This window comes from Pontibacter ummariensis, assembly GCF_900188175.1.
GTDB lineage: Bacteria > Bacteroidota > Bacteroidia > Cytophagales > Hymenobacteraceae > Pontibacter > Pontibacter ummariensis.
In genome coordinates this window covers 1-96,842 of record NZ_FZOQ01000021.1, presented here as the reverse complement: position 1 = coordinate 96,842, position 96,842 = coordinate 1, and the positions used below count along the sequence as shown (strand labels likewise).

General features: G+C 47.0%; 92 protein-coding genes and 1 pseudogene. 34 read left to right on the top strand and 59 right to left on the bottom strand.

The features are described 5' to 3' along the window. Positions 1 to 105: 105 nt before the first annotated feature. The 5 genes from CHB92_RS19410 to CHB92_RS25555 all read right to left on the bottom strand — a co-directional run bounded on the left by CHB92_RS19410 (position 106) and on the right by CHB92_RS25555 (position 2,666). On the bottom strand, positions 106 to 543 hold the full coding sequence (locus CHB92_RS19410; RefSeq protein ID WP_089320896.1) for a plasmid mobilization protein: 438 nt from the start codon (positions 541 to 543) through the stop codon (positions 106 to 108). An 837-nt stretch (positions 544 to 1,380) separates the two neighbouring features. Continuing rightward, complete coding sequence (locus tag CHB92_RS19405; RefSeq protein WP_089320895.1) at positions 1,381 to 1,662, bottom strand: hypothetical protein; 282 nt, start codon at positions 1,660 to 1,662, stop codon at positions 1,381 to 1,383. Between the two features lie 330 nt (positions 1,663 to 1,992). Beyond that, positions 1,993 to 2,232, bottom strand: coding sequence for a hypothetical protein (locus CHB92_RS26205; protein WP_245842730.1), 240 nt, complete (start codon positions 2,230 to 2,232; stop codon positions 1,993 to 1,995). 16 nt (positions 2,233 to 2,248) lie between these two features. Next, entirely contained in the window at positions 2,249 to 2,485 is a 237-nt protein-coding gene (locus tag CHB92_RS26200) for a hypothetical protein (protein WP_245842728.1), read from the bottom strand. A gap of 16 nt (positions 2,486 to 2,501) precedes the next feature. After that, positions 2,502 to 2,666 carry an FAD-dependent oxidoreductase gene (locus CHB92_RS25555; RefSeq protein WP_144266348.1) on the bottom strand — a complete coding sequence of 55 codons (165 nt, stop codon included), beginning with the start codon at positions 2,664 to 2,666 and terminating at the stop codon, positions 2,502 to 2,504. Between the two features lie 82 nt (positions 2,667 to 2,748). Here CHB92_RS25555 and CHB92_RS19395 point away from each other — a divergent pair, with 82 nt between their 5' ends. Genes CHB92_RS19395 through CHB92_RS19385 form a run of 3 tightly spaced genes read left to right on the top strand, consistent with a single transcriptional unit; the run spans position 2,749 to position 3,953 of the window. Then, a complete protein-coding gene (locus CHB92_RS19395; protein ID WP_089320894.1) occupies positions 2,749 to 3,120 on the top strand; it encodes an ArsR/SmtB family transcription factor in 372 nt (123 codons plus the stop codon). A gap of 9 nt (positions 3,121 to 3,129) precedes the next feature. After that, positions 3,130 to 3,741: a mercuric transport protein MerTP gene (gene merTP / locus CHB92_RS19390; protein ID WP_089320893.1), complete on the top strand. Its 612-nt coding sequence runs from the start codon at positions 3,130 to 3,132 to the stop codon at positions 3,739 to 3,741. After that, the gene (locus CHB92_RS19385; RefSeq protein WP_245842726.1) at positions 3,738 to 3,953 is read left to right on the top strand and encodes a GDCCVxC domain-containing (seleno)protein; all 216 of its coding nucleotides are present in this window, start codon (positions 3,738 to 3,740) and stop codon (positions 3,951 to 3,953) included. Before merTP ends, CHB92_RS19385 begins: the two co-directional genes overlap by 4 nt. A 256-nt stretch (positions 3,954 to 4,209) precedes the next feature. On the opposite strand, the gene CHB92_RS19380 is transcribed toward CHB92_RS19385, so the two are convergent. From CHB92_RS19380 to CHB92_RS19350, 6 genes are all read right to left on the bottom strand, one after another. Beyond that, entirely contained in the window at positions 4,210 to 5,151 is a 942-nt protein-coding gene (locus tag CHB92_RS19380; protein ID WP_089320892.1) for an ArdC family protein, read from the bottom strand. 245 nt (positions 5,152 to 5,396) lie between these two features. Further along, positions 5,397 to 5,861, bottom strand: a complete 465-nt coding sequence (locus tag CHB92_RS19375; protein WP_025603952.1) for a JAB domain-containing protein — start codon at positions 5,859 to 5,861, stop codon at positions 5,397 to 5,399. A 1,148-nt stretch (positions 5,862 to 7,009) separates the two neighbouring features. Next, positions 7,010 to 8,131 carry a hypothetical protein gene (locus CHB92_RS19365; RefSeq protein ID WP_018480082.1) on the bottom strand — a complete coding sequence of 374 codons (1,122 nt, stop codon included), beginning with the start codon at positions 8,129 to 8,131 and terminating at the stop codon, positions 7,010 to 7,012. Positions 8,132 to 8,276: 145 nt separating this feature from the next. Then, a complete protein-coding gene (locus tag CHB92_RS19360; protein WP_089320890.1) occupies positions 8,277 to 8,513 on the bottom strand; it encodes a hypothetical protein in 237 nt (78 codons plus the stop codon). Next, on the bottom strand, positions 8,510 to 9,133 hold the full coding sequence (locus CHB92_RS19355; RefSeq protein WP_089320889.1) for a Fic/DOC family protein: 624 nt from the start codon (positions 9,131 to 9,133) through the stop codon (positions 8,510 to 8,512). The genes CHB92_RS19360 and CHB92_RS19355 overlap by 4 nt, the downstream gene beginning before the upstream one ends. Then, positions 9,133 to 9,543 (bottom strand): hypothetical protein, encoded by a 411-nt coding sequence (locus tag CHB92_RS19350; protein WP_089320888.1) that lies wholly within the window; start codon positions 9,541 to 9,543, stop codon positions 9,133 to 9,135. Before CHB92_RS19350 ends, CHB92_RS19355 begins: the two co-directional genes overlap by 1 nt. 556 nt (positions 9,544 to 10,099) lie before the next feature. On the opposite strand from CHB92_RS19350, the gene CHB92_RS19345 reads away from it, so the two are divergent. The 3 genes from CHB92_RS19345 (at position 10,100) to CHB92_RS19335 (ending at position 14,596) form a co-directional block, all read left to right on the top strand. Continuing rightward, positions 10,100 to 10,453 (top strand): hypothetical protein, encoded by a 354-nt coding sequence (locus tag CHB92_RS19345; protein WP_106219177.1) that lies wholly within the window; start codon positions 10,100 to 10,102, stop codon positions 10,451 to 10,453. Positions 10,454 to 10,464: 11 nt separating this feature from the next. Beyond that, positions 10,465 to 10,998 (top strand): DUF6252 family protein, encoded by a 534-nt coding sequence (locus CHB92_RS19340; RefSeq protein WP_106219176.1) that lies wholly within the window; start codon positions 10,465 to 10,467, stop codon positions 10,996 to 10,998. 100 nt (positions 10,999 to 11,098) lie between these two features. Next, positions 11,099 to 14,596 carry a DNRLRE domain-containing protein gene (locus tag CHB92_RS19335; protein ID WP_179223113.1) on the top strand — a complete coding sequence of 1,166 codons (3,498 nt, stop codon included), beginning with the start codon at positions 11,099 to 11,101 and terminating at the stop codon, positions 14,594 to 14,596. A 346-nt stretch (positions 14,597 to 14,942) separates the two neighbouring features. On the opposite strand, the gene CHB92_RS19330 is transcribed toward CHB92_RS19335, so the two are convergent. Both CHB92_RS19330 and CHB92_RS19325 read right to left on the bottom strand, forming a co-directional pair. Beyond that, positions 14,943 to 16,124, bottom strand: coding sequence for a DUF3800 domain-containing protein (locus tag CHB92_RS19330; RefSeq protein ID WP_089320884.1), 1,182 nt, complete (start codon positions 16,122 to 16,124; stop codon positions 14,943 to 14,945). Between the two features lie 83 nt (positions 16,125 to 16,207). Continuing rightward, complete coding sequence (locus tag CHB92_RS19325; protein ID WP_089320883.1) at positions 16,208 to 16,897, bottom strand: recombinase family protein; 690 nt, start codon at positions 16,895 to 16,897, stop codon at positions 16,208 to 16,210. A gap of 569 nt (positions 16,898 to 17,466) precedes the next feature. Here CHB92_RS19325 and CHB92_RS19320 point away from each other — a divergent pair. The 8 genes from CHB92_RS19320 (at position 17,467) to CHB92_RS19285 (ending at position 28,667) form a co-directional block, all read left to right on the top strand. After that, positions 17,467 to 19,770: a Piwi domain-containing protein gene (locus CHB92_RS19320; protein WP_089320882.1), complete on the top strand. Its 2,304-nt coding sequence runs from the start codon at positions 17,467 to 17,469 to the stop codon at positions 19,768 to 19,770. Then, positions 19,758 to 20,630, top strand: coding sequence for a hypothetical protein (locus CHB92_RS19315; RefSeq protein ID WP_106219175.1), 873 nt, complete (start codon positions 19,758 to 19,760; stop codon positions 20,628 to 20,630). The genes CHB92_RS19320 and CHB92_RS19315 overlap by 13 nt, the downstream gene beginning before the upstream one ends. 348 nt (positions 20,631 to 20,978) lie before the next feature. After that, positions 20,979 to 22,271 carry a hypothetical protein gene (locus tag CHB92_RS19310; RefSeq protein ID WP_089320880.1) on the top strand — a complete coding sequence of 431 codons (1,293 nt, stop codon included), beginning with the start codon at positions 20,979 to 20,981 and terminating at the stop codon, positions 22,269 to 22,271. A gap of 204 nt (positions 22,272 to 22,475) precedes the next feature. Further along, the gene (locus CHB92_RS19305; RefSeq protein WP_089320879.1) at positions 22,476 to 25,733 is read left to right on the top strand and encodes a type ISP restriction/modification enzyme; all 3,258 of its coding nucleotides are present in this window, start codon (positions 22,476 to 22,478) and stop codon (positions 25,731 to 25,733) included. A 101-nt stretch (positions 25,734 to 25,834) separates the two neighbouring features. Next, positions 25,835 to 26,185 (top strand): toxin, encoded by a 351-nt coding sequence (locus CHB92_RS19300; protein ID WP_089320878.1) that lies wholly within the window; start codon positions 25,835 to 25,837, stop codon positions 26,183 to 26,185. A gap of 9 nt (positions 26,186 to 26,194) precedes the next feature. Beyond that, positions 26,195 to 27,202 carry a type II toxin-antitoxin system antitoxin SocA domain-containing protein gene (locus CHB92_RS19295; protein WP_089320877.1) on the top strand — a complete coding sequence of 336 codons (1,008 nt, stop codon included), beginning with the start codon at positions 26,195 to 26,197 and terminating at the stop codon, positions 27,200 to 27,202. A gap of 56 nt (positions 27,203 to 27,258) precedes the next feature. Then, on the top strand, positions 27,259 to 27,768 hold the full coding sequence (locus CHB92_RS19290) for a hypothetical protein (RefSeq protein ID WP_089320876.1): 510 nt from the start codon (positions 27,259 to 27,261) through the stop codon (positions 27,766 to 27,768). Next, positions 27,768 to 28,667: a ComEC/Rec2 family competence protein gene (locus CHB92_RS19285; protein ID WP_089320875.1), complete on the top strand. Its 900-nt coding sequence runs from the start codon at positions 27,768 to 27,770 to the stop codon at positions 28,665 to 28,667. The genes CHB92_RS19290 and CHB92_RS19285 overlap by 1 nt, the downstream gene beginning before the upstream one ends. 653 nt (positions 28,668 to 29,320) lie before the next feature. On the opposite strand, the gene CHB92_RS26320 is transcribed toward CHB92_RS19285, so the two are convergent. The 5 genes from CHB92_RS26320 to CHB92_RS19265 form a co-directional block, all read right to left on the bottom strand. Continuing rightward, positions 29,321 to 29,455, bottom strand: a complete 135-nt coding sequence (locus CHB92_RS26320) for a hypothetical protein (protein ID WP_258179109.1) — start codon at positions 29,453 to 29,455, stop codon at positions 29,321 to 29,323. Then, a complete protein-coding gene (locus CHB92_RS19280; RefSeq protein WP_144266347.1) occupies positions 29,452 to 30,177 on the bottom strand; it encodes a DUF6088 family protein in 726 nt (241 codons plus the stop codon). Before CHB92_RS19280 ends, CHB92_RS26320 begins: the two co-directional genes overlap by 4 nt. Before the next feature lie 229 nt (positions 30,178 to 30,406). Next, the gene (locus CHB92_RS19275; protein WP_179223112.1) at positions 30,407 to 30,859 is read right to left on the bottom strand and encodes a DUF6527 family protein; all 453 of its coding nucleotides are present in this window, start codon (positions 30,857 to 30,859) and stop codon (positions 30,407 to 30,409) included. After that, positions 30,840 to 32,015, bottom strand: a complete 1,176-nt coding sequence (locus tag CHB92_RS19270; protein ID WP_089320873.1) for a ThiF family adenylyltransferase — start codon at positions 32,013 to 32,015, stop codon at positions 30,840 to 30,842. The genes CHB92_RS19275 and CHB92_RS19270 overlap by 20 nt, the downstream gene beginning before the upstream one ends. After that, a complete protein-coding gene (locus CHB92_RS19265) occupies positions 31,990 to 32,271 on the bottom strand; it encodes a multiubiquitin domain-containing protein (RefSeq protein ID WP_089320872.1) in 282 nt (93 codons plus the stop codon). The genes CHB92_RS19270 and CHB92_RS19265 overlap by 26 nt, the downstream gene beginning before the upstream one ends. Positions 32,272 to 32,373: 102 nt before the next feature. Here CHB92_RS19265 and CHB92_RS19260 point away from each other — a divergent pair, with 102 nt between their 5' ends. Then, entirely contained in the window at positions 32,374 to 33,411 is a 1,038-nt protein-coding gene (locus CHB92_RS19260) for a helix-turn-helix transcriptional regulator (protein ID WP_089320871.1), read from the top strand. Positions 33,412 to 33,820: 409 nt separating this feature from the next. On the opposite strand, the gene CHB92_RS19255 is transcribed toward CHB92_RS19260, so the two are convergent. The 12 genes from CHB92_RS19255 to CHB92_RS19200 form a co-directional block, all read right to left on the bottom strand. Further along, positions 33,821 to 34,474, bottom strand: coding sequence for an HAD family hydrolase (locus CHB92_RS19255; protein WP_089320870.1), 654 nt, complete (start codon positions 34,472 to 34,474; stop codon positions 33,821 to 33,823). Positions 34,475 to 34,485: 11 nt separating this feature from the next. Then, a complete protein-coding gene (locus tag CHB92_RS19250; protein ID WP_106219174.1) occupies positions 34,486 to 35,037 on the bottom strand; it encodes a hypothetical protein in 552 nt (183 codons plus the stop codon). Between the two features lie 31 nt (positions 35,038 to 35,068). Then, positions 35,069 to 35,878 carry a metallophosphoesterase family protein gene (locus CHB92_RS19245; protein ID WP_089320868.1) on the bottom strand — a complete coding sequence of 270 codons (810 nt, stop codon included), beginning with the start codon at positions 35,876 to 35,878 and terminating at the stop codon, positions 35,069 to 35,071. A gap of 173 nt (positions 35,879 to 36,051) precedes the next feature. Next, positions 36,052 to 37,002, bottom strand: coding sequence for a phosphatase PAP2 family protein (locus CHB92_RS19240; RefSeq protein ID WP_089320867.1), 951 nt, complete (start codon positions 37,000 to 37,002; stop codon positions 36,052 to 36,054). A gap of 1 nt (position 37,003) precedes the next feature. Beyond that, positions 37,004 to 37,624, bottom strand: a complete 621-nt coding sequence (locus CHB92_RS19235) for a sterol desaturase family protein (protein ID WP_089320866.1) — start codon at positions 37,622 to 37,624, stop codon at positions 37,004 to 37,006. A gap of 6 nt (positions 37,625 to 37,630) precedes the next feature. Then, a complete protein-coding gene (locus CHB92_RS19230; RefSeq protein ID WP_089320865.1) occupies positions 37,631 to 38,197 on the bottom strand; it encodes a DUF4833 domain-containing protein in 567 nt (188 codons plus the stop codon). Positions 38,198 to 38,211: 14 nt separating this feature from the next. Next, positions 38,212 to 38,931: a CDP-alcohol phosphatidyltransferase family protein gene (locus CHB92_RS19225; protein WP_089320864.1), complete on the bottom strand. Its 720-nt coding sequence runs from the start codon at positions 38,929 to 38,931 to the stop codon at positions 38,212 to 38,214. An 18-nt stretch (positions 38,932 to 38,949) separates the two neighbouring features. Continuing rightward, positions 38,950 to 41,517 carry a DUF5686 and carboxypeptidase-like regulatory domain-containing protein gene (locus CHB92_RS19220; RefSeq protein ID WP_245842723.1) on the bottom strand — a complete coding sequence of 856 codons (2,568 nt, stop codon included), beginning with the start codon at positions 41,515 to 41,517 and terminating at the stop codon, positions 38,950 to 38,952. 28 nt (positions 41,518 to 41,545) lie between these two features. Next, the gene (locus tag CHB92_RS19215) at positions 41,546 to 41,917 is read right to left on the bottom strand and encodes a GtrA family protein (RefSeq protein ID WP_089320862.1); all 372 of its coding nucleotides are present in this window, start codon (positions 41,915 to 41,917) and stop codon (positions 41,546 to 41,548) included. Beyond that, the gene (locus CHB92_RS19210) at positions 41,918 to 42,379 is read right to left on the bottom strand and encodes a phosphatidylglycerophosphatase A family protein (RefSeq protein ID WP_089320861.1); all 462 of its coding nucleotides are present in this window, start codon (positions 42,377 to 42,379) and stop codon (positions 41,918 to 41,920) included. 11 nt (positions 42,380 to 42,390) lie between these two features. Then, on the bottom strand, positions 42,391 to 43,719 hold the full coding sequence (locus CHB92_RS19205; protein WP_089320860.1) for an inositol-3-phosphate synthase: 1,329 nt from the start codon (positions 43,717 to 43,719) through the stop codon (positions 42,391 to 42,393). 35 nt (positions 43,720 to 43,754) lie between these two features. Further along, positions 43,755 to 44,747: an NAD-dependent epimerase/dehydratase family protein gene (locus CHB92_RS19200; protein WP_089320859.1), complete on the bottom strand. Its 993-nt coding sequence runs from the start codon at positions 44,745 to 44,747 to the stop codon at positions 43,755 to 43,757. A gap of 221 nt (positions 44,748 to 44,968) precedes the next feature. On the opposite strand from CHB92_RS19200, the gene CHB92_RS26490 reads away from it, so the two are divergent. Further along, positions 44,969 to 45,829, top strand: coding sequence for a hypothetical protein (locus CHB92_RS26490; protein WP_373422663.1), 861 nt, complete (start codon positions 44,969 to 44,971; stop codon positions 45,827 to 45,829). A 13-nt stretch (positions 45,830 to 45,842) separates the two neighbouring features. Here CHB92_RS26490 and spt read toward each other — a convergent pair whose 3' ends face one another. The 6 genes from spt to CHB92_RS19165 form a co-directional block, all read right to left on the bottom strand. Continuing rightward, complete coding sequence (gene spt, locus CHB92_RS19190; RefSeq protein ID WP_089320857.1) at positions 45,843 to 47,084, bottom strand: serine palmitoyltransferase; 1,242 nt, start codon at positions 47,082 to 47,084, stop codon at positions 45,843 to 45,845. A gap of 248 nt (positions 47,085 to 47,332) precedes the next feature. Next, entirely contained in the window at positions 47,333 to 47,926 is a 594-nt protein-coding gene (locus CHB92_RS19185; protein WP_089320856.1) for a TetR/AcrR family transcriptional regulator, read from the bottom strand. Between the two features lie 560 nt (positions 47,927 to 48,486). Beyond that, a complete protein-coding gene (locus CHB92_RS19180) occupies positions 48,487 to 49,779 on the bottom strand; it encodes a TolC family protein (protein WP_089320855.1) in 1,293 nt (430 codons plus the stop codon). 17 nt (positions 49,780 to 49,796) lie between these two features. Then, positions 49,797 to 52,907 (bottom strand): efflux RND transporter permease subunit, encoded by a 3,111-nt coding sequence (locus CHB92_RS19175; protein WP_089320854.1) that lies wholly within the window; start codon positions 52,905 to 52,907, stop codon positions 49,797 to 49,799. A gap of 7 nt (positions 52,908 to 52,914) precedes the next feature. After that, positions 52,915 to 53,943, bottom strand: a complete 1,029-nt coding sequence (locus tag CHB92_RS19170) for an efflux RND transporter periplasmic adaptor subunit (protein WP_165820690.1) — start codon at positions 53,941 to 53,943, stop codon at positions 52,915 to 52,917. A gap of 100 nt (positions 53,944 to 54,043) precedes the next feature. After that, positions 54,044 to 54,637 (bottom strand): TetR/AcrR family transcriptional regulator, encoded by a 594-nt coding sequence (locus CHB92_RS19165; protein WP_089320852.1) that lies wholly within the window; start codon positions 54,635 to 54,637, stop codon positions 54,044 to 54,046. 601 nt (positions 54,638 to 55,238) lie between these two features. Here CHB92_RS19165 and CHB92_RS26405 point away from each other — a divergent pair. Further along, positions 55,239 to 55,670 carry a hypothetical protein gene (locus tag CHB92_RS26405; RefSeq protein WP_243409697.1) on the top strand — a complete coding sequence of 144 codons (432 nt, stop codon included), beginning with the start codon at positions 55,239 to 55,241 and terminating at the stop codon, positions 55,668 to 55,670. After that, entirely contained in the window at positions 55,621 to 56,526 is a 906-nt protein-coding gene (locus tag CHB92_RS19155) for an MBL fold metallo-hydrolase (protein ID WP_308701867.1), read from the top strand. The genes CHB92_RS26405 and CHB92_RS19155 overlap by 50 nt, the downstream gene beginning before the upstream one ends. A gap of 3 nt (positions 56,527 to 56,529) precedes the next feature. On the opposite strand, the gene CHB92_RS19150 is transcribed toward CHB92_RS19155, so the two are convergent. Continuing rightward, positions 56,530 to 57,351, bottom strand: coding sequence for an SDR family NAD(P)-dependent oxidoreductase (locus tag CHB92_RS19150; RefSeq protein ID WP_245842721.1), 822 nt, complete (start codon positions 57,349 to 57,351; stop codon positions 56,530 to 56,532). A gap of 415 nt (positions 57,352 to 57,766) precedes the next feature. Between CHB92_RS19150 and CHB92_RS19145 the strand changes: the two genes are divergently transcribed. Next, positions 57,767 to 57,952 carry a hypothetical protein gene (locus CHB92_RS19145; RefSeq protein WP_089320850.1) on the top strand — a complete coding sequence of 62 codons (186 nt, stop codon included), beginning with the start codon at positions 57,767 to 57,769 and terminating at the stop codon, positions 57,950 to 57,952. Positions 57,953 to 58,174: 222 nt separating this feature from the next. Here CHB92_RS19145 and CHB92_RS19140 read toward each other — a convergent pair whose 3' ends face one another. Continuing rightward, positions 58,175 to 58,366 (bottom strand): IS110 family transposase, encoded by a 192-nt coding sequence (locus tag CHB92_RS19140; RefSeq protein ID WP_089320849.1) that lies wholly within the window; start codon positions 58,364 to 58,366, stop codon positions 58,175 to 58,177. Positions 58,367 to 59,004: 638 nt separating this feature from the next. Here CHB92_RS19140 and CHB92_RS19135 point away from each other — a divergent pair. Continuing rightward, entirely contained in the window at positions 59,005 to 59,499 is a 495-nt protein-coding gene (locus tag CHB92_RS19135; RefSeq protein WP_106219173.1) for a MarR family winged helix-turn-helix transcriptional regulator, read from the top strand. Between the two features lie 274 nt (positions 59,500 to 59,773). Here the strand turns inward: CHB92_RS19135 and CHB92_RS19130 are convergent, their stop codons facing one another. The 3 genes from CHB92_RS19130 to CHB92_RS19120 form a co-directional block, all read right to left on the bottom strand. Then, the gene (locus CHB92_RS19130) at positions 59,774 to 60,214 is read right to left on the bottom strand and encodes a beta-barrel fold lipoprotein (RefSeq protein WP_089320847.1); all 441 of its coding nucleotides are present in this window, start codon (positions 60,212 to 60,214) and stop codon (positions 59,774 to 59,776) included. Between the two features lie 135 nt (positions 60,215 to 60,349). Beyond that, the gene (locus tag CHB92_RS19125; protein WP_089320846.1) at positions 60,350 to 61,444 is read right to left on the bottom strand and encodes a DUF3991 domain-containing protein; all 1,095 of its coding nucleotides are present in this window, start codon (positions 61,442 to 61,444) and stop codon (positions 60,350 to 60,352) included. Positions 61,445 to 61,451: 7 nt separating this feature from the next. After that, complete coding sequence (locus CHB92_RS19120) at positions 61,452 to 62,084, bottom strand: DUF4099 domain-containing protein (protein WP_089320845.1); 633 nt, start codon at positions 62,082 to 62,084, stop codon at positions 61,452 to 61,454. 495 nt (positions 62,085 to 62,579) lie between these two features. Here CHB92_RS19120 and CHB92_RS26485 point away from each other — a divergent pair, with 495 nt between their 5' ends. The 14 genes from CHB92_RS26485 (at position 62,580) to CHB92_RS19055 (ending at position 81,232) form a co-directional block, all read left to right on the top strand. Then, positions 62,580 to 62,897 carry a DUF6660 family protein gene (locus CHB92_RS26485; RefSeq protein ID WP_373422661.1) on the top strand — a complete coding sequence of 106 codons (318 nt, stop codon included), beginning with the start codon at positions 62,580 to 62,582 and terminating at the stop codon, positions 62,895 to 62,897. A 366-nt stretch (positions 62,898 to 63,263) separates the two neighbouring features. Further along, complete coding sequence (locus CHB92_RS19110) at positions 63,264 to 67,664, top strand: CusA/CzcA family heavy metal efflux RND transporter (protein WP_089320843.1); 4,401 nt, start codon at positions 63,264 to 63,266, stop codon at positions 67,662 to 67,664. A 29-nt stretch (positions 67,665 to 67,693) separates the two neighbouring features. After that, positions 67,694 to 68,899, top strand: coding sequence for an efflux RND transporter periplasmic adaptor subunit (locus tag CHB92_RS19105; protein ID WP_089320842.1), 1,206 nt, complete (start codon positions 67,694 to 67,696; stop codon positions 68,897 to 68,899). Further along, positions 68,896 to 69,138 carry a hypothetical protein gene (locus CHB92_RS26195; protein WP_245842720.1) on the top strand — a complete coding sequence of 81 codons (243 nt, stop codon included), beginning with the start codon at positions 68,896 to 68,898 and terminating at the stop codon, positions 69,136 to 69,138. The genes CHB92_RS19105 and CHB92_RS26195 overlap by 4 nt, the downstream gene beginning before the upstream one ends. 266 nt (positions 69,139 to 69,404) lie before the next feature. Then, a complete protein-coding gene (locus CHB92_RS19095) occupies positions 69,405 to 70,019 on the top strand; it encodes a hypothetical protein (RefSeq protein WP_089320841.1) in 615 nt (204 codons plus the stop codon). 10 nt (positions 70,020 to 70,029) lie between these two features. Then, complete coding sequence (locus CHB92_RS19090; RefSeq protein ID WP_089320840.1) at positions 70,030 to 72,042, top strand: heavy metal translocating P-type ATPase; 2,013 nt, start codon at positions 70,030 to 70,032, stop codon at positions 72,040 to 72,042. Between the two features lie 46 nt (positions 72,043 to 72,088). Next, positions 72,089 to 72,715, top strand: a complete 627-nt coding sequence (locus tag CHB92_RS19085; protein WP_089320899.1) for a lipoprotein signal peptidase — start codon at positions 72,089 to 72,091, stop codon at positions 72,713 to 72,715. An 80-nt stretch (positions 72,716 to 72,795) separates the two neighbouring features. After that, positions 72,796 to 73,122, top strand: a complete 327-nt coding sequence (locus tag CHB92_RS25550; protein WP_144266346.1) for a ZIP family metal transporter — start codon at positions 72,796 to 72,798, stop codon at positions 73,120 to 73,122. An 88-nt stretch (positions 73,123 to 73,210) separates the two neighbouring features. Beyond that, complete coding sequence (locus CHB92_RS19080) at positions 73,211 to 73,828, top strand: cation transporter (protein ID WP_089320839.1); 618 nt, start codon at positions 73,211 to 73,213, stop codon at positions 73,826 to 73,828. An 11-nt stretch (positions 73,829 to 73,839) separates the two neighbouring features. Then, positions 73,840 to 75,240: a dihydrolipoyl dehydrogenase gene (lpdA, locus tag CHB92_RS19075; RefSeq protein ID WP_179223111.1), complete on the top strand. Its 1,401-nt coding sequence runs from the start codon at positions 73,840 to 73,842 to the stop codon at positions 75,238 to 75,240. Positions 75,241 to 75,350: 110 nt separating this feature from the next. Beyond that, positions 75,351 to 76,607, top strand: a complete 1,257-nt coding sequence (locus CHB92_RS19070) for a cytochrome P450 (protein ID WP_089320838.1) — start codon at positions 75,351 to 75,353, stop codon at positions 76,605 to 76,607. Between the two features lie 25 nt (positions 76,608 to 76,632). Continuing rightward, positions 76,633 to 77,268, top strand: a complete 636-nt coding sequence (locus tag CHB92_RS19065; RefSeq protein ID WP_089320837.1) for a cation transporter — start codon at positions 76,633 to 76,635, stop codon at positions 77,266 to 77,268. Between the two features lie 260 nt (positions 77,269 to 77,528). Further along, entirely contained in the window at positions 77,529 to 78,929 is a 1,401-nt protein-coding gene (gene lpdA / locus CHB92_RS19060) for a dihydrolipoyl dehydrogenase (protein WP_089320836.1), read from the top strand. Positions 78,930 to 79,387: 458 nt separating this feature from the next. Continuing rightward, positions 79,388 to 81,232, top strand: coding sequence for an FTR1 family protein (locus CHB92_RS19055; protein ID WP_245842718.1), 1,845 nt, complete (start codon positions 79,388 to 79,390; stop codon positions 81,230 to 81,232). On the opposite strand, the pseudogene CHB92_RS26190 reads toward CHB92_RS19055, so the two are convergent. The 18 genes and pseudogenes from CHB92_RS26190 to CHB92_RS18960 all read right to left on the bottom strand — a co-directional run. Continuing rightward, positions 81,222 to 81,758 (bottom strand): annotated as a pseudogene (locus CHB92_RS26190) (integrase core domain-containing protein); the annotation flags it as partial. The gene CHB92_RS19055 and the pseudogene CHB92_RS26190 sit on opposite strands and share 11 nt — an antisense overlap. A gap of 255 nt (positions 81,759 to 82,013) precedes the next feature. Further along, entirely contained in the window at positions 82,014 to 82,364 is a 351-nt protein-coding gene (locus tag CHB92_RS19040; RefSeq protein ID WP_089320832.1) for a helix-turn-helix domain-containing protein, read from the bottom strand. Next, entirely contained in the window at positions 82,361 to 84,328 is a 1,968-nt protein-coding gene (locus CHB92_RS19035; protein WP_089320831.1) for a type IV secretory system conjugative DNA transfer family protein, read from the bottom strand. The genes CHB92_RS19040 and CHB92_RS19035 overlap by 4 nt, the downstream gene beginning before the upstream one ends. A 104-nt stretch (positions 84,329 to 84,432) precedes the next feature. After that, positions 84,433 to 84,891, bottom strand: a complete 459-nt coding sequence (locus tag CHB92_RS19030) for a hypothetical protein (RefSeq protein WP_089320830.1) — start codon at positions 84,889 to 84,891, stop codon at positions 84,433 to 84,435. Further along, entirely contained in the window at positions 84,888 to 85,676 is a 789-nt protein-coding gene (gene traN, locus CHB92_RS19025) for a conjugative transposon protein TraN (protein ID WP_089320829.1), read from the bottom strand. The genes CHB92_RS19030 and traN overlap by 4 nt, the downstream gene beginning before the upstream one ends. Before the next feature lies 1 nt (position 85,677). After that, the gene (gene traM, locus CHB92_RS19020; protein ID WP_089320828.1) at positions 85,678 to 86,859 is read right to left on the bottom strand and encodes a conjugative transposon protein TraM; all 1,182 of its coding nucleotides are present in this window, start codon (positions 86,857 to 86,859) and stop codon (positions 85,678 to 85,680) included. Further along, on the bottom strand, positions 86,846 to 87,232 hold the full coding sequence (locus tag CHB92_RS19015; protein ID WP_245842717.1) for a hypothetical protein: 387 nt from the start codon (positions 87,230 to 87,232) through the stop codon (positions 86,846 to 86,848). Before CHB92_RS19015 ends, traM begins: the two co-directional genes overlap by 14 nt. Continuing rightward, positions 87,210 to 87,818, bottom strand: a complete 609-nt coding sequence (traK, locus tag CHB92_RS19010) for a conjugative transposon protein TraK (RefSeq protein WP_089320827.1) — start codon at positions 87,816 to 87,818, stop codon at positions 87,210 to 87,212. The genes CHB92_RS19015 and traK overlap by 23 nt, the downstream gene beginning before the upstream one ends. A gap of 17 nt (positions 87,819 to 87,835) precedes the next feature. Then, entirely contained in the window at positions 87,836 to 88,831 is a 996-nt protein-coding gene (locus CHB92_RS19005) for a plasmid transfer protein (protein ID WP_089320826.1), read from the bottom strand. A 4-nt stretch (positions 88,832 to 88,835) separates the two neighbouring features. Continuing rightward, positions 88,836 to 89,459 carry a hypothetical protein gene (locus CHB92_RS19000; RefSeq protein WP_089320825.1) on the bottom strand — a complete coding sequence of 208 codons (624 nt, stop codon included), beginning with the start codon at positions 89,457 to 89,459 and terminating at the stop codon, positions 88,836 to 88,838. Between the two features lie 15 nt (positions 89,460 to 89,474). Next, positions 89,475 to 90,146 (bottom strand): plasmid transfer protein, encoded by a 672-nt coding sequence (locus CHB92_RS18995; protein ID WP_089320824.1) that lies wholly within the window; start codon positions 90,144 to 90,146, stop codon positions 89,475 to 89,477. Further along, entirely contained in the window at positions 90,121 to 92,565 is a 2,445-nt protein-coding gene (locus tag CHB92_RS18990; protein WP_089320823.1) for a TraG family conjugative transposon ATPase, read from the bottom strand. The genes CHB92_RS18995 and CHB92_RS18990 overlap by 26 nt, the downstream gene beginning before the upstream one ends. A gap of 48 nt (positions 92,566 to 92,613) precedes the next feature. Further along, positions 92,614 to 92,916 carry a DUF4133 domain-containing protein gene (locus CHB92_RS18985; protein WP_089320822.1) on the bottom strand — a complete coding sequence of 101 codons (303 nt, stop codon included), beginning with the start codon at positions 92,914 to 92,916 and terminating at the stop codon, positions 92,614 to 92,616. 3 nt (positions 92,917 to 92,919) lie between these two features. After that, on the bottom strand, positions 92,920 to 93,213 hold the full coding sequence (locus tag CHB92_RS18980) for a DUF4134 domain-containing protein (protein WP_025603778.1): 294 nt from the start codon (positions 93,211 to 93,213) through the stop codon (positions 92,920 to 92,922). Positions 93,214 to 93,237: 24 nt separating this feature from the next. Further along, the gene (locus CHB92_RS18975) at positions 93,238 to 93,648 is read right to left on the bottom strand and encodes a hypothetical protein (RefSeq protein ID WP_089320821.1); all 411 of its coding nucleotides are present in this window, start codon (positions 93,646 to 93,648) and stop codon (positions 93,238 to 93,240) included. Between the two features lie 154 nt (positions 93,649 to 93,802). Continuing rightward, on the bottom strand, positions 93,803 to 94,297 hold the full coding sequence (locus CHB92_RS18970; protein WP_018480017.1) for a hypothetical protein: 495 nt from the start codon (positions 94,295 to 94,297) through the stop codon (positions 93,803 to 93,805). A 72-nt stretch (positions 94,298 to 94,369) separates the two neighbouring features. After that, entirely contained in the window at positions 94,370 to 94,999 is a 630-nt protein-coding gene (locus CHB92_RS18965) for a ParA family protein (RefSeq protein ID WP_089320820.1), read from the bottom strand. Positions 95,000 to 95,019: 20 nt separating this feature from the next. Further along, positions 95,020 to 96,597 (bottom strand): relaxase/mobilization nuclease domain-containing protein, encoded by a 1,578-nt coding sequence (locus CHB92_RS18960; RefSeq protein WP_089320819.1) that lies wholly within the window; start codon positions 96,595 to 96,597, stop codon positions 95,020 to 95,022. Between the last annotated feature and the right edge of the window lie 245 nt (positions 96,598 to 96,842).

Here is a 96,842-nt window from a genome sequence, read left to right as displayed (position 1 = left end):
TTACTTATTAATTCTTACTTATTAATTCTTACTTATTAATTCTTACTTATTAATTCTTACTTATTAATTCTTACTTATTAATTCTTACTTATTAAATAATAAATATTATTTAAACTTCTTGAACCTTGCAGCAGCAATCCGAAGAAAAGAGCGAAGCGCCTTGACCAATTCTTTTTCTATGATACTAAACTCTATCATGTGTCTGTTAAAATCGGCAAGAAACTGCATGTTTATCATATTGTTTGCCTTCAGGTAATTGACATACCTGGCTACCTGATTGATATTGTTGCCGACCCTGCTGATCTCTGGGCCGAGCCTATCCAACACAGCGATTAACTCTTTGGGATTAGCAATAAATTCGTCAGGCTGCGCCAGTGCCTTCCTCCGCAGGTAAACAGACAACGATTCATGCCCTGCAGCCGTCATCTCCGTCTCCAGTTGCTTGTATTCGCTATCGGAAAAGGTCAGCTTTAACTGTCTGGCCCTCTTTAATTCCGGCGATAGTTTTGGACGCCCTCCTTTTGGTTTCTTAACACCTTCCATACATTCTTTGCTCAATAAAAGACACGAGTTGCGAGTGGGTTTATCCCCCTTGCTGATAGCTACGCTGAAAGCAAGGCAAGAGGTTTTGAGGGACTCAAAACACATCTTGCAATACAAAGCCCACCATACACCAAAAGAAAGAATTCTAGGTAAATAATACAAGGAGAGGGGAGATTAGGAAGAGTAAGGTTCCAAAAGCGGAGCATTGGGTAAGCTGGAGGGAACAGGGGAGTATGGATAACAAGTACCTACTATAAGAAAAAGCTTCAAATACTAAATCCAGCGGTACAAATATTTAATAATTATTATTTATCATGTATTACCTAACAGATAATAAGCATTATCTAATAAGTAAAATGTGTTATGTGTTATGTGTTATGTGTTATGTGTTATGTGTTAAATAATAATTATTTTTTTTTTAAAGCTAGAAATATGTGTCAATTAAAGGCAAGCAGCTTAATAGTCAAAGTAGATAGTTTGAGACGAAAAGCAGAAAGAGTCAGAAAAGGGTAGACAGGTCAATAGGGGAGAGGTAAGGTTCCAGAAGCCTTCGGCTCTTAAAAGCCCGTACATGGCAAATCCTACTACCGTTATCGCATGAATTTATCCAAACCTCTGCAAAAAAATCACCCATGTAGTAGAGGCATACCCTATACTCTCCATCTAGGCGGCTTGAAAGAAACTGCCCCTCATCCCATACCGCCTGTGCCCTTTCATTAAGTGAAAGAATACTATTGAACTCATATAGATTCATAGGAGAACAAGCTAGAAGTTGATTAATAGAATAGTAGGCAATGTAAAGCTTTGCATCTTGTGCCTTGTGAAGCTATCATTTAGTTATCCTTCAGCAGGTGCCGATTTCTTGATTGTTTCGTGAAGTAAGGCAAAGAGCTTGATCGCATCGACATCCAGTAGTACCGCAAGGTCCAGCAATTCGCTTACACGAAAGGAGCGGGGATCGCCAATCTTGTTTCGAAGTCGCTGGTTATTTATGCCTAGTGCTTTGGCCACGGGAGTATACGGTACGATATCAAACAGCTCAGTAAGTGAAGTCAGCTGTTGCTTTTCAAGCATACGCTTGCCTAGTTCAAACTTAGGGCTCTTGTCTTCTATCTGCATTATTCTATAATTAACGAATCCTGATGGCTTATCTTAAGCCAAATATCTAAGAAATGACACTTACAAATATATACGTAACATATACAAATTAATACTAAAAGTATTTGACAAGTTTACTTTTATTCTTTCTCGACCTGTTACTTAAGAGCAATCAAGAAGGCAGAAGTAGGAGGGAGGAGGATTGAGCTTCACCAAGCCACAGGTACTTTGAGAAAACAGCTGCCGTGTCCATCAAGCCTTTGAAAAGATAGAAGCATTGGTCCATAGAAAAACAAGCATATTTAGATAAGCTTGAGGTACAGATGCTCATAAGCTGCTTTTTGCTCAGTGCTATGACATATAGCTTACATCTGAGGCCATGGTAGGGTAACTGAAAAGAAAGCTTTTCAGGTCTCTTGCCTTCATCCCTGCTTTCATAGCCAAAGCAAAAATATTGATTGTCTCCTCCGCGAGCGGGCCCACCAGGTGCGCACCAAGTATGCTTCCGTCGGTTTTGCTCACCAGCACTTTGTAGGCATGGGCGCGGTGCCTTGTGCCGTTAAACCACTGCCTTGCGTCATGTGTGTTCACCTTGTAGTCCAGCCCCCTACTGCTTCGCCTGCTTTTCAGTAAGCCCCACAGAGGCTAGTGACGGAATGGTGAAGACCACCGTGGGAATATCCGGGTAATTCACTTTTTTGCTGTTGCCCTTGATGACGTTTGTCGTCAGGAAGTGGTCCTCGTAGACAGCCACCGGTGTTAAGGGCAAGCCTGCTGTATCGGCCACATCTCCTGCCAGTTCACCTTCACGTCTCCAGCGAGCCCTTTCCCCATGTGCAGCCACACTTGCTCGCGCAGGCTTACACCGTCAATGAGTACTTTCTTGGGGTCGCACCCCGCAGGGCACAGGTTCCGCCGTAGAGCCGGAAGTCGGAGATAGCGGTCTTCAGCCCTGCTTTTGCGCACTTCTTGGCCACGGCGGCACCGGCCATCCCGGCACCAATCACAAACACATCGTATTTCATAGCAAATTCGTGTTGTTTAGACTTATTTAAGTATTTGCTTAAATACTTTTATGTTTGTAATTTTGTTGTATAAATATTTGAAATGAGGGAAGACAAAACATGTATCCGAGTATATGCCGATGAGCACCGGCTGAATCTGTGCGCTGAAAAGCTGCGTTCTGCAGAGACCATGATTCAGGCGCTGAGCCAGGTGCTGAGCCTGGCCGGCAGTGATACGAGGCTGAAAATCCTCTACCTGCTGGAGGAGGAGGGGGAGCTGTGCGTGTGCGACCTGAGCGACGTGTTGCAGATGACCATGCCCGCCGTCTCCCAGCAGCTGCGCAAGCTTAAGGACGGCGGCATCATCCAGAGCAAAAAAGTGGGGCAAACGATCTTTTACTCCCTAAAGCAGGAACACCTGGAAATCATAAAACCCCTTCTCAAGCATATCAGCAATAAGTTAGAACAAGCATAATCCCCTGCCATGAGAACATCCCCGACAAAACTATTAGGAACCGGCCTGCTGGCGGCCCTCCTTGCATCGCTCTGCTGCATCGCTCCCTTGCTGGCCCTGGTAGGCGGCGTCACCGGTGCCATTTCCGCCTTCGGGTGGGTGGAGCCTTTTAGGCCTTACCTGGCTGGCATCACCGTGGCCGTGCTGGCCCTGGCCTGGTACCAGCGGCTAAAGGCAGAAAAATCAGCTGCTGCCTGTGCCTGTGAAGGGAAGGCGAAACCTACGTTTTGGAAATCAAACAAGTTCCTGCTGGCCGTAAGCTGCGTGGCACTGCTCCTGTTGGCCTTCCCTGAGTACGCGGGAGCTTTTTACAAGCAACAGCACGTTGCCAAGGCTGCCAACGTGCAGACGGACTTCACTCAGTCGGTAAAGCTGCAGGTGAAGGGCATGACGTGCGCGGGCTGTGAGGCGCATGTGAACCAGGAAATAGGTAAGCTGCCTGGTGTCTTCAGCGTGAGCACCTCCTACGAGAAAGGCAGTGCCGTTATCAAATACGACAGCACAAAAGTAAAGCCCATGCAGATCCTGCAGGCGGCCAGGAAAACAGGCTACCTGGTGGCCATAGAGGATAAGAAGCCATGATGGATAATAAGACGAAGACGGCCTCCGTGCTTACTTGTCCGGAGTGCGGGCACAGGAAAGAGGAGCAGATGCCAACGGATGCCTGCCAGTATTTCTACGAGTGCGAGCAATGTCACACCGTGTTGAAACCCAAGCCAGGAGACTGCTGCGTGTACTGCTCTTATGGCACAGTGGCATGCCCGCCCATCCAGCAGAACAAGAGCTGCTGCTAACCTTTGCAGGGGGTTGATACTCTGGCGTTATGTTAAACACAGATAATTTCTAAGAAACACTTGATAAAGGGCGTTAAAAGTAAATAATTAGCCTCGCTATCATTAAACTTCACATAAAGCTTATACATTAAAAAGAATCCCGCCGAAGGCGGGTCGCCATGGCGGGATTTCATCTTTCAAACTTTCGCAGTTAACTCCATCAGTATTAAAAATGAAAGATCTTGCCTGATGTTACCAGACAAGATCTTTCAAAAGGCTATGCTGCCATAGTTGTTGCTTCTGCCACTAGGGTATTTCCTGCCTGTAAGTTCAGGATATAACTGGCCGCTTTAAAAGCCTTTGTGCTTGCGTAGATGATCATTGTCTTATCATCTTTAAACTTCTTCGCCCATCCCTGCAGGTAAGCCACTGAGTTTTCAAAAACCTCCGCTTTGATACCTGTAAAGGCGTTGAGGAAGCTTGCTCCCATCTCGGCTATCAGTTCCTCCTTTGAGTAATTTATGTCTCCAAACCGGGCCGCCTTCTCTATGTCAGCAAAACGGTTAAGCCTGGTTTGATGGCCTGTGGAGTGGATCAGTTCGTGAAACAAAGTTGCGTGATAAGCCTGGGAGGAAACAAAGCTGCTCAGCTCCGGCATCTGTACCGTATCATTAAAAGGCGCATAGTAGGCCTGGGAGCCTCCGTGCAGAACTTTCGGGCGTGGCATAGGGTATTGATCCACCACCTCCTGACAAGCCTCTATTACCTGCAGATCGGTACGCTCATGAACAGAAGGGAGGGCAAACTCGATTCCTTCCACTTGATCAATATTGAATACCGTCCAAATAAAGGGGATAAATCTTCTCTGATACACCTCCTCTGTCTCTCCTGAAGTGCCTTTATCCTCACTAGTATCACTTTTGGCGTAAACTTTCCAGTAGATGATCTGGGTTCCTTTCTCTCCCTTCTTTACATGCCCGCCCAGCTCTTTAGCCTGTTTATAGGTAAGAAAATAGGGCGTCCTAAAGCTTTTCTTATCAGTCAGGTAGTTCAGAAAGAAAGCATTGAAGCCTTCATAATAGCGGCCAGATACATAGTTTTTAGGCAATCCGTAAGATGTCCATGGCTTTCTCCAGAATACCTGGCCTTGTTCTAATTGCTCGATGACCTCATTTGTTACCTGATCTGCCAGTTGAATGAATTTTTGATAAGCGTTCATAACTTTTAGCTTTAGAAGGTTAAACAAAACTTATATTAATATATACGTAATGTATATATTTAGTTACACTTGGTATGTAAAAATTTATCCACAAAATAGAGTTTTTATTTCCCCTTATGTTAGCGCTAAATTGCTTGTATGGTATTGTAGAACAGGCATTACTACAGAAAGAAAAAAAGAAAGCCCGCCTGACGGCGGGCCGCTACGGTTGGTTTACAGCCGAGATTTGAAGGAGTAAGGGACTTTTATAAAAGTCCCTCGTCTGCAAAAGAATAATAACCCTCATTGGTAAGGATGATGTGATCTAGAACAGCAATATCAAGTAAGTTACCGCCCTCCTTCACCTTTTTAGTAAGGCTAATATCTGCACTGCTAGGCTTTAAGTTGCCCGATGGGTGATTATGAGCTAAAACGATCCCACTGGCATTGGCTTTGAGCGCAGCGACAAAGATAAGTTTGGGATCTGCCACCGTACCGGCCACGCCACCGGTAGAAACTTCAAATATTCCCAGCACTTTGTTTGCCCTGCTTAGTAACATAACCTTAAATTGCTCGCGGAACTGTATGCTGCCCTCATCCCATAGCTGTAGGAAGAAAGTGTAACTGTCTTTAGAACTCGTAATCTGCGGGCGCTCGGAGGGCTTCACCTGGGGATGGTAGCTGAGCTTTACCTCTGCAATCTGGCTGACGGTTGTTGAAGTCTGTTCCATACACACAAAATTTAAAGGGGTTGATATAAAAGATATATTAATATATACGATATGTATATAAAAAGTTACATTATGTATGTATAATTTTTATGCTTTTATCTTATTTTCCCCGGCCCTGTGTAGGAATCTTTAGACTTCATAGCTAGTTATTAAAGCACTGGTCATATTTTAGCTGTTTTTGTGAAGAAGTTGTGTAATTTTCGCAGCGCAAGTCTCTTTCTCTTCCCTTTTGTTAAATCTTTATTGTTCACGAACCCCTCCGACATTTCAAATTACTATTTATAAGGAAGTATATAGAAGTATATATATTTAGTGGCAATACTTGAACGGCTGTACGGAATAGAGCCAATGGGGTGCATTGTGGGTGTGGCAATACTTGAATGACCTATTGCTACTGAGGCAATACTTGAACAGCTTTGGAGAAGCGTGGCAATACTTGAATGGCTTGAGGCAATACTTGAGTAGGCAAAACAGCTATTGTTGAGGGGAATAGCCAATTTGTGGCGATACTTGAACGCCTTGAGACAATACTTGAATGGATTGTGGCAGTACTTGAACGGCTCCGGCTACTGAGGCAATACATGAACGGCTCTGACAGAGTGAGGCAATACTTGAATAGTAAATATCCTCTTGGCTCAAGAAGGCATCCATAAGGGAAAAGATCGATGCGATACATTAAACCTGCCGCTTCATATGGCTTGCAGTAACGCAACCTGTCAAGAGACCCTCAGAAAGAACGCTTGTGGCATGCTGGAGACATCCGCTAGGAGTTTCTATCATTATTCAAGTGCCTTCGTTAAGTCTCTGTACAGTAGAGACAAATCGTTCCTGCGCATAATGTCGATTCTCTCCACATTGCACGTTATAGAAGAATTGGCTGCTCAGCTTGTCATACACTATTTCAGTGACTCTACCTTTTTGGTCACCTAATCCTGTGAACGTACCGCTTACTTCTACATCTTCTCCAAGTTTGTATTTTGCAAAAGTCATATCTCATCCATATATTAGATTGGCTCTTTATGTCTTGTATGCGTGGCAATACTTGAATAATAGGCTAGAACACTTGCTTAAAGTCCTTCCAAGGGCAATGTAGGGAGTTTCCATATAGACTTTAGTTATGCCCTGTGTGACAATACTTGAATAGCGTTTTAATTATCGTCGGAGAATAGACCTCCCCGAATAAGCTTTTTCGCCATTGCCAGTGTGATATCCTTGTTGTGCACCTTAAAATATGCTTTGCAAAGCTCATTTGCTTTGTGCGTTAGGTCCGCGTCCGAGTTAGTAAGCCAACGCTGAAAAGTATCTTTCTCTCCAGTGATTTGGACATGGTTCCCATATGTATGGTGGAAAAGATCCCGCATGCGCTCCAGCAAGGCAATGTAAAAGTTGTGATCCTCCTTCGCCTCCATAACCTCGTGATATACGGAGAAGTCCAAACTAACCCAATAGAGCTCCTGGTACTTTTTTGTTGGGTCCCCTTGGACAAAAGTATAGTCAAAAGGCAGTTTTCCTTTTTCCCGAATGTAGTCCAGTACCCTCTTCACACTTTTTTTCTTGAACCGAGGTTCCTCTGACTCAATATGGGCAACCGAGGCCAACAGATCTATAGGCAACTTTGTGATGCGTTTACCTGAGCTAAGCAGCTGGTGACGCGTCTTGTAAAGGAAAATGTACAGGCTCTTGCGCCCGTCGCCGCCACGCCCTTTTCCTACATGCTTATAGCCGTTGGTGTCAATGGTATAGTACCTGCGGAAAAACCCTTCCATAAGCTCATCCGATATTCGGACATCGTAAATCTTGATGGTGTTGGTATGTCTGTCGATGCTAACCTTAATATCCTTGAGAATGGCAAAGTTCTTCAGCTCTATCACCTTATCCTGATGCTTATACTCGTAGGAACGAGAGAAGATGATGTTATTGCTCAGCATGTGGAACAGGGCATAGTCAAAGGTTGTCTCAAACCTGTGACCGAAATATTCCGGCACTTCCGCTTTGGGGTTATTTTTGAACTTTGGGTGCACCTCACACAAAGTCTGCTTGTTACGTCCAGTCTCTTTGCAGAACTCTGAAAGCGTGAACCTCGTGAAACCGAAAAGGTCCTTTTTCATTTTCCTCGAAATGAAGACGATGAAATCTTTCACAATACCAGCATCTTCATCAAAGGACTTCTCAATGTCTCTGATGTTATCGGCTACGCTCCTGTCAATCCTACTCAGGAAGTAGGTCGGATCGCTTAAAAGGGCCTCAGAGGGTTTGTTCTCGTGTTGCATAAGTTACTAAAATACAGGTACGGATTGGCAACTCAGCCACTAGTACAGTCCTTCCTCGTCCTTATAAGGAACAGGTTGGTAAAATCTTTGGGTAAGTTAAATATTTTCAAAGTTAACAATGTACAAAATATAAATCTTTACAGAACTAACCTTTCTCGATCCGGATGCTGTACCCGACCTTCTGCAGCGTTTCCTGGGCTTTGACAAGCCTGGCCAAAAAGGTTTGCCTATAGCTCCCTTTCCCACGGCCAACGCCTTCATCGAGCTCTGCCAACTTCTCCCACGTTAGGTTTGCCTGCTTAAACATGGCCTTCACCTCTGCGCTGATGTGGGTCTTAGGATCACACGCTGCGCATGTCTCCCCTTGGTTGTTCTCATTCATAGTTTGAACCTGATAGACTGCTTATTTGATAACTCGACAGGCTGAAGGACCGCCTTAAACAGCGGGTAAAAAGGGGAGGGGCCTTTGTTTCCTGCAGCAAAAGAAGCCTGCTCTGCCTGTTGGTACTGCTGTGCCGAAACCTTGCGCCAGTCTATTTCATACCCCGCCTGTCGGGACAAAAGGGAAAAGAAAACCTTTAGTGTTCTGGTGTTTCCTTCCCGGAAAGGGTGAATGGCATTCAGCTCCTCAAAAAAATAAGATCCCTTCAACAGGAACTGCTCCCTATCCAGTCCCATTAAATACCCCGCTGCCTTCAGCTCCTGGAGTAAGTGGTTGGCATAGGGCTCAATCATACGTGGCGCGGCATGTACGGCATTGCCTTTGGAGATCATCACACTCCGGAGCTCCCCTGCCCAGGGGTAGACGGAGCCAAATGTTTCCTTGTGGATCTGCTGCCAAAGCGTTAAATCAAACTTTAGCTGGCTGGGCAGTTTATCAGGCAAAGCCAACACGTTATGTCTCCAGTGGGTAAGCTCTAATTTGCTTAGCTTAGCTGCGTCCCTGATGTCAAAATGATTGATCAGCACACTGGTGCCGGGATAGCAGTACCTGTCGTTCATCACAGATACTTTAAGTTGAATACCTCAGTCATCTCCTCAGGGGTGATTTGCCCGTTGATATACAGTTCGTCCAGCACCTTGTTGAGCTCCTCCTCCTCGTAACCCTCGCAGGCAGCTATGTGGTTTGTCTGCCCGAGTTGCTCCCTCCGTTCCTGGCGAACCTTTTCCGCTACCACAGGCCTGTCTCTGTACTGAGATAAAAGCTGCTGTACTTTCTGCTCCCTGACCTCCTGCTGCACTGTCTCCAGGCTTCTGATCAGTCCGTTGAAGTACTCTGCTATAGTCCTGTGATTGCGTTGGTTCGTGGCTTCTATGGCTTTGATAAAATACATATCGTCCACGTTGCTCTGGTCATAGTTTTCCAGTATGATCGTGGTCCCGTTCTGTAAAATGCCTTTTACTCTGTTCATGCTAACTCAAGGTAATGCCTGTATTGGTATACGAAATAGGCTTTGCTAAAGTAACAATATATTGTTACTTTAGCAATATTTAGCTTAGCAACTAGCGTAATAAGTTAGTAGCAGTTTGGCTAACTGCTACTATCATAAGTATAGGCTATTAAATAGTTTAAAGTAGGAACAACAAAAACTACCTCTGTTAGTGTTACTTAATAATAACTTAATCAGTATATCTAATATGGTTTATATAGCTTAAAAGCTGCATAAAGAATTATTAGTTTGTATACTTATATTATATATAAACATATTTATAGTTAATATTTACAATATATATTCCATAAAATATTTGAAGATATTATATATATTCCTCACGAATAAGAACAGTCTTACCCTCTCAGTAATGAATACCCAGTCTGATTTAGAATTGACACCTCTGATAAGACGAAATTACTTCAATAATTTATTTACGGTTTTATCATATTTCATTTTCAGCCTAAACAAACTTTATCTTATGAAGAAATTTTTTATTACTCTTGGCTTCTTCTGTAGCCTATCCTGTATAGAAGCTATGGCCCAAGACACACTATCAGTTGCCCCTCCCAGGCATATTGCACAAACCATCTTAGAAAAGCTAGATCATGAGGTTGACCTGAATAATGCACAGGAAAAGGAAGTGTATGCCCTTCTGCTAGAGCGTTCAGAAAAGTTCAGCCAAATCAGGCAAAGCAGCAAATCAAAAAAAATCTCCAAAGCAGACTTCCGGCAGGCGAACGAGCAGGCTCTTAACAAACTAAAACAGGTGCTGACGCCTATTCAACTTGAGACGCTAAAGCGCCTACGGCAGGAGACACAGCAGCAAAAGAAAGCCCTTAAAGAGGAGGAAATATACAATTCTGCTCAGGACATTGAGTTAGACTTTTAAAGCACATTAATATGAAAACATTAGTTATGAAACTCCCGCTGCTCTTGTTGTGTCTGTCGCTCCTTGCCTGTAAGAAGGACAAGAATGAAGAAGTAATGCCGAACTACAGCATGAACGGCTCCAATACCTTCGCAGCTTATGTAAATGGTGAACTTTGGCTTCCTAAAGGGAGGCCTAGTACATTCCAGAAGAACTTTGACATTACTTATGATCCAGCATACAAAGGAGGCACTTTAAATATTGCAGCTTACAGGAAAATCAGCGACAACCCTTCAGAATATGAGCATGTTATTATTGCTATGGCTCAAGCTGACCATGAAGGAGTTTACACCTTTGATAACCCTGAAATAAGCGGCGTTAGGTTCTATAATCAGGAATGTGAATATGACAAATCACCAGAAGTCTACCGTGAGGGCCAACTTGAAATAACAAAGCTTGACCTCCAGAATGGCATCATCGCAGGAAAATTTGAATTCACACTAACTAAGCCAGGTTGTGACACCATCCGTGTCACAGAAGGTAGATTCGACAAAAAGATTTTTTAAAATCAGGTACTAATCTAAAAAATTCATGAAAACACAACTACCCTTTTTCAGAGGGCTGGCAACGCTTTGCCTTTTTCTAACCCTTATGTCCCACAGGGTTATGGCCCAAACCACAGTTACAATTAACGCCGGCGCTAACTGGACGGACGTGATGCTCTACAAAAACAACCAAAACTCGAGCATTGCCAACACCAACTATTACAATCAAGCTCGCAACCTAGCCAGTGCCTGGACCAGTAGCGGCTATACAACCTTCTGGCGCACGCTGTTCAAGTTTAACCTGAACAGCATCCCATCGGGAGCTGTCGTACAAAGTGCCACACTTTACCTTTACAGTGACCCTACTGCAACAGGTAACTCTGGAACGACTAACAATCAATTGAGTGGATCTAACGCTATATACTTTGAAAAAGTGACTGGCAATTGGGGCGAAACCTCCGTTACCTGGAACACCCAACCCGCCACGACAACAAGCGGGCGCATCTGGCAGCAACCTTCCACTTCCACTACCGAGAACATACAGGTCAACATCACCTCCTTTGTACAGGAATGGGTAAACAGCCCGTCTGCAAATTACGGGATGAGGATGGCCCTGGAGAATGAGCAGTACTACCGTGGCCGGTCCTATGCCAGCGAGGAACACACCAACACGGCCATACGCCCCAAACTAATTATTACCTATACCATTCCCTCAGGGGACCCTGTGGCAGACAAGATGAACCACATCTTCGCGCCGCTGGATAAGGCTCAGGTACCTACAGGCTTTCTAGCTGACTACGCGACAGAGTTTTTGCCTCTTGACATATTTAACGGCGTACTTACTGACAGTAACAGAGTCAATATGGACGCCTGGAGAATGGCCTATGCCTCCCTATACACCTCCAGAATCTACGGGACAAACCCTTTACCCACCCTTGCCTCCGTCAACAGCACCATAGAGAGTGTACAGAGTACGACATCTGCGATACCAGTAGCTATTGCGTTTTCAAAATACGGATATATCAAATCTGATGCCATTTCAAACAACCTGTTGAAGCTAGAGAATGAGCAGCTAAAGGACGTATCTGGAAGAACTCAGAGCCCCTATGCCGAGCGATTCTTTTTCACGGCAAGCCCCGTATCGAACAATTCTAACAGCGGAAGTGTGTCTTTGGTATTTAAGCCAGAACTTTTCTACAACACCGCTGGCAAGGCTGTACAAAACCTTTACGTTGACTTTGCAGATGGCAGAGGATACGTCTCCGCTTCCTGGAATATTCCTGTATCTGCAACATATACTTCGGACGGCACAAAGCTTATTAAGGTAAAGGTTAGCTTCACTGATAACAGTTCTTACGAATGTTACTCCCAATTAGAAGTTGCAAATGCCACTTCAGTGGCACTCCGGTATGCCCGCACACCAGATCTCATTCAGCCTTTTGCTGCTACTGGCCTCCACTCCGGCGGTGAGGCTTTGATTTCATATGGAGCAGGCCATTCAACGATTACTAAACCTCTTATAGTAGTTGAAGGATATGATGCCTCTGATGTTGCACCAGGATTAGCAGGGCCATATGATTACAGATCTTTCATCAATGCCATTGACCGACCTGAATTCTTCCGTTTCAATGATCAACTTGATATAGCAGGCTATGATTTGATCTTCCTTAACTTTAATGACGGTGTAGACGACATCACGCGCAACGCCGCTCTGTTTGAAGAGGTAGTCAATTGGGTTAATACCCAGAAAGGCAGCGGGGGCGAGCAAAACGTAGTGATGGGCCTGAGCATGGGGGGACTTGTAGCCCGCTACGGCCTTGCTAAAATGACTAAAGAGGGAAAAAACACTCATACTCGATTGCTGATCACGCACGACAGCCCGCATCAAGGTGCCAATGTTCCACTCGGGTTTCAGCATATACTCACAAGCCTCCCTAAGTTAGTAGTGCGAGGCATAAAGCTCTTTGATAGTTCTGGATCAATGCGGGCAGCAGAGAGGCTGATGAATGCACCTGCCACAAAACAAATGCTTATCATTCGCTCAGAAGACGGAAACGCGGTGCAGAACACCTTCCTGAGCAATGTTTATAAACCAATGGTAACATTCAGCTCCAGTGGCCCACAACCTTCCTATCGCTTCATCGCCACAAGCCAAGGCTCGGAGTGCGGGCAGCAGCTCTTTGCGCCATACGCTGAGCTGGGTCGGGCAAACAGCCAATTCTTCCTTTCTACCATACCATGGATCTTAAGGCCAGGCTTGAAGGCTGATGCTATCGTAAATGCTCTGCCAACACAGGGAAGCACTCAGCGTATCACATATTTGAACCTACGGTATGAACTTCGCTTATTTTGGTTTGTGAAGACACATATAAATATCCTCAACATAAGTAAAAATGCTCCAAGCTATGCTTTACCTTGGGATGGGGCACCAGGCGGTACCTACAGCCTGTCTACAGGCACCGGCTTAGCGGGACCAAACGTACAGTGGGGGCAATTCTTCAAATTATCAGCAAGTGGTAGCATGACTGGGGAGTTTTCATTTGTGCCAACTGTAAGCGCATTGGACATCTCACCTACCACTTCAACTTCTCTTGCAGCAAGGTTTGTGGGAGGCCTTAGCACCACTTCTCCTTCCACGGCCAGCGACTTTATTGCTCAGGAGAGGGTAGCAAATACCTCTAGGTTTAATATTGAGCACATTTCATTCACAGACAGGACTTCTGAGTGGCTTTTCCAGGAGATGCAGAATAATACATCCAACACTCTTAACTGCTCTAATGAATGCGGTTTGACTGTAGCAATAAGCTCAAGCAGTAACTCTGTTTGTGGGAATACAGCATACTTTTCCGTGCCAAGCTATGGTAGTGGAGTGACCTACAGCTGGTCGATTGGCCCCGGTTTGACAATTGTGTCCGGCCAAGGAACTAATCAGATAGGGGTTACTTCAACCTCTGGCAACTACAGTTCCAGCACGGTGTCAGTAAATGTCGCCACTCCCTGCGGAAACGTGTCCTCTTCTACAACAGTCAACATCGGGTCAGGCCCAGCCTTTATCAGTAACCCGTACGACTTAAGCTGCTACTGCCAGATCTATGGACCTGAAACAGGCAAAACGTACCAGTTCTTTGTGGACACAAACGTCTCCGGAGTAGACCCTAGCAACTACCTGTGGACCATCACACCGCCACTTGACTCTCCTGAGCCATATCCAATGGAGTACTCTGGCAGCTCCATTTATTTCGATGCCTATTATCCTGGAGAGTACACTTTCGAGTTGCAGCAGTACACGCCAGGCTGCGGATGGAGCGTTAAAGACACAAGAAGCTTTTACTTCAATCAGGGATATGACATGTATGCTTATGCCTATCCTAACCCGACTTCAGATGAGTTAAACGTATCACTCAGCAATGCCTTCCCTGAAGATGGTAACAAAACTGATAGCAGTTACGAAGTACGCCTTCTGAATGCGCAGCAAAAGGAGGTATTCTCTAAAAAGACCAAAGAAAAGCAGTTGATCATTCCTGTTCAGAAGCTCAAGGGCGGCACTTATTACCTACAGCTTAAGTCAGGTAACAGAAATGTAGTAAACCGAATTCTCATTGGTAAAGAAGTAAAGTAACTACATAAGCTTTTAATGAGTTGATCAAAACCTAGTTTAGAAATTGTAAGCTTTAAGATTGGCCACTCCAATCGGGTGCTGGAAAGCGGCGCAGGTACATCCCTGCGCCGCTTTTTGTTTTATGGCAGCTTTGTTACGAGATTAAGAACAGCACTTCAATTATTATATTTTAAATAAAATTTATTAACTAAAAATTTTTAAATAATATTTATTACATAATACATAAGAAGGCCTAATTCAGTAAATATAGAATCAAGTATATAAGGATAAATCCAGCACCAGATGACTACAGTCGATAAAGATCAAGCGTCAATCCCTTTAATTATAACATATTAGTAAAACCAATTTATTCGATTAAAGAAGCATGCTTCTCCTTATCCAGTGTTTTGATCAACTCATGCAAAAGCGAATAATCAGTGTTAGTTTGAAGCAGGTCCACCTCCTGCACACTGTTCACCATCAACTTACGGTTACAGATATTGATGCGATTGAGCATCGGGACGATGCTGTTGAGGTAGCGGTTATAGAAGCCCGCAATATCCTCCACGCTGTCAGGAAGCTTATAGCCTGACTTACCTTGGATACTTGCGATAAGCACCCCGTTGTCGCGCAGATGTTGGACACAAACCCGCAGCTGCTGCTCCGAAAAAGTCGGAAATCTTCTTTTTAGCTTATCAATGATCTCCCGTTTCTCGATGAGGCGGTCAGGCGCGGTGCGGAACATCAGGTACAGATACTGCAACACGGCAAGCGCCTCCTCCGAAAGGCTGTTTCTGCCAGAGAGTGCCTCTTGTGCGGACTCCGAGGCTATTCTTCGTATAAGATGGTTCTTCTGCCGGTCTTCGGGAGTAGGGGAGAGGAGATAGTCTGTTCTTTCAAAAGGGAAAAAATCAATGAATGTACGGTCGTGCAGCAGATCGAACAGTGCGGATGCCTTTTCGTGGCTGTGACTGGTGCAGTAAATCTTGCCCAGGCAGCCAGAAAGAAAATCTGCCAGCTGCACCAAGGGCTCCTCTGACTTATCCTCTACCAGGCGGTATGAGCGCTCCGGCGTGAACAGATCCCGCTGGATAACTTTGGTTTCAATGTAATGGTGCAGGCTGCGCCGAAACGCTGGCCAGCCAAGCTGATCGGCATGGATCGAGAAAGCAGTGAAGTTTTTGGGAAACTGCTTGAGAAAGATCCGGTTGAAGTATTTATAGAAGACATCATTTTGATCAAAACCCGCTCCTTCCAGCTTGCTCTTGTTGATGACCATTCCCAGCACCACGAAGTCCAACTGGCGCAGTTCCCTTAATACCTCCAGTCTTTTCCGGAAGCCCTTCTCATCATTGGGAATACGGCTGGACTTGATGGGTTGGCCTTGAAAGAAGCGGCGACTAATTGTCTCCCTTAGCTGCCGGGCCTGCTCCAGCTTCGTCTCATCCAAGAGAACAGCTGTCAGCACAAAGTGAGAAAAAGTACCAGCTTTATCCAGGTTCAGGCTGGCGTTTCCGAATTCGTCCAGGAAAATATGTACATGCTGCATAAAAGGAGTTTAGGGTGATAACTCTTATACCACATAAGATACAAAAGATGAAGCACTTTCAATATAAATATAGCAAACCTAAACTACTCTGGTGAGGTGAGGGCATCCGTTTGAAGCTGCCCTTGTCGGATGTGCAGCCGCTGAACGGTGATGGCAAAGAACTTCTTCCCCCTTCGGGTGGTGAAACCATGGCTGTTGAGCCGGTCAGCAATTTGCTGATAGGTCATACCCTTTTCCCGATACATCTGGATCAGTTCCGTGGCCTGCCGGTTGGCTTTGTGCGAAGCCGCGTTCTCCTGCCGCACCTGAAGCCCTTTCGTTCGGGCACCATGAGTCAGGTTCTCGGGCGTACCTAGGGCAAAACCCTGTAGCTTCTTTTGCTGGAGCGCGGCCCGCGTCCGGGTGCTGATCAGCTCCCGCTCGTGCTGTGCCAGCACGGCAAAGATCCCAATGGTTAAAGTATTGGCATCCGGCATGTCCACAGCCAGAAAGTTCACGTGGCTGTCGCGCAGGGTGAAGATGAATCCGGCGTTGCGGCTGAGCCGGTCTAATTTGGCAATCAGTAGCTGGGCCTGCTGTTGCTTTGCGAAGGTGATGGCCTTCTCCAGCTCCGGCCTGTCATTTCGCTTTCCGCTCTCCACCTCCACATACTCCTGCAGCAGCACGTCACCGTGTTTCAAGAAACGGTTCACTAGCTCACGTTGTGACTCCAGGCCAAGGCCGCTTTGCCCCTGCTTCTTGGTTGACACCCGATAGTAGGCCACGTAGTTCATCTTCCTATCTACTCCTTATATATAGGTAAAACAGAAGGCAAATATACTTATAACCTTTTAAAAACGTCCGTTTGTAAAACGTTATATAACGCAAAAACATGAAACGGCACCTGGCATGTCCTCCGATCTTAATAACTATTCTACCTTTTCGCGCAAGATGATGAGCAGGAGGGAGGCCTTTATGTGAAATATACTAGCAGGCTCGTTCTAGCTTTTTCATAAGTATGTTTTGCCCGTGGAGCACCTATTATATTTGCAGAAGTTACCTTAAGATTCATCTTTACCTAGCTATAGGTAAAGATGAAAGCTTCAACACCCATAAGAGAGCTGTCATCTACAAGTAGTGCTTAGGCTGCACCATCACCATGTACAGTTGAATGGTCTTATGAAGGTATGGCAAAGTAGATATTGGCAACACACATGCAAACGTGCAACAGTTAGCTTTGATGCCGTTTGCCATTTCCAAGACTCATCCAACATAACAAAGTTATTCAGCAATGTGATGAACAAGTTATATATTGTGGTTATTATATGGTTAAGCAAAAACTGTTAGGTCCTAAAGAATAGCTATGCAGATAAACTTCTTTCCAATACAAATACCCTTTGATCAGTTTCACATTAATACAGAGCCATTTTCAAAGGAAAGATTAGATGAATTAAGGGATAAATTCAATAGTACACACTCTTTTTTTAGGAACGGAGATAATATTTATATCTCAAATAAAGAAGGTGAAGATGGTATTGAAATTGGTTCACCTGTAACCAGAGATGTATTTGGGGATGAAAAAATAACTTCAGCTTTAATCAAGCACATTTTCTTTAGGACTTTTAAAGACAGATTTCCCGGCTATATACCAGTTGACTTTTACCCTTTTAGATTTTTTTCTAGAAAGGATAAAGATGATGTTATTTACAGTTTACTGCCTGATTATTTAAAGAATAAAGTTGCCTATAAAAAATTAATAGAAGTTCAATTAAGGAAATGTGTACTAGGTAACCAGGTCAGATTTGGCTTTACAATAAATATCAAACGAAATTGGATATTCAATAAAACATGTAAAGAGCTTGCTTCTGAGGGTTTTGACATCACAGGACTAGAGGTTCTTAGGAGTGACTATTTACCAGGCTTGAAAGGAGTTTTAGCACCTGATGAAGAGCTAATTGGCACTGTTAAGAAAGTAGAGGGTGAACATGCTTTGGTAGATACAAATGAAGGTGAGCAGCTACACGATTTATCACATCTTAGCATCCGGAAGACGAAGTATAATATCGGCGCATATTTATCATACACTTTATCAGAACAAAAGAGCAATCAGATATTGGCTTTTATTGAAAGTAAAAGACATGAGCTTTACAATGCGGAACATCTGCGAAATGAAATATTAAGCATCGCAGGGGTTTTATTCACAGATAAAAACAGTGATGGTGAAACTGTTCCTCTGCTATTTAAAAACAAAGATGGTTTCTGTTTTACTGTTGACAACAGAATGTATTCTGCTTCTAACAGTATAGAATTGAAGACTCCTGCGTTCATATTTGATTATGCAGCCACCAAAACAGATAGCCGAAGTGCGGATTCGGGGCTAACAAATTTTGGTCCCTATGACTCAATAACTTTTGAACCTAAAACTCCATTAGTGCTGTGTATAGGTAGAAAAGAAAACAGAGGTAAATTTACCTCCTTCTTGGCTAACCTGATTGATGGTTTACCAAATTCTAAATATTTCAAAAAGGGGCTTCACAAGAAATATGAATTTCAGCATATAAATAAAATTATCGAAGATATAAATTCAGATGATGTTGATGAGTATTTAAGAGTAATCAAAGACATTGATAAAAAGCCTGATCTGGCAATTATAGAGATACCAAGTAAGTTTAAGAGGTATCCTGATAGCACTAACCCTTATTATAGAATCAAAGCAAAATTACTTCTATTGGAAGTACCTGCTCAGTTCGTCACTTCTGAAGTTATTGCTAATCACAATGAATACATATTAAACTCTATTGCGCTACAAATTTATGCTAAACTAGGTGGTACGCCTTGGGTTTTGCCCTCAAGTCGTTCAGTAGATAGAGAAATTATTGTAGGAGTTGGCCATAGTTGGGTTAGAGAGAATGCTTTCAAAGGTGCTGCCCAAGATCGTATAGTAGGCATTACTACATTTATGTCTAGTGATGGTCAATACTTATTAAGTGATAAGGCTAAAGAAGTACAATATGCCGATTACTTTAAAGAACTTCTGAGAAGTTTAAAGAACTCTTTTGAAAGGTTGGAGAAAGAATTTGGTTGGACTGAAGGAGATACAATAAGGCTCATATTCCACATTTTTAAACCAATTAAAAATGTAGAGTATGAGGTTGTAAGTGAATTAATAAGGCAGTTTTCTCAATATAAGATTCAATTTGCTTTTGTTACAATAGGTAAAACACATCCTTTTAAAATATTCGACATCAATCAGAGAGGTGTACCGAAATATTATGGTTCAACAGAATTGAAAGGCCATCTTATACCTGAAAGGGGAACAAACATTTTCTTAGATTCTACTACAGCCTTGGTTCAGATGCTTGGTGCACATGAGTTAAAAACTGATAAACATGGCATAAGCAGTCCTATCCAAATTAGGATTAGAACTCCTGAAGGAAATTTTAATACAGATATTGAACAGTTCCTATTTACAGATCTCGGATATGTAGTACAGCAGCTGTTTTCTTTCACCTATATTTCATGGCGGAGTTTTTTACCTGGAGAACATCCAGCAACCATGTTGTATTCAACATTGATTGCTAAACTGTTGAGTAAGATGAGAAATGTACAGGGATGGGATGCTGATAGCTTGAACTTTAAATTAAAGAGGAAGAAGTGGTTTCTTTAGAAGAGAGAATGGAGTATGTGTCTCGGATACAGAATAATCCTAAACTCAAGGCATTTTATGATTTGTTATTTTTGAGAAAAAGTTCATTTCTGTGTCCTGATGAGCCAAATGAAATAGATCAAACATATTTCGGAGTTGTACAAGCCATTCTTGATAATAATGAGGCTAGCTTTGACTACTATTTTAAAAGATTAAGTAAACGTATTCCCAACAAAGATGCACCAGCTCCATTTATCCATAACGACCTATTAATCTTCTCTCTCATTCTTGGAGTAGTTAAATTCAAAGCAGATAGAAGGTGGATGCATGATGTTGTCGCAGTTCGAAATCGAACAGGCGTGACTATTACTTTTCAAAATATTCTTAATGATGATTATTATAGTAATAGTAACTCATTAGGCTTAGTTGTGGCGTTTTTATCCATCATAAATACTCAATTGCTTACAGATGATTTTCTGAATAGAGCGTATTCATCAATCGTTGAACAGGACAATATTTTTGGAGATAGAAATGACCTTACAATAATTACTTCGCTTAAAGCTTTTGATACTGTAATAGCACTAAAGAGTAAAGGAAACAGCCACAGGTTACAAGTGCTTGATAAGTTCGCTGGCACCTTTTTGAAGAGGATAAGCCTCATCAGTACTGTCCTATATAATTTAATAATACTTTTACTAGTATGGTTCCTATATAAGTTACTTAAATCCTATCCGGAGATACAGGATCAAGTGAATACATTAGCTCTCATTTTTGGAGTAGTGGGAATAAGTATTCTTAACTTAATTTCATCTTTTAAAAATATATTTAAAAGACTCCTGCTATATGCATTTGGCTATCCCAAAGAGTTAGATAGTACATAAGGTGCAGTCTTTTTAAAAATCATTGAGTGAAATGGAGTGAGTGTCTCTTTTCCATAAAAGGCTGCTTACTTAGTAAGTAGGTATAGTTGTTATAGAGGCCTCCCAAAATTAGGACAGCTTTAGCTAAATCTTAGCAATTAATTTTCTTTTAGTACATTAAACTGCCCGTTCCTCTATTTTAAAATGATCCGGTTTTTCGGAGGGAGGTCAAGGTATCTGCTCCTGATCAGGAAGAGGAAAGGTACAGTTCAGCAAAATCAATTCTTTAATATATCTTATATTTTAATTTCGCTTATTCGGCTATGAATGGAATAAGCTCAATATTTTAGATAATTAGGTACAATAAAAATGAGAGACTTTTCAATAGACCTTTATTCTGAGAAAATACATTCCTCTAAAACGAAAGAATATTTTGAGGAGGTTATCAGGTCATATTATAACGACAGCTACAGATCTGCAGTGGTAATGTTATATTCTATAGCTATTGCTGATTTAGTTTATAAAATTGAGGAGTTGAAAGACTTGTATAATGACTCAAGTGCTATAGAAATTTTAGATGAAATTACAGATCTACAAAAGAAGAATCCTAGGTCACCTGATTGGGAGAGTAAACTAATTGAACTGGTAAAGCAAAAAACTAACTTACTTGAACCCTCAGACTATCTGAATTTAATAACTCTTCAACAGCACAGACACCTTTGTGCACATCCAGTTTTAACACAAAACTTTGAACTTTATCGGCCAAATAAGGAGACAACACGTTCTCATATACGAAACACCTTAGAAGGTATCTTAACTAAACCAGCCTTTCTATCAAGAAAAATTTTTGATGATTTATTGCAAGAGTTAGTTGCCGTAAAGACTTTGATTCATAATCAGCCACAATTAGAAAAGCACCTAAATACTAAATACTTCGACAAATTATCGCCCTCCGCTATACAAAAAATATTTAAGTCATTGTGGAGAATTACTTTTAAAACAGATGATAAGCATTGTAATGAAAACAGAGAAATCAATCTTGAAGCTTTAAGTATTCTTCTAAAGAAGAACTATGAATTGTTAAACAAGTCAATTTCATCTGAAAAAGACTATTACAGTGATATTAATACTAATTATTTGTATCAGCTGATTTCTCTTCTTAACAGATATCCCGAAATTTATAATCAATTAAATGATAGCATCAAGATACTAGCAAATAATATTATTGAGAAAGATGCTGACCTTGTTTCATTTTCTATATTCTTAACTGGGGACATAGATAAACATGTAGATAAAATTTTAGATATGAATTTAGGTTGGGGTAGTTCCTATAATAAAACCCATATCTATACGGAAAGTATATTGGCAGTATTCGAGCGTGCACTAAGTGAAGGTAAAAGAGATCTAGCCTATAGCTTTTTGATTGATATGTTCGGGAAAAGCGATCAATATGCTATTGCAGATGATCGTTTTGATAATATCATATACCCAAATTTGAAAAATTTCAATAAAAAGGAGGTGAAGAAAATTGTCGATGAGGTAAATAATAATTCCCAAATATACGGTAGAAGAAAGGCAACAGATAATAATTACCTCATTCGACAAAGGGTTAATGAATTATACACAAAATTCGACTTTGTCAAATACCCAAACTTTAAATAGTGTGCTTAACCCTATATGTAGTCTTGTGTAAAGTAACGCTGGTACGTGCCGATTCAGCTGCCTCTCTATATTTATAAGCAGGAGTCCTTTTACTACAGGGCTTCTGCTTTTATATTTTGAATAGGTATATTTGATCTTAAGTATTTCCTTTAAACCTATTCTTGTTTTTCACCCTTTGCAGCCTCACCAGCTGCCTTCAGACCCATGCAAACAAACGCCACCGCCGCCTACTTCGCTGCTTTGCAGCAACGCTATAAACTCGGCAACGCCACCGAACACACCTACCGCGGCGACCTGCAACAGCTCATCGAAAGTATAAACCCCGAGGTGCAGGCCACCAACGAGCCCAAACGCCAGGCCTGCGGCGCCCCTGATTACATCATCACCCGAAACGATATTCCGCTGGGCTTTATCGAGGCCAAAGACCTGCACATAGACCTAAGCAAGACCGAGAAATCAGATCAGATGAAGCGCTACCTCGGCTCTTTGCAAAACCTGATCTTAACCGATTATCTGGAGTTCCGGCTGTTTCGGGACGGGCAGAAAGTGGATACCGTGCGCATTGCCAAACTGGAAAACGGGCAACTGGTGGCGCAGACACAGGAGTGGGAGCGGTTCGAGAATTTGCTGCGCGATTTCTGCACGCACGTGAGCCAGACCATCCGCTCGGCACAAAAACTGGCAAGTATGATGGCAGGCAAAGCGCGCCTGATGCAAAACGTGCTGCAGCAGGCGCTTGAGGCCGACGTGAAAGCCACCGAAGCCGAAAACCAAAGTATAGGCTATACTTCTGAAACAGGTCTGTACCAGCAGTACCTTGCGTTTAAGGAGGTGCTGCTGCACGACATCACGCCTGCCGACTTTGCCGACATCTACGCCCAGAGCATTGCCTACGGCATGTTTGCCGCCCGCCTCCACGACCCCACGCTACCCACGTTTAGCCGCCAGGAGGCTGCCAGCCTGATTCCGCAGACTAACCCCTTTCTGCGCAAGCTGTTCCAGTACATTGCCGGCTATGACCTGGACCAGCGCTTGGCCTGGATCGTAGATGCCCTGGCCGATGTGTTCCGGGCGACCGATGTGGCGGCCATACTCAAGAACTTCGGTAAAAGCACCCAGACTCACGACCCGATTATCCACTTCTATGAAACCTTTCTGAGCGAGTATAATCCGGCCCTGCGCAAGAGCCGTGGCGTGTGGTATACGCCCGAGCCGGTGGTAAATTTTATTGTGCGTGCTGTGGATGATATCCTGAAAACGGAGTTTAATCTGAAAGACGGCCTGGCCAGCACTGAAACCACTGAGATAGAAGTAGCCACCCAGCTAACCGACAAGCGCACCAAAGACAATGTAAAAAAGGCAAAGCAAACCGTGCACCGCGTGCAGGTGCTGGACCCTGCCACGGGCACCGGCACTTTTCTGGCCGAGGTAGTGAAGCACGTATACCAGCAGTTTGAGGGGCAGGAGGGCATTTGGAGCCAGTACGTGGAGAAGAACCTGCTGCCGCGCCTCAACGGCTTTGAGATACTGATGGCCAGCTACGCCATGTGCCACCTGAAACTAGACCTGCTGCTGGCCGAAACCGGCTATAAGCCCCTGAATCCGCGCCGCTTCAAGGTGTACCTCACCAACTCTTTAGAAGAGGCCACCACCAACCAGCTCAACCTGTTCACGCAGTGGCTCAGCAACGAAGCCGCCGAAGCCAACGCCATCAAACGCGAAACACCCGTGATGGTCGTGCTCGGCAACCCGCCGTATAGTGTTAGCAGCAGCAACAAAGGGGAGTGGATTCAGAATTTGATTGCGGATTATAAAGTTGGGCTGAAAGAACGGAAAATTAATCTGGATGATGATTACATTAAGTTCATCCGGTACGCCGAACACTACATTGAGAAAACGGGGCAGGGAATTGTAGCGATGATCACGAACAATTCCTTCATAGACGGCATCACACACCGCCAGATGCGCAAGCATTTGCTCGAAACCTTCGATAAAATTTATGTGCTGGACTTACACGGAAGCGCTAAGAAAAATGAAGTCGCTCCGGACGGAAGCAAAGATGAGAACGTGTTCGATATTCAGCAGGGAGTTTCGATTTCGCTTTTTGTGAAGACTGAAGGAAAACCTAATAAATATGCTGATTTATATTTTGCAGAATTGTTCGGAAACAGGAACCTGAAGTATCGTGGGTTAGCAGAAAATTCAGTCGGAAGTATAAAGTGGAATCATCTGACTCTGGAAGAACCAAGTTTGTTCTTTGTGCCTAAAAATTTTGAGCTGTTAGACGAGTATAGACAAGGCTTTGGTGTAACTGAGATTCTAACGAAGTACAATTCTGGTGTGCAGACAAAAAGAGATGCACTAACTATAAATTTCGATTTACCTTCTATAGAGAAGAAAATTGCTGACTTTAAGACTTTTGATGTAGATGCTCTACGCAAGAAGTATAATTTGCCAGATGATGGTAGAGATTGGAGAATCGAATGGGCAAAGAATGATGTGATAAATAATCAGCCTAGAACTATAAAGATTTTTTACCGCCCTTTTGACAATAGATACACCATGCATTCTGGCAAGTCTAAAGGATTTATCGCATATCCCAGAGAGCCATACACCGGGTATTTAAACTATAATGAGAATATCAGTTTGGTGCTTTGTCGACAATTAAGCACGTTTGATTTCCAACATTGTTTCGTATCAAATATAATCTCAGATCTTAACTCTGTTTCTTTACAAACCAAAGAACAGTCGTATCAATTCCCGCTCTACCTATATCCTGAAAACAAAGAGCAGACGAAGTTAGAAGGTATGGAGGCGGAGCGGCAGCCGAACCTGGATGCGAAGCTGGTGGCAAAGTTTGCCAAATGTATAAACCTGCGTTTCGTGCCTGAGAAAGAAGGAGAGGGCCGCGTGTGTTTTGCTGATAGCCCTGAACTGCGCGACGATTTCAAAGATACCTTCGCCCCGCTAGACCTGCTCGATTACATTTACGCCGTGCTGCACGCGCCCAGCTACCGCAGCAAGTATAAGGAGTTCCTGAAAATAGATTTCCCGCGGATCCCGTACCCAACCTCAGCGGAACAATTTTGGCAACTGGTGGCGCTGGGAGGAGAACTTCGCCAACTGCACCTGTTGGAGCATCCAGCCCTCAAAAAGCTCATCACCAGATATCCAGAGAGCGGCAGCAACGCGGTGGAAAAACCGAGGTTCGAACCGGCTCCGGATGGTGATAAGGGGCGCGTCTATATAAGCAACTCACAGTACTTCGATGGTGTGCCCAAGGTGGCGTGGGAATTCTACATAGGGGGGTATCAGCCTGCCCAGAAATGGCTGAAGGACCGAAAGGGCCGTGAGCTCCAGATAGAGGACGTGATGCACTACCAGCGGATGATAGTTGCCTTAAGCAAGACAGCAGAGCTGATGCAGACTATAGATAGAGTACTTCTAAAAGAAAGCTTATAGTCTTATTTTAAACTTTATAGTTATTATTAACCTGCTAATTAAATATTATTAAACTATAAAGTTGAAATTTGAAACAATGTTACATATTTTTGCGTTATCAAATGGCAAGCAGGGATGAAGTAAAGAGTTTTCTTGATGACTTCAAGGTCAAAATGAGCGTCTTCAGCATACTCTTCCGCGATGAGCGGCCCAAGAACTCACAGGATTTGCTGAACCTGGAGATTACCCCTGCATCCAGGACCGAGACAATAAAAAACCTGGAGGTGGAAGACTACTGTGAGGGCCCACTGGATGACAGGCTCTTCGGAATAGCCAGCATGTGGGTGTTCGGCAAGAACATCAAGAAGCAGGAAGTATACATCAAGATTTCCATGGGGAGGCCAAACTCCAAAGTGATCTGCATCTCATTTCACAAGGCAGCCCACCCCATGCATTACCCTTTTAAAAAATAAACAAGAGCGATGGAAAGCCCAATAACAGGCAAGGAAATGAAGCTGGCCATGGAGCCAACGGTGCTGTCGTTCCGCAAGGAGAAGTTCGAGGTAATGTACCACTATTATCTGTGTGAGGATAGCGGGGAGCAGTTCACAGACGAACTGCTGGACACCATGAATCTGAACCAGGTGTACAACCAGTACAGGGAAAAGTATGGCATCCCCTTTCCGGATGAAATAAAGGCTATTCGGGAGCAGTATGGGGCACCAGCCAGTAAAATGTCCCTAATATTAGGCTTTGGAGCCAACCAGTACAGGCTATACGAGGCGGGCGAGGTTCCGTCCGTGGCTAACGGGAGGTTGATACTGGCGATCAAAGAACCTGATGACTTTATCAAGCAGGTACGGGCAAGCGAGCACATGCTAGACCCAAAAGAGGCGGCAAAGCTTATCCAGAGAGCCGAGAAGATCATCGAAGCACGTCAAAAGAATCTGTGGAATATGCTTTTGGCAGAGCGAATCTTCAGAAATGAGAATCCCAACGCGTTCTCTGGCTATAGGAGGCCAGACTTTGAGCGTATAGCGCAACTCATCAGCTTTTTCTCGGACGGCAAGAATGACATTAACAAGACTAAGCTCAACAAGCTGCTGTTCTACGCAGACTTTGGTTATTTTAAAAAAGCAGGGGTATCCATGACTGGCATCACCTACAGGGCAATCCCGCTGGGGCCGGTGCCCGCTGAGTACGATAAGCTTTATATGAAGCTTGTGGATGATGGTCTGATTCAAATAACGTCTAAGTTGATCAAAGACTACTATGCTGATGTGTTTCAGGGATTGCAAGATTTTGATGCCTCCCTGTTCACTCCGCTGGAGCTAGAAGTGCTTGAGGCAGTTAAGAAGAACCTTTGCCCTTTATCCACTAAGAAAATCGTGGACCTTAGCCATGAAGAGAGCGCATGGCTTCAGAACCATGAAAAAAGAGAAACAATTAGCTATCAAAAGTTTGCCTTTGAGCTAAAGCACTTTAGCTGATCACCCGTCAACTGTATGTTCTGAAAAACAAAGGCAGTTGTAACAATTATGGTTTTATGAACGAGCTCATAAGCAAGATATCATCCTATAACATATTCAATTTTCTGTTCCCTGGGGCTTTATTTGCAGTACTGGCAGATAAGCTGACTAGGCTGTCCCTTCTACAAGAAGACATGTTGATAGGTGCTTTTGTGTATTACTTTATAGGGTTAGTCATAAGTAGATTTGGTTCGCTAGTAATAGAGCCTGTTCTAAAGAATATTAAATTTTTGGAGTTCTCCGACTATCGAGATTATATCTCTGCCTCAGAAAGAGATCAAAAGATTGAGCTGTGCTTAGAAGTTAGTAACACCTACAGAACCATAACTTCAATGTTCATCATTCTCGGGTTAGTCATGGCTTATTTGGAGTTTGAGTCAAAGCTTCATTGGCTTGAGCAAAACAGGATTCATTTACTGATCATGGCACTGCTGGTGATGTTCGCATTTTCCTATCGTAAGCAGTCTGTTTATTTAAGTAAGCGAGTTGAGGCAAACAAGCACGACAAGTCAAAAATCAATAAATAATGGTTATTATAAAATCCTTCTCAGCCGGTAACGGAGACATGTTTTACATAAAGCATGGATCGAGCAACTTTACAATTATTGACTGCTGCTTATCTGATGAAAACAAAAAAGAAATTGTCGAAGAAATTATAACAGAGAAGAAATATAAAGATATCACCAGGTTTATATCAACTCACCCTGATGAGGATCATATCCAAATGCTTGATTACCTAGATGATGAAATAGGTATCCAAAACTTTTACTGTGGTAAAAACGAGACAACAAAATCAAAAGAAACACCTGGTTTCAAAAGGTATTGTGAATTACGAGATTCTTCGAAAGCCTTCTATATTCAAAAGGGATCTTCGAGGAAATGGATGAATCAAGATGGAAAAGATAGCAAAGGCAAAAACATTGGAAGCTCTGGGAATAATATTCTGTGGCCAGACGTCAGTGACAAGGATTATAAAGAGGCATTAGAAAAGGCTAAAAACGGGGAAAGTCCTAACAATATCTCATGCATTATAAAGTACAGCATGAAAGGTGGAGTCACTGCGATATGGATGGGTGACTTGGAAAAGGACTTTATGGAGAAAATAAAAGACAAAGTTTCTTTACCAAAGGTGAATATCCTATTTGCTCCCCACCATGGAAGAAAAAGCGGGAAGATTCCTCAGGAATGGCTTGAGGCTATGGATCCAGATGTGATAATAAAGGGAGAGGCTAATTCTAAAGATTCTGATTATGCTTCATACCCTGACCACAATAAGATTCATCAAAACAGAGCCAAGGATATCATCATGGAATGTGAGGAAGGCAAAATACACTTCTATGTCTCCAATGAGAACTATTGTGTGGACTTTCTGAAGAATGAAAACAAGAGCAGCTTTAACTACTATATAGGAAGCTTAGATGTTTGATAGGCTAAGGGTCTAATTCTTCTACTTTACAGCAGCCCAGTTTTTTGGAGGGAGGTCACAGTACAGGATCTGTAGAGGGAAAGGATAGGCGAAGTCAGGAAGCAAAGCAACATTAAGCAACAAGGCCCTTGCTTGATGTTGCTTCTGAGTAAGATGGTCCTGCAGCACCGCTTGACCAAACCGAAATCAGTACCTCTGGGACATTCTCCACTTGGCTGCAGTTTTCTACACTCCGTTGCGCCTTATATTAGTTCATTGCATACTCTGCACCCTGTGGCAATCTGTTGCACCACGTTGCGACATGTTGAATTTACTGCAACTTATGGCAACTTTCTGTAGTGGTTTGCAACCAGAGCCCCAACACAAACTGCAAGTGTACAGTACTTACAGTTTGTGTTGGAGCCAGAATGGTGGTCAGTCGCACGGATTGATTACACAAAGATCTGGTAAGTCAGATTTATACAGTTTTGAGGGTATATAGATCAATCCCCTTTCTTATGCTTATGTGGTTTTAGTGATGGTGTGTTTTTGGGAGTTTCCTTATTATCTCGTTGACGCCTGTCTGGTTTTCCCGTTGAATCAGCAATTCTTTTTGGTCCTGGTTTGATCCCCATGATATACTTCTTTTTAAGGTTAAATTTTATTGCTACAATTTAATATTTTTCTAAATATTCTACTAAAAGCGTCACCCAGTTGTCCTTCTCCACATACACATCCCTGATCTGCAGGGCCTCTGCCGTGGCCGTGATGGCGTCCCGGAACACCTCCGGGTTTTGGTGCAGGTTCATATGATATTCCAGTCTCTTCTGTTGGACAAAATGCTCTCGCTAATGCCCAGTTTGTATTTTGTCAGCGGGTTGAGCGACTGCCTTAGCCTGTCCGCCTCCTGTGCATAGCCCAGCAGCTCCAGCAGGGCTCCCAGCAGGGCACGGGTAGCGGGGTTGTAGTCCAGCGCCAGCTCCATGAGCCGATCCATGTCCCCTTCGGCTAATTTTCTGATATACTCCAGCAGCTTGAGGATCGTCTTTTCGCTGTTGCGGTCCGGGATCTTCTTGTAACCGCGCAGTGCATCCAGGACTTGAAGCTTGTCAATGTCTGACTCCTTGAAGTGGGTGGGGCTCTGAACATAACGGATCTTGGTTTTCCCGACATTCGCCACCCGGCGTTGATTGCGGGTCATCAGCGTCACCTCCTGGGGAACCTGCGTGGTCAGGCCCAGCTGGTTGTAAAGCCCCAAACCGCTCTCGTACCCTTTGACTTTGCCCTTGGAGGTGCTCAGGCTCTTGATAATCTCTTTTTCAGATGGTTTTACTTTTCCGAAAACAGTTTCCTTTGGCTTATAGTAGCGGCCTTTTGTCAACCGGTTGATGACACCCTGCTTGGCCAGACGGCTGAGCGCCGCCGCCAGGGCCTCCAGCTGGCTGTCGTTTACCTGGAAATCAGCGTAAGTCAACAGCTGCCCGGGCTGGGCCTGCTCAATTCTTTCCCGGACTTGCTGCATAATGCTCATATTCTGCTTCTTCTGTAGCGTATAAACACATTCAAAGATAAGCATTAGCCTTTTGATTTGTCAAGTTTTTTCGTTATTAAACTTGACAAGTTACGCTTATAATAATTATCATCTCCAGATCTGGCTGTTCTAAAATATTGAAAGAGGTGGGCAATAATATGATCTTATTTCAAACCACTTCAGCCGTTTTTGCTATTCCAGATAGGAGAATCAAGTTTAGTACCAGTGCTTATAAATTAGCAAGCCACTTTTTCAGTTTTCCCCAAATGCCGTTAGCGGAAACATGGCTTTCTTCTTTTGTTTCTTCTACAAGTTTTCTATCTTCTTTACTGGCCGTAGATCTCTTCTTTTCATAATATACAGCCTTTTCAAACCTGTCTTGTTGCTGCCCCTCTTTTATCTCCTTGTTGTTCCATTGGCCAGCCCACCTTATCTTGTTATTTGTTATCCAGTAGTGCGATTTACAGGGAAAGTTCCAGTTGCCTATGGAGGGATAAAGGGAAATCGACTCCCCATCATAAGTCAGCTTCCAGTCTGTAGGTGACAGCGGAGTAGACACCTCCATTCCACAGCCGCAACAGCAGCTGTGTGCTACGGTTCCATAACTAACGGAGATATAAACAACCCCTTCTTCCAGCTTCTCCGGTATGTACTCTACAAACTCATGTCTCACGGTCTTCACTCAGCAGCATGTTTACGTTAATGGAATATGTTGAATGGTGCTCCTGCTCAAAGTCCTGGTAAAACCCGAACAGCTTTTTCCATTTTATCACGGCAAGAGTTGCATTTAAGGCGTTTAAGTCGGCAATTTGAATATTGGTGTTGTATTCATTTTCTGCCTCATCAACCATAGGAATCCGCTTTTTTATATGGTCTCTCTTCTTAGGCGTGCCTGTTGTTACCCTTATATCACCCAACAATGCGTCTTCCACTCTTTGAATGCCTATGCCGACGTCAATGAAAGGAATGTTCCTCTCATACAGATAGTCAATAATCATGGCTTTCACCTCTCCTCTGTCCAGACAAAGGAAAACAAAGTCCATGATTGAAAAAGTCGCAATGTTAGAGGCGTCAACGTAGTGGCTATGGGCAATGATATTTCGGTGCATGTTTGAGTAGATCTCCCTGAAATAGTCTACCTTTTTCACGCGCTCCATCAGCTTCTCAACAGACGGTGCTCCGGGAGCCCGGAAAGCATTGTGCTGCAGCAAAGTGTCCCCATCAAAAAGGTGAACTGCTTCAACCGGTGTTTTAGCAACGAGATCCAGTATATAGGAACCCGTACCCCCTAGTCCCACTATACCTACTTTCAGGCCTTTGAGCTTGGCGGATACCGTGTCTATCCTGGCTCTTGCAGAATTACTGTCGGAATACTTGAAGACTGCCTCTGGGCCTTCAACTGTAACCACTTTGTAAGTCCTTGCAGTCACAGTATCATCCACTGAGACTGCAGGGGCAGACAAAATGTTTACATAGGTGCTCATCTTATCATAATAGTCAGCATATCCTTGAGCAGGCTTGCTGGACAAGTAGTGATTTGCTACAACTTCGCCGATAAGCGGATAACTACCGGAAGAATTGATGATGTGGTCCATTCTCCGCCTGTCCTTGTGGCAAGGGGCCTCGCCTACAAAGTAAGCCACGTGCGTATCCGGCTTGAATGTCATTTCCCCAGCAAGGGTTAAGGTAGATACAAGTATGCCGTATTTTACCTCTCCTGAGGAATTCAGGTAGGGTACATGGTGCACCAACAAATACCCACCTTGAACCTCCATTTCAAAGCCTTCATCCCAAAGGCGTTTGAGATCGGAGCTACGATTTATTAGTTGCTGAGACATTGAATATCATCCCTTCTTTTACTTTCACAACATCTCCTGCATCCATAGACCCCTCGGGCTTGTTTCCTTCACCTCTTTTGTAAGTGACTGTGTAGGCTGTGTTGGGGTTTTGAGGGGTTGCTCCATAGGCAAGCACAATTACTTCGTTGAAGGAGATCTCTTTCCCCTTGAATGTCCTTGGCCTTCCCGCTACGATAATGTTGTACTCCTTATTTTGGCCTGGAGCGTCATTCTTGCTTTGTTCTGTGTTGTTCATAATGTTATCTTTTTCTTTGATGTTGACCCAAAGGTAAAACAGGTGAACGCAGCCTATTTGCGTTCACCTGTTTTTTTGTATCTTTCTCAAAAATAAATTTTTATGCCGCAAAGTAAGAACTCGCTCGTACGCATGCAGGTGATTGATGAGTGTCTGAGAAGTAGGACTAAAAAGTACTGGTCCAAACGTGAGTTAATTGAACGGATTGGAGAAGCAAAGGACATCAGGGTAAGCAGGAGAACCTTAGATTACGACATTTACCAAATGCGCTATTGTTCGCAGCTTAATTATAATGCGCCTATTGAGTACCTAAAGAAAGAAGACGGGTACTTTTACACGGACCCCAGTTTCTCGATAGAGAAGCTTCCCTTGAATGAGGTAGAGATCAATGCACTCGCTATGGCCGCCGCTACACTGGGGCAGTACAAACATGTGGGGGTACTGAGTGAATTCTCCTCTACTATTGACAAGGTGATAACCTTAGTGAAGAACCTAAAGCAGGAGGGGAACAGTGATGGCTTTAGCTTTATTGACTTTGAAAAGGCTCCTTATTCAAAAGGAAATGAACACCTTGATTTACTTATTGATGCTATTCGAAACAAGAAAGTTGTGAGGCTCTCTTATTTAAAGTTTGACGACAGCATCCCAAAGCCTCGTACACTCAGCCCTTATCTACTCAAAGAATACCGCAACAGGTGGTATTTGCTTGGCCTGCAGCATGAGAACGGGCAGTTAAGAAAGTTTGGGCTTGACCGTATTTGCAGCCTAGAGCTTTCGCAAAATGGTAATTATCAGAAAGCAATAGACCTCAATCCAGAACTTTATTTCAAAAACGCTATTGGAATATCGTTTGAGGGAGACAAAGTGGAAGAGGTCATACTTTCTTTCTTGCCACACGACGGCAACTATGTTAAAACGCAGCACCTTCACAGCTCGCAGGAGACGCTGATTGATGACGAAAATGAGCTGATGGTAAAGCTTAGTGTCGTGATTAACTATGAGCTGATCTCCACTATATTAAGCTTTGGGAAAGGTGTAAGGGTGATAAGCCCTATGCTTCTGAGGCAGCAAATAGCCGATATACTGACAGAGTGCTGCCAGTTTTATAAGGCTGTCAGTAAAGAGGAAAAAGCCAATTAATCTTAGCATGTCGGATAAAAGCCTCTTATGTCGGTTAAATGTCGGATAAACCACTTTGCTCCATAGAACAGTACCTAAAAGGCAAGTGCTTTAGTGTCTGTCTACTTAACATAAGGTAAATTATAAGACAATTTATATATAGGGATGTTATTCATAAATAATTTACCGTATGTTAGATAAGAGGGATGAGGTTGGAAATAGCAGACTTGTGAAGTTTCCCCCTAGCAATTGCTTTTCCTGATTATCGTTCCTTTTCCACATGAGAGACAGACTTAGCACTGTTTCCAGTAAGGATAGATGACTTGAATTATCAAAATTTAATTTAAAACCTCTAAGCTTTATGACTGCCAGATGCTTGGCTACTCTCTGTATTCGTGTTGTTTAATTAGCGCTTACATTAGTACAGTCCTTAATCTAGCAAGGTCTTCTCTGCTATTTTGTCAACCCTGACCCATTTCATGCCTGCGGCTTCGGCGGCTTTTACACCAGGGTCTCCGTCTTCGAAAACAAGACAAGCTTCTGGACTGACGCCCAGCTTTTCGGCAGCCAACAGAAACGGATCGGGATAAGGCTTTCCATTAAGTGTTTCACCGGCACAAACCAGCACTTCCACCAAGCTGTCCACCCGCAGCACCTGCAGCGTTTTCTCTATCATCTTCCTGGATCCTCCGGACACCACACCTATCTTTATTTTCCCGGCGTGTGCAATTAGGTGGTCCACCACAAACTGCACAGGCTTTGTCTGCTCAATAAACTCCTCGTAGAACAGCTCCGACTTTAGCCGCTCAAATTCTATAGGATCAAAGTTACTGCCGTACCTGGCATTTATCTGCTCCACCACCGCAGGGATGGGCAGCCCGGCAAACTCATCTACAATGGCAGGGTCGAGCACCACGCCACTGCCGGCGGCTATTTTGACATAGGTGTCTTTATGCGCCTGCATGTTATCTGCCAGCGTGCCATCGCAGTCGTACAGAAAGGCTTTATACTTTCCGGTGCTGCGCTGCAGCAGCGCTTGCATGGCCCGCTCATACTCTAAGGGTTCACTTTTACCTATGCTCATGTGTCAGTTTTTTACAAAGATACTTTTACACCCAAAGCCAGGTGGAAAATTTTGCCCGGTCCTAAATAGCCGGGGTTTTGAAGGTACGAAATAAGGTATTTGCCTATGGTGCCCACTTCATAGTACAGCCCCAGCCTCTCCAGGCCCTCTACCCTTGCCAGGTCCAGCTCGCCTCCCATAAAGTAGTACAGGTGCAAGGCCGTGGAGAAGCCATAGTAGCCCTTGGGGTACTGGTCGCGGGGCTCAATACCGAAGTAGTCGTCACCGAACGTATAGCCAAGTTGCAGGCCGGTTCTGAAGGGCTGCCAGTCGAGCATCGCCAGCGGAATGTCCTGAAACGGAATATACGTCGCTTTCAAGGCTGCCGTAAGGATCTGCTCACCGCCAACACTTGCAGGGAGATAGCCCAAAAAGAGATCTGTTTCCAGCTTCTCCTGCAAATGCTCCCTGCCAAAGCCAACAGCAACCAAACCGATGTCGCCGGCAAACTGTGTTTTGAGGTAGTAGGGCGAGCGCTCCACCTCTTGACCGTGAACCTTGCCCGGCACCTGTAGCAGTAGCACGGTTGCTAGTAGTATAAAAGCCGCTCTCACCTTAGTAATGCATCCGTTGAATTTTGAACCCATCTGACCAGATTTTAATGTAGGAGAAACCCCTGTTGTTCATAGAGGTCGTGATTTGATAAGTGATGTTGCCTTCTTCCGGTTGATAGAACTCCCAGTTGTGCTCATGGCCGTGGAGGCTCAACTGCACGCGCCCGCTTTGCTCGAGTGCCTGCTGGAGCGGAAGACGCAATTTGCCGTCATAGTCACTGCCGAACGGTGACATGTGCGAGAAGATGACCGCCTGCTCCCAGGTATCCTCAGGTGTGGGTGTAAGTTGCTGTTGCAGCCAGCCAACATCGGGTACTTTGCCGTTAAAGCGGTACTCGCGGCCATTTGTATCGATGAAGATGAACTTTACCTTTCCGTACACAAAAGCATAGTTCAGGTCGCCGTACATCTGCTGGTAAACGTCCCTGCCGTTAGACATCATGTCGTGGTTTCCGATCACGGTCAGGTAAGGCACAGGGAGCCTTTTCAAAATGTCATGCACCCACCTGAACTCTTTGGCGAGCCCAAAGTCGGAAATATCCCCCTGGTGCACCACAAAGTCAACCCCCTCCATCGCGCTGGCCGCCTTTACAAAGTCTTCCGCATCATCATAAAAGCGTTGCGTATCCCCCATCACAATAAGCCGGAGGGTATCGCCGGGCGTCTGCTGCTGAATGCGGCTGATGTTCCGCTTGGTCAGGTTCTTTTCGCTTTCCCGCAGACGTATTTGGTTCGGGTGGTACTCAAACAAGTCCTCACAGGCAGTCAGGAGCAACACAGGAAACAGGAGAAGTATATGAATCTTTCTCATGAGTTAAAGTATTTTGGTGAAACAGAAAACCAGAACGACCAGACCATAAAAGGATTATAGTCGAAATCTGGAGAGACAAACGCACCCGCTCAGAAAGAGGGCCAGGCGGTACAGAAAGTACCATTACTCTTGCGTTTAAGATGAAGTTTGTGAAGCTGCCTTAGCTCCCCCTGCTATCGCACAGCCGCGACCAGCCTTTCTACTGCCCGGCTTAGGGCCGTATCCTGATTGATCAGCCAGTTGAAAAGCAGGATACCTGTGGTGGCGCAGGTAATGCCTGCCAATACATCCAGCACATAGTGGTGCGAAGTATAAACGGCCGCAAACCAGATACCTACTGTAACAATCCCAAAGACAACCTTCGCAGCTATACTTAAGTTGTTTCTCAGGGCATAGTAAAGCACGATCAGCGGATAGGCCGAGTGCAGGGACGGCATGGCCGCGAACACGTTGGAGCCTTTCGCATAGAGGGCGTTAAAAATGGTAATACCGAAAAAACCGTCGAACCGGGATAAACCTGCTGTATTGCCAGGGGTTTTGGCGATAAAATCAAACCCGTGCAGCTGTACGTACCAAGGAGGGGCCGCCGGGTAAAGGTAATACACGACAAAGCCCAGTAGGTTTACCAGCAAAAAGGTCAGCAGAAAATAAATAAACTGCCTCCTGTTTCTGAAAAACCAGAAGAAGGCAAAGCCAATCGGCACCGGAATCCAGGTCAGGTAAAAGGCCCCGCTCATCACATCCAGGAACGGGTGGCTGTGCTGCAGCCAGAATTCATTTGGCGTAAGTATAGCCCCGCCGCTCTCCACACCAAACCATGCTTTCTCCGCCATGTACAGGCTCTCGATGTGCACCGGGTTAAACCAGTAGTTCGGGAAAGCCTTCATGTAATCATATAGGATCCAGAACACGATAAAAATGGAGAAACCCGTAATAAACTTCCGCGTGATGGGCGTAAGGAAGTACAGCAGGTTTACGAGCCCCACCAACACCAGCTGGTCCGTTTTGAAACCAACCAGCAGGTAAGACAACAGCAGGTACCCAACGGATAGCGCCGCCAGCACCAACACAGCCTTTCGGGTAATGCCTTTCTTCTCCCCTGCCGCCGTAGCCGTTACACTCATATTACTTTTTGTCAAAATCGGATCTAAAAATTTTGTCCCACAACGAGGAGCTTACCCCGTAGCCTTTGCTTGGATCGGCGTAGTGGTGCAGCATGTGGTGCTTCTTCAGTTTCTTCCAGAAGGAGCCTTTAAAGTTAAAGTGGTGCAGGGCGTAGTGGAAGATGTCGTAAAACAGATAGCCCGTCAGGAAGGCGGCAAAAAACGCGTACAGCGGACCTCCAGACAGCACAAGCGAGAACAACAGGTACAGGATAGTGGCCATCGGAATGCTGGCGGAAGGCGGCATCACCAGCCTCTTCGCATCGTTCGGGTAGTCGTGGTGCACACCGTGGAAGATAAAGTGCAGGCGCAAAGCCCACTTCGCCTTCGGCACAAAATGGAATACAAAACGATGCAGCACGTACTCCGTCAGCGTCCAGATAAACAGGCCCAGCGCGGCGTAGCCCAGAAAACCCAGCAGGCTCAGTTGCGCCACAAACAGGGCCTGCCAGCTCAGGAAAAGTATAACGGGTATATAAATGTACAGCGGAACCGTGTAATGTACTTTGGACAGAGCCTCCATCCAGTCATACTTAAACATCCTTACCGACCCCTGCGAATTCGATACAAACTGCTTTTTCATAAAAGATTACGGTTTAAAACGTCCTGCCAAGGCTTTACCGGTTACGGCGTCCCTGCCTTTCAGCTCTACATACAGCACATTGGGCACCCAGAATGTACCGCCTTCTATGCGGACAAACACACGGTCCAGAATAGCCTCTTTCTGGTTGATGGTGGTGTACACATTGTACTTGCTATCCGGACCTTTGCGCAGGCGTAGCACAAGCTTGGAGTAGCAAACGAACCGGAGCTCGTAAGAATCTGTACCCGTTTTCTTGGTGTTGAGGCCGTAGGCAAATTTGCGTTGGATATAGTTCAGCTCCTTTTGCGCACCGTCTTCAGCATACCTGATCCAGAATGGGTGGATCGGGTCTTTTTCGTCGAGAGAGCCCTGCGCCGTCTTGTTCAGCTCATAAACTACGGTGTTGCTGTTCGGGTCACGCTGCACGAAAAACTTCATGTCCTTCACGTTCTTCGGTACAGGCAGCGTATCAGGGGCAGCCGCTGGCTTCCCCCCCGGCAGCATACCGGCCTGTGCACTCCCCAGGCTGGTGTAAAGTAGTGCTACAAGCACTATAAAAAATATGCGTCTCACGTTCTGCTTTATACTTATGCGGTTTTCATCTCCTTCTGCTGCATCGCCTTCTTCGCATCCATCAGCCTGTTAACGGCAGTGATGTTTGTCAGTACGGCCATCACGGTGATCGGCAGGGTAAACACTGACATGGTTTCGAACACATGGAACGGAATGCCCTCCACGTATACTTTATAGTCAGCACCCACAAAGGAGTAGGTGATACCGCAAGCAATAGCCGACAGCCCAATCAGCACGACCCTCTCCGGGCGCTGCATCAGGCCGCCCTTGCACTCCACTCCCAGGCCTTCGGCCCGTGCCCTGGTATAGCTCACCATCATGGAGCCGATCAGAGCAATAAAGGCAAAAAGGGAACTCAACAGGTAATGGTGGGCAATCAGGTAATAGCAGATGCCCATGAACATAATCATCTCGCTGTAGCGGTCGAGCACCGAGTCGTACATGGCCCCGAAGGTGGAGCCCATGTTTCCCAGCCGGGCCACCTGCCCGTCCAGCATGTCGAACACGCCGGCAAACAGCACCAGCCCCCCGGCCCAGCCCACGTACTCGAGCTCGCCGCGGTTGCTCACTTCGCCGCCCACTATAAAAATAGCAGCCACCCCGATGTTCAGGATCAGGCCAGTGGTAGTTACCGCGTTAGGGGTAAAGCCTACCTTTATCAGTAACCGCACCATGGGGTTTATGACCTTGTATATACCCTGCTGCAGGGCATCACGAAGCGCATTTTTGTCCATACTTAACCTGCTATGAATTTAAAAATCAAACTTAAATCTTCCTCTAATACCAATGTCAGAAACGTTCGGGTGGTCCAGATAAGACAGGCGTTTCACCAGGTCTACCCTAAAGAAGTTAAAGATATTGCCGATGCCGACGCTGGCTTCCATATAAGGCTTGTTCTCCAGCGTGTACGTCGCCTGCCGCCCGTCGTCAAACGTCGGGAAACGCAGCAGGTCTGGGTCGCCCTGCGGCATGTTTTCGCTGCGAACCTTGCCGTACAGCGCCTTAAAGGTAACAAACTCCCGTAGCTTCGTTTTCTTGAGCAGCGGTATTTTGTTAAAGATAAAGCCGTTGAAGGTATGGTCGATGTGCACGCTCGCGTACTGGTCGCTGACAAACTCCAGGAAGTTCATCAGGTTGTAGGACTGCAACTGGTACGAATAGGTCTGGTTGGCGCGGTGAATCATCAGCAGCGGAAAAGGTACCTGCCCGAAAGTATAACCGCCTTCGGTTACCACATCGGAATAGCCCAGCTGCGACATGTAAAAGCGCTTGTACACGTTCAGGGCAACTTTCTGATACTCATACTCGCTATCGAACAGGTCTTTTATACCGGCCGCTGCCCGTAAGGTAAACACCGGGTAGCGGTTGGCAACCGGCGTGCGATACAGCTTACCCTGGAAGAACTGCTCGTTTGGTGCCCAACGCAGCTCAAGCGACGCCTCCGACGTTACCAGGTTTTGCACATCCAGCGGCTCCATTTCGCCCGACGCTGTTTCCACATTGCGCACGTACTGCAGCGATCCTGCTGTTGCCTGCCGCCAGTTCTTGAAGCCAATCCTGTAGGAGAAGTGGTTCTCGAACTCGTGCAGGTAGTTAAGACTATAGGTCTCGTTGTAGAGCCATTTGTCGTTTTCGCCCCGCTTAAAGGAAAGCAGGAAGTTATCCTCCTGCACAAACTGCAGCTCCTGGCCGGGGATGTTGGTGTCTTTCTGGTAGCTTGCGCTGATAGACCGCACCGGAAACTCATAGATAGACCTGTCGGTGAGCGAATAGCTGCCGCCCAGGTAGTACTTCCACTTCTCATCTTTAAACCCGTAGGCGGCATAGGTCTCCAGCATGTACTTCTTGCTGAATGTGGTGGTGGTGCGGCCGCCAAAGCGCAGGCGGAACCCCTCTACCGGGTTAAAGCTGTAGAACGTGTTCAGAGGGCCAATCTCGATGTTCGGCCCCAGGCGCTTGTAGCCGGCAATCAGGGCAGTGGCCCAATCCATGGTCCGCTGAAACGACTTCATGTTCACCAGGCTGTCGATGTTGGTATAGGTTTTGGCCTCCACGGCTGTAAGGGAATCGTGGCGGCTGGCCTGCCAGAAGCTCTCGTCTTTGGCAATGGCACTCTCCACGCGCACCACGGCTTCGCCTTCGTACAGGGAAGCAGGCTGTGGCTCGTTCACCTTAAAGTCTTTGTATGATACAACACGCTCACCGTACATACCGGCATCGCTGTTCTGCGTAAGCCCGAAGTCGGTTTTGATCACGCTCTTGCTCAGATGGTAGCGCCCGTCCGGGTTCTTCTCGAAATCAAGGTTGATCTTCAGGTCGCGCACCCAGTTGATGCTCACGCTCTTTGCCACCTCCATCTCCACGCTCTGCACGGCATAGGTGCCGTCAATCGTCACAAGCAGCTTGCCCGTAAACATAAAGGCGGCAGGGTTGCGCGGCTCGAACCGAAGCTCTGCCAGCTTTCTGCCACTCTCCGTCGTGACGGTGTCTGTGAGGTAAAACTTATAGAAAGTAGGGGCCATATCGGCGATAGGGCTCAGGAACTGGTTCGTCAGGATCGTGATGTTGTTGTCGTAGATGTCGATATCCTGGTACATGTGCTGCATGTAAGAGGTAAAGCCCTTGTTGTCGATAAACTCACCGAAATCAACTTTCTTCTCGGCCTTCACAATCGTTTTTCTGGTCTCCGGGGCCTTGCGGTAATAATGCTCCGCCAGCTGCTCCTGCACAAAAAACGGCAACAGCGCCTTGCCCTCCAGCACGGTGGTGTCGAGGTTGCTGGTAATGAAGTCATACTTGCGCAGGAAGATGTTTCTTTTCAGCTTCTCCGGCGTGTTCACCAGTGACATCTGCGTTTTTTCGTACTCCTCGTACTGCACATAGTCGTAGTGCTCCGGCCGGTTCTGCTCCTTGTGGTCCACGATCTCCCGGATCAGGTCCACGGCCGGATTGTTCTTGTTGCTGTACTTCACCTTACGCTTCTTGCCAACCACGACCACCTCACTCAGCTGCTTGGCGCCGGTTTTAAGCTTCACGTCCAGCGTTTGCTCCTGCCCGGGCGACACACCCAGTGTTACGGTCTCGTATCCTAAATAAGAAAATTGTACCTTGTTTATAGGTTGATTTGTTTTAATGAGGTAGTTGCCTTCAAAGTCGGTGCTGGTACCGATGCTGGTGCCCGGCACAAAAACCGACACCCCGATAAGCGCCTCATTCGAAACAGCATCCCTTACAGTGCCTTTTACAGTTGTAACGGCACCCTGTGCCATTACGGCGGTCGCATTTACACCTGAAACCACCAGTAACAGCGATAAAAGCAACCCGTTTATATATAGCTTATATATATTCCTACTTGAATACATATCGTTTTTGAATTAAATAGTTATAGAAAAAACCGACAAGCACGGACGTAATAACCTTGGAGTAGACATAGCTACCCCCTCCGTAATGCGTTATCACATACACGCCCGATGCATTAAGCAACAGGCTGCCGTTCCAGACCAGGAAATACTTGATTGCTTGTGCCGGTATAGTTTTGTCTGCAGCATGAAACACCCAAGTTCTGCCCAGGGTGAAATGTGTTACACCACCTGATACAGTGCCCACTGTGGTGCCGGCCAAATACCAGAAGCCGCACAGTTCCACCATGATGATTGTCACCAGAAAATCGACAGCAGACGCTACCAGAGAGGCAGCCTGCGCCTTCAGGAAGGTGAACATTTAAAAAACCTTGTAGTATAAAAGTATCTGTAAAATTAAGTTCGCGTAAACGCCCGCCAATACGTCGTCCAGCATTACGCCTAGGCCTCCTTCCACACTCTCCAGCCTTCTTATAAAAAGCGGCTTTGCAATATCAAAGAACCTGAACAGGACCAAGCCTGCGCACAGGTACTGCAGCGTGACAGGTATAAACAACATGCTGATGCACATGCCCGCCACCTCGTCTATCACCACTTTTTTGTCGTCTTTGCCCCACAGCGGCTCAACCTCCGTGGCGGACCAGACGCCTACCCCCGTCAACAACAGCGTTATGATAGGGAGCCAAAGCACAAGCTGGCTCCCACCAGCCCATTGCGCGGCATACAGGCAAAGGCAAACGGCCACAGCGGCTACCGTACCTCCTCCCTTTCCTATGTAGCCGATGCCCAGGCTGGTGGAAACTAGTTTGTGTATTCTAATCACTAATCGATCTGTTAAAGCTCTTCCTCTACAAAGTCTTCGTAATAGTCAAGGCCCAGGTGCGTAATCAGGTCCTCTCCCATCATGTGGCGAAGCGTGTTCTGCAGTTTAATCAGCTGCTTAAAGATGTCATGCTCCGGACGAAGGCCTTCTGCCGTTTGTGGCGACTTGTAGTAGAACGACAGCCACTCCTGGATTCCGCTCATGCCGGCACGCTGTGCCAGGTCAGTAAACAGGGCCAGGTCCAGCACGATAGGCGCTGCCAGGATAGAGTCACGGCACAGGAAGTTGATCTTGATCTGCATCTGGTAGCCCAGCCAGCCGAAGATGTCGATGTTGTCCCAGCTCTCTTTGTTGTCACCGTGAGGAGGGTAGTAGTTGATGCGGATCTTGTGGTAGATGTCGCCGTACAGCTCCGGGTTGTCGTCTGGGTGCAGGATATCTTCCAGTACCCCCAGTTTGGAAACTTCCTTGGTTTTAAAGTTATCCGGATCGTCGAGGACCAGGCCGTCGCGGTTACCCAGGATGTTGGACGAGAACCAGCCGTTGATGCCCAGCGCACGCGCTTGGAGGCCTGGAGCCACGATGGTTTTCATCAGCGTCTGGCCTGTTTTGAAGTCTTTACCGGAAATGGCTACGCCGTTCTCTTTGGCAAGCTCTACGATAGCGGGTATGTCAACTGTCAGGTTCGGCGCACCATTGGCGAAAGGTACACCCAGTTTCACAGCAGCATAGGCATAAATCATGCTAGGCGCAATGCGTGGATCATTGTTGCGAAGGCCCTCTTCAAATGCAGCTACGGTTCTGTGCACATCGCTTATTTCCGTATATACTTCCGTAGATCCGCACCACACGATCACCAGGCGGTCGCAACCGTTCACTTCCTTGAAGTTGCGCATATCGTCCATCAGCGCTTCGGCCAGTTCATACTTGGTTGCTGCTAATTTCACGTTAGTACCATCTAGGTTGCGGGCATAGGATTTATCGAAAACCGCTTTCATCGGCTTTATAGCTTCCAGCTCCGGCTTGATGGAATGCAGCAGCATCGGTTCCAGCACCTTGGCGTTTGCAGCGGCTTCAAACACATTGTCTTCATACACGTCCCAGCCACCAAAAACGATATCGTTCAGGTTTGCCAGCGGCACAAAATCCTTGATCAGCGGGTTGCGGTTTTCCGTTCTCTTACCCAAACGGATGTTGCCCATCTGAGAGAGTGAGCCGATTGGCTGTGACATTCCTTTACGGATAGCCTCTACCCCAGCTATAAACGTGGTGGCAACTGCTCCCAGTCCTGGAAGCAGAATACCCAGGCGCCCTTCGGCGTTTTTTACTTTATATTTCATCTTATGTACTTGTGTCTTAATTTTTGTGCTCTTATCTATAACCACTTATTCTCTTTGTACCACTTTAAAGTCTGCGCCAGGCCTTTCTCCAGGTCATACTCAGGCACATAGCCCAGGTCGGACCTTATTTTCTCGATGCTGCAGTTCCAGTTCTCGGCAGCCAGCTCGCTTAGTTTTTCCCTGTTGAGGGCGGGCATGGCTTTGCTGGAAGCATACAGGGTCTCCAGCAGGTTGGCTATCAGTGTAGCCACCCCCAGCGGCAGATGCACCTTGACCGCCTTCTTGCCCAGGATCTGCTTGGCGGCGGTGGCCAGGGCGTAACGGTCGTAGCTGTTGCCGTCGGACACGTTGTAGCTGACCCCGCTTATACTTGTACCGAGCGCCTGCATCACCGCTTTTGCCAGGTCCTTCACATACACAAAGCTTAGCCACTGCGGCTTGTTGCTGATGTAAGGCTCCAGCCCCAGGTTCAGGGTCTTGAGAACGATGAAAATATCTTTCTCCCGCGGACCATACACTGCTGTCGGGCGCAGCACGACCAGAGGCAGATCCTTTAACTCCGCCAGGTACTGCTCGGCCAGGAGCTTGCTTTTGCCATAGGCCGTTACCGGCTGTGCCTTGCTCTGCTCCTGTATGGGCGCTACCTCCTGGTAAGGGATAGGCCCCAGCGCGGCCAGGCTACTGATAAACACAAACTTCTTCAGCGGTATGTCCGCCATTGCCGCCGCCGATGCCAGGTTCCGGGTATAGACCGCGTTGATGTTCACGTAGTCCTGCGGGTGCTTTGCCTTGGTGGTGCCTGCCGCATGGATGATGTAACGGTACTGCTTCTCTTCCAGCTCCTTTACCAGCGCGCTGGTATCCTGAAAGTCGAGGGAAGTGTAGTGTACGCCAAACCCCTCCAGATGAGCCACCTCGCTGGAAGCACGTACAGCCGCATACACGTCCATACCTGCCTGCAGCGCCGCCTCTATCAGGTGGTAGCCCACAAAACCACTTGCCCCCGTTATCAATACCCGCTCTTTCATAGCGCCTTCTCAAAAATCCTGTACTTCTTGTAAGGCCTGGCTCCCATCTTAAGTAACCCCTGGTTCATCATCACATTGTTTTCGAGTATCCAGGAGGCCTCTGCCGATTGCATCTTCTTCTCGCGGTGCTTCTGCATGGCCGCTCCGTAGAACACCGCCTCAATGCCTAGCTTCCGGTAGCCTTCCACCACGCCGAGGGCGATTATCCGCACAGCGTTTATCTGCTTACGCTGCGTCAGCAGTTTAAATATGCCCGTAGGCAGCAGGCGTCCTCTTTTGATCTTCTTCAGGATCTGGTTAATATCCGGTATAGCCAGCGAGAAACCGATTATCTTGCCCTCGTGCTCCGCTACCAGGCAAAAATCTGGGTCCACGATCAGTTTGAGGTCCTTGGCCATATAGTCAAACTCCTTCGGCGTCATCGGCACGAAGCCCAGGTTCTTGTCCCAGGCGGAGTTGTAGATCTCCCGCAGTTTCTCTGCTTCCTGCTTATAGTTTTTCAGGCTAATGGGCCTGATGGTAATTCCTTTCTGCTCCAGCCTCGCCCGGATTACCTTCGACAGCCGGTAAGGCTTATCGTTGTAACCATCGGCCCCAAACTGGTAGGCCAGCAGGTCCACCTTCTTCTGAAAGCCCAAGTTTTCCAGCAGCGTTATGTAATAAGGGTAATTGTAGGGCATCATGGCCGCCGGCGAACTGTCAAATCCTTCCACCAGCATGCCGCAGGTTTCGTTGGTAGAGAAGCTGACCGGACCGATCATGGTCTTAGCCCCTTTTTCCGTGAGCCACTGGCGCACCTCCTGAAAAAGCAGGTTTGCCACTTCCCCATCCTTCACGCAGTCAAAGAATCCGAAGAAGCCATCCTTTGCATTGTTAAAGGTATTATGGTTGTTGTTGAGGATGGCGGCAATCCGTCCTACAACATTTCCATCCTGGTAGGCCAGGTACAGCTGCAGCGTAGAGTGCTCATGGAAGGGATGTTTCCCCGGCGTGAGCAGGTCTTTTTGCGCAATATAAAGCTCCGGCACGTAATGCGGGTCGTCCTTGTACAGCGCATGCGGAAAGTCAATAAAGGCTTTTAGCTGCCGCTTTGTCTCAACTCGCAGTACTTGCTTCATAGGATGCATTTCTGGTATTAATCCCCAAGAGCTTAAAGGCATCCGCTAATTTAGCAGCAGCTTCCTCTATATGGCCGAAGGTATGCGTTGCCATCACTGACAGGCGTATCAAGGTAGAATCGGCAGGCACGGCAGGCGCCACTACCGGGTTCACGAAGATGCCGTTATCCTGCAGCACCTTCGTTACCAGGAAAGTCTTGTAGTTGTCCCGCACATAGATGGGGATGATGGGTGTTTCTGTGGGTCCGAGCTCCAGCCCTGCTGCACGAAGCAACTTCATGGCGTAGTTCGTATTCGCCCACAGTTGCTCTATCCGCTCCGGCTCGCTCTGGATCACATCCAGGGCAGCCAGGGTGCTGGCAACAGAGCCCGGCGACATGCTGGCACTGAAAATCAGGGAGCGGGCATGGTGCTTCAGGTACAGAATGGTGTCGTGGTCGCCGGCAATAAAACCGCCCAGCGAGGCCAGAGACTTGCTAAAGGTACCCATGATCAGATCCACTTGGTCTGTTAAACCAAAATGAGAGGCGGTACCGGCTCCTCGCTCACCAATTACACCCAGGCCATGGGCATCGTCCACCATGATGCTGCCGCCGTAGCGCTCGGCCAGGGCCACCAGTTCCGGAAGCTTCACAATGTCTCCTTCCATACTAAAGACACCATCCACCACAATGAGCTTCAGGGCATCGGCAGGCAGCTTGCTGAGTTTCTGCTCCAGGTCCTGCATGTCGTTATGCTTGTACTTGATTACCTTGGAGAAAGAGAGACGGCTGCCATCGAAAATAGAGGCATGGTTATATTCGTCCAGCACGATATAGTCGTTGCGGCCAGTGAGGCTGGATATAACCCCCAGGTTTACCTGAAAGCCCGTGCTAAACACCAGTGCGGCGTCTTTTCCTACATACTCAGCCAGCCTTCGCTCCAGCTCCAGATGTATGTCGAGTGTACCATTCAGGAACCGGGAACCGGCGCAGCCTGTACCGTACTGCTCCACCGCCTGTATGGCGGCTTCCTTTACTTTGGGGTGATTAGTAAGTCCCAGATAGGCGTTCGACCCAAACATTAAAACCTTTCTGCCCTCTATGATCACTTCCGTATCCTGCGCAGATTCAATGGCCCTGAAATAGGGATAAGCCCCCTGCGCCTGTGCCCGCTCTGCAGCCAGTTGCGCTGCGCTTTTTTCGCGGGCGAGGATTCTCTGACGAAGTATATTATTCATCTGTTGTATTTAAAGTAAGCGATAGAACTCTTCTTCTACTTTCAGTTTAGAGATTCATTGGATAAAACAAGTTAAGATTTGTTATATACAAACAAACTTTAGCACTAAGTAATATTTTCACCTCTCTGTGTTTTGTTAGTCCTAAACATAGAGAGCTAACTAAACCCGCGTCATCGCTATATCTATCAACCATCACGTTGCCATGGGAGACTAAAAAAGCAAGACGAACTAAAGTTATTACAATCAGGTCACGCCTTCAGGCCATGCATCAGAATACTGTGGATCGTCCCCATCCTGCCTTCAAAGTCCGTAAGCTTGTTCTCGATCAGCAGACCGATTTCGATTCCTTTGAAAGCACATACCAAGGCAAACGCGACAGCATCCACATCATCGGCCGTGTAGTGCGAAAGCTCTCCCCGCTCCAGCCCAAACTTGAGAATGTTGCGCACCATGCTGATTTCCCGGGCCTCGTACCTCCTCTTCAGCTCCATGATGTGGTGAATGTTCGCTTCAACTTCCCCGCGGATGACGTTGAAGAGGTTGGCATTTTTCTGTATGGCCCGGAACTTGGTGATACCAATGGCCATCAGCTTTTCCTCGGCTGTCTGCGCTTTGGCTACTTCTCCGCTCGTAACACGGAACACCTCTTCCATCTCACGCGTCACCACACTGTCAAAGATCTGCTCCTTGCTTTTATAGTAATAGTAAAGCGTGCTTTTCCCTTTCCCTGCGGCCTTCGCTATGTCCTCCATGGTAGTTTTACTCCAGCCAAAGCGGATGAATAGCTTTTGAGCCTCGTTCAGAATCTCCGTTTTAATACACTCGTCTTTATTATCGCTCATACCTAATAGACCAAAATCGTATTATGGTCCAAAGGTACAACATTTAATAATTAATTAACATAAGCTTGGTAGTAATTAGAGACTGCTTTATTTATTCATTGGGCTACAAAGGGAATTCATCAGAACCTGGCTTCGTCATTTTCTCGCCATAGTGCTGCTATGCCACTTAAAAGGAGCCTTGCCAGAGCCCGAAAGTCCTCCTATTCGCTGCCAACAATAATATTAAAAACAGCCTCTGAGAAATGTAATGATAAGTTACAGTTGCAGATAAACCATTTACTAACTTATGTGTTAGAGGGAAGTTCTTTAGAAACAGACATGAACTCCCTCACCAAGCTGCTAAACTTTGTCTAAGCGTGTTGTTAACCCACTTCAAGTGATTCGCGTCCTCATTGCTTCAAGGTAAGCATCTTTTATCTGTCTGAGTTTCTTCTGCCATAATGCCTGTGCAGATCCTTCCTATTAATAGCTTTTAAATGCACGTCGTCTCTATGAAGAGTTCTTCAATTTAATTGTTAGTAAACCCACTGTCATATATTTGCATGAGATACGGGCTTATGCTACCTCTGCCCCGAGGATATTCCACTCGCATAGGCGTAGCTCTCCTTCTTTAGCTGGAAGTTAGCGTAAGCTCTGGCCAGGGCGCTGGCAGCTTCCTGGTACAAAGCCTGCGCATCCATTACCTCTGTTACACTTGCCAAGCCACTGGCATAGTTGTCCTGGCTTACTTGCAGGTTGCTGCTGGCCTGCTCCAGGTTTTCTTGCGCAAAGGCAATTTCCTTGCGGCTATCCACCAGATCATACCAGGCTTTGGTAATTCCCACCTTCAGCTGATCGCTTACGCTTTCAAAGTTATTTTTCGCTTTCTGCTCACTGATAGCACGCTGCTTCATTTTATGTTTGCCCTCACTCCACCAATCGCTGATAGGGATGCTGACCATGCCAAACGAGAGAGGAACAAACGTGCTGCCGATCCCCCTGTCCAGCACGCCGGCCTGCGCCGCATTCACTCCTATGGAAACAGTGGGCATATAATCTGCTTTGGTGAGCCTTGTTTGCAGCCGCTCACCCTCCAGCATCTTCTGCAAAAGCTGGTAGTTACTGTTCTCCACCAGCGATGTGTCCGGCCCAAGGCTGTACAAAGGTGGTAACACGTCTGTCGCCAATGTATCCTGCATCACAAGAGATGAATCGTATGGTATACCAACATACAGGCTGAAGTCGAGCAGCGCTATCTTCTTACCACTCTCCAACTGGCTTTTATTCAGCAACAGGCGGCTTCGTTGCACCTTTACTTTCAGCAGGTCATTGCGGGCTATCAGGCCGGAAGCCAACAGGTCGTTCTGCTGCTTTAAGAGCGTATCCAACAGGCGCTCATTCGCTTCCAGCACCTTGTGCTGTTCCTGCAGGTTTACCAGGTTCCAGTATTTCTGGGCAGTAATCAATAGTACAGAGTCAACCGACTGCTGGGCGCGTAGCTTATTTACCTGCAGCTGCAGCTCCGCCAGCTCGTTATAGCTTTTGATTTTGCCGCCTGTATACAAAGGCTGTACAGCTGCCACACCAGCCATGTAAAAGTTATTGATACCTTCTGGCAGCATTTCTGGCATAGCAGGCACCAAGTCCTTGAAGCCATACACACCAACGCCAGTAACGTCTACCGAGGGCAAATGAGCTGCTTTTGCAATTTTTATACCTGCTTCAGCCGACTCGATGTCCAGCTCACTGTTCTGGATGGCTTTGCTGTATTTAAGCGCAGCCTCTTTACTTTGCTGCAGACTAATGGTGTGGGGCTGCTGGGCATAGCTGCTGTACCCGATGAGCAGCAGTATAGTATATATGAAAAACCTCATAGCTGAAAATAGTATACTTAAACTGTAGGTGTTAAACCCTTCTCTTGATGTGCTGCCTCATTGTCTTCTTTTCTGAAGAACAACCAGTAAAGGGTGGGCAGCACGAATAGCGTCAGCAGCATTGAAACAAGCAAACCAAAGCAAATAACGGTTCCCAGCGGCCCCCAAAGCGTTGAGCGACTCAAAATCATGGGGATAACTCCAACTGCGGCCGCCGATGAGGTGAGGAAGATGGGACGCATACGGCGCTCCGACGCTACACGAGCCGCCTCTTTCACCGACAAACCCTCCTTTTCACGAAGCTCATCGGCAAAGTCTATCAATATGATGCCGTTCCGTACCACTATACCGCACAAAGCCAGTAAACCCAGAAAAGACGTGAAGCCGAAGGGGTACTGCATCAGCATGAGCCCGAAAGCAGCGCCCAGTATGCTAAGTGGCATGGTGATGAGGCTGAGCAGCGCATGTTTGATGCGCTTGAAATGCCAGACCAGGATAAGGAAAATGACCACGACGCTCATCAGTAGCGACAGCCCCATCGGGGTGAGGTTCTCTTCCTGCATCTCCAGTTCTCCGCCATAGCTGATGCGCACTCCTTCAGGCAGCTTCAGACTTTCTATTTCAGGGCGCATCTCTCCCAGCAGGTTGTTGGCAACCGCGTCCTGCACCATGTCCATTCTGACGGTGAGCGTGCGGACGCCATTGCGGTGTGCGATCTGGCCCTGGTGCCACACCGGTGAAATATCTGCCACCTGCCGCAGCGGCACTACCGTTTGCGACTGCTGAACCGGGACACGCGTTTCCAGCAGGGCGCCCGTGTTATTTCTGGCCGTTTCATATGTCTTGACTAAAACATCCAGCGGATAGCTGCCTTCCCACACCTGCGTGGCTGGCAGGCCCTGCATATTCATGGCGACTACATTGGCGATGTCCTCCTTGCTTAGGCCCAGTCTGGCTGCTTCGGTATTCTTGACATTCAGCTGGATGCCTTCCTTCATTTCCTCGTAATCTGTCCTGACCCAGGTAATGCCCGGCTGGTGCTGCCCTATCTGCATCACCTGGTCGCCTACCTGTTTCAATGCTGTCAGATCTTGGCCTGAAATGCGTACTTCGATGGGTGCCGGTGCACTTACCATGTTCAGCTGTTTCATGCGCACATAGGCATCCGGGAAAAAGTTGCTGTATTTTGTTGCGTACTCGGCCAACACCTCTTCGGTGGTTTCTGCTGTAGTGGTGTTGATGAGCACCTGCGCATAGTTCTCCGCTGGCAAGTTAGGGGCGTAAAGCGTATGGAAACGTGGCGATGACGTACCTATAAAGCTGGTGTAGGAGACAATGCGCTCGTCCTGTGCCATTATTCCTTCCATCTTTTTCACAACACTGTCCGTCTGCTGCAGGTTATAGCCATTGGGCAGGTAAATCTCCATGGCAAACTGGTTCCGCTCTACTTTAGGGAATAGCTGCTGCGGCAGGAGCGCCATCAGTACAACCCCGATCACAAAGGCAAGGATCCCGAAAATGGTGGTGAGCACAGGATGGTTGATGGCATTGCTGATATGGCGGTTGAACACACGCTGCAGCCTATCCAGCATAGACTCTTTTTCCTTTGTTTCGCCGGGCAGGTGCAGTCCTTTTTTAATGAAAAGGGTATTGAAGTACGGCACCAGCAGCATCGAAATAATGAGCGAAAGCGAGAGTGCAATAATGATAGTATAAGGAAACATGCCGACAAAATCGGCGGCTACACCTGACATGAAGAACATGAGCGGCGCAAAGGTGGCGGCAATGGCCAGCGTTGCCGTGAACACAGAGGGAAACAGTTCCACCGCACTGCTTCTGGCAGCCTCCCAGACAGACATGCCCTGGTCCAGTTTCTCCACGTGGTTGTCGATAACCACAATAGGGTCGTCTACCACAATACCCAGTACAATGATCAGGGCTGCCAGTGTCACCGTGTTCAGCTCATACCCCAGCAGGTACATAATGGCCAGGGTAGCGGCAATGGTGATGGGAATAGTAGCAGCCGCCACAGAGGCTACCCTAAAAGGCAGCAGCAGGAGGGCCACTATAATCACCCCAATCAGGGCATAACCGAATTCTTTCATAAAATGGGCTATAGACTCATCCACCACCTCTGGCTGGTTGGCAAGCTTGGTGATGTGAATGTCGGGGGGCAAGTTGCGCTCAATTAGCTGCAGGCGCTCCTCTACTTCTTCCCCAAAATGCACGATGTTCCTGCCTGCTGCCATTTCCATGGAAATGATGATGGCCTTGGTTCCATTGGCCGTCACGTATGATTCCGGTTCGCCATACTCCCTTTTGATGGTTGCAATATCCCGCAGACGTATGACATTTCCGTTCGGGTCACTTCGGATGATCTGGTCAGCCAGGTCTGCCTCTGTTTTGAAGAAGGATGTCAAGTGAATGGGACGGTCTATCACCTTTCCCTCCAGAGTTCCTGCCGGGTTAATGGCCCCCTCCCGCTGCAGGGCCTGCATCAGTGACCCGGAGGTTATGCCATAGTTGATGAGCTTGCTGTTGTCTACATAAATGCTGATCTGCTCATTCAAAGTACCGACCCGGGTAATCTTCGCCAGGCTTTCAATCCCCCGCAGCTCATCTTCTATTTCCTCTACATGCTGCTGTAAATCTTTGTAGGGCCGGGTTTCAGACTCAACAGCCAACAGAACGGCGGAGGTGCTGCCGAAGTCGCTGTTTACAAACAGGCCCCGCACCTCCTTCGGCAGTTGGGCCTGCAGCAAGGGCATGCCGTTCTTTAGCTTATTCCAGAAGTCTCTGGTGTTGGTGTCATTTACCCGCGCCGCCACTTCCACGTAAACGTACATCATGCCATCGCGGGAGTAGGAATAGGTCTTGGTCTTATCCACTTCGTTGAAGCTAAACAGGTACTCTTCCACCTTTTTGGTGAGCTGCTGCTCTACCTGCTCTGAGGAAGCCCCCGGGTAAATTCCTACCACAACGCCCTGGCGAATGGTGAATTCGGGAAACTCATTCCGGGGCATGTTAAAGAGCGCGTATATGCCGAGCATCACCAGTACGGCTGCCAAAGTGAGCGGAAGGGCTTTGTTCTGCATCGCCCATTCCACAATGTTGCTTTTTCCTTTCATGTGCTGTTTATCGGATGATTTGAATGGGACTGTTGTCGGCAAGCTTATGGTAGCCGGATACAATCAAGGTTTCGGAGCCTTGCAAGCCTTCTGTCACCTCAATGCCGCTGTTATACAAATTTCCGGTGCGCACGTTTTTGCGGATGGCTTTCTGCCCATCCGGGCTGGCGACATATACAAAATTCTGCCCGTTCAACTCAGCCTGAACTGCCTGAACCGGCACAATGATCTGTCTGCTGCCTGTTGCGTCGGCCGCTTCGCCCTTTTTGTTTTCAAAAACTACCGTGCCTACCATTCCTGGCTTTAGCTGCTCCTCCGGGTTGGGCAGGCTGATTTTAACAGTATAGTTGGGAGTGCCCGCTGCTGCAAGCACAGCCACTTCATCCACTGTTCCTGTCCTCTTTTCACCTCCCGATGCCTGCACCTGCACGGTGGCTGTATCGCCTTGCGCATAGGAGTTGACTTCAGCTTCAGGCACCGGCACTTCCACAACTACCGGCGAAATATCCACAATCTCAACTACCGGCACACCCGGACTTGCCAGCGAACCGACCTCCACATATTTGGACCCGATATACCCGCTCTGGGGCGCATACAACTTTGTGTGAGCAATATTCTGGTAAGTGGCTCTGGCCGCCGCCTGTGCCTGCTCAAACTGAGACCTGGCCTGCAGCATATTGATTTCCGCGATACTGCCTTTGCTGTACACTTCTGCCACACGCTTATAGTTCTCTTCCGCCAGCCGCAGCTGCGCCAGCTGGGCCTCATACTGGCGGCGGTAGGTAGTTTCATCGAGGGTTGCAAGCAGCTGTCCTTTCTTCACATACTGCCCTTGCTCCACCGGTATTGATACCACGTTTCCAGACACCATGAAACTCAGCCGAACCGCCTTGGATGGCCTGACAGTGCCGGTGTACTGTATGGAACCGCCTTGTGCCTGCGCAGTGGCTAACGCCAGAGTTTCTACTCTTACAGGCTGCAACACCTTCTCTGTCTGCGCTTCATCACTGCAGGACGAACTCAGTATTGTTAGCAACAGACCAGCTGCAAAAGGTAGTTTTGAACAATGCATAGGGTTATCAGATTTAAACGTTTGCACACTTTTAGTATTTTTGTCGAACTTTAAGAAAAAAAAATCATTGCAGGCCTTTGATGAGGATGTCAATAAGCCATTTTAGCCGGTTTCCCAAACCAGTCATTCTGTTATTGATAAAGATTTCCTGTTCAAAGCTTCTCAACGCTATTACTATCATTTCTGTCAAAAGATTCAGATCTTCTTTACTCAACTTTGCTATTTCCCCTCTTTCCATGCCGGTAAGCAGCAGGCTCCGCACCACTTCAGACTCTTCCCGAAGCAGTACTCTGCCAAGTTGCCTAATCAAGCCCTCCTGCTCTCTAAGATCTCTTAAAATTCCCTCGTATTCAGCAGCTAAGGCCTTCAAGCCATCTAACTTACTGGCATTGTACACCAGGAGGTTATCTGCCAAGGATGCATTTGGGTGGATTTGCTCCTTGGCCTGCTGGATAATTTCAGTGAATTCACCGATTGCGAATGCTTCAAAAACCTCTTTTTTGTTCTTGAAGTAATGATATATCGTGCTACGGCCTTTCGCGGCAGCCTTTGAAATATCATCCATGGAAACCTTGGTATACCCGTACCGCCTGAAAACCTGTTTGCTGGCTTTCACGATGCCGGCTTTTACCACATCATAATTTGCATTAGTTTTCATTCGACAAAATTATCCTTTATGTCTAATAAAAACAATTTTGAAATAGATGGTATTACGGAAAATTTCAAATAACGCTCTAAAAATTAAACCGGTGTCAGAAGCTGTAATTCTCCACTTTAGGCCAGTCATAAAAATGGGAGGATGTCAAACAGAAGGAAGTCGACATAAGGAACGGGGCGAGCGTTACGGGTCTTTTTCGAAAAAGAAAGTATAGCTTCGGTAGCTGCAAGGATAATAGACTACCTGCTACTTTCAGTACCGCCAAAGAAAATGTTCTATAAAGCTGTAGACTTTGTGCAGGCAAGTAAGCATTAAGTGGGATAAAACAAAAGGTTTGGTGACAACGTTAAACCCCAGGTGTTTCTCCGGCTTACCTACCTCCTCCACCGATTCTGCTTCTACCCGGTCAGGTTAAATACCAACATGACGTTTTGCTTTGTGTCCGGAGCAGGCACGGATAGCGCAGAAAAGGGAAGGGTAAAAGGGAAATCCGAAAACGACCTTATGAGGCCTTCTTTTAAAAGTTTAAGATCCGGCCCAGACTTCTGGAACACCTACGCTTGAAAAGAAGAACATTAAATATTACAGATACACAATGTGGATGATCCCAATATTACGGAAACTGGCGCAAAAAAGCATTTACACTTTACTGGAGTTAGGGCAGGCAATGCTCAATGCTATTAACCGGGCGTATAAAGGGGATGTCCTGGAGATCGCTGGTATGAAAAAGCCTGTCCGACATTTAAAAAAAGTTGATTATTTAGATAAAGATGCGCAAGCTTATGAGTGTGTTGGTTGTTATTTTAGCTGTTATTCTGGTGCTTGTGCTGGCAGTGTACCTCTTTATGCAGCAGCCGCAGTTTGGCAGTATTCCTACAGGACCCAGGCTGGAAAGGGTAAAAAATTCTCCAAATTACAAAAATGGGCAGTTTCAGAATTTAAATCCTACGCCCATGCTCACGGAAGGAGCCAGTTATTTTACCATGATGAAAGAATTTCTGCTTGGAGACAAGGCCAGCAGAACACCTTCTGATAGCTTGCCCGGTAAAAAGATTGATCTCCTGAACCTGAATCCTGAGGAAGATATAATTGTCTGGTTTGGACATTCTTCTTATTTCATGCAGCTGGCCGGAAAGAAATTTCTTGTAGACCCTGTGTTGAGCGGTAGTGCATCTCCGGTAAAATTCACCACGAGGAGCTTTAAAGGGAGTGACAGGTATATGCCTGCGGACTTACCTGATATTGATTACCTTTTCATTACCCACGACCATTGGGACCACCTTGATTATGAAACCGTAGAGGCTCTTGAACCTAAGGTAAAAAAAGTAATAACAGGCTTGGGAGTGGGGGCTCACCTGGAACGCTGGGGTTATAATGCCGACAAAATAATAGAAAAAGACTGGAACGAAGAGATCTTGTTAGAAAAGGACTTTAGGGTAAATACCGCTCCTGCACGGCATTTCTCAGGCAGGGGTTTTAAAAGAAATGTTTCCCTGTGGATGTCTTATGTATTAACCACTCCCACGAAAAGGATATACATGGGTGGTGATTCCGGCTACGACTCCCACTTTAAAACTATAGGTGAGCGGTTTGGTCCTTTTGACCTGGTAATCCTGGAAAACGGGCAGTATGATAAAAGCTGGAAATACATCCACATGATGCCCGAGGAGGTAGTACAGGCGGCGAAGGATTTGCATGCAAAGCAACTTTTCCCGGCCCACTGGGGTAAATTTTCCCTCTCTAACCACGCCTGGAATGAGCCTATAAAAAGGTTGACCGAGGAGGCCCGAAAAAAGAATATGCCTGTATTACACCCCATGATAGGCGAAAAAGTAAACCTAAGTGATACCCTGGAGCACCCCAAGGTTTGGTGGGAAGGGGTTAAGTAACTATTATACTTCTCCGATGAGCTTTTCAGATGCCTCCCATAGCTTTTCGGCATTGGTGGCATTGGCATGGCGGCTTATTCGGCCAGGCTTTTTTTTGGTAATACTCACCAGGCTGCCAGTCTTTTCCTGCTTCACCGGAAATAAGCCAGACAAGGTATCAGCCCCCTTTTCAGGAGAGATCAGAAACAGGTTTTTTAGGGGCGTTTCGTAAAACCATTTAACCAGGCTACTGCCCTCACGTGCAAACCCGGAGCTAACTGCACCTGGATGGAAAGAGGCTGCGCTTACGCCTTTAAAACGCCTGTTGATCTCCATGGCATGAAGGATATTCATTAATTTGGCAGTTCCGTAAACCTTCATAGCACTGTAGCTTTTCTCGTTCTCCAGGTCATTAAAGTCAATCTTACCCATGACGTTGGCTAAGCTCGAGGTATTAATCACAGTGGCTTTGGACTCTTCCAGTCTCTCCTTCAGTAGGTTTGTTAACAGGAAACCCGAGAGGTGATTGACCTGTAATGTCATTTCATGTCCATCTTCTGTAAGGTGCCTGTCAGCAATTACTCCCCCCACGTTGTTTACCAGTACATCTATCTGCGGGTACTTTTCCAGCAGGTCCTGTGCGAACTTCTTTACTAATGAAAAGCTGGAATAATCAACCAGGTAATAGTCGCAATCCAGCTCAGCTGCCAGTTTTTTGGTTTCCCCGGAGCGTCCTGGAATGACAAACCATGCCCCTGTTTCAGTAAGGATCCTTGCGGCCGCGGCCCCAATTCCAGAGCTGCCGCCGGTAAGGACAATGGTTTTGTCTTTTCTTTCTGAATTCATATGAAGACTTAAAATAAAATACTAGTGCGTTTTAGAAGAGTACTCTTTTGACCAGCTTTTGTTATTGGAAGGCTTCAAGCTAGTTCATCCAACATTTGCACATAAAATTAAACCTCTTCCGACAGACTTTTAGTTTTCTGCCCCCTGACATTCGGCCAGCTGCTGCAGGCTTTTTACGAGCAGGTGCGGTGATTCGCGCAGGATAAACGCAGTTCTTCTTCAGCCAATTCCTTCAAGCGTGTCTGGCGGCCTTTTTTTAGGAGTAAATATGCTTAAGCTGTTGTGCGTTTTTACCCTGCTGGCAAAAACAGCACAACAGCTGCTATTAGCAGCTTATGAGTAGAGAAGCTGGCGGTGTTAGTGGCCGGTGTTTTTATTTCTTCCTTCTTGGAATTCACAGTTAATTCTAAGGCATGTGGCCGATAGCTTCACTCTTTGCCTGCTTGCTGACCTGTCCGAAAAGGAAAGAAAGTTGACTTTTGAAAGAAATAAGTCTGCTTTGGAGAGTAAAAAGGGACTAACTAGTGCTTATGTTGGGAAACCCAAAAACTTGACCCTAGATGCAGCAGCCTCTCTTTTAGAGATCAAGGAAGCTGTCTAAAGACGCGGCAAGCCCCGTTCATCCTACGTTTGTACCGAATCCCTTAGACACTCTTTTTTCCTCCTGGCGGGCTTCTCAGCCGTTTGCTTCATCAGGCACTCAACTCTTCAACTTGATTTTATATGCTTGTCAAGACCGTTTTACAAGCCTTTAGAGCAGCTTTGTCCGCTTCCTCCAATTGAGACAGGGCGTGCAACTGATTCAGGCCCTTGACCAGCATCTTCAGGGACATGCGCTGCTGCTGCTACTGCTGCTGCTTGCGATCAGCGCCGCATCCACCTTGTCTGTTTTCGTCCGCTTGAGCTTGGTTTGGGCAAAGCGCTTGATCTGCAAGGGGTTCACCACCGACACCTTGATTCCTTTTTCATAGAGAGCGATGGCCAGTTGCAGGCTGTAAACCCTGGTGGCCTCCATGATGCACCAAATTTAGTCAGGCAGACTCTGGATGAACTTTCGAATACCCCTTCCTGTCGTTGCTGTGCAGGAAAGTGGCAATTTTGTTTTCTTGTCTTGTGGCGACCATAAAGCTGTCTTTGGACATGTTGATACCAATGTAAGTTTGCTCAATCACACTATGCTTATATTGGTTGAACTTGCGACAAAAGATAGGTTCTCTAGCAATCAGGCATCCTGATGCAGGCTCCGGGCCTAATGAACTGTCCAAGGTTAAGAAGCCGGGTAAGGGAATTGTCATAAGGCACGGATTTATGAGCCCTTGATAAATAGGAATCTTATTCCTTACCCAGTTTTCTTGTCTTCAAGTATATAGATACCTATTTTCTCTGTTTCGATAGCTTCTCACCCCAATCAACAAAAGGGAAAAATAGTAGGTCCGGTACTGTATCCAAACATAGGATGATAAATAGGAAAGGGGATGAAGTCAAAAGGCCCGTGATACCTGGGGATGCAAGCGAAAGGATTTACCAACTGCTGGAACACTTAGTTCAGCAGGCTACTGAGTCAAAGCAACACCTACTATTTTGAGCAGGCTTGTAAAGCGTGGAAGTATCATTATTTTTTACTATACTTGGTAAACTCACCTGACTGCACTTATGAACTTAGAGAACCAATTAGGCGTCAAATCATTTCGGAATGAATGGCAGAAAGCCAGCATGAGTATTCTGTATACGTATGGCTTTCTTTCGAACAGCTACAACAGATTCTTTCAAAAGTATGGCCTGACGGGGCAGCAGTATAACGCCCTGCGCATCCTGCGCGACCAGTACCCCCGGCCCGTGTCCACTTCCTTCCTGCGCGAGAAGATGTTGGACAGGATGTCCGATGCCTCGCGGCTGGTAAGCCGTTTGCAAGGAAAGGGGCTGGTGGAGGTCACTACAAACATAGGAGATAAGCGCTTGGTCAATATCCTGATATCAGATAAGGGACAGAAAGCTTTGGGAGCTATTGATAAGGATTTGCACCAAGTGGATGCCATGATAGAGAGCCTTACTGAGGAAGAAGCTAAAGAATTGGCAGAGCTGCTTCACAAGGTAAGAGAGTCCCTAAGAGAGAGAGCTTGGGGGAACGCTTGCTGCAGAGCAGACTGACGTGCAAGAATAGCTCACCACTAGCAGGACCTTTTCCTACAGTCTTTTCTTGCCCTTAAAAGTGCCAACAGCGGCACCCCTCCAGGAGCCTGCAAACGGCCTTTCCCTTATAACAGCTATTATATAAATATTACTCTTTATATGTGCCAGTTAAGAGCAAAGCCTTCATGACATACTTACAACACGCTTTGTGTAGAAGAAATAATTAAGTCTATACTGTTTTGGCAATCTCTTTTACCAGATGGCGCAGCATGAACAGGATGAAAAGTGTCTACTATTTAGCCTTATAATTCAAGTATTCGTTCTTCTCCCCTGAAGCCTCATTGTAATTGAAGGTCTTCTCATCAATCTGCTTGCCGTTCTTATAGATAACAAAGCGCATCTGCATGGAAGCAGGACCTTCCTCTACGGCACTAAATTCATTGGCAGCATGAATGGTAAGCTCCCTTACATTATCTGCTTCAAAAGAATACGACGTCTCCGAAAGGTTCCCATCAAATAACACGGGCGGCATGGCTTCACCAGTACCCCTCACTTTGAAATCGCCACCTCCAATGGTGATAATCTTAATGAACTTCTCATAATCCCCAGACTGACTGTAATCAACCCGATAAGTAGCAGTATCAGGCAGGACATGGCCCTCGCTTTCGTCATCACAACCAGCAAAAAATAGAACTGTACATAACAGAAGGGAGAAGAGAGATAGCTTTTTCATAGCCTAAAAATTAAATGGTTTATAGTTAGGTGAAAAATATTTTCTACAGAGACTTAATTAACCGTAACAGCCATGTGAAACACAGAAACTGCATTTCATCTCCTACAGTCTTTGACTGCTATACTAGATCCCAGCTCATAACTTCACTTTCATAGGGATACGGTTCTCCTGGTCATTTTTGGGATGTATAATGTCGTTATAGTCTTTATGGCCAAGGGGCTTATGCACCTGAAGTCCGGAACGAATACCGGAGTTCTTCTCAAAGGCAAAAAGGCTCAGCTTGTCTACAGGAATATCAAATTTCTTTTCATCCAAGCTGAAGGTGATACTATCGGCATTCTTTGTAAAGGCGTAGGGCTTACCTGCTATCGCCGTGGCCAGATAGATATCATAGATCTTTCCCTGGTAATCGTTATCGAAAATGGTATGCTTTTGAGCATTCGGCCACGCCTGCAGGGAAAGCTCCACCTGCATTCTCGACATTCCCCCGCCAAACGAGACGAACACTGAGTTGCTGAAGTCTCGCTTATCCTTCTCCAGCTGATAGAAGCTCATGGCATCAATAGGGTTCTCAGCAAAGTAGACATGGCGTGTAAGAACCGGATTCTGCGCAAAGTCGGCTACCCAGACACCGTGCTTGCGGTCGCTGCCCGCTGCCACACCCTTAAAGCCATAATTGCGCAGGTCGTAGCCTATCGTTTCGCTACTAGTTGGCTTTTGCAGTGGGAAAGCGATATTTGTATAGGCATTATCCTTCTCTGCGTCCCGCACCAGCCTAATGTAAGGCAGGAACAGCTGCACCGTCTCGCTAGAGAGACCTCGTTCCTTGATCAGGTAATGCAGCTTAAAAACAGAGGTCTCCGATTCGACAAACTTGCGTTTGTCAAAGGGCTTTGCTTCCGTAACATTGTAAATTGGAGCTTTGGGTTGAGAGGCATAGGCATACCTAGATAGCACCCTATTGATACCGTCGATCTCATTGCGAAAGCTTCCCTGGAAGCGATGCAGCCGGTTGGCCACAAAATCTATCACCGACCCTTTGTCGTTGCTTCCATCCCGGTTGAAGTACATCTGCCGGGAGCTGTCGCCTGGGTTGTTAATGATGATTCTGTCTCCGTCAGGGTGCTTGAACTCAGGGCTCTTTCTGCCCTTCAAAGGGTCAAACACATAGCCTAGCGACTCGGCGACCTGAATAATCGACACCTGCTCTCTGTATTCCTGAAAGGTCATAGGCAAGCTAACGTTTAATAGACACAACAGGGGTTTCCTTCACTGCCAAAGTGTGGCTTTCTTTTAGGGAGACCTGCCCCTCCACTATCTTCAGTCCTTTAGGATCATTCAGATCCAGGCGGGCCGTAATCAGCTGATCCTTTGCTTTGGAATAAAGCTCCAAGGTGCCTCCTTGCCGCAGGTGCTCTTTCTGATCAGTACTCAACACGATATCCCTGATAGCACTAGGCACTTGGATATCCCGTACCCTCACCCTTAGAATCTCGTTGGTCTCCTTATCCAGCTGGAAAACATACAGCTCTTTCTCCCCATTAAGCGATTTAAACGGCTTTACCAGCAGCTCCCCGTTTTGCAGTTTCTCCAACTCCTGCTTACTGGCGCCAATCTCGTTCTGTATCTCCCTCCGTATAGGATGAATCAACAGTGAAAGGGTGTTGTCTGGATTCATCTTCAGGCTCAGTTTTGCATCCACGGTAAGAGGCTCCAGGTTAGTATCTTTTATGGTATAGGTATTCAGGCTCGTTCGCCGGCCAGTCAGTAGATTGACCAAATCCTCAGACTTCATAGAAAGTACATCTTTCTTGTTCATCCCCAAGCGCTCAAACTGACCGTAAGGAAGGTCTTTTATATCGAAGTTCATAGTTTTAATTAAATACTAGATACATTGATTTGAATTTACGATAAATTAATTCCTAAGTATATAATTCTAACTAATTATTCAATAGTTTATATCATTTACGTATAATGCGATTTAATAAATACACAATATGTATAATTAAGCCTTGTTACGCATACACAATACATAACCAGACTTAGGAGCAACCAAAGAGTAAGGAGAGCACACCACTCACACAAAATATGGAATGCTATAAAAATACTATAAATAAGTATACACTTCTTAGTGGGTGTAACAACAGTACTACTGTTGCTTTATTTATGATATTTTAGCAATTGCAAAAACAGCTTTATTAAAAGTTAGCGTTATGAAAATGCTTAATTAGGCCTTTCCGTTCATATCAAAATATGATTTAATCCATTTACCATTAAAAATTTGCAATTCAAATGCAAACCATTTTATTCGTTTTGCCACGCATGAAATGGTTTGCTATTTAATTTTTTATTAGTTTTGCAGCGGATGAAATGGTTTGCTATTCTTCTAAGCGTTTTCATGATGGTGATATCATGTGTTCCTGGTGCTGATGCAGCACCAGGGGAAGACGCGCTTGCACAAACCACCATTAACTCAAACACTGATTCGGAAGACCATTCCCCGGCTGCGGATTTATGCTCCCCCCTGTGTATTTGTAATTGCTGTACAGGTTTTGTGTTGCAGAAATCTCCTCAGAAAACAAACCTTTTCGTCATTAGGGCAATAATTCCAGCGGCCGTTTATCAGATAGCTGCTATTTCCTCCCTTTCCTATTCCATCTGGCAACCGCCAAAGGTAGCTTAACCAGTACCCCTCTTCCTTGTGGACACACCCGTACATTACCGGCACCGGTCTGTACGTGCCCTTCTGTTCCCATTCATGCCTTCAAATTCAGAAAGTAATAACCCGACAGGAGCATTTTAAAACATTTTGCTTATCGGCATTGAAAAAAATAAGAAAGAGAAAAGCCAACCAAAGAAAGAAACCAAGGCAGAGAAAAAGGCAATACGATTGGCGGGACCGGCAACCTAAGTGGCAGAAGCGGCTGAAAATGGCCCTCTTGATTGCTGCTACCCTCTTGGGTGTTTTAGCCGTCATAGCCAAGGCGTACCATTTCTTCTCCGCCCATCTAAAATAACCTAACAGAATTTTGATCTAAACAATTAATTTATGCTTGACCGCATTATACATTTCTCCATCTACAACAAGCTGATCATCGGTATCTTCACCCTTGCGCTTGTTGTATGGGGCGGCTATTCCGTCACGCAGCTGCCCATCGATGCCGTACCCGACATCACCAACAACCAGGTGCAGGTCATTACCACCAGCCCCTCGCTTGCCGCACAGGAAGTGGAGCGTCTCATCAGCTTCCCGGTGGAACAGACCATGTCCACCATCGCCGATATTGAGGAGGTGCGCTCCATCTCCCGCTTCGGGCTCTCGGTAGTGACCATTGTGTTTGAAGACAACGTGGACATTTACTGGGCACGCCAGCAGGTGAGCGAGCGACTCGTGGAGGCCAAAAACATCATACCGGATGCCATAGGCAGCCCGGAAATGGCCCCCATCTCCACAGGCTTGGGCGAAATATACCAATACGTAGTGCATCCCAAGCCTGGCTATGAGGAGCAGTATGACGCAATGGAGCTGCGTACCATCCAGGACTGGATCATCAGGCGGCAGCTGCTCGGAACGCCTGGCGTGGCGGAGGTTAACAGCTTTGGGGGCTTTGTGAAGCAGTATGAAGTGGCCATTGACCCTGCCAGGCTCCGCAGCTATAACCTGAGTATCAGTGACATATTGGCTGCGATGGAGCGCAACAACCAGAACACGGGCGGGGCCTACATCGACAAAAAACCCAACGCCTACTTTATCCGCAGCGAGGGGCTTATCCGCAGCTTGGATGAGATCAAGAAGGTCGTGGTCACTAACACTTCCAATGGAACTCCTGTGCTTATCTCTGATATTGCCCAGGTACGCTTCGGCAGCGCTAACCGCTACGGCGCCCTGACGGACGCCACAGGGGAAGCGGTGGGCGGTATTGTGATGCTACTCAAGGGCGAAAACACCAACCAGGTGGTGGACCGGGTCAAAGAGCGGCTCGAACAGATAAGAAAATCGTTACCAGAGGGCGTGGAGATCCAGGCATTCCTGGACCGAAGCGAGCTGATTGGGCGCGCCATCGGTACCGTAGAGAAAAACCTGATTGAAGGAGCGTTGATCGTGATTTTCGTGCTGGTGCTCTTCCTGGGAAACTTCCGCGCAGGGTTGGTCGTGGCCTCTGTCATACCGCTGGCCATGCTCTTTGCCATCATCATGATGAACCTGTTCGGTGTTACGGGTAACCTGATGAGTCTCGGAGCCATTGATTTCGGGTTGATTGTAGACGGGGCCGTCATCATTGTAGAGGCCACTATGCATCATTTGGGCCTGCGCGACAAAGGCAGGCTGACGCAGGCGCAGATGGATGAGGAGGTGTACGAGTCGGCGCGGAAGATCCGCTCGGCCGCTGCCTTTGGCGAGATCATCATTTTGATCGTGTACCTGCCGATCCTTGCGCTGGTGGGAATAGAGGGCAAGATGTTTAGGCCCATGGCCCTGACGGTCTCCTTTGCTATACTCGGGGCCTTTATCCTTTCGCTCACCTACGTGCCCATGATGTCGGCGCTGCTGCTGAGCAAGAACATTACGCATAAGCGCACCATCTCCGACCGCATGATGGACTTCTTCCAGCGGCTGTATCGCCCCGTAATCAGGGGTGCCCTGAGGTTTAAAGCGCTGGTGCTTGTTTCTGCGTTCGCCTTGTTTGCCCTGAGCCTGGTGCTTTTTTCCCGCATGGGCAGCGAGTTTATCCCGACCCTGGAGGAGGGCGATTTCGCCCTGGAGACCAGGCTGCTGACCGGGAGTTCTTTGTCAGAGACGATTGAAAAAGTAACCTTGGCTTCCCGTATACTGAAAGAGCAGTTTCCAGAGGTAAAAGATGTGATCAGTAAAATTGGTGCGGCAGAGATACCGACAGACCCCATGCCGATGGAGGCGGCAGACGTGACCATTACCTTAAAAGATAAGGAGGAATGGACCAGTGCTGCGACACGGGAGGAGCTGGCCAACAAAATGACAGAGGCGCTGGAGGCCATACCCGGCGTCACGTTCGGCGTCTCGCAGCCCATTCAGCTGCGCTCCAACGAGCTGATCTCCGGGGTGCGCCAGGACGTGGGCATCAAGATCTTCGGAGAGGATCTGCAGGAACTGACCAGGCTGTCCAAAGAAGTAGGCGGCATCGTGTCCACCGTGCAGGGGGCTGAGGACCTGTACCTGGAGCAAGTCTCCGGCCTGCCGCAGATCGTGGTAGATATCAACCGGGACCAGGTAGCTAAGTTCGGTTTGGACGTGGAGACGGTGAACCAGGCCATCAACGCAGCCTTCGCCGGCCAAGGCGCCGGGATGGTGTATGAAGGGGACCGCCGCTTTGACCTGGTCGTGCGGCTCACGCAGCAGGAGCGGCAGGACATAGCCAATGTGCGGCAGCTCTTCGTCACGGCACCGAGTGGCATGCAGGTGCCCCTGGAGCAAGTTGCAGACATTGCGTTTCGGCAAGGACCTAACCAGATACAGCGCGAGGACGCCAAGCGGCGCATCATCGTGGGCTTCAATGTGCGGGGACGAGATGTTGCCAGTGTGGTAGAGGAGGTGCAGCAGAAAATAGATCAGCAGGTGCAGCTTCCTACAGGCTACTTTGTTACCTATGGGGGGCAGTTTGAGAACCTGCAGGAAGCCAATAAGCGGCTCTCGGTGGCCGTTCCGGCTGCCTTGGCCTTGATTTTCCTGCTGCTTTTCTTCACGTTCGGTTCCGTGCGCCACTCGCTGCTCATCTTCACGGCCATTCCGCTTTCGGCCATCGGGGGCGTGCTGGCCCTGTGGCTGCGGGATATGCCCTTTAGCATATCGGCCGGTGTGGGCTTCATTGCCTTATTTGGGGTAGCGGTGCTCAACGGCATTGTGCTCATCGCTGAATTCAACCGGCAGCGCAAGGAGCACAATAGCCTGAGCCTGCGGGATGTGGTGCTTAACGGCACCTCCGTGCGACTTCGCCCCGTGCTGATGACGGCCGCGGTGGCCTCCCTTGGCTTTTTGCCGATGGCGCTCTCCAACACAGCCGGGGCTGAGGTGCAGAAACCACTGGCCACTGTAGTGATAGGCGGACTAATCACCTCCACGCTGCTGACGCTGGTGGTGCTGCCCGTGCTCTACATTCTTATCGAAGGTTATTTCTCCCGCAGAAATCAACGCAAAGCGAGCCGAAGCGGATTCCCAGTGACTACTATAGTGACGGTTATAGCCACGGTTGCCCTGCTTATGGGCAAGGCGCCGCAGGCACAGGCACAGCAGCGGCCAGTATCCCAGCAGCCAGTTGAAGTGTACACGCTGGAGGAGGCTGTTGCCAAGGCAATTAAACGGAACCCCTCCGTAGAGGCCGCCAGGCTTGGCGTCAAAAGGAGCCAGTCGCTCAAAGGGGCAGCCTGGGACATCAATAAGACGCAGCTGCAGTACTCCACCGGTAAGCTGAAGTCTGGGGAGTATGACAGCGAGGCTTCGGTGTCGCAGACATTTGCCTTCCCGACGGTTTATGCCAAGCAGGCAAAGCTGGCCGAGGAGCTCACCCAGGCAAGCAGGATCGGCCTCACCCAGCGCCAGCGGGAAGTCGTCCGCGACGTGAGGCTCAACTACTACGGGCAGGTCTACGCGCTCTCACGGCTCCACCTGCTCACCTACCAGGATAGCCTGTACACGGCTTTCCTCCGGGCCGCCCAGGTCAGGCTCCGGACCGGCGAGACCAACCTGCTGGAGCAGGTGACGGCTGAGACGCAGTTGTCGGAGGTGCGCAACAGCGTCTTTCAGGCGGAGGCCGACAGGGCCGTGTTCCAGGAGCGCCTGCAGGCATTGCTGGCAACCGACACGCTGGTTGCCACGGCAGACACGGCCCTGAACCGGCTGCCTCTGCCAAGCATCACCGAGGAAATGCTGGAGCAGAATCCGCGGCTCCGCCTGGCCCGCCAACAGGTCGAGGTGCGGCAGGCGGAAACCAAATTGGAGCGGGCCAGGCTCCTGCCCGACCTTCAGTTGGGCTATACGAACCGAAACATTGCCGGGAACTATGGGGAAAGAGGGGTAGAGGAGTTCGAGCCGGCCCAGGAAGTGTCCATCGGCGTGGCCATTCCGCTTTGGCCAAAGCCGCAGAGGAGCCGTATAGAGGCGGCTAGGATACAGGCAGACGCAGCCAGGATGAACCTACAGGACACGCGCAACGAGTTGCGGGCTGATGTAGAGGCCGCGCTTCAACAGGCGCTGAAGCTGCAGGGCAGCCTGGATTATTACGGGCAGACAGCACTGCCACAGGCAGAGCTGATCATCAACCAGGCTACTAAAGCCTATCGCGCAGGGGAGATTAACTACCAGGACTACATTCTTAGCCTGAACAGGGCATTGGCTATCAGGACCAATTACCTGGATGCCCTCTACCTGTACGACAAGGCCGTCATCGAACTGAACTTCCTGCTAGAAAACCAATAATAGAAATTTTAAAGCTGAATTTGTCCAACATGAAAAGGATTTTGAACATACATGTATTTTTTATCTCTGGCTTACTGTTTTTCTCCTCGTGCAATGTGGAAACTGCCCCTGCCCAGGAAGCAGAACAAGAGCAGGAAGCTGGCCACGGTGAAGAGGAAAACCCTAACGTGGCGGAGTTGACCGAGGAGCAGTACCAGGTGGCAGGCATTGCGCTGGGCAAGCCGCAGCTGCGCAACCTGAGCAACACCCTCGCGCTCACGGGCAAACTGGACCTGCCGCCGCAGAACATGGCTTCCGTAACGGCTCCGCTTGGCGGGTTCATCCGGAAAACCCAGGTGCTGGAAGGCACCTATGTGAAGAAAGGCGACCTGCTGGCCACCATCGAGAACCCGGAGTTTGTGACGCTGCAGGAAGATTACCTGAAAGAAAAGAACCGCCTGGATTACCTGGAACTGGAGTACAAGCGCCAGCAGGAACTGCACGCCGAGCAGGTATCCTCTGCCAAGACCTACCAGCAAACGGTGGCCGAGTACAGAAGCGTGCAGGCGCGGGTACAAGCCTTAGAGGAGCGGTTGGCCATCATCGGGATCACGAACGGCTCCCTTCGAAACGGTAAAATCAGACGCATACTGCCGCTCCATGCGCCTTTAGAAGGCTATATCACTTATGTCAAGGCAGACGTAGGCCAATACGTTGCCCCCACGGACGTGCTGTTCCGCATCGCCGATACCGAGCACCTGCACGTGGAGCTGACCGTGTTTGAAAAAGACCTGACTTCGCTCAAGAAAGGGCAAGCGGTGCGCTACTCCTTGCCTGGAGAAAGCGCGGCCCAGCGCGAAGCCACCATTTTCCTGATCGGCAAAGAGATCAGCCCGGAGCGCACCGTGCGGGTGCATGCCCACATGGAAGAGGAAGACAAGGACCTGGCTCCGGGTATGTATGTGCAGGCCCAGGTGGCGCTGGATGACAAGCAGGTACTGTCCTTGCCGGAGGCGGCGGTGGTGCAGGAAAACAACACTTCGTTTGTCTTTCTCTTCACAGGAGAAGAAAAAGAAGGTGGGGCAGTCATGAAGCGATTCAGGATGGTACCCGTTGAGCGCGGTGTGGAGCAGGGGGGCTTTGTGCAGGTGGCGCTCCCAGCCGGTGTGGATACGGCTGCTGAAAATTTTGTAATAAAAGGTGCTTACTCGCTGCTATCGAAAATGCGCAATGCAGAGGAAGAGGATGAGGAATGACATTAGCCTTACATTCAATGCCACGGGATGTCGATAAAATTCTGCACCAAAGAAGTGACATGCCAACAGCTATGCGCCTGATAGTGCTTGAAACACTGCAAAAGCAAATAGCAGCAGTAAGTTTGCAAGACTTAGAAACAGCCTTCGCAAAGGCTGACAGGATAACCATTTATAGAACCTTAAAAACCTTTGAAGAAAATCGTTTGGTGCATAGCATAGAAGATGGCCCGGCACCGTGAAGTACGCGTTGTGCGATGCAGGATGTATATGCGCTCCTGGAGATGTACATTCCTATTGTAAAAAGGGCAAAGAAACGTATTGTTTGCCCACCTCAAAAGTGCCTGTTGTGCCCATGCTGGAGCGTTCCCGGAAGGTGGAGGAAAACCTTTTGGTACAATGATTCTGCAGTCAGTGTGCTGGGTAAGCGCAATTCCATTGCAGAAACTTTAATTTAGTTTTGGATAAAAAGGAAAAGCATGGTAGTGAGAACGAAAACTAAGAAACAATGATTGAGATAATAACCGGTAGCCTTATAATCAGCTTACTACACGCAGTAGTACCTAATCATTGGCTGCCGGTGCTTGCAATTAGCAGAAAGGAAAGATGGAGCCTGTCAGAGACATTGAATATAACGTTGATTTCTGGAGTAGCTCATATTTTGAGTACAATCCTTATCGGGGTCCTTTTAAGCTTAATTGGGGCGGAGTTGAATGAAAATATGGAGCAGTTCACGAAAGTAGTAGCACCGGCTGTCCTTGTTTTACTAGGCTTTTATTTTGTACGTCAACACTATCAACAGCATCACTATGGAGGAAAGCAGCAGCAGCTTTTCGGGAAGCCAAAGCGCAAGATTGTTCTGGCATTGGTCATAGCCATGCTTTTATCACCGTGTATGGAGATAGAAGCTTATTTTCTTCTTGCCGGAACCCAAGGGTGGTGGGTGATGGCAAGTATAGCCATATTGTATGCAGCTATCACACTGACAGGGATGTTACTATGGGTTCGGCTAGCTTACAAAGGATCACTGAAACTTAACTGGCATAAGTGGGAGCACAATGCCGGCATTATTACCGGGATAACCCTAATCGTTACAGGAGTTATTTCATTTTTTACACACTAAACTGCATTGTATGGAACTGAATAAGAGAACAAGTAAACAATCATCGGGAAGAGAAGAACTTTCTAATATTACGGATGTTGCTGCCAAAAAGGAGGAAATCAAGCAGGACGGGTACGACCTGCCAGGAGATGTAAAGGTGGATACAGGAAGAAAAGCCATTAAAGTGGATTTTGGATTCAAAGAGAACTGGAACCTGATTGCCGCCTTTTGCATCCTGGCAGTAATGCTAACCCTCGAGTATGGGTTTGGTATCGAGTTCCCTAAACTGGGATCACTTATCATTAATGCGATAGCCTATTTGCTGGCAGGGTACAAAGTGCTGGACCTGGCGTTTCGCAAGGCGAGTCGTGGCGATTTTTTCAATGAGTTTGTTTTAATGAGCGTGGCAACCTTAGGAGCATTCTACATTGGCGAATATGATGAAGGCGTGGCCGTTATGGTTTTTTATGGTATTGGAGAATGGTTTCAAAGTATAGCTGTAAAAAGGGCAAAAGCAAGCATCAAGGCCTTGCTGGATATCCGGCCCGAAGAAGTAACGGTAATCAGGAACGGTAGGGCAACAGTTGTTCATCCATCAGAAGTGGAAATGGGTGAAGTGATACAAATGAAACCGGGTGAAAAGGTGGCACTGGATGGTGAACTTGTGTCGGGAAATGCCTCTTTCAACACGGCAGCCCTTACCGGCGAAAGCAAACCGGATACAAAATATAAGGGCGAGCCGGTGCTGGCAGGCATGATAAACCTCAATACAGTAAGCGAGGCAAAGGTAACCGCTCTGTTTAAGGACAGTAAGTTAAGCCGCATCCTGGAAATGGTGCAGGATGCGACTGCCCGCAAATCGCAAACCCAATTGTTTATTTCCCGCTTTGCAAAAGTTTATACGCCGATTGTGTTTGCCCTTGCCTTCCTGTTGGTAGCACTGCCTTATTTCTTTGTAGATGATTACAATTTCAACGATTGGCTTTACCGGGGATTGGTCTTCCTGGTCATCAGTTGCCCCTGTGCGTTGGTGGTGTCTATTCCGCTGGGTTATTTCGGAGGCATCGGGCTTGCTTCCCGTAACGGTATCCTATTCAAAGGCGGAAACTTTTTAGACGTCATGACCAAAGTCAATACCATAGTCATGGATAAAACAGGCACCCTGACCAAAGGTGTATTCCGGGTGCAGCAGGTGGTGCCGAATAAAATCGGGAAAGACGAATTGGTGCGGTTAACGGCTGCACTGGAAAGAAACTCAACGCACCCTGTGGGGAAAGCTGTTATTGACTATGCCAATAACATAGACAGGGATACGGTGGCAACAGATGTAGAAGAAATTACGGGTCACGGTTTAAAAGGAAGAATTGAAGGAAAGGAAATCCTGGCGGGCAACCTGAAGCTTATGCGCAAGTTTGGTATTACCTACCCGAAAGAAATTGAGCAGACAGTAGACACCATCGTCGTGGTGGCATTCGACAATCAATATGTCGGCTATATCACCATTGCCGATGAAATAAAGGAAGATGCGCTTCAGGCAGTGAAAGATATGCATGCGCTTTCCATCAAAACTGTCATGCTCTCCGGCGATAAGCAAAGCGTAGTAGACAACGTTGCAAAGCAGATTGGCATAGACGAAGCGTATGGCGACTTGCTGCCTGAAGGAAAGGTAGAACAGGTGCAAAGGCTTAAGAACGAAGGACGCCGTATTGCCTTTGTGGGCGATGGTGTAAACGATGCGCCGGTAATAGCACTGGCAGATGCAGGGATTGCCATGGGCGGGTTGGGCAGTGACGCTACCATCGAAACCGCCGATGTTGTCATTCAAAACGACCAGCCCTCACGAATTGTCTCCGCCATCAGAGCCGGAAAGCACACCCGCCGTATTGTGTGGCAGAACATCATTCTGGCAATGACAGTGAAAGTTATTGTACTGACTCTTGGAGCCGGTGGCGTAGCGAATTTGTGGGAAGCCGTTATTGCTGACGTGGGGGTTGCGCTATTGGCAATATTGAACGCTGTTAGAATACAGCGAATGAAAATATAGGATCGATAATGTCAGGAGTGCCTTGTTCCACAGCCTAATGTTTTTAATGAAAGGAAAACATGTTTTTGTTTTAATCCTACTTTTAGTTGCCATAGACCAGGCCATTAAAGTCTATATTAAAACCAACTTTTACTATGGAGAAGAGTTCAAAGTGTTTGGGTTGGACTGGTTCCGGCTGCATTTTTTGGAAAACCCTGGCATGGCGTGGGGATTGAAGTTGGGTGAAGGAGACATTGCAAAGGTTGCCCTAACGCTCTTACGCCTTGCCGCTGTTATTGGGGGTACTTTTTATTTACGAAAAATTATCAAAGGGAAGTGTCATAAAGGCTTCATTCTCTGTGTTGCCTTCATTTATGCCGGTGCATTGGGCAATTTGATTGACAGTCTTTTCTACGGGCTGATTTTTGAAAAAAGCGACCCTGCGCTGTTGAATGCCGCAAGAGCTTTTCCGCCTGGAGGTGGATATGCAGGATTGATGTATGGGCGCGTAGTGGATATGTGGTATTTCCCGGTTATCAACACTACGCATCCGGATTGGTTGCCGATTTGGGGAGGCAAACCCTTTGAGTTTTTCTCCCCGGTATTCAATACGGCTGATGTATGGGTATTTACTGGTGTAATTGCCCTATTAATATTTCAGAAGAATTTTTTTAATGAACATAAAGTAAACTAGCATTTATCTTTAATAACCTTTAAATATATACCTATGAAGGATAGAAAGGGGAAGCAATCTTGTTTTGTTAAAGAGTAATTATGGGCAAAAGCCTTGAGACCGAAGAAAATAGTGTACAAACGACAAGGTTAAAACGAATACTATTATCTGCCTCTCTTGCCATACCGGTTATTTTAAGTGCTACAGTAGGGTACTTTGCCGTAAGGATCAGCCCTAATATTGTGCAATTTTCTCTGCTTGCATTTATAGCATGTATCTTATTTATCGCTTCCATAGAAGAAATGATTCCAGAGGCAAATAGAAACTATGATGCTCCTTTAGCAGGTATATTTCTGGTTTTGCCTTGTTTGCCTTTATTTCAGTCTATTTTGAATAATACATGCCCAACAGGTAGGTGTATAAAGTGATAAACGGTGTCGTTATACACAACTTGAATCTTGCTGTTGAGTGAAGGTTTAAACTTTGACAGTAAACCATAAAACAAAAGTTGTAACTATGAGCGATAAAGAATTAGACCTAAACCTTAATAATAGGCAAGAAAGGCAGATTTTGATAAAAGTAACTTGGATAAACTTTTCACAGGTGGCACTAGCCGGTATTGTGGGTTTTATTATCAGTTCTTCCAGCTTGTTAGGGACGGCGCTGGATAGTTCAGGCGACATGGCTGTTTACCTGGTAAGCTTATATGCAGTAGGAAAAAGTATGCAGGCCAAAGTGCGGGCAGCTACTTTTTCAGGTATTTTTCTAATGGGTGTGGGCGTACTTCTCTTGGTTGATGTCATAAATAAGTTTCTTGAAGGTTCCGAACCGGTCGGCTGGGCAATGATTGTTGTTGCCATCATCAATACGGCAAGTAATTACTGGATTGTTCGCCTTCTGAAGTCCAATGAAAAAGGCGACGTACATATAAAAGCTTCCATCATTTTTACAGATAATGACATGTGGATAAACCTAGGAATTGTGGTTTCGGGTTTAGGAGTCATGCTTTTAAAATCTTCCATTCCTGATTTGGTGGTAGGAGTAATTGTTGTATTGATTAGTTTATGGGGGGGCTATAAAATCCTGAAAGAAGCTCAGGAAACAAAAAAAAATAGTAAAAGACCAAATATCTAAAAGTAGCAACTATGATTTATGATGTAATTATAATCGGCTCTGGTCCCGGTGGCTACGTTTGTGCCATCCGCTGCGGTCAATTAGGACTGAAAACGGCGATGATTGAAAAATACGATGCCTTAGGGGGCACCTGTCTTAATGTGGGCTGCATTCCTTCTAAAGCTGTATTGGAAAGCTCGGAGCATTATCACAATGCCAAAGAAAAGTTTGCGGCCCATGGTATTCATCTCGACAATCTTCAAATCAACCTTTCCGAAATGATTGCCCATAAAGCCGATGTGGTGAAAAAAACAGGCGATGGCGTCAAATACCTGATGCGCAAAAATAAAGTGGACGTGTTTTACGGTGTTGGCTCTTTTTTATCTGCCACCAAAATCCGGGTAACGGCTGTCGATGGCAAGCAAACTGATTTGGAAACGGTCCGTGTGGTGATTGCTACCGGCTCTAAGCCCTCATCACTCCCCGGCGTAACTATAGATAAAAAGCGCATTATTTCTTCTACTGAAGCCCTGGTGTTGCAGGAAGTTCCCAAACACCTGATTGTAATTGGCGGCGGCGTCATTGGAATGGAACTTGGCTCGGTCTATGCCCGCATCGGTGCCAAGGTCACTGTTGTTGAATACATGGAGCAAATCCTTGCCACAATGGATAAGTCGTTGGGCAAGGAATTGCAAAAGCCGCTTTCCAAATTGGGGTTTTCGTTCCACTTCAACCACAAAGTAACCGGTGCGACTAACCAGGGAGATAAAGTTGTTGTAACAGCAGAGAACAAAGCAGGCGAACAGGTCTCGTTTGAAGGCGATTACTGCCTGATGGCTATTGGCAGAAAGCCATATACAGCCGGACTTAACATGGAAGCCATTGGCATTGCCATTGAAAAAGGCGGACGGATTGCGGTGGATGAAAATTTCAGAACCAATGTGGCGAATATTTATGCCATCGGCGATGTAATACGGGGGCCTATGCTTGCCCATAAAGCTTCGGAAGAAGGCGTGTACGTAGCTGAACAGTTTGCCGGGCTTCGCCCACACCTCAATTACCTTTCTATTCCCAACATTGTTTATACCTGGCCCGAAGTGGCCAGCGTGGGCCATACCGAAGAAGAACTTATTGCCAATGGTGTGGATTACAAAATAGGTTCGTTTCCTTTCACGGCCAATGCCCGTGCCCGCATGAACATGGACACCGCAGGATTTATCAAAGTGCTGGTGCACAGCCAGACGGATGAAATACTGGGCATACACATGATTGGCCCTCGCGTTGCAGATATTGTGGGCGAAGCGGCACTGGCCATGTATGACCGTTGCACTGCTAGTGGCGTTGCAAACGTTGTGCACGGCCATCCCACATTTTACGAAAGCCTGAAAGAAGCCTGTCTCGTTGCAACCGGGAAAGGCGCTATTCATTTCTAACCAGAGTAAGAATGGAATGGGAATCGGTTTTGTATAGTCAGCTTTGTAAACATGACATATAACTTTGGCTTTTTTCAAATTTATACGTTCTACCTTAACATCATTCAGCGATGGCAAACATTCCGGTTGAAAAAAGCTTAGACAGCACCCTTGCCTTGCTACAAGAAGGCTTTATGTTTATACCTAACCGTTGTAGAAAATATGGCTCGGACATTTTCAAGACACGGCTGATGTTTAAGCCGGCCATCTGCATCAGCGGTGCAGAAGCGGCGGCTGTCTTTTACGACGCGGAAAAATTCAAGCGAAAAGGCGCTACGCCCAAGCGGGTGCAAAAAACCCTGTTTGGGCAAAAGGGTGTACAAACGCTTGACAATGCGGCGCACCGGAAACGAAAGGAAATGTTTATGTCGCTGATGTCGCCTGAAAATCTTCATAAGTTGTCGGACATTACAGCGCATGTCTGGAAGGACTACATTATTCGCTGGGAAAGACAAAAGGAGGTTGTTCTTTTTGATGAGGTACAGGCCCTCCTTTGCCTGGCGGTGTGCGAATGGTCGGGGGTACCCTTAAAAGAAGGCGAAGTACGGCTGCGGGCAAAAGATTTTGGTGCCATGGTAGATGCCTTTGGCGGTGTTGGATGGCGGTGGTGGCGCGGCAGGCTAGCACGCATCAGAGCTGAAAAATGGATTGGCTCTATAATAGGAAATATCCGAAATGGGAAAATGCAGGCAGAGAAAGGAACGGCCGCACACGTAATTGCCTTTCACCGTGAGCTGGATGGCACCTTTCTTGACCAAAAGGTTGCAGCCGTTGAGCTGATTAATATACTGCGCCCCACTGTTGCCATTGCCACCTATATTACTTTCTGTGCCCTTGCCCTGCAACAATATCCTCAGTACAGAGATAAACTTAAGAGTGGTGCAGCCAACCTTACAGAGCCATTTGTTCAGGAAGTAAGGCGCTTTTACCCTTTTGCCCCAATGGTAGGCGCCCAGGTCCGTAAACAGTTCACATGGCGTAATTATACCTTCAAAGAAGGCACGTTGGTGCTTTTGGATTTATATGGCACAGACCACGATCCAAGGCAGTGGCAAAATCCAGAAGAATTTAATCCGGAACGTTTTGTTAACTGGAATGGCACCCCGTTTAATTTTATTCCGCAAGGCGGGGGACATCATCTCTCCGGTCACCGGTGTGCGGGAGAGTGGGTAACCATTCAAACCATGAAGCAGGCCGTTGAATTTTTAGTCAGCCACATGCAGTACGAAGTGCCTGCGCAGGACCTGAGCTTTAGCCTGAGCCGAATGCCTACGCTTCCTGAAAGTAAATTCATCATAACGAACGTAAAGCCAGTTGAAGGGCAGTAAGATTTTATTATAAAAAACAATAAATATGGGTGATGAAGAATTAGAATTAAACCCAAGTAATAAGGCTGAAAGAAAGGCTCTATGGTTAGTGCTTGCCATAAACATGTTTCAGGTCGTTATGGCTGGAACCGTAGGTTTCTTGGCTGAATCATCAGGTTTAGTAGGCGCTGCGCTTGATAATCTTTCTGATTCAGCTGTTTATATAGTTAGTATTTATGCCATTGGGAAAGGTGTTGTTGCCAAGGCCCGGGCAGCCACCCTTTCCGGAATCCTTCTGATCATAATGGGGCTATTGCTGCTCTTTGAGGTTGTAAGACGCTTTTTTACAGAAACAGACCCAATTGGCTGGGCTATGATAATAACTGCCATCGTGAATGCTGCCAGCAATGTTATAGCCATGCGTTTATTAAAACCTCAACAAGAAAAAGGTGTACACATAGAAGCTTCAATGGAATTTACCAGTAATGACATGCTTGTTAATTTGGGCATTGTTTTATCCGGGGTCGCCGTAATGCTTTTAGGTTCCCCGATTCCTGATTTGTTAACTGGATTCATATTAGCCGGAATTGTACTAACAGGAGGTGTAAAAATTCTAAGAAAGGCAAAAAAGGCTCGCAAAATGGGAGAAATTGAAAAGGAGGAGGAGCACACGGGGAAATAAATTAAGAATGAGAAGCTTCAATCATTTTCTTGATTAAAATGAAAACAATAACTATAAGAAGTGTGCTGTAGTTTTGAACGTGGAATAAACAACAGTTCTGCGCCAAGCAAAGCCCTGAAAACAATCTTTCGAAGTTTTGAGATAAAGTAAATCGGTCATTGATCAAAATAGGTGTGGTAATAGCAATCAGCATCAAAGCCGGGATTAACATTTAAAAGAAGGGAACATAGAAACAGAATCTGAAATCAATACCATCTATCATGGAAAAATATGATGTAACAGTAATCGGCTCAGGCCCGGGAGGATATGTAGCAGCAATCCGTTGCGCACAATTAGGGATGAAAACAGCGTTAATTGAAAAATATTCAACGCTTGGAGGAACTTGTCTTAATGTAGGATGTATTCCATCCAAAGCTGTTCTCGATAGCTCGGAGCGTTTTCATGATGCGCAGGAAAAGTTCAAAGACCATGGTATAACCCTGGAGAATCTTGCCATTGACATCAACAAGATGGTAGCCCACAAAGCAGATGTAGTTCAAAAGACAGTTAATGGAGTTGCTTTTTTGATGAAGAAGAACAAAGTGGATGTTTTTCATGGCACTGGGAGCTTTGTAAACGCCCATACTATTGCGGTAAATAATGGAGAGGCTAACCCTACAACTATTCAATCAAAAAATATCATAATTGCCACAGGTTCAAAGCCTTCCTCATTGCCTGGAATCACAATTGATAAAAAGCGAATCATATCATCCACAGAAGCCTTGGTTTTAAAGGAAATACCAAAACATCTCATCATTGTTGGGGGCGGTGTCATCGGAATGGAGCTTGGATCAGTATATGCGAGGATTGGATCAAAAGTTACAGTAGTTGAGTTCCTGGATTCCATCATTGCAAGCATGGATGCTGCATTAGGCAAAGAGTTACAGCGCTCATTACAAAAGCTCGGTTTCACTTTTCTCCTGGGACATAAGGTCGTAAGGGCAGAAGCAGATACTGATAAGGTTATCGTGACTGCTGAAGACAAAAAGGGGAAATCAATTACCCTTGAGGGGGATTATTGCCTCATGGCTGTGGGCAGAAGACCGTATACTGCCGGGCTAAATGTGGAAGGCATCGGCATTGCCACCGAAAAAGGACAAATTTCCGTGGATGAAAATTTCAGAACCAATGTGCCCAATGTCTATGCCATTGGCGATGTGGTTAGAGGTGCAATGCTGGCGCACAAGGCTTCCGAAGAAGGCGTATACGTAGCAGAGACAATTGCAGGGCAAAAGCCTCACATTAATTATTTAACAATTCCAAACATTGTTTACACCTGGCCGGAAGTAGCAAGCGTAGGTTACACAGAGGAGCAGCTGAAGCAAACAGGGCGAACATATAAAATCGGGTCTTTTCCATTTAAAGCCAATGCCCGGGCTCGCATGAACAATGATACGGAAGGCTTTATTAAAGTTCTTGCTGATAAGACGACGGATGAAATACTGGGCATACACATGATCGGTCCCCGTGCTTCCGATATGATCGGAGAAGCAACTGTGGCAATGGATTATCGTGCATCAGCTGAAGATATAGCCAGAATGTCACACGGGCATCCGACATTTTATGAAACATTCAAAGAGGCATGTTTGGCAGCAACGGAGAATCGTGCTATACATTTTTAAATTGGTGTTTCAGGTCGTAATCAACAATTTGAGTGAAAGAGTTGTTGAATCACCAATCCATGGCTATTGTTTCTATTCTGGCACTACTTGCTAGGTTATTTTTGTTTTGTATCCTCTCAAAACCATAAAAGCATTATACTCAGGGTAGCATTATTTTAACTTTATTGGTAGTGCTATAAATCTGAATGAAGTGCTAGAGCATTTTACTCAGTCCGATTCCCCAGTCTATTTAGTAGAGAATTTTCTTTATTGTAGTGCTCCCTGGAACTGTAAGAAATCTAGAATTAGAAGTAATGTAGCTTTTTAAAATACGAAGGGAGCATTTCCTTCATGAAATACAGAAATTAATGTTTAAATCAAATAAAGTAAGTTTGCTTAAACACTTGTTGCTTATCTTAATACTCCTTCCCTTGTTTTGCAGGCAGGCTCTGGCAGATAATGGCAAGGATAATACCCAGATGATCATTCACCTCCTGGATTATATCGCCAGAGACTATGCTGCTGCAGTAGAGAAGGGCGAAGTTATTAATACCGGAGAATATGGAGAAATGCTGGAGTTCAGTGCTACTGTATATGAAATTGCACAACCCATTCTGGAGAAGTACCCGCAGGAGAAGAAGAGCGTCCTATCCCAGGTTCAGCAGCTAAGAACTCTGATAGATCAAAAAGCTGATCAGAGTAAAATCGCTACACTTGCAGGAAATATTAAGGCAGAGATAATACAGGCCACCGGCTACCAGATTGCCCCCCTAAAGTGGCCTGATCTTTCCAGGGGAAAAATATTGTATGCCGAATACTGCACGCCCTGCCATGGCATAAAAGGGAATGGACAAGGCGAACTGGCCGGGGGCTTGAGTCCTGCTCCCACAAGTTTTCTCAACGATACACTGATGAAGCAGGTTTCTCCTTTCCAGTCCTTCAATACCATTCGCTTGGGAATTGAGGGTACGGCCATGAGAGGCTTTGAGAAACTTGATGATGAAGAAGTATGGGACCTGGCCTTTTATATTCAGTCTCTTCGCTACAAAGCGGCAGCAGAAGAGCTTGCCATACCCGAAGAGATAGCGGAGAAGGCCTTGGCAGAAGCAGGCCTGGCGGAAGTCGCTACTTTATCTGATCAGAAACTGTTCAGGCAACTGGAGGGCGACCCAAAAGAAGTTCTAAAAAAATTAGAAAGCCTTAGGTTGCACATTCCCGACCAAAATCCCCCTAATTCACTGCATTTGGCAAGGCAACTCCTAGGAGAATCGCTGCAGGCTTACCAGAACGGCTCCCGTCCCCTTGCCAGGCAAAAAGCGCTGGCAGCCTACCTGGAGGGAATTGAACCAGTGGAAGCTCAACTGCAGGCGAATAACTCTGCCTTTGTTTCTAAACTGGAACAGCAGATGTTTCAACTGCGCAATGCCATAGAAAATAATGAGCCTGCTAATGTGGTGGAAGAGGACGTAAAGGCATCACTGGCTCTGGTTTCAGAGGCTATCAGCCTCCTGGAAGATACAAAACTTACTTTCTGGCTTTCCTTTATTTTATCGGCCTCCATACTCCTGCGGGAAGGAATAGAGGCTTTTTTAATTATTGCGGTTATGCTCACCATTATCCAGGCTGCAGGAATAAAGAAAGCCCTGCCCTGGGTACATGGAGGGTGGATAACGGCCGTACTCTTGGGCTTTGCCGGATGGTACTTATCCGACCTGCTCTTAAAGTTAAGCGGGCAGGACCGGGAGGTGTTGGAAGGAGTAGTAGCCCTTTTCGCTGTGGTGGTATTACTGTATGTAGGCTTCTGGCTTCATTCAAATTCCCATGCGAAACAATGGAAAGTCTTTATCGAAAAAAAGGTAACAAAGCTGGTTAAAACGGAAAATATGTTGGGACTCGCTGCTTTTTCCTTTATGGCGGTATTTCGTGAAGCGTTTGAGTCTGTTCTTTTCCTGCAGGCCATAAAGCTGGAAACCTCACCTGAAAATCAGTCCTCCATTGGTTTAGGTGTTTTGGCGGCCTTTATTATCATAGCAGTGCTGGTGGTGCTGTTCCTGAAATATGCCCAAAAGATACCCGTAAGGCAGCTGTTCCGCTATTCTGCCTGGATGGTGACCCTGCTGGCAGTGATTCTTCTTGGTAAGGGCATCCACTCCATTCAGGAGTCTGGCTTATTTTCGGCTACTATGTTTCCCTTTCAGTTTAGGGTAGAGTGGTTAGGGATATACCCAACCCTGGAAACAATGGCAGGCCAGGCTGCTCTACTAGCAATTATTTTCAGCTTTTGGTACATGAATGGACTAAAGGCTAAACATGTTAATGGATGAAATGAGAGTCTTGTTGATCTCCTCGCAATTTCAAAACAGCGCTAAGATAAAGATTTCGGACTTCATACATTCTTTTGTATGCATTCCTGCGGGGCATGCCTTGCAGGGAACTGTGAGACCGGAAGCAGTTATATTCCTGCCTCCAAGCTTCTATTTTCTCTTTGGCATCCCTCAAACGAAAGGAGCCAATTCACGTGCAGGCACTCATCCCGGAAGCTGCCGTTGAAGGACTCTAGCAAGGCGTTATCCGACGGTTTGCCGGGCCTATAGAAGCCTAGTGTTACGTGGTTGTCATAAGCCCACCTATCCAGTGCCTTGGAGATAAACTCACTCCCGTTATCCACTTTGATACGCTCCGGCACTCTGCTAATTCCTGTTTCAGCCGCCCCATCACGGCCACCTCCTGTTCGCCTTTGATGCCCTGATCCACCTCAATGGCCAGACATTGTCGGCTATAATTATCCACCACAGTCAAGCCCCGGAGCTTGGGGCCATCAAAGAACTGATCAGCCACAAAATCTATACTCTAGCAGGCATGTAAATTAGTTGTAGGAAGTTGCTCCAACCGGTGCATGTCCGGGCCTGACACAAAAAGGGCAACATTGTTTTTGTCAGGTGCCTTTCCCGTTTTTACCTTTCTATCTGTCTATCTAAAAGAGTAGTAATAGAGGAAGCTGTAGCTTAGGATGCTATCCTCTTAAGCATGTAAAGTACACGAGGGATGTGTTGTTGTAGCTATACACATCACAGCTAACTAGAGAAGTAAACTTTAAGAGACATATCAATGCGTATCAAGCAACCGTATAACCTCATCAATTTGCGTGGAAAATTCACTTTGGGCGAGCTTCAACTTTTCAACGGCAATGCTATTAAGGCTGTGGCTGTTGGATAGTTTCTCGTGCTTCTCCAAGATGTCGAAGTTGTCGGAAAAAAGAAGGTCCACGTGAAAGTGTTTGCTGTAGAAGCTGAACAGAAGCAAAAGCAGTTCGATCGTCCCTCCCACCCCGTTCTCCAGCCGGGAAATCTGGTTCTGGTTCACCCCCATGGATTCTGCCAGGCTCTCCTGCGATAAATCAAGCCGCTTTCGCAGCAGCTTTAGCCTTTGGCCTAACTCCTGTATGCTTACGCTCATACCTGTAACGCTGTGATTAGTGTCTTAACCTCATTTCTAATTTTATTGTAGTTTGCTCTCAGGATTTGGTCTTTTTGGTCGGGGGTACCAAAGTTATAAAATTTTGGCAGGTCAAGGTACTGCTTTTCTTCCTGCTGTATGTTATCAAGGTCAAGATTAATTTTACAGTGATAGGTGCTGGCAACATACTTCCCGCTGTACGCTTCGCTATCGGAAGCCACCTGTCCTACCAGTTCACCCGCCTGCAAATTGGCTATTTTGGATGCCGGGATAAGCGGTCCCATTTCCTCGTTCATGTTCACCGAGGTACGGTTTCGGTCCACGCTAAGCCCCTCCTTTAGCTGCCTCACCCTACCAAACAGTTTTTCCAGCCAGTCAAGCGTTTCTTTATTACGGGCAGAGCCCGAGAGTACATTGGCCGCTACCGAGCAAATGGTGTCGGCTGTTTCCCTACCATACTGCTGCCGCAGCTGCGGAAGTTCCTGCAGGCCCAGCAGCACAGCTATCTTGTTGCTCCTGGCGGTAGCGATCAGGTTCTCCACCCGGTGTATGTAAAGCGTGGGTGACTCATCCACGATCAGCCCACAGGGCAAGTTCCCCTTTGTATTGATCAGGCGTGTCATGCGATTGAGGATAAGCGCATTGCAGGCGCTGTTAATACTCTGTGTTGCTGGATCATTTGCAATCACCAAAACTGAAGGATTTTCCGGGTCCGTTATCTTTAAATTAAAGTCGTCTCCTGATAATACCCAGAATGTTTCTTTTGTGGCCAGCCGACCAATATTAATCTTTAAGGTGCCAATCTGCCCTTCCAGCTGCTCAAAGGCTCTGTTCTTATATGCTGTGGCAAAAGGCGAAAGCAGACTCTCCAATTCAGGTTCGGAAAAGAGCGCCTCGAAAATCTGATCATAGCTTAGGTTAACAAAGGAAAGTACATGCGGAAACGAAGAATATCGCCCCCCTTCGTGGCGGCTCAGAAAGTAGATGCAGCTGGCCAGGAAATTAACGGCTGACTGGTTGAAGAATTGCGCAGAGCCTGAGTCCCTGTCTCCTTTCCGCAACGCCTCCAGCAGCGCCTCAGCCGTTTCGGTGGCATCGGCCAGGGTAGGCAGGTACTCCGGCTTTAACGGGTTAAATCTCCTGCTGTGCTCTACGCTGCTAAAATTGATGGCATGGAACCTGTGGTTTTTCAATGCCCCTCTCTTTTTATTGACCAGGTAATGGTAATAAGTCGTTCTGGCCAGGTCCGGAAATTTGAAGTCGTAGACCATCATGGAGAAGCCTTTTCCCAGAAGCTGCTTGATAAAAGGCAACACCACTGAGAAAGACTTTCCAGAGCCAGGCGTACCGATCAGCAGTGTTGCCCGAAAGGGGTTCACCACATTGAGCCACCCGCGCTGTATCCGCTTTTGGTAATAGTAAAGCATCGGGATGTTCACCGAGTAAGGCGTATGCACCGGTTTCCTGGACTGCTCAAAGGACTCATTCTCCACGTTGAATTTGTCCTTCATCAATCGGTGCTGTATATGCTTTGAGATGTTATCCAAGGCTACATGAATCATCATCGCACCTAAGAAGGAGAGCAGGATGTAAGCCGCATCAGACTGGGACACATCCCAGAAAAGAATACGGCTGCTTTCAAAGAAATAAAAGAAACCCGAGCCAAAGAAAAAGGCGCAGCCGATAAGCAGGGGAAGGAAGATATGCCGGAGCGGGTCGAGGTTCAGGTTCTTCCTGGCCTTTGTGCCAATGCTCACGATCAGAATCAACCCGAAGGTAAAAGCTTTGGAGAAGTAGATGTGCTCATAAATAGCCATGCGCTTTACCTTGCGCAGTACAGGCTGCAGCTCATACATACTGCCCGAATCCATAAAGAGGAAAACAGCTACCTCCACCACAATGGTGAAGTAGATAAGTCCCTGCAGGAAGGAGTAAAGTTTTTTGATTTCGCTGGATTCTTCCATATCGTTACTGACAAAGGTTATCCAATATTATCAGATAAATGTGAGGGAAAGTCTTAGCAGAATTTCTTTCCTGTGGAAATTCCCGTCGACTAGCAAAATCCTGCTCACAATGGAATTTTGATGCCTGCCAGTAAGCCAGTCCTGAAGTTGTGGTTTACCCGGAGTACACCCTCGTTTTTCTGTTGGAGCATCAGCACCAAATTTCCCGGCAGCACATAGCCCAGCTCTAGGCCTGCCTGCATGGCTCCTATGAAGTGCTCGGTGTTAGAGCCAATGCCCGCTCCCAGGCGCAGCTTGAGAAACGTGTTTCTGGATCGGGTAAGCATGGGTTTGTAAGCAACCCCCACTAACCAGTTTTTGCTGTCGTCCACGTTGCTCTTATAGGCATCACCGTAGATCTCATAGGAATTATAGTGGCGTTTGCTGAACTCCAGGGCAAGGTTAGCAGTTAAGTCATCCTTGTACATCCAGCCGCCTGCCAGGTTTAGGTGGGTGTAGCCCTCTTGCGCTCGGCACGGCAGCACAACTAAGAGCAGTAAGGAAAGGAGTAACGACTTTCTCATAAGGTGTCTGCATGAAGGATGTCGGAATAGTCAATTTTAAGGGAGATGGTGCGCCCAGAAATCTGCTCCTCGGCCACCTCAATATTGAATACCTTTTCCTCTGGGAAAGTAAACTTCCTGAACACAAACACGTTCCGGTACTGGCGCTTGAAGTGACCCGTGTCATAAAGCTGGAAACTGGGCTGTAGCTCCACCTGCTGAAAGTTAGTGGCCTTCACAACTTTTTTATCCTCAATCTTAAATCGTATTTGATCGACCGTATAGGGAATGTTGGTGTCATTTCTAAGGGAGAGATCAATAAAGAAATAGTCTCCGACAGTATAGATGTTGTTTAGCCTTGCCCGCATCCCCTGCTCTTTCGTAGTCACACTGTTGAACCGGGGTTTTCGCTGGAGAGCCAGCAGCGCAAACCGTGCCATGTCCTCCCGGCTCATGGCCACAGCTGGGTTCAGGTAATCATCTACCTGGGTAGGGTCTATACGCACCTCAGTGTCTGCCCGATCCGCTCGGCTGTAGGCTAGCTTATACTGTACAAGGAAGCGCTCTCCAACAATGGTGATAACACCCGGTTTTGCGCCACCGTCCTTGGGTTTGACCCGAAGGATGTTGGCAACAGGTATATCCCCGGCTACATCATCTGTGGAGATATCTACATACTGTATTGGCTCAGGGCTCACAATATGCGTGGAGATGCTTTCATGCACGTGCACTACCTGAAGGGAATCCTGTGCCGAGGCTGAAAACAGCAGGGCAAACAACACATATAGAAGGAATAGCTTTTTCATATTATGGGGCTTTATTATCTATCAAATAAACAATGGTGTTGTACTTCAACTTAGCTTTGTTCTTCCGGATGGCTTTGCCTGCGGCACGGGTGGTGGTCTGTGAAACCTTTTCCAGCATCGAGTAGAGCATTTGGCTGGCATTGTCAGGTGCATCCTCGAAAGTCAGTGTCTGGCCACTGCTCACATTCCCGGCAAGCTCCTTGGTAAAGTCCCGGAACTGTGAGTCCGGCACATATAGCCCAGCCAAGCCGTCGTTGTCGTAGATACTCAGGTCTACCGGGATGATTTGGTTGCCGTAGAGTATAGAGCGGATGGCTATCTCAATTCGTTGTGCACTGAAACCGGAAACAGTGCCGTAGAGGTAGCTGCCTTTCTTTATTTCGTAGTCCCGCACATAGATGTCATCCAGCAAGCGAATCCTGATCCTGCCGCCTTGCATCACCTTCAACCCTTCGTCCAGAATAGCTCTGATAAACTGCTCCTCACCATCGGCTGTAATGGTATTGAAAAAGGCTTTGTTCGTATTTCTGTATTTGGTGACGGGCAAGGGTGTCGGCTCTTGCTTCTCGGAAGCCGGTGCAAGGGCTTTCATCGGCTGTGGCCCCCTACGAGAAGGCACAGGTTCCTCTCCTACCCGGCTCAGGCTGTCAATAAACATCATCTGCTCCCGGAATAGCCGCATTTCCTCTTCATATGCCGATTCAACTTTGCGCATAGGGCGGGCTGACCGTCCAGGCACAGAGGCAGTAGCCGATGCATAGCGCTCTGAGCTGATGCGCTGCCGCTGGCTTACCCGCTCCATAAACCCCTCCGGCTGATGATCCGATAGGATGCGGTTATTGAGACTGTCGAGCATCCGCCGCTCCTCCTCCGTGTACACGCTACCATAGGCAATGTCCCTGGGGTTTACCCTATCCTCCCCGATTTCCTGCATGGCCGAATAGTCGGTCCTATACTTAAACTCGTCCTGAAAAGCCGAGAACTTATCCTTCATTTCCCGCTTTCTCAGGTTGGCATCCGGAAGGGAGGTATTCAGGGCTGTTGTCTCGGTGAGCTCCACTTTTGTTTGTGCGGCGGTGGCCGCCGGTGTCATGTCCAGCCACAGATAATTAAGCAGGACAAGGAAAGGGAGTATGATGAGCGGGATGGCATACCTGGGATGCCGAAAGTTAATTCTCTTCATGGATGATTCGGTTTAAACGCTGATCAATATCTTTGAGAAAAACACTGTCTTGGGCACGCAGGCTGTCAGGATCCAGCTGCCTGGCCGTGTTGTAGAGCTTTATCAGCTCCAGCATATCTGCGGTACTCGACCTGCCTATTGTCATCTTGTCGCCAGAAGTATCAAGCTGCCTGTACAGCTTGCCAACCGACACGGCATAGTTTCCCTGGTGCAGGTGCCGGACGACTAATAGGCCCATGACAGCCACAGACAGTAAAACCAGCATGGCCAGCACCACTGCTTTAGGATTCGAGGCACAGTTGTCCCTGACACTTTCCCTGAGGTATGAAAGCCTTTGCTTTATGTTACCGCTAAAAGGATTTCTTTTCGACATACTCCAAGTCCTTGTTTATTACCGTTTTCCAGTTCTTTATCAAAAGTCCATGGGGGTTGTTCTCTGTGCGCGGCACTTCCTCAAGATCCCCCTCTGTGACAAGAAGTCTTTTCATCACAGAGGTCTCCCGCTCAATGCGCTGTGTGGCGTAGTAGGTAAAGTGCCTGTTCTCGTCCACTTTAACGCTATCGGTTTTGATCGTCAAAACCGCAGAACTAGCCAGGATCTGGTTGTAATAGCCCTTCTCCTTCAGGTTGTTGTATTGTGCCAGACCGGATTCATCCACCAGGTACATGGCCTTGGAGATGTTATTCTTGATGTAGGCGTCATCTGGAGGTAGCGTGAAGAAGAGCAGGTGAAACATGTTCACGTGCGACTTGTACTCTACTGTCCGGTTTACCCCCAGCTCGGTCTGCTCCACCAAGAGCGGCACCGAGTGGTCGATCACATAGATCTTCTTCCGCTGCTCCTCGGCATAACGAAAGGCAAAGGCGCAAACCGTACCTACTATAATGATGGAGGAGATAAAGCTGCCGATACTCACGGCAAATGCCAGCTTCATTTTCTTTTCGAGGTTGTTTATCATAGCAAGCGCTTTTTAGTTTACTTTAAAATTCCTCCGGCCGCCTTCACAGCTCCTCCTGCCATCGTGCCAATGGCATTACCCACACCCGTGGTGTGCACGATCCAGGTGGAAATAATGGGAATAGTGAGCATGGCCAATCCTCCCACAATCAAGGAGACGATGTAGAAACTGATGCCGCCCGAGGGGAAGGAAACGTAGGCAATGAACATCTCTTCGCTCTCCAGTACCGCCTTCAGGATATCTATTTCCTTCATCAACCCATACTTGACCAGCACAAAGGAGATGGACATAACGATATAGCCCAGTCCCGAGTACAGCCCTACGGAAATATAGCGGGCAATCCAGGTCAGGTAGGAGTCCCGAAAGCCCGGCAGCACGCTAAGGGCAAAGGAGAAGGGGCCCAGGATCACCAGAATGCCTGCAAAGATGATCTGCAGGAAATAAATAATGTAGGAACATACCTGGAAGATGCTGATCACCATCCACTCCACCACCATCATCGCAGTAAAGTGCAGCTTGGCCATCAGCATCAGGTAATAGCCTTTCATTTTGTTAAACAGGGGTTGCAGGTCAATCCCCATCGTTTCGTACCAGCTCGCGTCACTGGCCTCACTCTCAATCCGCTCAAACTCGGCGCTGCTCTCAGAGAGCTTTCGGGCCACAGAGTCCACCAGCGCGAGGCGTTCCCGGTGCAAATCCTCCACCTGGTCTACCTGTGCGCCGTACATGCCTTTTGCCTGATCATTGACTAGCTGCAGCGGCAGGTTCACTGCGTCGATAAATCCTGGCCAGAAAACAATCACCAGTGTCAGGGCGAAAGGGCGCAGCAAAGGCATGATGCGAAGCGTTTCATCCCCGGCCATCATTTTGTAAGCCTCCAGGCCGAAGTAGAGCAGCATGCTGATGGCGCAAAGCGCCTGCGCATCATACAGAAAAACACTCACCAAATCCTGTATATTGAGAAAGAGCCCGTCGAACAGGTCAAATATGGCTTTATCGATCAATTCACGCATAGCATCAGTCGGCTAAGTCCTGACTCGTTTTAAAGAGAGAGATGAGCCGCCTGAAATCATTCCTCAAGGCCGTAAGCTCCCCGATGTATACCCGCAGCTGCTCCCCTTTTTTGGCATCGTCCAGGTAAGCGTCCAGGATGATCCCGATGTCGGCGTTAATTCTATCCCGCTCGGCATGGATGGCCAAAATATAATCTGCCTGCACCCCGGCCTGCACCGCCTCAGCATTCATCCCCAATAGGGCAGTGTTGAGTTCATCGATCTTCTTTTTATACAACAGGTGGTATCCTTTATTCAGGGACCTGTCAGCAAACTTGAACATCTCCTGCTCATATACCTGGCTTACTGCTTCCTCCTGCGCCTGGGCCTTCACCTTGTTCTGGTTCAGCAAAGCCATGGTAGGGGCAAGCTGCAGCATGTTCCGCCTATCAGGTCCTTTCCTGTACTTGTTATGAAACAGAATAAAGTACCATTTCGGGTTGAACTTTCCCCAACGGGTAACAACCTCCCGCTCCAGCTGGTACCTTGTGTTTTTACTGTTAACTGGCTGCACGCCTTGCCCCAGGGCATCTGTAAAGAGCCCGGGAAGCAGGGCCAGGCACAAAGCAGGTACACATAACGTCTTCATAGCAATAGAGATAATTTACTTCTTGATTGCCTTGTACTCATCCATCAGGGAGCGGATGATCGCCTGGCTGTTGTCAGGGTAGGCAAGTCCCATCGGGTTCATGGTCTTCAAAAGGCCCGCGTACTTGGCCACGCGCATCTTTCGGGTAATGGAATAGGCCAGGCCCCGCATCACCCGCAGCTCGTCCACTACATGGCGGATAAGGGTGAGCCTGTCGGCGTTGTTCATCAGATTCACATCCGTGCCGATAACAGCCACCTGGTAGATATAGGTAAACAGGTCGGATGTACGGTTGAGCAGCTCCAGCTCTGTCTTGGCAGCGATCAGGAGCAACTCGTTATCACCGCGCGCCAGTTCCATCATTTGGTTTTGGTAGTGGCCTATGTCTGCGGCAATTTGGGAGGCATAAATAATGTTTTTACTCTGCCCGATAATGGATTGAACGGATTTGAGAGAGTTGTACATCTTTTCCTCCAGCTCTTTGATCTGCGTCATCTTCAGGCTAATGGTCGTCTGCAGGGCCGCAATCTTTCCTTCGTTTTCCTTAATGTCATTTAAGGCCGCCTGCTGGGCCGTATGGTTCACAACAAGTGTGGAGACGACCGCTGGGTCAAAAACAACCTGCTGGGCTAGTACATGCCCTGTTACCAGACCCAGAAAGCTAAGTGTGTAGAGGTACTTTTTCATAGCTGCGTTGCAAAATAAGGTGAACAAATTCGTTTAGCTTGAGCCCCGAGGCCCTGAAGTCTGCGACAAATCTTTCCAGGGCTTCCCTGAAATCCCCATACTTGCTCAGGTACACGTGCATGGCCTCTTTTTCCTGGCGCTCGGTAGTAAAGGTCAAATACTCTTCCAGCGATACCTCCACACCGTACACCTCACCGGAAGCCCCGCGCTTGATGTAGACTTCCTTGAAGCGGCCCCGCCCCTCTTTGTTGTCGAGGCTGTTGATGGTAAATATTTTCTTGCGCTCCACCTCATTGAGGGAGAGCAGCGCGGCGATCTCATCGAAATTGTCCTTGAACTTGGTCTGGTCCAAAAGGCAGATGGTGTCGGAGTTGTTGATGATAGAGTTCTTAACCACAACATTGCCGATGATATCATCCAGCTCCTGTGTCACGACCACGGCCTCTCCCCAGAATTTGCGGACCGTTTTATAGACGTAGAGGATATAGCCGGCCATCAGCGGAGAGGCAATGGCCTTCCAGGCCTCCTCGATGATGAGCGCCTTACGGTTCTTCTTGTGGCGCATCTTCTGAAGGAACACATCCATGATGATCAGGGTGGTGATCGGGAAAAGTACCTTATGCTCCTTGATGGCATCTATTTCGAAAACAATAAAGGGCTCATCAAACAGGGTGGTATCCAGCTCGTTGTTCAGAATCTGGCCATACGCCTCCCCTTTGCAGAACTTCTTGAGGATAAAGCGGTAACTGGTCAGGTCAAAGTTAATAGACTCTTTTTGCGTGATCTCCTCGATCTTTCTGATGGAGAAGTCATAGAAGGACTGGAAGGAAAGGTAGCTGCTCTCCAAGCCGTTTTCAAAGTAGTGTTGGTAATAGGAAGTGATAACGGAAGAGAGGACGCTGTCCTCAATTTGGCTGACAGTGCCCCCGGCACCTTTCCAGAGCAGGCCCACCAATGACTTGAGAAACTCCCGCTTCTCCTCGTTGAATTCGGCAGCAGAGATCCGGAAGGGGTTCATGGTGATCGGCTGCTCTTCGGAGTAGGTAATGTAGCGGCCCCTGTAGTAGGCACACAGGCCGGAGTAACTGTGTCCGGTATCCACCAAAATAACATCTGTGTGCTGCAGGGCATACTGCCGGATCAGGTGGTTCATGAAAAATGATTTTCCCGCTCCCGAAGGTCCCAACACGAACTTGTTACGGTTATTCATCCGGCCTGAGAAGATAGGCGCATCACTTGTGTCAATCGTGATAGGAATCCCCTGCCGGTCCGTGAAGTATACCTGAAAACTGGATGACTCACTTTGCAGCAAACGTTCTTTAAAAAGCAGACATAAGGCCGCGTCTGAAGTAGTCAAAAACTTATCATATACTTTAAGCTCCGAACTATTGCCGGGCAAGGCACACCGGAATAGCTCGAGTTGGTTATATGCGTTTCGGGAGGGAATAATGCCAATGGAAAACAAAGCGCTTTCCAGATAGTTAGCGGCACGGTCTATCTCCTTTTCTCTGGCTGAAAGCAGCACGCTGTAATGCCCGTACACAAGCAGCTGGTTATCCTTGGCGATATCGGCCATCACCTGATCAATATCCTGCACACTCAGATCATTGGCCGGGTCAGGCATGGAGAGGTGTTTTTTTCTTTTGGCCTGCAGCCTGGCCAATTCATGGCGCTGATCAGGGATTTGGATCACCTGGTTGTACACCAGGCAGTCACAACCTGGCACCTGGTGCAGAAAATGCATCAGGTCTACCGGGAGGCTGTACCCTATGTGAAGCGCTGTGTTTGGCTTAAGATTGGACGGGAAGTTAATCTCATCTATGTCCACAAGCGAGATACATCGGATAACGCTGCCACCAACTTTCAGGCCTTCCTCTGAGGCAAGGAGGTTATTGAGCGCATAAACCTCATCGGAAAAGTTGAAGGCAAGCATGCGGGAAATAAACTGCTTCACCTCGGTCTCTTTCAGAGCATAGGGCTTGAAAGACCTGCTCTCCAGTATGTCCAGCACTTTGGCAACGTTCCGCTGGAATGCTTTGAAGTCTTTCTCGTCATATGTAAAGAAGCTGGAGCGCCGCACGTCCCTTGTTATAGTCAGATATGTAGAGACGTCCAGGTACTCTCTTCCTGCAAATGTCTCCTGAAATTTCTGACTCAGGAGATCATCCATTTGCTTCGGCACATAGCACTTCCTGGCTAGTATGTCCGTTTTCTGAAGAGTGTAGCCTGCGCCTAGAATTTTAACGATGTTGGCAAAGGTCTGGTGGAAGAGATGGTAAGCCTCCACGTCTGCACAATACTGCAGGGCAGGATTTTGTACTTTGATGATAACCGAATAGTCTCCGCGCTCATGATATAGAATATCATGGGCATGACGGTCTATGCCAATGTATGGCAGACCAAACCGCTGCTTTTTCATGGCTGAGAAAAGTGATGACGTTAAAGTTGTGCTGCCAGGGCCAGGCTCCTATCTTCGTGCAGAACGCCTCCATTGTGCGGGCATGATGTATACCCCTTTGGACTTCGTTTTATGATGCAACCCTTTCTTCTGCTGCATAGCCGTAAACCCCATACCGCCGAAAGTCACGATCACCAAGGCTACCAGACCTGAAAAGAAGTTGAGCGAAACAGATATGACAACTGCCGCAAAGAAGCCAGTTAGAACAGAGGCCAGACCCCAGTAGATATATCTACCTTTCAAGGATTTAAATACAAGGGGTTTTTGCAGCCCCTTGTAGACATTAAATCCTCTGTTATCTTCGGGAGCCACGGCTTATAAGCCGAAGAAGGCTTTGATCACTACCCCCACCACCATCAGGAATACGCAGGACCCCATCCACCCCATGACAGCCTTTTGTGTGTCTTGGTCCCCGGAGTTCCACTTGATGTACACTCTAACTCCTCCAATCAGGCCAACAATAGCTCCGATGACCAGGATTAAGTTGCCTACAGGGTCAATGTAAGTTTGGAGCTCAGAGGCTCCGGCATCAATGCCTCCGGCCCCTTGAGCAAAGGAAGATGGGACAGCGAGGACTACCAATACGAGCATAGCAAGTAACTTTTTCATAATCTCTGTCATTGAGTTAAAAATTTATGAAGAAAAAGGTATTGCGTTTGAAAGTCGCCTGGCGTTCTGAAGGAACTCCTCTAGGGGTATCCCCTGCCCTATCACGGGCATGGCGACACTATTCTCAGAGGCCGTCTGATGCGCAAAGGCATGCCCGTCGGCTGCAACAGGATATTCTTGGGGATCGCTATCCAAGGGTTGCTCCTCCTGCTCGTAATCCTCATAGTCCTCCTCGAATTCTTCCTCCAGGTAATCCTCGTCCACAACGTCTTGGGGTGCCTCTGTAGTGTCTACTAAATCTGAAACACTGTACTGCGCTACCATATCTGCGGCTACGCCTTTTGCATTTCGAAGGTACAGGTCAAACAACAGGTTACCTGCATAATAAAGCACATAGAGCACTGCTACCGTAGCAAAGAAAACGCCCCAAGACATAGCTATATAATTTAAGTTAAAACATCGATTTAAAGACTAGACATTCCTAATTTAAATATATAATCGATATGAAATACGGTTTTATACTTATACGTATATTTTAAGATTAGATTATTTATTTATATACTTTTTTACCTAATGTTATAGATTCAGCTTAGTTCAAGAACTTGTTATCCGTCCTATCACGTAGCCTTTGGATCTCCTCTTTATGCTCTTCAATGAATTTGGCAAACAGGTAGCTTGCCAGCACATTGATTTTGATCCCTCCTTTTTTCTTCAGCAGGTCTAGCACTTCGTGTATATGCACGTCCACATAAACTGTTTTGGAGGTAAAGGTAAACTCATCCTTCGCACTATCGAGCTCAGCAAGCAGTTGTTCAAAGCTCAAACCTGACGCTGCTTTACCCGAAGCCTTTGCAGCTGTCTTTTTCGAGGAAGGCGCCTCCTGCTTTTTGCCTGCTGTAGCGGTAGAAGAAGCCTTAGGCTTTTCACCTTTTTTGCCCGATTTTGAAACTGCGGGCGCCGTCTCTTCTTTTTCCTCAGGAACTGGTTGAACAGCTTTCTCTTCTGCGTTTTTCTGCTGGGGAGCCTGTCCTATGCTTTGCTTAAAGCTCTTGATGTCAAACCCTTTGTTACCTGCTGTAGCCATGAATATTATACGTTATTTAATTAAAATGTTTCAATTATTGAATATTAATATAAATTTTATTTAAAGAATCTTCTATGTTGTCTCTAAATACTCATTATATATATATCCAAAAGACTTGTCGAGCACCCCTCGGATATCCGAAGAGATAGATACGGTATCTATGCGTTGAAATCCTACCCGGTCTGGCAGCGCCGGAGCTACAGTGCCGAACTGCGCCAGCTGCTCATCCACTGCAGCTTTCAATTCATAGTTCACGGAGGACTTCAGGCGGTTTGGCAGGAACACGATCTTTACCTGCGGGTTAACATGCTTGGCCACCTGAACAAAGAACATGGTGGACTCAAAAGTCATCTTTTCATAGGCAAACGGACAGACGATTACTTCAGCGTCCTGGTATACAGCAATGAGCTCGTTCGTGTCCAGCCTGCCAGGCATGTCCATAATAACATGCCCCCCTTGCAGACTATCAATGTGCACCTTGTATTTCGGGTACTCCTCTACCTCCATCTTGATAACCTCGTACAGTGGGTCATTGGCATACAGCTCCTTCTCCTTCTCCCATCTGGAGTAGATGGAGTCCTGAAAGTCCATATCCAGGATGATCACATTGTCCTTTTTCTCCAAGGCCAGATAGTTAGCCAGCAGTATACAGGTGGTGGACTTGCCTACCCCTCCTTTTTGATTTGCTACTACAATTTTCATGTATTAATCGTCTATGTGTATTATCGTTTTCGTTGATTCTTTCTCTTCCTATTCTCTCCCTGATCAGACCCGAGGTTTGACTCCATAAGGTAAAGCATAGAAGCTGCCAGTTGACCGATGGTCCCGGAAGACTGGGTCCATGCGTCCTGCAGCCTTTCCTCTCTCGCCCGATCACTACCCTTATCAAGCTCAACAACCTGCACAGCATGAAAGTCAGGCCTCTCTTTTGTCAGATCTGCCCAGGCATACACCCGTTTCTGCTGATGATCAATCAGGAAGTGCTTTCCGTCTGCATGAGCGATGCTCCAGCCGCAACTGTCCAGCATTTCCTGCAGCGGCCTGCCGCTGGCAAGGCCGCTGTGCAGTTTGGCGGCTACCACCTCCTTCTCCAGAGGGTCAGAAGCCTTCGCAACCGACAGATCCGACTGCTTTACAAAAAACAGCCTGGAAAGCAGCCTCATATCCTTGTCGCTCGTCACGGCGTACTGCCGCGCCTCCTGCAGCCTTTCTTGGTAAAGCAGCGCCCTGACATGGGCCTTATCAAGCATCAGAACAGGGATGCTGCCTTCTTCATCTCCCTTGATGCGGATCTCTCCCTTTTTGTTGACAAGGAGCCCTGTTGCCTCCAGCTGTCTTTTGAAACCGGTGTAGCACAGCCCCCTGTCTGCAGAAAGCTTGGCTATGAGCTCCCGTCCAGCCTGTATTTTCTCTTCTCTGTTAACACTGGAAAGCAGCTCGTCGAGCTTCATCACCTGGGAACCCTTCAGCACCAGTTTGCTGGCATGGTCGAGAATCGTGTAGCCATAGGGAGTGCTCTTCCCCTTTGCCTGGTGCACCACCAGCTCTATCCCGAACTTTTCCTTTAATAGCCCGGAGAACTGCTCCACCGTTAGGCCTCGTTTATACTTGCGGAATATGGCTTTCAGCTGCCCTACACGCGTATCTGGTGCTTTATACTTTGCTATCCTGTCAGCAACTTCTTTCCTTGCAAAGGCATGCACCACTGAACCGTACTTAATGAACTGGTACTGTCCATCCTTCTCCGTGACTTTCACGCCTTCCCTTTCGAGCAGTAACTTAAACTGAGCTTCAGAGGAAAATCCATATGCCAGCGCTTTCCTCAAGTATGCTTTTACCTCGTATGCCACATCCTGCATCAGAATCTCCTGCATCACTTTCTGAGACCTCATGTTTTCATACTTGTCGTTCACCTTCTTCCCCTCTTTGCTTACCCTGGTAGATACTATGTGTACATGGTTGTGCGCAGTATCTGAATGAAAGTAGATAAGGTAGGGGTTATCATGGTACCCCATGCGCTGGAGGTATTTCTCCGCGATTTCCAGGAGTTCCTCCGCACTCTTCTCCCTTCCCTTACAGGAAATTATGGCATGGAACTGGGACTTTAGCACTGACTCGTTTGTGTTTGCCACCAACGTCATGTACCTGATATAATCCTCCTGCTTCAAGTTTCCCGCAGCCAGGTTCAAGAAACCGAAGTTCTCAGCCTTGAGCAGCTGAGCTGCACCCTGTGCTCTTTTCTCTTCATTGTAAACAACGCCATTGAACCCGGCAGCGGCAGAAAGGATTTTCACGATCATAGCCCACTCATTAACGCTTCAAAAATATAACAAATAATAACTTTCACATAAAAGCTACTATATATTATTTAACAATTTTAAACTATTATCTTTTACTTAATAATTATTAGTTATTATTTATAATATTAAACTTAAAATTTAATAGTTAAAACTTATTAATTCTTACTTATTAATTCTTACTTATTAATTCTTACTTATTAATTCTTACTTATTAATTCTTACTTATTAATTCTTACTTATTAATT

Excerpts from the sequence above, each read along its gene's own strand:
- CHB92_RS18980 (WP_025603778.1), bottom strand. The coding sequence starts at position 93,213 with ATGAAAAAGTTACTTGCTATGCTCGTATTGGTAGTCCTCGCTGTCCCA.
- CHB92_RS18995 (WP_089320824.1), bottom strand. The coding sequence starts at position 90,146 with ATGAAAAAGTACCTCTACACACTTAGCTTTCTGGGTCTGGTAACAGGG.
- CHB92_RS19140 (WP_089320849.1), bottom strand. The coding sequence starts at position 58,366 with ATGGAGGCCACCAGGGTTTACAGCCTGCAACTGGCCATCGCTCTCTAT.
- CHB92_RS18965 (WP_089320820.1), bottom strand. The coding sequence starts at position 94,999 with ATGAAAATTGTAGTAGCAAATCAAAAAGGAGGGGTAGGCAAGTCCACC.
- CHB92_RS19035 (WP_089320831.1), bottom strand. The coding sequence starts at position 84,328 with ATGGAAGAATCCAGCGAAATCAAAAAACTTTACTCCTTCCTGCAGGGA.
- lpdA (WP_089320836.1), top strand. The coding sequence starts at position 77,529 with ATGGAAAAATATGATGTAACAGTAATCGGCTCAGGCCCGGGAGGATAT.
- CHB92_RS19175 (WP_089320854.1), bottom strand. The coding sequence starts at position 52,907 with ATGAAAGGAAAAAGCAACATTGTGGAATGGGCGATGCAGAACAAAGCC.
- CHB92_RS19080 (WP_089320839.1), top strand. The coding sequence starts at position 73,211 with ATGAGCGATAAAGAATTAGACCTAAACCTTAATAATAGGCAAGAAAGG.
- CHB92_RS19345 (WP_106219177.1), top strand. The coding sequence starts at position 10,100 with ATGGCCCAAGACACACTATCAGTTGCCCCTCCCAGGCATATTGCACAA.
- CHB92_RS19305 (WP_089320879.1), top strand. The coding sequence starts at position 22,476 with ATGCAAACAAACGCCACCGCCGCCTACTTCGCTGCTTTGCAGCAACGC.
- CHB92_RS19040 (WP_089320832.1), bottom strand. The coding sequence starts at position 82,364 with ATGAGCGTAAGCATACAGGAGTTAGGCCAAAGGCTAAAGCTGCTGCGA.
- CHB92_RS19150 (WP_245842721.1), bottom strand. The coding sequence starts at position 57,351 with ATGAATTCAGAAAGAAAAGACAAAACCATTGTCCTTACCGGCGGCAGC.
- CHB92_RS26320 (WP_258179109.1), bottom strand. The coding sequence starts at position 29,455 with ATGAACCTGCACCAAAACCCGGAGGTGTTCCGGGACGCCATCACGGCC.
- CHB92_RS19155 (WP_308701867.1), top strand. The coding sequence starts at position 55,621 with ATGATGAAAGAATTTCTGCTTGGAGACAAGGCCAGCAGAACACCTTCT.
- CHB92_RS19280 (WP_144266347.1), bottom strand. The coding sequence starts at position 30,177 with ATGAGCATTATGCAGCAAGTCCGGGAAAGAATTGAGCAGGCCCAGCCC.
- CHB92_RS19335 (WP_179223113.1), top strand. The coding sequence starts at position 11,099 with ATGGCCCAAACCACAGTTACAATTAACGCCGGCGCTAACTGGACGGAC.
- CHB92_RS19015 (WP_245842717.1), bottom strand. The coding sequence starts at position 87,232 with ATGTCGAAAAGAAATCCTTTTAGCGGTAACATAAAGCAAAGGCTTTCA.
- CHB92_RS19105 (WP_089320842.1), top strand. The coding sequence starts at position 67,694 with ATGAAAAGGATTTTGAACATACATGTATTTTTTATCTCTGGCTTACTG.
- CHB92_RS19350 (WP_089320888.1), bottom strand. The coding sequence starts at position 9,543 with ATGAACAGAGTAAAAGGCATTTTACAGAACGGGACCACGATCATACTG.
- CHB92_RS19300 (WP_089320878.1), top strand. The coding sequence starts at position 25,835 with ATGGCAAGCAGGGATGAAGTAAAGAGTTTTCTTGATGACTTCAAGGTC.
- CHB92_RS26195 (WP_245842720.1), top strand. The coding sequence starts at position 68,896 with ATGACATTAGCCTTACATTCAATGCCACGGGATGTCGATAAAATTCTG.
- CHB92_RS19030 (WP_089320830.1), bottom strand. The coding sequence starts at position 84,891 with ATGAGAAAGTCGTTACTCCTTTCCTTACTGCTCTTAGTTGTGCTGCCG.
- CHB92_RS19205 (WP_089320860.1), bottom strand. The coding sequence starts at position 43,719 with ATGAAATATAAAGTAAAAAACGCCGAAGGGCGCCTGGGTATTCTGCTT.
- CHB92_RS19365 (WP_018480082.1), bottom strand. The coding sequence starts at position 8,131 with ATGCAACACGAGAACAAACCCTCTGAGGCCCTTTTAAGCGATCCGACC.
- CHB92_RS19340 (WP_106219176.1), top strand. The coding sequence starts at position 10,465 with ATGAAAACATTAGTTATGAAACTCCCGCTGCTCTTGTTGTGTCTGTCG.
- CHB92_RS25555 (WP_144266348.1), bottom strand. The coding sequence starts at position 2,666 with ATGAAATACGATGTGTTTGTGATTGGTGCCGGGATGGCCGGTGCCGCC.
- CHB92_RS19185 (WP_089320856.1), bottom strand. The coding sequence starts at position 47,926 with ATGAGCGATAATAAAGACGAGTGTATTAAAACGGAGATTCTGAACGAG.
- CHB92_RS19380 (WP_089320892.1), bottom strand. The coding sequence starts at position 5,151 with ATGAACGCTTATCAAAAATTCATTCAACTGGCAGATCAGGTAACAAAT.
- traK (WP_089320827.1), bottom strand. The coding sequence starts at position 87,818 with ATGATAAACAACCTCGAAAAGAAAATGAAGCTGGCATTTGCCGTGAGT.
- CHB92_RS19165 (WP_089320852.1), bottom strand. The coding sequence starts at position 54,637 with ATGAAAACTAATGCAAATTATGATGTGGTAAAAGCCGGCATCGTGAAA.
- CHB92_RS19240 (WP_089320867.1), bottom strand. The coding sequence starts at position 37,002 with ATGAGTGTAACGGCTACGGCGGCAGGGGAGAAGAAAGGCATTACCCGA.
- CHB92_RS19135 (WP_106219173.1), top strand. The coding sequence starts at position 59,005 with ATGAACTTAGAGAACCAATTAGGCGTCAAATCATTTCGGAATGAATGG.
- CHB92_RS19255 (WP_089320870.1), bottom strand. The coding sequence starts at position 34,474 with ATGAGCATAGGTAAAAGTGAACCCTTAGAGTATGAGCGGGCCATGCAA.
- CHB92_RS18990 (WP_089320823.1), bottom strand. The coding sequence starts at position 92,565 with ATGAAAAAGCAGCGGTTTGGTCTGCCATACATTGGCATAGACCGTCAT.
- CHB92_RS19005 (WP_089320826.1), bottom strand. The coding sequence starts at position 88,831 with ATGCGTGAATTGATCGATAAAGCCATATTTGACCTGTTCGACGGGCTC.
- CHB92_RS19235 (WP_089320866.1), bottom strand. The coding sequence starts at position 37,624 with ATGAAAAAGCAGTTTGTATCGAATTCGCAGGGGTCGGTAAGGATGTTT.
- spt (WP_089320857.1), bottom strand. The coding sequence starts at position 47,084 with ATGAATAATATACTTCGTCAGAGAATCCTCGCCCGCGAAAAAAGCGCA.
- CHB92_RS19095 (WP_089320841.1), top strand. The coding sequence starts at position 69,405 with ATGATTGAGATAATAACCGGTAGCCTTATAATCAGCTTACTACACGCA.
- CHB92_RS19375 (WP_025603952.1), bottom strand. The coding sequence starts at position 5,861 with ATGGAACAGACTTCAACAACCGTCAGCCAGATTGCAGAGGTAAAGCTC.
- CHB92_RS19215 (WP_089320862.1), bottom strand. The coding sequence starts at position 41,917 with ATGTTCACCTTCCTGAAGGCGCAGGCTGCCTCTCTGGTAGCGTCTGCT.
- CHB92_RS19090 (WP_089320840.1), top strand. The coding sequence starts at position 70,030 with ATGGAACTGAATAAGAGAACAAGTAAACAATCATCGGGAAGAGAAGAA.
- CHB92_RS18970 (WP_018480017.1), bottom strand. The coding sequence starts at position 94,297 with ATGGCTACAGCAGGTAACAAAGGGTTTGACATCAAGAGCTTTAAGCAA.
- lpdA (WP_179223111.1), top strand. The coding sequence starts at position 73,840 with ATGATTTATGATGTAATTATAATCGGCTCTGGTCCCGGTGGCTACGTT.
- CHB92_RS19260 (WP_089320871.1), top strand. The coding sequence starts at position 32,374 with ATGCCGCAAAGTAAGAACTCGCTCGTACGCATGCAGGTGATTGATGAG.
- CHB92_RS19125 (WP_089320846.1), bottom strand. The coding sequence starts at position 61,444 with ATGACCTTTCAGGAATACAGAGAGCAGGTGTCGATTATTCAGGTCGCC.
- CHB92_RS19000 (WP_089320825.1), bottom strand. The coding sequence starts at position 89,459 with ATGAAGACGTTATGTGTACCTGCTTTGTGCCTGGCCCTGCTTCCCGGG.
- CHB92_RS19120 (WP_089320845.1), bottom strand. The coding sequence starts at position 62,084 with ATGAACTTCGATATAAAAGACCTTCCTTACGGTCAGTTTGAGCGCTTG.
- CHB92_RS19395 (WP_089320894.1), top strand. The coding sequence starts at position 2,749 with ATGAGGGAAGACAAAACATGTATCCGAGTATATGCCGATGAGCACCGG.
- CHB92_RS19405 (WP_089320895.1), bottom strand. The coding sequence starts at position 1,662 with ATGCAGATAGAAGACAAGAGCCCTAAGTTTGAACTAGGCAAGCGTATG.
- traM (WP_089320828.1), bottom strand. The coding sequence starts at position 86,859 with ATGAAGAGAATTAACTTTCGGCATCCCAGGTATGCCATCCCGCTCATC.
- CHB92_RS19360 (WP_089320890.1), bottom strand. The coding sequence starts at position 8,513 with ATGAATGAGAACAACCAAGGGGAGACATGCGCAGCGTGTGATCCTAAG.
- CHB92_RS19320 (WP_089320882.1), top strand. The coding sequence starts at position 17,467 with ATGCAGATAAACTTCTTTCCAATACAAATACCCTTTGATCAGTTTCAC.
- CHB92_RS19290 (WP_089320876.1), top strand. The coding sequence starts at position 27,259 with ATGAACGAGCTCATAAGCAAGATATCATCCTATAACATATTCAATTTT.
- CHB92_RS18960 (WP_089320819.1), bottom strand. The coding sequence starts at position 96,597 with ATGATCGTGAAAATCCTTTCTGCCGCTGCCGGGTTCAATGGCGTTGTT.
- CHB92_RS19330 (WP_089320884.1), bottom strand. The coding sequence starts at position 16,124 with ATGCAGCATGTACATATTTTCCTGGACGAATTCGGAAACGCCAGCCTG.
- CHB92_RS19070 (WP_089320838.1), top strand. The coding sequence starts at position 75,351 with ATGGCAAACATTCCGGTTGAAAAAAGCTTAGACAGCACCCTTGCCTTG.
- CHB92_RS19110 (WP_089320843.1), top strand. The coding sequence starts at position 63,264 with ATGCTTGACCGCATTATACATTTCTCCATCTACAACAAGCTGATCATC.
- CHB92_RS19085 (WP_089320899.1), top strand. The coding sequence starts at position 72,089 with ATGAAAGGAAAACATGTTTTTGTTTTAATCCTACTTTTAGTTGCCATA.
- CHB92_RS19355 (WP_089320889.1), bottom strand. The coding sequence starts at position 9,133 with ATGAACGACAGGTACTGCTATCCCGGCACCAGTGTGCTGATCAATCAT.
- CHB92_RS19385 (WP_245842726.1), top strand. The coding sequence starts at position 3,738 with ATGATGGATAATAAGACGAAGACGGCCTCCGTGCTTACTTGTCCGGAG.
- CHB92_RS19055 (WP_245842718.1), top strand. The coding sequence starts at position 79,388 with ATGATCATTCACCTCCTGGATTATATCGCCAGAGACTATGCTGCTGCA.
- CHB92_RS19295 (WP_089320877.1), top strand. The coding sequence starts at position 26,195 with ATGGAAAGCCCAATAACAGGCAAGGAAATGAAGCTGGCCATGGAGCCA.
- CHB92_RS19410 (WP_089320896.1), bottom strand. The coding sequence starts at position 543 with ATGGAAGGTGTTAAGAAACCAAAAGGAGGGCGTCCAAAACTATCGCCG.
- CHB92_RS19245 (WP_089320868.1), bottom strand. The coding sequence starts at position 35,878 with ATGAGAAAGATTCATATACTTCTCCTGTTTCCTGTGTTGCTCCTGACT.
- CHB92_RS19200 (WP_089320859.1), bottom strand. The coding sequence starts at position 44,747 with ATGAAAGAGCGGGTATTGATAACGGGGGCAAGTGGTTTTGTGGGCTAC.
- merTP (WP_089320893.1), top strand. The coding sequence starts at position 3,130 with ATGAGAACATCCCCGACAAAACTATTAGGAACCGGCCTGCTGGCGGCC.
- CHB92_RS19180 (WP_089320855.1), bottom strand. The coding sequence starts at position 49,779 with ATGAGGTTTTTCATATATACTATACTGCTGCTCATCGGGTACAGCAGC.
- CHB92_RS19310 (WP_089320880.1), top strand. The coding sequence starts at position 20,979 with ATGAGAGACTTTTCAATAGACCTTTATTCTGAGAAAATACATTCCTCT.
- CHB92_RS19130 (WP_089320847.1), bottom strand. The coding sequence starts at position 60,214 with ATGAAAAAGCTATCTCTCTTCTCCCTTCTGTTATGTACAGTTCTATTT.
- CHB92_RS19225 (WP_089320864.1), bottom strand. The coding sequence starts at position 38,931 with ATGGACAAAAATGCGCTTCGTGATGCCCTGCAGCAGGGTATATACAAG.
- CHB92_RS18975 (WP_089320821.1), bottom strand. The coding sequence starts at position 93,648 with ATGTCTTGGGGCGTTTTCTTTGCTACGGTAGCAGTGCTCTATGTGCTT.
- CHB92_RS25550 (WP_144266346.1), top strand. The coding sequence starts at position 72,796 with ATGGGCAAAAGCCTTGAGACCGAAGAAAATAGTGTACAAACGACAAGG.
- CHB92_RS19270 (WP_089320873.1), bottom strand. The coding sequence starts at position 32,015 with ATGTCTCAGCAACTAATAAATCGTAGCTCCGATCTCAAACGCCTTTGG.
- CHB92_RS26405 (WP_243409697.1), top strand. The coding sequence starts at position 55,239 with ATGATCCCAATATTACGGAAACTGGCGCAAAAAAGCATTTACACTTTA.
- CHB92_RS19065 (WP_089320837.1), top strand. The coding sequence starts at position 76,633 with ATGGGTGATGAAGAATTAGAATTAAACCCAAGTAATAAGGCTGAAAGA.
- CHB92_RS19285 (WP_089320875.1), top strand. The coding sequence starts at position 27,768 with ATGGTTATTATAAAATCCTTCTCAGCCGGTAACGGAGACATGTTTTAC.
- CHB92_RS26485 (WP_373422661.1), top strand. The coding sequence starts at position 62,580 with ATGAAATGGTTTGCTATTCTTCTAAGCGTTTTCATGATGGTGATATCA.
- CHB92_RS19265 (WP_089320872.1), bottom strand. The coding sequence starts at position 32,271 with ATGAACAACACAGAACAAAGCAAGAATGACGCTCCAGGCCAAAATAAG.
- traN (WP_089320829.1), bottom strand. The coding sequence starts at position 85,676 with ATGAAAAAGCTATTCCTTCTATATGTGTTGTTTGCCCTGCTGTTTTCA.
- CHB92_RS19325 (WP_089320883.1), bottom strand. The coding sequence starts at position 16,897 with ATGAACTACGTGGCCTACTATCGGGTGTCAACCAAGAAGCAGGGGCAA.